The sequence below is a fragment of the Bradyrhizobium sp. BRP19 genome, from assembly GCF_020194195.1.
GTDB classification, from domain to species: domain Bacteria; phylum Pseudomonadota; class Alphaproteobacteria; order Rhizobiales; family Xanthobacteraceae; genus Bradyrhizobium; species Bradyrhizobium yuanmingense.
The window spans coordinates 282,021-394,339 of record NZ_JADYVZ010000002.1 but is presented as its reverse complement, the minus strand read 5'-3'; the positions used below and the strand labels follow the sequence as shown (position 1 = coordinate 394,339).

Genomic DNA, 112,319 nt, shown 5'->3' with positions numbered 1-112,319 from the left:
TGGTGCTCGGCGGTCCCGTGATGTCGCTGATCTCGTACATCGGCTTCCTGTTCGTCCCGCTCGGCCATGGCAGTGTGATCCAGCCCTCTTGCGCCACGCTCGGCGGCCTCCTGCTCGCGGCGGTCGTGCTGAAGGAGCGGATCTCCGCCTCGCGCCTGACTGGCGCGCTCGTCATCGTCGGAGGCCTCGGCGTGATCGGTGCGGAATCAATCGGCCACATCGGTGCCGACGGCATTCAGGGCGATCTCATCTTCGTGCTCGCCGGATTCATGTTCGCCGGCTTCGGCGCGATGCTGCGTCGATGGCGCGTCTCGGCCGTGTCGGCTGCGCTCGTGATCAACGTGCTGTCGCTGCTGCTGGTGCCGGTCTACGTCGCCACGGTGGGCCTCGCCCACATTGCGTCGATCGGCATGACCGAGAACGCGATCCAGGCGCTGGCGCAGGGCGTGCTTGCCGGCCCCGCCGCGCTCTATCTCTACGCCGTCTCGGTCCAGCGTCTCGGCGTCGCCCGCGCCGCGGTGTTTCCGGCCTGCGTGCCCGCGCTGACGCTGCTCACGGGCTGGTTGCTACTTGGCGAGCCGCCCACGATGCTTCAGACGGCAGGCCTCGTGACGGTGCTGAGCGGGTTCTACCTGGCGCAGCGGCAAAGCTAGCGGACCTCACGCCTTCTTCACGAACTCCGACTTCAGATTCATCGCGCCGATGCCGTCGATCTTGCAGGCGATGTTGTGGCCGTCGCTGGCGTCCTGCAGGCGGATATTGCGCACCTTGGTGCCGCCCTTGACGACCGAGGACGAGCCCTTGATCTTGAGATCCTTGATCACGATGACGCTGTCGCCGTCGGCGAGCACATTGCCGTTGGCATCGCGCACGCCCGCATCCTGCGCCGTGTCCGCGACCGCGTCCGCCGCGCCGCTCCATTCATGGCCGCATTCCGGGCAGACCCAGAGATCGCGGTCCTGATAGGCGTGCTCGGAATTGCAGGTCGGGCATTTCATCGTGTCGGTCATGACGGGTCTTGTCTCGCGCGTTCGTTCGCGGCGCGACCGTAGAGGCGGGAACCGGGAAAGCAAGCAAAAGCTGCGCACGGCGCGGGCTGGCCGCGCCTGCCGGTGCGATATCACCGGGCGATGCCTGCCGACGCTTTCAACAGGCGACATCGCCGGCGCGCGTTGAGCTGCATCAACGGCACTGCGCGCGGGGATCGTATCGTGTCTTCAGGAATGACCGCCGGAGGCAGCGATGGACGACACACTCAGACGAAAAATCCAGACCTTGCTGGACCAGCACCGCACGATGCGGATCGCGACGCTTCGCGCCGATGGCTGGCCGCAAGTAACGACCGTCGGCTATGCCAACGACGGTTTCACCATCTACTTTCTCTGCGGCCCCGACAGCCAGAAGGCGCAGAACATCTCGCGGGACGAGCGCGTGTCGCTGGCGATCGACGACGATCCGGCGCAAGTGATGGAGATCACCGGCCTGTCCATGGCGGCGCGGGCGGTGGCCGTGACCGATCCAGCTGAGGCCGAGAAGGCGATCACACTGGTGATGGCGCGCTATCCCGAGCAGAAGGCGATCGGCCTGCCCATGCCGAAGCCGTCCGAGGTGCGGCTGATCCGTCTCACGCCGACGGTGATCTCGCTGCTCGATTATTCCAAGGGATTCGGCCACACCGACCTCGTGACGTGCTGAGGACGCGAGCTGCGAGCTGGCTTGACGCAGATCAAGCTGGCGTCGTGGTGCACATCTAAGCTGCTCCACGATTCAATGCCGTGAGGTCGGGCGATGTCGCACAATGTTCGAATCTCCATCGGCATCGCCGTCCTGATCGCGCTGTCGGTGCTGTTTCTCTTCAGCCTCGTTCACACCGCCGCCGGGGCGCCGAGGCCCGGCTCGCGCGCGGTCGCCGCAGGTCATCGCCTGGCGCAGGCGTGGTGCCAGTCGTGTCACGCGATCGAGCCGCACATGGCCGGCTTCTTCCAGGAGGCACCGAGCTTCCAATCCATCGCCGACCGCAACGGCACCACCGCGCTCTCGCTCAAGGTGTTCTGGCGGACCAGTCACCAGACCATGCCGAATCTCGTGATCTCGCCGGAGCAGGCCGAGGTGCTATCGGCCTATATCCTGAGCCTGAAGCGCAATTGAGGGCCGGCTCAAGCAAGTGTTGCGAAAACAACCCCATGCACAGTAGCCATCCCCATGGAATTGCTCGGGGTTTTTCCTCACTTCGGTAAAATCGAACAGGATTTGACCCGTCGGGCAAAACAATGGCATGATGCCATCGTGGAACGCGGTCGGGGGCGTCGGGTGCGGCACCATCCCGGATTACGCTTGCGCTCCATCCGGGCTACGCTCGCGCCTCAACTTGCGACGAGCCGCTCATGAGCTTCCTCCTCAACATCGATGTTCCCGACGTGGCGAAAGCCACGACGTTCTACACCGAAGCCTTTGGCCTCTCGGTCGGCCGCCGCTTCGGCGCCGACTTCGTCGAGCTCAACGGCTGGCCCGCACCGGTGTATCTCTTGACCAAGCAGGCCGGCACCATCGGCGCCGGCGGCGACCCCCGCCGCTATGAGCGGCACTGGACGCCGGTGCATATCGACGTCGTCGTCGACGATGTCGACGCGGCCGTCGCGCGTGCCCTCGCTGCGGGTGCGATTCTGGAGGTGCCGGCGAGCGATGCGCCCTATGGGCGGATCGCGATGCTGGCCGATCCGTTCGGGCACGGTTTTTGTCTGTTGGCGTTCAGCGCGCAAGGGTATGACGCGTTGCTGGAAGGTGCGTAGCCTGGATGGAGCGCAAGCGTAGTCCAGCGCCGAGCGTGCCGCGCGACCCCGGATTGCGCTTTGCTCGATCCGGGCTACGCTCGCGCGCGGAAAGCTGCGCCGACATCGGAGCGACATGCCAAAGAAGCTGAAGACCTACCAGACCTCGCTCGGCTTCTACGATCAGGCGATCGCCGCGCCCTCGATGAAGGCGGCGCTTGCCGCCTGGGGCGCCAGCTCCAATCTGTTCCATCAGGGCGTCGCCAGGGAGACCGACGATCCCGATGTCGTCGCCGCGACCATGGCGAAGCCGGGCGTGGTGCTGAGGCGCCCGGTCGGCTCGGACGGCCCGTTCACCGAGAGCGCGGAGCTGCCGACTGATCTCGGCGCAGGTGAGGCCGAGCCCAAGCGCAAGTCCAAGAGCAAGGCCGAGAGCAAACCGACGTCAAAGAAGCGTCCCGCCAGGACGGCCCGGAATGCATCCCGCGAGATCGATGATGCGGCCGCCCGCAAGGCCGCAGCAGCTTTCGAGAAGGAGGAGCGACGGCGCGAGGCAGCGCGTGCCAAGGAGGAGGCCGCCCGCGCCAAGGAGCGTGCACGGCGCGACAAGGCGGTTGCCGCGGCGGAAGCAGCGCTCGACAAAGCAACACGCGAGCACGAAGCGAAGGCCGAGGCGATCGAAGCCGAGCGGGCCGCGCTCGAGGCGCGCGCCGAAGCCGAGCAGGAGCGCTGGGACAAGCAGAGGCACAAGCTGGATCAGGCCCTGCGCCGCGCGCGTGAGTGAGCGGCAGGTGCCGACGTCCGGGACTTCTGCTGCTCATCCAGACCACTCTTGCGTCATACTCGGCCGTCATTGCTAGCGGAGCGAAGCAATCCAGGCTCCCTCCGCGGAAGGACTCTGGATTGCTTCGTCGCAAGTGCTCCTCGCAATGACGGGGAGAGGTCGGAGCGCCAAAGCGCACAGCGCTTATGTCCGCACCTCGCGCGAAATTTGCTTGCCTCGCCTGGCATCCTTTTGCACTCTCCGCGCGAAGGAGACCAACGCATGACCAAGATGACTGCCGCCTGCGCGCTCGGAACCGCCCTGGTGCTGAGCGGCCTTGCAACCTCGGACGCCGAAGCCCGGACGCGGAGAGCCGTCGTCGTTCGCGCGCCGCAAGAGCGGCTCGTCATCACGGCGCCGGTGCTGAGGCCGACGCCTTGGGATTACAACATCGTGCCACGCTATCGTTACCGCCCCGAGCACGACCGGGTCGATCCCTACGGCCCGCCCTTGGTGCCGTCCTATGTGCGCTATGAGGGATGGCGCTGGCCGTATTGGTGGTGAAGGCACCGACCGACGCCAAAACTGATCGGCGCATGCGCTCGGTGAGCTGAGCAGAGGCACGACGTGCATCTGCTCGTCATGATCGCCACTCTCTATCGCAGAGAAGCGAAAGCGGCGGGGCTGCGCCGCCCGTGCTCCTACGGCCGCTCGGGTCCTTGCCTCTGATAACCAGGGGTTGTACGCTGCACTGCAGAAAAGTGCAGTGTAAATGGATCGGCTGAAATGAGCGTGGTTGAGAGCGTGGCGTCCGAGCAGCTTGCGGAGCCGAAAATGCCGCCGGGCGTGCTGACCGAAGGTCCGGTGGTCGACGCCAAGTTTCGCGATTCCTACATCTCGTTCGCCATCATGGTCGGCGGCTCGATCGCGGCGCTGGTCTGGGCCTTCTGGCAAGGCATCGGCTGGGTCGAAGTCTCGGTGTTCGCGGGCACGTTCATCATGTCCACGATCGGCATCGGCTTCATGCATCGCTACTTCGTGCACCGCAGCTTCCGCTGCGGTCCGGTGATGCGGACGATCTTCGCCGCGCTCGCGACCATGGCGGTGCAGGGCTCGATCCTGAAATGGGTGAGCAACCATCGGCGGCACCATCTGCACTCCGACCGGCCCGGCGACGTGCACAGCCCCTATTACGACGGCGGCGGCCATCCCTATACCAGTTTCGCCAAGGGCATGACGCATGCGCAAGGCGGCTGGGTGTGGGACCGCGAGACCACCGATGCCAGCTACTACGCCAAGGACATCCTGGCCGACCCGATCGCGATGTTCTTCACCAGGACGCGCTGGTACTGGTACGCGCTGTCGGCGCTGATCATTCCGGGCGCCATCGGCTACGCGTTTGGCGGCGTGCGCACGATGATCGGCTGCATCCTGTTCGCCGGCCTGTTCCGCAGCTACCTCATGACCATGGCGACCTCGCTGGTCAACTCGGTCTGTCACAGCGACGGCCGCTGGGGCTACCGCCGCTTCGAGACCCATGACGGCACCACCAACGAGCTGGTGACCACGCTGCTCACCTTCGGCGAGGGGCTGCACAACAACCATCACCGCTTTCCGCGCGACGCCTACATCTCGCACGCCTGGTACGAGGTGGACATCAACGGGCTGATCATCCTGGGGCTGGGGAAGCTCGGGCTGGTGCACGATATTTTTGCGGCGGGCGATGCCGGCCGCCATCGTGCTGCGGATGCAGGGCGGGGCGAGCCTGCGCCAGCCGCCGTCGGAAATGCCTTCGACGCCGACGACCGTCGCTCCCCCGGAACGTAATCGTGCCCGCCATGGCCCGGCGCCGATGCGGCGGGGAGTGCACTTCGAACAGGTGCGCGGATAAATTGAAGTTTGATGGCTCGCCGTCTCTGCGTGCAGAGTTGGCGATCGGGTAAAAGTGGCAAAGTGAAGACTGTCAAGAATACATAGAGGTAGAACGGCATTTATCCCCGTAATAAACCCAATACTGCTTGGGGTTTCTTTGCGCGTATTGGGAGGACAGTCATGGCAAGTGTCGAACAATTGCACAGACGGGACGGAGTGAACTTGGTCCAACTCGAAGCCGACATCACTTCGATCCGGTCGGGGAGCTCCATTACTTCAGTTAATCTGCCTGATTACGTCGAGCACACCGCGGGGGTGTCCCGGGTCGGTGCGCTCAGTGCAGAAGCGGTCATTCGCGACTATGAGTCCGCTGCAAAAGAGATCGAGGCCATGGGCGCCGAGTTGATCGACGCCGCGCAAAAATGCGAGGCGCTGACGGCCCAGGTTCATGATGCGATCGCCTTCATGCGAGAAACGGCGGCAGGCTATCGTGAAGAGGGACGCAAGATCTTCAAGCGTATCGAAGAATGCGCGCTGTTCACCGAAGACGTTCGCAAGACCTGCGAACAGGTCAAACGCAGAATGGCTGAAGTCTCGGTCGGCCCTTCCGATGAGGAGCTTGCGCCGCAAGAGCCCGAGCTGACGGGGATCGCGGCCAAGGTGACGATGAGCGAGATACGCTGAGGGGAGCGTGGGTGCGTAGGGTGGGTTAGCTGCGCGACTGCGCGAGGCGCAGTTCGCGCAGCGTAACCCACCACCTCTGCCTCCGCGGAAATCAAAGAGGCGGGTTACGCCAGCGGACTGCGCTTCGCGCCGCCGCAGGCTAACCCACCCTACGCACTTCAAATCCAATCGCGCCTTCGAAACGGGCTCACCAATCCGGATCGCCGTAATAGTAAGGGTCGGCCATATAGCGCGGCGGCATCCAGGGGCCTCGCGGCGGCGGCCTCGGCCGCCGTGGCGCGGCGTCCGGTAGGTGCGCCCGGGCACGCGCAGCCGTGTCGTTGCTCACCACGCTGCGCACGACGGGCTTGGCGGGTGCAGAGGCGGATGGCGCCGATGACGCGCTCAATTGCGTTTGCAACGCCTGGACCTGCGCGGCGAGGCGGGCATTGTCCGCCGCGTCCTTCTCCTGCGCGGCCTTGAGCTGCTCGATGGTGGCGGCCTGGTCGCGCAGGGTCTGCTCGCTGCGGCTCTTCAGCTGCTCGAGCTTGTCGTTGATATTCGCAAGCTCGCTCGTGATGGCCTTGAGCGATTGCGCGAGCTCGGACGATGACGGCTCGGCCGCCGTGGCGGCAGGCTTCGGGGCGCTTTCGGTGTCCTTGGGCCCCGGCGGCGCCGGCACCGGGCTCGGCTCATCCGCGGCCGCCAGCAGCACCGTCGCCGGCTGCTCCGGACTTTCCGCGGCGGTCGCTTGCGGGGGTGCGCTCGCGGGTGGAGCCCATCGCGCCATGATGGACTTGCCGATCGATGTCGCCTCGTCGCCATATTGCGATGCGACGGCGGCACCGAGGAGGCCGATCGCCATCACGAGAATAGCCAGTGCGCGCATCATGGCCTTGTCTCCCCTCAGGCCCTGATCGCGTACCTTGGTGTTTAGAACCTTGGCTTCCGGCGTCGGCGTCTTCTTTCCTGACGTGGCGGCTGCCGTCGAGGCGGCGCTTGCGTGCGAGGTCCGCGGGGCTTCGCTGTTGCGTTCCATTCCGGAAACCAGCCGGTCCAGCCGCGCGAGGTCTTCCTCTGCGCTTTTGATCCGGTCGTAGGCCCGCGCCAGCCCACCGTCGGCGCGCGCCTCGTCCGGCTTGGACGCATCAGGCTTGGCGATATCAGGCTTGGCGTTATCGGTCTTGCCGGTATCAGGCTTGGGGTCGTTCGTGTCAGGCATCGATGCGCTCTCCATCCGGTCGGGCGTCAATGGGAGGCAGTCCGATCAAGGATAGGTCTCGCCGCTGTCAGACACAACGCGTGTGCAAAGGAGAAATTATGACGGGCGAGGGAGCGGGCGGCGTGAGGGCGTAGGATGGGTTGTCGCCGCGACTGCGCAAAGCGCATTTCGTAGGGTAGTCGAGCGGATCGAAGCTCATCAACGAATGACGATCCCAGGGGCGTCCAGCCCCGCGGCGCCATGAACGTTCGCTGAGGGGAACGGGCGCTAGTCCATTCCGTTTCCTTTGAGGGGGCTTGTTCGAGGAGGACAACATGAAAGCAACGATCATCGCGCTTTCGGCTGCCGTTGTCATGGCTACCGCACCAGCCGTATTTGCTCAGGGCGTATCGAGCAAGACGCCAGGTCATGAGATGCAGCAAATGGGCAAGAAGGGCGAGCCGGGCGCTTCCAGCTACGCTCCGGGACACAAGAAGAAGCAGCACGCGAAGTCCTCGAAGAGAACCAGCCCCGGCGCGTCGAGCTACGCTCCAGGACGGACTACAGGGCAAACCACAGGTCAAACCACAGGCGCGGGCACCGGGTCGACCACCGGCACGAAGTCAGGGTACTGAACTCCAGGCGGTCCTCAGGCGCGTAGAGTGAGTTAGCTCCGCGACAAAGCGCAGGTCGGGTAGCGCAACCCACCTCTTTAATCTCGGCGGCGGAGAGGTGGTGGGTTACGCCGGCGGACCGCGCTTCGCGCAACCGCCAGCTAACCCACCTTACGTCCCGCGGCGCCGCAATGTGCACCCGTCGTCAGTGACGTATCGTGCGGATTTCGAGCGTGGTCTGGGTGAGCCTGGCCACGAACCCCTCAAGATGCATGACCCTTTCTCTGGTCAATTGTTCATGCAGCTCGGTGATCTTCTGGGATTCGGCGACAAACGAGTCGCAGGCCTGTTTCGCGTACGCCATCTGAAGCTCAAAGGCCTCGACGGGTGAACGCGCCATAGCGAGCTTTCCCAGGAAGCTCCAGGCTTGCTCAAGCGAGGTCCTGATGTAGTCGCTATAGGCGTCGGCAATCGCCTGCGTGCTGGCCTCCAAGGGTTCGACCGGTGCGACGGGTGGGCTTGCAGCAAGCTCCATCCCGGAAGCCTCGTCCGGCAAGGCTGCAGCCGAAGGTATCTCCGCACTGATCGGTCGGCTCGGCTCTTGCCCGGTCTCGTGCCTGGTCTCCGCCGGGGCATCCGGCAATTGATGCCCTGCACTTGCGCGTTGCTCGCCGGCCCCGGCGCGTTGTCCCGCCTTCTTCTTGCCGCCGCGCCGGCCGGATTTTCCCCTTGGCTTGTTGTCCACCGCACTCAACATTGCAAATGGCTCCTGAATATCGATGAAGCCGCGAGCCTCCGTCGCGTTTGCGCTGAAATCGCGATTGTGGGCTGTCGCTTGCGTGGCGGCCATGTGGTGAGATTTTGCCGCCGCATCTTCGATGCATCCGGCAAGAAGTCGCCGATCCAGATAGCTGGGGGGTGGTCGCCTGTCCCGGGTATCGCTGCGGCGCGATGGCATCGGGTGCGGCAACTCGGTTAACACATTGGTCATTTCTTTGCGGGCATTTTCACGACCTCAGTCAGCAAGAGGCACCATGTCCGATATCACCATTCCCGGCGGCAAGATCCGTTCCTTCGTCGAGCGGATCGAGAACCTCGACAGCGAAATGCAGGAGTTGAGCGAACAGAAGAAGGAAGTCTTCGCGGAAGCCAAGGGCGAAGGTTTTGACGTGAAGATCCTCAAGGAGATCATCAAGCTGCGCAAGGAAGACAAGAACGAGCGCGACGAGCGCGAAAGCCTGCTCGACCTCTACATGCGCGCGATGGAGACGGCCTCGCCGGAGCAGGCGAAAGCGGCGTGAGACGGGCGGGTTGATCGGTGAGGAGGGCCGCGATCGAAAGGATTGCGGCCGTCATGCGGTAGAAGCCATGCAAGGTGGAGCGCAGCAGAACGGTCGTTCCGGGGGCGCGAAGCGCGAGCCCGGAATCCATTGCGCCACTCGTCGTGCCGCCCGATGGATTCCGGGCTCGCGCCCAAGCGGGCGCGCCCCGGAATGACGGGGTGGCCATCAATAGCGGCCGCCGCTGCCCTTTTGCTGCGTGATCCAGTCCGACAATGATTTCGGTTTCGATTTCACAATCCGGCCCGGTGATGCCTGCGGCTTGTCGCGGACGCCTTTCGCCGGACGGGTGCGCGGCGCTTCCGACTGCCTGACGCCCTTCAAGGCAGCCGCCGATGCCTCAGCGGCTTCCTTCTCCAGGCGCAGCTGTTTCAATCGCGCCATCTTGATGCGTTCTGCCTCGACCTCGGGTCGTTCGGCGAGCTGCGGCTTGTGCTGGGCAAGCTCAGCCGGGACCAGAACACCGAGAATGGTCGTCTCGCCGAGCGCCTTGCAGGCCTCGAGCCGATGCAGTCCCTCGACCAGAACCAGGCGGTCTCCGTCGCGCCGGACGGAAATCGGGACCTGTTGCCCGATCTCCAGCATGCTTTCCGCGATCTCCCCGACGGTCTCGGGCTTGACGGCCTTCTTCTGCTTGGTCGGAACGAAGATCTTCTCGATCGGGAAGCTTTCCGGTTTGGGCATGACTTTACTCCGCTTCTACCGGGCTCGTCGGAACCGATGACGGTGACGGTCGAGTTTAGGAGGGAAGGGCTCGACCGCAAAGGCAATTTCGGCGGTTGGGATTGATGAGCAGGGAAGCCGGAACCAAGCTGCGATCACGGAGGGTAGTGCACTCGATACGGAGCGCATCCAAAAGTGAGCGGAATTGGCTGATTTGGCGATGACAAACCAATTTCGTGCACCGTCGCCGTAACTCGACGGGCCACGATTGCTACTACGAGCTGGTTTGAGAGCTAGAGCCAAATGCCTGTTGGATGGATTGCGTCGTAGCAGTTCCGACAAGTATGGACTGAAGCTCCTTCACATAGGAGGAGAAGCGTTCGATCATCTCGCGAGCACGCGGCCGCTCTTTCGGATCAAGCACGCTGATATAGCCGTTCAACTCGTACTGCAGTCGTCCCCAGCGCCCGCACAACGCAAGGACGAGATCTCGCTCCTTGTGCACTAAGCGTATTGCAGCCCCCTCCGGCTCATGGGTCAGCCTGAGTAATAAAGCCAGTATTTCCTCACCGATAAGGCCGGCCGGATTCGACAGAACACGACTTTGTTGCCGTGCCAGCAACAGTAATTCTTCGAGAATACGATCGTGCTCTAGCTTCTTCTGCTCGTGACGGGGTAAATAGCTATTCGTCGTTTCTCGCAAGAGCCTGTTGTAAATGTTCACGCCGTAAATTGGTTTGCTCTCTAGGAGAAGCAGCATTCGCGCAGTGAAATGGTTGTGATAATCGTCAGCAGGACTTCCGAGATTTTCGAGTATATCGTCGAGAAACAACAGCTTTAGAAAGTGTCCATCGTTTGAGAATTTAGGAAAATCCATGTCGTAGCCGATTTCAACTATCTCCGAGAGCAGCCGAATTTCAGGAACTCTTATTTCATCGAAATAGCTGCGAGGCTTCGCAAGCACAAAAAACAAATCGATATCTGAGTATTTGCTAGCTTCTAATCGACCGTAAGAACCCGCCGCGTAGATCGTTAGGTGTTCGAAGGCTTTCAGGTGACGAGCCTTTGCTAGCCGTGTGGTCAGCACGTCTAGTTTTGTTTTAGATTCCGTCATCCGCACGTCGAAGCGACGCTGGACGATGTTAGGAAGCTCGATCCCGTCAAATCTGGTCATCACTCCCCCGAATCAGAAGATGAACGTGATTGAAATAGTCGGACTGCATTCGCCGCCCTTTTTTAATCTAATACTACCTAGTTATGTTCAAAAAACCATAAGTTGCAATATGTGAATGAAAGAAGGGCGGCCTCGCGGCCGCCCCTTGCAGATACCTGAGCACGTGCGGGTTCTACTGTCGATCGGCGTTAGCTATCGTCTTACGAACACCCCGTCGTGCTTCCGCAAGTATCGCACTTCATGCACGTCCCATTCCGCACCAGCGTGAAGTTGCCGCACTCCGAGCACATCTCGCCCTCGTAGCCCTTGGCCTTCGCCTCCGCGCGACGCTCGGCCCTGGTCGGAGCCGCGGTCGCGCCGCTGCCGGCCTTGCTCCATTGCAGCGCTTCCAGCTTCTCCGTCGGAGACAGATCGTGCTGGGCTTCCTGCTTCAGGGCGACGGCGCCTTCGATGGCGTCGCCGACGCGGGCGCTAGCGCCGTGGGCGGCCAGCGCCGTGACCCGGCTGCCGCCTGAGGGCGCGCTGTCGTTGCCTTGGCTGACCGCGGCCGAGCCGCCGCGCATCACGACGAGGTTGTCCGTGCGCGAGCGGGTGAGGCCGCGCGAGACCAGCTTGGTCGCGTGCTGGCCGCCGTCCTCGTCCGGCTCCTTGCCTTCCTCGACGCCCTTGCCGAGCGCGTCAAAGCCCGTCTCGTTGGGATCGACATGGGCGAGGTCGAAGCGCGAGAGATAGCTCACCGCGAGCTCGCGGAAGACGTAGTCGAGGATCGAGGTCGCGTACTTGATGCTGTCGTTGCCCTGCACGGGGCCCGCCGGCTCGAAGCGGGTGAAGGTGAAGGCGTCGACATATTCGTCGAGCGGCACGCCGTATTGCAGGCCGAGCGACACCGCGATGGCGAAGTTGTTGATGAAGGAGCGGAGCGCCGCGCCTTCCTTGTGCATGTCGATGAAGATCTCACCGAGACGACCGTCATCGTACTCGCCGGTGCGCAGATACACTTTATGGCCGCCGACGACCGCCTTCTGGGTGTAGCCCTTGCGGCGATCGGGCATCTTCTCGCGCTCGCGCATCACGACGATGCGCTCGACCAGCTTCTCGACGACCTTTTCGGCCACATGCGTGGCGCGCGCCGCCATGGGTTTTTCGTGCAGCAGCTCGACCGCATCGTCCTCGTCCTCATCGTCGCTGATGAGCTGCGAGTTGAGCGGCTGTGAGAGTTTGGAGCCGTCGCGATAGAGCGCGTTGGCCTTCAAGGCGAGCTTCCACGACAGCATGTAGGCGGACTTGCAGTCCTCCACCGTGGCGTCGTTCGGCATGTTGATTGTCTTGGAGATCGCGCCCGAGATGAAAGGCTGCGCCGCCGCCATCATGCGGATGTGGCTCTCGACCGAGAGATAACGCTTGCCGATCTTGCCGCAGGGGTTGGCGCAGTCGAACACCGGATAGTGCTCGGCCTTGAGGTGCGGGGCACCTTCCACCGTCATCGCGCCGCAGATGTGGACGTTGGCGGCCTCGATCTCGCGCTTGGTGAAGCCGACGGCCTGGAGCAGGTCGAAGCCGGGGGCTGCGATCGCCTCCGCGCCGATGCCGAGCTGGTCGCGGATGAAGTCTTCGCCAAAGGTCCACTTGTTGAAGGCGAACTTGATGTCGAAGGCGGTCGGCAGGGCCTTCTCGACCTTGGCGATGGCTTCGTCCGTAAAGCCCTTGGCCTTCAGCGTGGTGACGTTGATGCCGGGGGCATTCGCCAGCGAGCCGTGGCCGACGGCGTAGGCCTCGATCTCCGCGATCTCGCTCTCGCGATAGCCGAGCGCGCGCAGCGCGGCCGGCACGGCGCGGTTGATGATCTTGAAGTAGCCGCCGCCGGCGAGCTTCTTGAACTTGACCAGCGCGAAGTCGGGCTCGATGCCCGTCGTATCGCAGTCCATCACCAGGCCGATCGTGCCGGTCGGCGCGATCACCGTGGTCTGGGCGTTGCGATAGCCGTGCTTCTCGCCGAGCTCGAGCGCCGCATCCCAGGCTGCCTGGGCATGGCTGACGAGGTCGGCTTGCGGGCAGGAGACGAGGTCGAGCGGCACCGGGTTGACGCTGAGCGCCTCATAGCCGTTGGACTGGCCATGCGCCGCGCGGCGGTGGTTGCGGATCACGCGCAGCATATGCGCGGCGTTCTTCTTGTAGCCGGGGAAGGTGCCGAGCTCGGCCGCGATCTCGGCGGAGGTCTTGTAGGTGATGCCGGTCATGACTGCAGTGAGGGCACCGCAGAGCGCGCGGCCTTCCTTGCTGTCATAGGGCAGGCCCATGGTCATCAGCAGGCCGCCGATATTGGCGTAGCCGAGGCCGAGCGTGCGGAACTCGTAGGAGAGCTCGGCGATCGCCTTCGACGGGAACTGCGCCATCATCACGGAGATTTCGAGCACGACGGTCCAGAGCCGGCAGAGATGCTCATAGCCCTCGACGTCGAAGCGCTTGGTGTCGGTGTTGTAGAACGTCAGCAGGTTCGCCGAGGCGAGATTGCACGCCGTGTCGTCCAGGAACATGTATTCCGAGCACGGATTGGACGCGCGGATGTCGCCGGACGCCTTGCAGGTGTGCCAGTCGTTCATCGTGGTGTTGAAGTGCAGGCCGGGATCGGCCGAGGCCCAGGCGGCGTAGCCGATCTTCTCCCAGAGGTCGCGCGCCTTCAGAGTCTTCGTCACCTTCTTCGAGGTGCGGGCGTTGAGATTCCAGTCGCCGTCGGTCTCGACCGCGCGCAGGAAGTCGTCCTTCAGCGAGACCGAGTTGTTGGAGTTCTGGCCCGAAACGGTGAGGTAGGCTTCGCTATCCCAGTCGGTGTCGTAGGTGTCGAACTGGATGTCCTTGTAGCCTTGCTTGGCAAACTGAATGACGCGCTTGATGTAATTGTCGGGCACCAGGCTGCGGCGCGCGAGCTTGATCTCGCGGCGCAGGGCAGGGTTCTTCTCGGGGTCGAAGCAATCGTCGCCCGAGCCTTCGCAGTTGACGCAGGCCTTCAGCACGGCCTTGAGGTGCTTCTGGTTGATCTTGGAGCCCGTGACGAGGGCGGCGACCTTCTGCTCCTCCTTCACCTTCCAGTCGATATAGGTCTCGATGTCGGGGTGATCGACGTCGACGACGACCATCTTGGCGGCGCGGCGCGTGGTGCCGCCGCTCTTGATTGCGCCCGCAGCGCGGTCGCCGATCTTGAGGAAGCTCATCAGCCCGGAGGAGCGGCCGCCGCCGGAGAGCTTTTCGCCTTCGCCGCGCAGGCGCGAGAAGTTGGAGCCGGTGCCGGAGCCGTATTTGAACAGGCGGGCTTCGCGGACCCAGAGGTCCATGATGCCGCCCTCGTTGACGAGGTCGTCGCCGACGCCCTGGATGAAGCAGGCATGCGGCTGCGGATGCTCGTAGGCCGACTTGGACTTGGTCAGCTTGCCCGTGAAGGGGTCGACGTAATAATGGCCCTGGCCGGGGCCGTCGATGCCATAGGCCCAGTGCAGGCCGGTGTTGAACCATTGCGGCGAGTTCGGCGCGACCATCTGCATGGCGAGCATGTAGCGGAGCTCGTCGTAGAAGGCCTGGGCGTCGTCGTCGCTGGTAAAATAGCCGCCCTTCCAGCCCCAATAGGTCCAGCAACCGGCGAGGCGGTCGAACACCTGCTTGGCCGAGAGCTCGCTGACATAGCGCTCCTTCTCGGGCAGCGCATTGAGCGCGTCGGTGTCGGGCACGGAGCGCCACAGGAAGGACGGGACGGATTCCTCCTCGACCTTCTTCAGGCGCGCGGCAACGCCGGCTTTGCGGAAATATTTCTGGGCCAGCACGTCGGAGGCGACCTGCGACCACTCGCTCGGCACCTCGACGTTATCAAGCTTGAACACGACCGAGCCGTCGGGATTGCGAATCTCCGACGTGGTCAGGCGGAATTCGATTCCCGCATAAGGTGACTGTCCCGCAGTGGTGTGGCGCCGCTCAATCCGCATGGTCTTGCCCCGTCCTTTTCTTTGACCGGTCCCGCCCCTCGTTGTGGGCGTGCCGGGTCGTCATTGCATTCGCGGCGCCTTCGGCCGTTCGGCCTTGGAGCACCGCAGTTCAGCCGGTGGATCCGGCCCTGTTTTTTCCCGGCGCGAGCTCGATGCGTCGCATCGATCATCCCGCCGGCATGTCCACACCCATCCGCCCCCAAGGGGATGTGCGCGACATGCGTTCAACGCCCCACAACGTCACTTCGTCATCGATGCCATCCGAGCCTGTTGCCGGCCCGTTCTGGCGCCCCGAAGAGCCTCTCATTCCGAGGGCAGACAAGCCCTCATCCGCAGCCTTTGGCCGGCTGGCGGAGCTGAAATTTGCGAGACCCTTTGGGGGAGTGCCGGCGGGACGCAAACTCACTCGCGCCGAACGGACCGAAAGCTAGGACTCTCCGCTGCGCCCGTCAAGAACTAGTGCGAGTTCCTGAATCAAATACTAAATATGGTGGATTGCGGGGGATAACAGGGGTCTTCGCCGCGCCTGTCGTGGACCCAAGTATCAGTGAGTCCTCAGGGATTCCCAACTGAAAAAATTTGCATGCCGTGATGACGCGGGGCCTTCATCCCGCTGTTCACAGGCAGGTATATTTTTGAGCAATGGGATTGCGTCAGCAGGACTCACGTAGCCCTACGGACGGTGAGGGCAGGCATGCCCGCCAAAGCGGTGGTGGGACCCGCGAATCCGGGCCAAGGTGACCGCTCGATTTGCCGGGCTAGCCGACATGCTTGATTCGACGACGCCGGGCGTGCGGCCGCGCATCGCCCCGGCCGGCCTGATGTTCCTTGCGATCACCTCGATCGGCTGGGGCTTCAACTGGCCGGTGACGAAATTCCTACTTGCCGAGCTGCCGCCTCTGACACTGCGCGGGGTCACCGGTGTGCTCGGCGCGCTGCTGCTGGCGCTGCTTGCGGTGATCCGGCGGCAAAGCCTGTACGTGGAGGGCGCGATCTGGCCGCGCCTGCTCACCTCGGCCGCGCTCAACGTCACCTGCTGGATGGTGCTGATGGGGCTGGCACTGCTCTGGCTGCCGGCGAGCGAGGCGGCGCTGATCGCCTATACGATGCCGGTCTGGGCCTCGATCCTCGCCTGGCCGGTCCTGGGCGAGCGGCCGACGGTCTTGCGCACGCTTGGGCTGGTGCTGGCTTTCGCAGGGCTTGCCTCGATCATGGGGGGCAACGGCCTTGCCGCCAGCACGGAAAAGCTGCCGGGCATCATCATGGTGCTGGTCGGTGCGTTCGGCTTTGCCCTCGGCACCGTGCTCTCAAAGAAGTACCCGATTCACCTGCCGCCGCTCGCGGCGGCAGCCTGGCAGATCGGGATCGGCTGCCTGCCGATCTCGATCGTCGGCCTCCTGATCGAGACGACGCATTTGTCGCATGTGACGCCGCTCGGCTGGTGGCTGCTGGTCTATTCGGTCGTCGGGCAGTTCTGCATCGCCTATGTCAGCTGGTTCGCAGCACTGGCGCGCCTGCCGGCCTCGGTCGCCGCGATCGGCACCATGGCGGTGCCGGTGATCGGCGTCGTGGCCTCGGCGGTCGCGCTTGGCGAGCCGCTCGGGGCAGGGCAGATCGCGGGGCTGGTGTTTACGCTCGCCGCGGTGGTGCTGGCGACACGGGGGTAGCCGTCCGGACGCCGGGTTATCAGTGGTCCTGAGCCTCTTTCTCTCGCCTCCGTTGTGCCAAGCCCGGCAGTTTCGACGGAAGGTCAGCAGGTGCGACGGCAAAGACCTCGAGAGCCTGGTCGTAGCCTTTGATGGTCCGCTGTCCGAGCGATGCCATCGGGACGCTATCCCTTACCCTTTCAGCGATCGTGGGATCAGCCAGGATCTGCGCGTCCTTTGCGAGATTACAGAGCCGCGACGCCAAATTCACCACGGCTCCCATCGCCGTGTAATCCAGCCGGCCGTTGTAACCGACCGTTCCTACCGTTGCCGGTCCCATGGCAACGCCCACACCAAAGCCGATCGCGTGGCCGGCGTCACACCATTTGCCGGCAAGGGACTGAACCGTCATTTGCAGGTCGATCGCGAGGCGGACCGCTTGAGTTGCCGGCTGTTCGCATGCGATCGGGGCATTGACCAGCAGCATGACTCCGTCGCCATCAAAGCCGATGAGCGTTGCCTCGTGACGAGTCGTCACGGCGCCGACGGCCTCGTAGTACTCTCGCATGACGGCCATGATGACATCGGGTTCATTGCGAGTGGAGAACGCCGTGAAGCCGCGCAAGTCGCCAAAAATGACAGCCACTTCACGGCGCTGCCCTTCGAGCAGTTCGTGAGAATGTTCGACCAATTCGGCGACCTGTGATGGCAGGAACTGCTTCAGCCGTTCGATCCGCGCAGATTTCTGCTGCGAGATCGCCAGTTCAGAAGCCATTTCATTGAAACGCAACGCCAGCTGCTGCAACTCGTCACCGCTGAAGATTTTGATGCGATGCTCGAATTGTCCGGTTCTGATCCGCTCCACGCCCTCTTCCAGTTGCTTGATCGGACCGGACATTCTGTGCGCGCGCCAATAGGCGAGCGCCAGCGCGACAAGAACACCAAAGGCAATGAGAATTGACGAGCGCCACAAGGCCGCCCGAATTGATGCAAAGGCTTCCGCGGTTGGCTGCATCGCGATCACCGTCCATCCCACATCGGCGGCCTGAACGGATAGCGCCACCACCGGGTTGCCTCGCTCCCCGGTTATCACCGCCGCTCCGCTCGCCGCGCCAACGAGATGCTTGATCCGGCCAAAACTGCCGGAGCTGGCGCGGCCGCGCAGAACCCGGCTGATATCGGGATGTGCGATCAGATGACCGGAATCATCGACGACAATGGCGTAGCCGGTCTCGCCGATTCTAATGGCTGCGATGACATCCCAGATCAGCTTCAGATTGACCTCGGCGATCGCAACCCCTGCGGCCGGCAGGCTCCCGGCAACCGCGATCCTCATATAGGGCTCTGAATCTTGCTGGTACTGAACCGGTCCGTACCAGACTTTGTTGCCGCGTGCGCCCAGAACAGCGGGATCCGCAGACATATCGATGCCGCGCCCGGTCCTGTTCAGAAGCAGCCTGGAAACAAAGACCCGTTCGGTGCCGGTCTCATCCAGAAGCGAAACCGAAGCGATTGCAGGCACCTGCTGGAGGAGACGCAAGGCATCGATCTTATGTTGCGCATCGTCTCCGGCAGACCAGGGAAGCTGCACCATCCAACCCAGCTGATCTCGCATGCCATCGGTGAACGCCTCGATCCTGTCGGACGCCGCGCGAGCATCGGCCTGCAGCACCGCGCTGATCTGGCGACGCTGGTCTCGGTAACCGAAAGAAGCCTCGACGGCCGCGCCGAGTATCAGAGGCACGACCGCAGCGACAAACAACGTCGCGAAGTACTTGCAGAACAGCGAGCGACGCGGAGGCATCGTACACGAAGAGGGCTGCGCAGCACCGTCCTTCATAGCTACTCTCAGGAGATCACCTTGCTGGCGCGAAACAGGATCGACGACACATCCAGCTTGATACCCAGAAGCCTGGCTGTCTTCATATTGATTGCCAGTTCAAACTTCTCGGGACGCATTACCGGAAGATCTGACGGATATTCACCGCGCAGGATGCGATCGGCATAAGTGGCAAGCCGAAAATAGGTCGTGCGCTGGTTTGCGCCGTAACTCAAGAGACCTCCAGCGTCACAATATTCAGACCAGCCAAACATCGAAGGCAGCCGGTGCGCGATTGCAAGCTCCGCAATCTTCGCACGATGCACCAGCGTCACAGCATCGGGAAACACGAGGAGAGCATCCGCGTCCACCTTGCCGGCAGCCATCAACCCATTCTCGATTTCGCGCGCGCCGCAGAACGGAACGTAGGCTGCCTCTATCCCAAGGTTTCGGCACGACTCCAACGTCGCACGCCATTCCAGCGGCTCTCCCGGATGATCCGTATTCGAGAAGACCGCCAGCTTTCGCAGCTTTGGATAAATGTCCTTGAGCAGCTCAACGCGCTTTCCTGCCAGCTCGAGCGACAGGAATGTGCTGCCGGTGAAATTGGTGCCGGGGTGAGCAAGGCTCTTCACCACACCCAAAGCGACGGGGTCGCCGCTCAATGCAAACAGCACTGGGATGTCGGTGATTGCAGTCATGCCGCGTGTCGCCGGACCGCTCGAGACCACAAGGTCGACATCCCCTCGCTGCAACTCGGAGACGATCTTGCGCAGTGCCTGCGGATTTCCAGGGGCATAATGCGTCTCGAAGGTTACGGTCTTGCCTTCGACATATCCCAGGGCGCGCATTCCATCGCGAAAGCCGTCCAGGAAGGGATCCGGTTCGGACTCAGTCGAGACCCAGAAGATTCGATGCAGCTTGGCTCCGCCCTGCGCCCGTGCGATCGCAGGCCAGGCCAGTCCTCCACCGATCAACAAGATGAACTCTCTTCTTTTCATGCGAGCACCTGTCGAAACTGGGCCGGCAGTTCCGGCCGCAGACCAAGGTCCGAGCCGTGCATCTAATGACTGCTGCGCTCCGCAAGCGGACTGTCGCGCCACCGGCTCCGACATTTGTCCTCGTGAGCATGCTCAGAGACTGGGCTGACGAGACGATTTGTCCTTGAGATGCGCTTGATTTTTACTTGAGACCGCCGGATCAAGACCAAAACGGCCTTACGCGTTGCATGGCGCGGTGTCCGAACACCTCCGGCGGATCCGCGCGAGCTACGGCGTCTCAAAAGGACAGTTGGAACTCACATCCTGCGCCAGTGCCCACGACCTCACAGATTGGGTGACTGCAGCGCCCTCGGCAACTCACGGGCTAGCGCGTGTACTCATACGGGCTAGGGGGTGTACTCATAAAGGCAATGTTCGCTCCTGAGGGACGAGCGGAGATATTCTGATCTGCCAGAGCATCACTGCTTGTGACCCAGAGCCGTCATGAGACCGATGCGCTCAATACCGCCTGACGGATCCTCATCATTGCGAGATGAACCAATCTGTACCCTGGGGTTTGGACCCGCAACGGAACATATGGCGCTAAATCGTCGGGCGCGCTGGCGATTGCCCAAGTGCCAGAAGCGCTGCGGCCAGCGCCGCCGCGGCCTTTTCGGGCCGGGCTTTCTCATAGATTGCGAACTCAAGGTCAGGAAGGCGCGGCAGCCCCTCTTGCGATCCCAGAATGCGCAAACCTGCAATGACCGCGCTCGCGGGAAGCGGCGTGATGGCGAGACCAGCGAGCGCCGCCGCGCGCACACCTGTCAGGCTGGGGCTGGTATAGATGATCTCCCACGTCAGTTCGCTGTCATTTAGCGCGGCGAGCGCTGCCTCACGCGATACTGACCGCTCGCGATAGAGCGCCAGCGGCAGCACCGCGCCCGGAACCAGATCAAACGCGTCGGCGGCGGCCCAGACCATGGGTTCGCGCCAGACCAGGCGCCCACGCGACGTACCGAGCGGACGCTTAGCGAACACGACGTCGAGTCGTCCCTTGTTCAACTGCTCGATCAATTCCGCACTAACGCCGATCTGCACCTCGAGCTTCACGCTCGCGTGCAACATGGCGAAGCGTCCCAGCGCCGATGGCAGCGAGCCGCCGGCGACTTCCTCGATCACTCCAAGACGCACGGCTCCTGACAAACGCGGCGCTGACAGACGATGGCGGGCCGCCTCCTCGAGTTGCAACAGACGACGGGCGTCACCCAGCAGCATCTCTCCATCGTCGGTCAGCGCGACGCTGCGGGTCGTGCGCCGGAACAGCGGACGTTTGGTTTCAAGCTCCAATCGCTTGACCTGCTGGCTGATGGTCGACTGCGTCAGATTGAGCCGTTCGGCGGCGCGGTGGAAGCCGCCGCAATCCGCGACGGCAACAAAGGAACGCAAAAGCTCGAATTCCAGCATGCCGATTGATCCAAATTCATGATCAATCATATTACAAAATATCGTTTCTATAATCAATACTGGTCACCTAACTTCTGCATCGAAGACAGCGTCGAGCGAAGGAGGTTCATCATGCACGCCACATCACGACCGGGAGCGGATCGCTTCGCGAGGCTAGCTCGGGCCGCCACGATCTGCTCTGAAAAGCTCTGCCCTGCCGAGCGCGCGACCGAGTTGCTCGAAGCGATCATCGAGCCGGGCGACCGCGTTGCCATCGAGGGCGACAATCAGAAGCAGGCCGATTTTCTTGCCGCCGCCCTGACGAGCGTGGATCCGGCGCAGATTCACGATCTGCACATGGTGCAGTCGGTGCTGGCGCTGCCCGATCATCTCGCCGTGTTCGAGCGCGGTGTCGCCAATCGGCTCGATTTTGCCTTCGCAGGTCCGCAGAGCCGCAAGCTCGCCGAACTGGTCGGCATCGGCACGGTGAAGATCGGCGCAATCCATACCTATCTCGAGCTCTATGCTCGGATGTTGGTGGACCTGACGCCGCACGTGGCGCTGATCGTCGCCGACAAGGCCGACCGCAACGGCAATCTCTACACCGGTCCCAACACCGAAGACACGCCGACCATCGCCGAAGCCGCGGCCTTTCGCGGCGGCATAGTCGTGGCGCAAGTCAACGAGATCGTTGACCGGTTGCCGCGAGTAGACGTCCCCGGCGACTGGGTCGATTTCGTCATACCGAGCCCAAAGCCTTACGCGATCGAGCCTCTGTTCACGCGCGACCCCGCCAAAGTAAGGGACGAGAACGTGCTGATGGCGATGATGGCGATTGCTGCGGTCTATGAGCCATTTGAGGTCCGGCGGCTCAACCACGGCATCGGTTACGCCACCGCGGCGATCGAGCTGATCCTCCCGACATTTGCCGCCCGGCGGGGCCTGAAGGGCAAGATCGCGAGCCAATTCGTGCTCAACCCGCACCCGACCCTGATCCCGGCGATCGAAGCCGGCTTCGTCGACGGCGTCTATTGCTTCGGCTCCGAGCTCGGTATGGAGCGCTACGTCGCAAAGCACGCCGATATATTCCCGATCGGCGCCGACGGCAGCCTGCGGTCGAACCGGGCACTGGCGCAGGTCGCCGGACAATATGCCTGCGACATGTTTGTTGGCGCCACGCTGCAAATCGACGCGCGAGGCAACAGTTCGACGGCCACAAAAGACCGGATCGCAGGCTTCGGCGGTGCGCCGAACATGGGCGCGGATGCACGCGGTCGTCGCCACGACAGCCCCACCTGGCTTCGCGCCGGTCAGGAAGCAGGCGATCCCTTACGCGGGCGCAAGCTTGTGGTGCAGATGGTGCAGACCCATCAGCCAAACGGCACGCCCAGTTTTGTCGAGCGTCTGGACGCGTTCGATCTGGCCGCCTCCGCCGGCTTCGCATTGCCGCCGGTGATGATCTATGGCGACGACGTGAGCCATGTCATCACCGAGAAGGCCGTGGCGAACCTGTTGCGCTGCCGATCACCGCAAGATCGCGAGGCGGCATTGCGCGCGATCGCCGGCGACACCGAATTTGGCAAGCGCCAATCGCCTGACACAACCGAGAGCCTCCGCCGTCGCGGCATCGTGATGTTTCCGGCAGACCTTGGCATCGACGTCGGCACGGCGACGCGCGATCAGCTCGCCGCCAAGACGATCGATGACCTCGTGGCCGCCTCGAGCGGACTCTACGCGCCACCGGCCAAGTTCCGCCGCGCCGTCACCGCCCAAGCTTGAGGAGGAATAGTCATGTCCGCAATCCGCCAAACTTTCAACGATCCATCCAGCACGACAATGCCGCCGCTCGATCGCGCGAAGCAGCTCGCAGCATCGCTGCTCTCCGAGCGCAGCCAGGCCTCAGGAGCGCTGGTCGCGCGGCAATTGCGCGAGATGCTTGGTGCACTCGACGACAACGATCGCCGCTGCTTTCAGCGCTATCTCGCCACGGAATTCCATCCTCACGGTCCGGCTTTGCGCGCGGCGGCGCAGCGCTACCTCGCCGAAAGCACCGCAGAAGCCGCGGCCGCACTCGCGCGTGCTGCCGAGCCGCCGCGCCAGGAACTGCTGCGGCGAATCAACATGGCACCCGGCGGGATCAGCGCTCTGATCGCGATTCGCAGCGAAATTGCTTCATACATGCGCACTGACCCCGAACTGAAGTTGCTCGACGCGGATCTCAAGCATTTGTTCGCCTCATGGTTCAACCGCGGCTTCATCGAGTTGCGGCGCATCGACTGGCAGACACCGGCCGCGGTGCTGGAAAAGCTGATCGCCTACGAAGCCGTGCACGAAATCAAGGGCTGGGACGACCTGCGCCGGCGCCTTGCACCCGATCGGCGCTGCTTTGGCTTCTTTCATCCCGCACTTCCAGGCGAGCCACTGATTTTCGTCGAGGTTGCTTTGGTGGAAGGACTGGCCACGGCCGTGCAGCCGTTGTTGTCGCAGGACGACGGTGAAGCCATCGCGCAGCAACGCGCCGCGCGCGCCGACACCGCGATCTTCTACTCGATCTCCAATTGTCAGGACGGCCTGCGCGGCGTGGCGTTCGGCAATTTCCTGATCAAGCAGGTCGTTGAAGAGCTGCAGTCGGAGTTTCCGCAGCTGAAGCGTTTTTCCACCCTATCTCCGGTACCGGGATTTCGGCAATGGCTCGCTAATCGGCTTGCAAATGCAAGTGATCTCGATGCGGCGCTGTTATCGCAACTGGAGAGCGATAGCTGGTGGAATGACCCGGCGCAGAGCGAGAAGCTGCGCGTGCCCTTGCTGCGGCTCTGCGCTAGCTATCTGACACGGAAGCCCTCGATACGCATCGACCCCGTGGCGCGTTTTCACCTCGGCAACGGCGCACGGCTCGAGCGCATCAATTGGCTCGGCAATACCGCTCTGCGTGCGATTCAAGAATCCTTCGGGATCATGGTCAACTATCTTTATGACCACAACACCATTGAGACCAATCACGAAGCATTTGTACGCGACGGCACTATCGTCCGTTCGCCTGATGTCGATGCTCTACTGCACATCACCGACTGAGCCGCGATCAAGTTCGTTGCGCTAGCTCGGCGCCATCCCGCCGCCGTTCAGCGCCTTCCGGATCATCTCCGCGAGCTGGTTGCGCCGGTAGGGCTTGGTCAGCAGCAGCACGCCGTCGTCGAGCTTGCCGTGATGGACGATGGCGTTGTCGGTGTAGCCGGAGGTGTAGAGCACCTTCACGCCCGGCCGGCGCCTCGCCACCTCGTCGGCGAGCTCGCGGCCGCTCATGCCGCCGGGGATGACGACGTCGGTGAACAGCAGGTCGAAGCTCTGCCCGGCCTCAATCAGGTCCAGCGCCGCCTTGCCGTCGGACGCGGCGATCGTCTTGTAGCCAAGGCTCTGGAGCTGCGCGGTGACGAAGTTGCGGACCAGCGGATCGTCCTCGACCACGAAAATGGTCTCGGCGCCGCCTTCGGCCGTCGGCGTGACGCCGGTTGCGATGTCCGCTGCGCCTTCGCCCGGCGGCAGATAGAGCTTGATCGTGGTGCCGTGGCCTTCCTCGCTGTAGATCTTGATGTGGCCGCCGGATTGCTTGACGAAGCCGTAGACCATGGAGAGGCCAAGGCCGGATCCCTTGCCGACCTCCTTGGTGGTGAAGAAGGGCTCGAACGCCTTCTGCTGCACGTCAGGGGGCATGCCGGTGCCGGTGTCGCTGACCGCGAGCATGATGTAGGGGCCCGCTGCCACGTCGGCATTGGCCTGCGCATAGGCTTCGTCGAGCACGACGCGGTGGGTCTCCAGCAGCAGCTTGCCGCCGCCCGGCATGGCGTCGCGGGCGTTGATCGCCATGTTGAGCACGGCGTTGGTGAGCCTGGACGGATCGATATGCGTCGTCATCGGCCCCTGTTCCAGCACGGTCTCGATCTGGATCTGCTCGCCGAGGGTGGGGCGAAGGAGCTTTGCGATGTCCGAGATCGCGGCGTTGATGTCGACGTTGCGCGGCTCGAGCGGCTGCCGGCGCGCGAATGCCAAGAGGTGCTGGATCAGCTCGGCGCAGCGTTCGGCGGCATCGTCGATCAGCCGGGCCGTGCGCTGTAGCTCGGGCTGGTCCTTCAGGCGCTCCACCAGCGTCTCGGTGTTGCCGGAGATGACCGTGAGCATGTTGTTGAAGTCGTGCGCGACGCCGCCGGTCAGCTTGCCGATCGCATCCAGCTTCTGCGACTGGTGCAACTGCCGCTCGGTCTCGCGCGAGGTCGTCGCATCGTGATAGACCAGCACCGCGCCGGAGATGTTGCCTTGCCCGTCCCGCATCGGCCGGCCGCTGACCATGAGATGGCGCGGCGGGTTGCCGCTGTGCGGGCGGACGATCATCTCCAGCTCTTCGAACTGCTCGCCGCGCAGCACGCGCGTCGATGGCAGCTCGTCGGCCGGAAGCGGCGTGACGCCGTCGCCGTGAAACACGTCGGACAGCGCGCGCAGATTGCCGACGTTCATGCCGGTGCGATGCAGCAGCATGCGCTCGGCGGCCGGATTGGACAGCAGCACGGTGCCCTCGGCGTCGATGACCAGCACCGCCTCCGCCATGCTGCGAAACGTGCTCTGGAGCACGTTGACCGACAGGCGCAATTCGTCATGCGCGGCGACGAGGTGCTCGGTGCGTTCGGCCACCGCCGCCTCGAGCGCCGCCTTGGCGGCTTGGGTCTGCTCGAGCGAGCTCTGGAGCTCACCCGTCGTGCGGCGGCTTTCGCGCATCACCAATGCGACCAGGAGCAGGATCAGCACGGCGCCGGCGACGTCGATGCCGAGCAGCACGATGCCGGTGCGGCGCGAATCCTGGGAGCGGGCGGCGAGCAGGCGTTCTTCCTCCGCGCTCAGGCGGTCGAGATTGCGCATCACCGTGTCCATGAGGCCACGGCCCTCGGCCTTGCTGTTGAGCGCGGCAATGCCGGCCTGGTCGTTGGCGGCCCGCAGGCGCATCGCGGTGGCGGCGATCTCGATCCGGCGCAGCGCCAGCGGCTCGGTGCCCTCAAGCAGGGCGACCTGATCGGGGGTGTCGCGCACGTCGCGCTTGAGCTCGGCGAGGGCCGGCGCGAGCTTGGCGTGCACCGCCTGGAACTCGTCGCTGAAGCCCTGGCTGCGATAGAGCTCGTAGCCGCGCGCGGCGCTCTCGGCCCGGCGCAGCAGCACGCGCAGATCGGAGATCTTCTTTTGCACCTGGACGGTGTGGTTCACCGACGCCGCGTCGGACCGCGACTTGACGTCGAGGGCGATCGAGGCCGCGGTGATGATCAGGAGGATGGCAAGTCCAACACCGAGAATGACGCGCTGCGTTGGAATCAAGGGGCTTCTTTCTGGTCCTTCGGCGGCGCGCTCTCGCCCGCGCCGGCAAGGCATTCCCGGATCGTGGTCAGCAGCGCTTCCGGCGTGAACGGCTTGCGCAGGCAGCGCGTTGCGCCGAGCTCAAGCGCCATGCGGAGAAAATCGGGAGAGGGCGAGGCGGACGAGGCGAAGGCATAGCCTGACATCGCGATCAGCGGCGTGGCAGGGGCGCGCTCGTGAAAGATGCGGATGGATTCGAAGCCGCGCATATGCGGCATGAAGATGTCGACCAGCATGACGTCGAAGGCTTGCGATTCCAGCGCAGCCAGTCCTGTTTCGCCGCCGTCGGTCAGCGTGACGTCGAAGCCCTGACGTTGGAGGAGGACCTCGATGGTCGCGCCGACCATCGGATCGTCATCAACCACGAGAATACGCGGCATGACACTTCCCAGAAGATCGAAGTCCCCACTGTGGTTTGTGATATCCGCGAATCGTGGGTCCGGTCAATTTGCGATTGGATCGCGCAGGATATGCACGGTTTGGTGCATAAAGGTCCATTTGCATCGATTTGTATTTATCTGCGAGGGTGATGGAGCCGAAAGGAGCGAGGAAGGCGCCGATTGCAAAAAAGGCGCCGCATTGCTGCGACGCCTTTCGCCTCTAGTCTTCGCGATCTGCTTACGGGCAAGGATGCCGCCGGCCGTCGTAGCCGAGATAGGTGCCCGAGGCCGGGTCGTAAGATTTGAAGCGCCGCGCGCAATAAGCGGCGTCGCCGCCGCCATCCTGCACTACGGCAACCGACGGCTCGTCATAGTAGCCGTAGTAGTAGGGATCATCGTAATAGCCGTAGCCGCTGCCGTAATAGGCGTAGGAGCCGAGGCCGCCGATCGCGGCGCCAGCCGCAAAGCCCGGCCAGAAGCCGCCGTGGCGATGATGATGGTGGTGGCGACCGTGCCAGTGACGACCGCTCCAGTTGCCGCTGCCGCCCTGCCAATTGCCGCTGCCGCCCTGCCAGTTGCCCGCAACTGCAGCGCTACGGGTCCCACTGAAGCTCGGCGAGATAGCGGCACGGTCTGCCGCGCCCCCGACGAAACTGCCACCGCCCGGACGGACCGCGCCACCGCCTGCGAAATTGCCACCGCTCGGGCGCATCGCGGCTCCGCCCCCGAAACCGCCGCCACCGCCCTGGAACGCGGCGCCGCCGCCGCCCATGCGGGCGCCGCCACCGAAGCCGCCGCCTCCGCCACCGACCGCGGCACCTCCGCCACCGATCGCCGCACCACCGCCCGCTCCGACCGCGGCGGCACGACTCTGCTGCGCAAAGCTCGGGCTCGCCAAGGGAAGAACCAACGCCACCGTCGCAGCGGCACTCAACAATTTCAGACTGTTCATGGTAAACTCCTTTCCCGGAAAGCAACCCTGAGAAAGCGCGGGGGTTCCTGGGATCACGCCGGTTTGCGCGCGCATGGAGCCTCAGGTCCCGCCGCTGTACCGGGCATGAATGAATCGCGTCGGCTTTGCGGCAGGGGCGTGCGCGGCAGGCGGATTTGCGGGGGCGCCGACGCGCCTGCCGAACTGGACATTTCGCCCCCCGGATGGCATCAGGACCCCACGAAGCAGGGCCCTTGCCGCATGAAACAATTCTTCCTCAAGTTCTTCACCTGGTGGAATGGCCAGACCTTTGGCACCCAGCTCTGGACCAAGCGGCATGGCGAGCTGGTCGGCGAGGACGAGCAGGGCAACCGTTACTACCGCACGCGGGGCGGGGCGATCGATCCGGCGCTCGGCTTCGAGCGGCGCTGGGTGATCTATAACGGCTACGCGGAAGCGAGCCGGATTCCACCGTCCTGGCATGGCTGGATTCACCACGTCGTCGACAAGCCGCCGACCGAGATCGATTATCAGCCGCGCGAGTGGGAGAAGCCGCACCAGCCGAACCTCACCGGCACAGCGAAGGCCTATCGGCCCTCCGGCTCGACGCTCGCCAGCGGCAGGCGTCCCAAGGCGACCGGCGACTATCAGCCCTGGACGCCCGGCTAAGCCCCTTTCGGCCGACCCACGAATCACCATCGTCCAAAGCGGATGCACATGCATCCGCGCCGCGCCGCTGTGGACAACGGGAACAGCGGGGATGCCGCCTGCGCAGGTGTTGCCGCGAGGCGGGCGATGCGGCTCAATGATCCCATCTTACGGAGATGGGAGACCATCGCGTTCGGTTCGGGCAACAGTTCGCGACTGTCCCGAGATGCAGCGGCCGCCGAGGAAGGACTCGATCGGGAGATAGGCCCCCGGTCTGGAAGCTCCGACATCGCCCGATGTGAATGTGCAGCCACCGTGAGACAGGAAAGGCCGCTTGGGAAACCGAGCGGCCTTTTTCTGTCGTTGTTCGCCTCGCGTGTCCCGGGCGCGCTGCAGCGTGAAACGCTGCGCTGCGTCCGGGGTACAAGAGCAAGCCCGATCCTTTACGCCACCCGCTCGGCCGCGCGCTGCACCGCCTCGAGCCGCCGTGCATGGTTCTGCGCGCCGCGCTCCCTCAGCAGCGCCAGCACTTCGGCCGGCGCGGTGTCGGGTGAGCCCGCATTGAACGGCGGGGCTGGATTGTATTCCATCTGCAGCTGGATCGCTTCGGCCATTGTGCGATCGACCAAGATCGAGACCAGCGTCAGCGCGAAATCGATGCCAGCGGTGACGCCGCCGCCGGTGATGCGGTTGCGATCGACGCAGACGCGGGTCTTCGTCGGTGTCGCGCCGAACTGCGCGAGCATCTCCATTGCGCTCCAATGGGTGGCGGCGCGGTAGCCCTTCAGAAGGCCGGCGGCGCCGAGGGCCAGCGATCCCGTGCAGACCGAGGTGACGTACTTGGCGCCTGCCGCTTGCCTGCGCAGGAATGCGAGCACGTCCTCGTCGTTGAGAAGGTCGTTGGTGCCCTGGCCGCCCGGCACGCAGATGACATCGAGCTGGGGGCAATCCGCAAAGGTCGTAGTCGGCGTCAGCGTCAGCACGGAATCGCTCGGCACCGGCTCGATCCGCTTCCAGATCAGGTGCAGCTTTGCGTCCGGGACCATGGCGAACACCTGCAAGGGGCCGGTGAAATCGAGCTGGGTGACGCGCGGAAATACCAGGATTCCGATCTGGAGCGGTGACGACATGGGAGCCTCCGATAATGCGCTTGACGCCGGCAGAATGGCATGGTGCCCTCAAGTCAGAAATGGCATAATTCCCTCGCTTTCGGACATACGTTACGGCTTGGCCCATGATCGGCATCCTGATCTTCCCGGACTTCCAGCTGCTCGATGCGGCAGGTCCGATCTCGGCGTTCGAGATCGCAGCGCGCTACGTCGGCAAGGCGCCAGCCATCCGCGTTCTCGCTGCCAAGCCGGGGCTGGTGCGCAGCTCGTCGGGCGTCGAGATGATGGCGCGTGACTTCAAGACGGCGAACGCGATCACGACGCTGGCCGTGGCCGGCGGCAGCGGCGTTGCGGAGGCCGCGCGCTGCGAGATCACGCGGGCCTTCGTGCAGCGGCTGGCAAGGCGCGGCGTGCGGGTCGCGAGCGTCTGCTCGGGCGCCTTCGTGCTGGCCGAGGCGGGGCTTCTCGACGGCCGCCGCGCCACCACGCATTGGGCGCGGACGCGCGAGTTCGTCGCGCGCTTTCCCAAGATCAAGTTCGAGCCCGACCAGATTTTCACCCGCGACGGCGATATCTGGACTTCGGCCGGGATTTCCGCCGGTATCGACCTCGCGCTCGCGATGATCACCGAGGACCATGGCGAGGAGATCGCGCAGGCAACTGCGCGGCAGCTCGTTCTGTACCATCGCCGCAGCGGCGGCCAGTCGCAGTTCTCGTCGCTGCTGGAATTGAAGGCGCCAAACGGACGCTTCGGCACGCTCTTGTCCTGGGCACGCGAAAATCTCGACGCGCCGCTGACGGTGGAGGATCTCGCCGATCGCGCCGGCATGAGCGCGCGGCATTTTGCCCGTGCCTTTGCCGCCGAGACCGGCACGACACCGTCCAAGGCGATCGAGCGGCTCAGGCTCGAAGTCGCGCGCGAGCGCGTGCAGTCTTCGCGCGAGGCGATCGAGCGCGTCGCGGAGGTGACCGGTTTCCGCGACCCCGAGCGCATGCGGCGTGCCTTCATCCGCGCCTATGGCCAGCCGCCGCAGGCGCTGCGGCGCGCGGCGCGGGCGGGGTAGGGCGCCCGGCACCAGCCTCCACTCGAAGGGCCCTGCCGGGCTTCGGTGCGAACGTCAGCTTGCGCGGTCAACCGAATTCCTTGCCGACCTCTCGTCCAACGGAAGCGATCACCTCATTCTGGGCGCCGAAATCGACAGAGGCGCCCGTGAGATAAACTGCAACGATGAGCGCCGAGCGCTGAGGCGGCCATGCGATCGCGACGTCGTTGTTGGTGGCGTGGCCGCCCGTTCCAGTCTTGTCGCCCACGCGCCAGCCCTGCGGCAAACCGGCGCGCAATCGGCTGTCTCCGGTCTTGTTCGCGATCATCCATTTGGACAGCTGCTCCCGAGCCGCCGGCGGGAGCACGTTGCCCAGCACCAGACGCCTGTAATTCTCAGCCATCGCGTTTGGGCTCGTCGTGTCGCGAACATCGCCGGGCGCAGCTTCGTTCAACTCGGTTTCGATGCGGTCCAATCGGGTCACGTCATCACCGAGGCTGCGCGCGAAGGCGGTCAAGCCGGCGGTGCCTCCTATGTTCCTGAGAAGCAGATTCCCCGCCGTGTTGTCGCTCCTCGTAATGGCGGCCTCGCAGAGCTCGCGCAGCGACATGCCTTCCGGTCCGACATGCTCACGGGTGATCGGCGAATTTTCGACGATGTCGGATTGTTCGATGCGAACGCGTCGATCGAGGCCGTCCAGCTTGTCTCCCAGCCTCTTCAATATCGCTGCGGACGCAAGCACCTTGAAGGTGCTGCACATCGGAAATCGTTCGTCTCCCCTGTGATGCATCGATGCTCCGGTTTGCGTGTCGAGCACGGCGACGCCGAGCCGACCGCCGCTTTTCTTTTCAAGTTGTCTGAAGGCCTCCAACAGTCGTGTTGTTTCGAGTGTCGAAGCGCTCGAGATTTTCGAGAGGAAGAAATGTCCTGCGAGCACAAGTGTGGATGATCCGAACTGACGTCGCGTTAGCATCGTGAACTCCCATTAAACGTGCGCTTTTTTGCTGCGTGCTGCCGCGATTGACAAACGATGCTTCGTAAGGCCAACCATAAGTAAAACTTGGATCAGACGTGGCCCGCCGACCTCCCAGGATTTCCAATCTTCCGCTGAACGCGCTGCGTGCCTTCGAGGCGGCAGCGCGTCACCTCAGCTTCACCAAAGCCGGTTTGGAACTTCGCGTATCGCAAGCCGCTGTGAGCCAGCAGGTGCGAACTCTGGAGCGAAGCCTGCGTGTGGAGCTGTTCAGGCGGCTCACGCGCGGGCTTGTCCTGACAGAGGAAGGCGAGACGCTGTTGCCTGCCATTTCCGATGCTTTCGGCCGCATCAACCAGGTGCTGGACCGTTTCGAAAATGGCCGCATGCGGGAGACGCTGATGATCGGCGTCGTCGGAACCTTCGCAGCAGGCTGGCTCGTTCCTCGCCTCCAGGCTTTCACCTCGAGCCACCCGCAGGTCGATATCAGGATCCTTGCGAACAACAATCGTGTCGACCTCGGCGCCGAGGGCCTGGACTTCGCCATTCGATTCGGCGACGGCGCCTGGCACGGTACCAACGCAGAGCGTTTGGTCGATGCTCTCTTCACTCCGATGTGCACGCCAACGATAGCGAAGCGTCTCAAAGACCCGATTGATCTCCATCAAGAGGTGCTGCTGCGTTCCTACCGATCCGGCGAGTGGACGCAGTGGTTCGAGGCAGCGAAATGCAGTCAGCCCCGCATGACGGGCCCGATGTTCGATTCATCGATTTCGTTGGCGCATGCTGCAGCTCGAGGAGGCGGGGTCGCACTTTTGCCGGTCATCTTGTTCCGGGAGGAGGTCGCCCGGAAGCGCCTTGCTTGTCCCTACAACACTCGCGTCAATCTCGGATCGTACTGGCTCACGTCCCTCAAATCAAAGCGGCACACGCACGCGATGCAGGCATTCCGGCAGTGGATATTGGCCGAACGCAAGAGGATGGAGTTCAAATGAGCTTGGCGCAGTCCGCCTTGCTCAAGCGGACTTCGGCGATGCTCACTTGTCCGGCTTCTCGCTCACGATGGCGCCGGTTTTGGGATCGGCACGGAATTCCATCTTCTGGCCGTTCTTGATGCCTTCGCCCTCCCACCGGCCATCATCGGCTTCAAGCTTGGTGACCTCGGAATAGCCCGCCTCCAGGATCTTGGCTATCACTTGTTGCATCGGCATCCAGTCGGGGCCGGGTCGATCGGCTCTCGCGGCCGAGCCCAGCGCGAGCGAGCCGAGAACCAAAATCACGGCAAACCTCATCGCGACCTCCTTTGGGTAACAGACCTTGAACGGCCACCTTAGATTGTTGTTCCTTCACGGCGCTCCTGTGACACAAACGAGTGAACTTCGGCCTTTTTTGCCTCGCTGGACCCATTCGTGCGTGCCGTCAGGCGCCTTGCGATCGGCATCAGCATGTACGGCGCAAAGTGAATCGGAAACTGCGTCAGCGCGAAATAGAGCCAGGTCGTCGCCGGCAGCGCGCCGGCGGTGGCCGCCAGCATCAGGCCCAGATTGCGCTGTGACACCATCAGGCCGAGCGCGAACGCGCGCTCGGTGCCGGCACGTCGGAAGATCAGCGTGGTTGCGGCGAGGAGGGTGAAGTAGACCGCAAAAGCGAGCAGCGCGACGGCGATCGTGAACAGCGGATCGGCGAGAAACTCGGTTGCGACGTCGCCCATCACTGCGGAGGCGAACACCAAGAGTATGATGATGTTGAGGCCGTCGATCGGCCGCTTGTGGCGCTGGATTGCATCACTGCCCACCAGACGGCGGATGATCGTGGCGGTCACCAGTGATGCGGCGAGGATGCCGAGCAGCTTCAAGCCGAGCGTCGTCGGAGAGATGCTGAGCATGCCGCCGAGAAACAGGCTCGCGTACAGCGAGGCGGTGAATGGCACGAGCGCGGTCGAGGTCACTAGCGTGACCAGCACCAGCGCGGCATCGAGGCCCATCAGCGCGGCAAGCGCTGGCGCCGCCATCATCGGCGAGGCCATGCCCTGGAGCATCAGCGCGAGAGCAAGGCCTGGAGAGCTCGTGGAGAGCCCCGTCGCGTGGGCAGCGAGGGCGAAGATCAGCGGCACGCCGATCGTGGTCCAGGCGGTGGCGGCCGCGACCAGCGCTGGCCGTCGCAGATGTCCGTACAGCGCGACGAGATCGACGCGCATGAAGGAGATGCAGAGCAGAAGGAAGATCGCCTCGGTGACGTAGGGGCGCAGCAGCGCGCCGAGCGGCGGCACCGCGACCGCGATGAAGGCAATCGCCGCCACCGCGCGCGTGCCCTGGCCACCAAGCCAGCCGAGGGCACGCAGGGGAAGGGCGAGGACGGCTCGGACGAGGGAGGGCATTTCTGTCGGTATTATCGGCTGTGTAGCGCTTTGGAGGGCATGCTCGCCTTCGGCCATGGGGGTGCCCCGGCGAGGGGCTCAGGACTATCCCATCCGGGAGCCGGCCTGGCCAGACCGGGCCGGGAAGGGCAGGGATGCCGCCCTTCCCCCGCCGTATTCGGCGTGTTAACCGGAAGGCCTGCGAGCGGCGGTATCCCCTGTAGAATGTCCAACGAGCCCGATTCGCTGTTGAAGCCGCGCGAAATGTTCAAAACCTTTTCCCTGACCGGTCTTGCGGCGCTTTTGGCCGCCACCGCACTGACGGCTGCGACGCCGGCAGGTGCGCAGATCGGCACGATCTTCTCCGATCCGCCGCCGCTGCGGCCGCCCGGCAGCATTCCGCGCGGCCAGCCCCAGCCGCAGCAGATGCCCGAGGACGACGAAGAGGTGCCGGAGCTGCCGCCGCAGGGCCGAGTGCTGCCGTCGCGCCCGATGCCGCCGCCTCCGGGCCGGCAGGGCAACGTGATGCCCGGGCCGGTCGAGACCCAGCCCCTAGCACCGCCGCCGGGCTCGACGCTCGCGCCGCCGAACCAGCCGCCCTCGGCCGCGATCACTCCGCCGGGTCCGCAAGGCGCTCCCGGAGCGCCCGGTCAGCGCCAGCCCCAGCAGAAGGGCGGCGTGCCGCAGACGCCGGCCAGCCTCCAGCCGGGCGACGAGGTCGTGACGGAGCCGCCGGCCCAGAAGATCGTGAACAAGAAGGCGACGTTCTCCGGCCTCGACAAGATCACCGGGCGCATCATCAATTTCGACGAGGAGATCGGCGAGACCGTCCAGTTCGGTGCGCTCCGCGTCAAGACCAACGCCTGCTACACGCGTCCGGCGACTGAAGCGGCCAACACCGACGCCTTCGTCGAGGTCGACGAGATCACCTTGCAGGGCGAGGTGAAGCGGATCTTCTCGGGCTGGATGTACGCGGCGAGCCCCGGCCTGCACGGCGTCGAGCATCCGATCTACGACATCTGGCTGACCGACTGCAAAGAGCCGCAGCAGACCGTGGCGACGGCGGCACCGGATCCGGCCGCGGCCAAGCCGCCGCCACCGCCGCCCACGCAGAAGAAGGCCGCGCCCAAGCAGGTGCAGCAGCGCCCGCCGCAGCCGCTGCCGCCGATCCAGCAGCAGCAACCGGCGCCGCCACCGCCGCCACCACCGGAGCAGCGCCCAGGCCTGTTCGGCATTCCCGGATTTGGCCGCTAACCGAGCTGTTCGTTATTGCCGCGAAGCGATGATCTCGAGGGCTCGTGCGCCCGGGATCGCGTCGCCGGCGGAGAGCTTCAGGAAATCGCCGGGCTCGCCCGCCAGCGCCTTGTCGAGCAGCGCGGTATAGCGTCGCCGCGAGATCTCGACGGCGCCGAAGCTCTTCAGGTGCTCGGTGACATATTGGGTGTCGAGCAGCTCGAAGCCGCCGTGAATGAGCCGCGCGACCAGATGCACCAGCGCGACCTTCGATGCATCGCGCACGGTGTGGAACATGCTCTCGCCGAAGAAGGCCCGTCCCAGGCTGACGCCGTAGAGACCGCCGACGAGCTCGTCGCCCTGCCAGGCTTCGACGCTGTGGCAATGGCCGAGCTCGAACAGCCCGCCATAGAGGTCGCGGATGCGCTTGTTGATCCAGGTATCCTCGCGGCCCACTTGCGGCGCCGCGCAGCCGGCGATGGTCGCCTTGAACGCGGTGTTGACGGTGACGCGAAACTGATCCGAGCGCACGGTGCGCGCGAGGCGCGAGGCGACGCGGAAGCCGTCGAGCGGGATGACGCCGCGCAGCTCCGGCTCGACCCAGAACAGGGTCGGATCGTCGGCGCTTTCCGCCATCGGAAAGATGCCGCAGGCATAAGCGCGCAGCAGCACGGCCGGCGTGATTTCAGACGGGGCGGAGTCGCGCGAAGTCATGGCTTGCCATCATAGCAGGATCGCAATGCAGTTGCGATGGGTGCGGCCGGACCGCTCAGCTGGCGGCAGCGGTGCTGGTCTTGCCGACGCTTGCGGGCATGCGGCCGAACTTCAGCACGACCCGGGTTCCGGAATGCGCGGGATCGCGCTCGACCGCGGCGTCGAGCTTGGTGGCCATGGCCGCGACGATGCGCTGGCCCATGCCGGTGGAGCGCGGATCGGCCTTGGCGTTGTCGCCGACGCCGTCGTCGGTGATCGAGAGCAGGAGGTCATCGCCTTGCGAGATCAGCTCGACATGGATCGGGCCGGCGCCGTCGGGGTAGGCGTATTTCACCGCATTCATCACCAGCTCGTTGACGATGATGCCGACGGCGACCGCACGGTCCGGATCGATCTCGATCGGCTCGGCCTTCAGCGTCAGGCGCGACATGCGGTTGCCTTCGGCCGACCGCCTGAGATCCTCGAGCAGCGAGTCCAGATATTGATTGAGGACCACGCTCTTGAGGTCCTGCGAGGTGTAGAGGCGGCGGTGCACCTGCGCCACCGCGGCGACGCGGCCCATCGCGTTGGTCAGCGCCGCCTTGACCTCGTCCTGTGCGGCGGAGCTTGCCTGCAGGTGCAGCAGCGAGGCGATGATCTGGAGCGAGTTGCCGACGCGGTGGTTGACCTCGCGCAGCAGGAGCTCGCGTTCGGCGGCGAGCGCCGCGTAGCGGTCGCGCGAGGCGTGGATCTCGGCCTCGGCTTCCTCGCGCGCCCGTTGCAGCTCGGCCTGGCGCAGCGCGCCTTCGGCCGCGACGTGGAGGAGCGGGATGAAGTCGCCCTGGACGTCCTTGACCAGATAGTCGGCCGCTCCCGCCTTGAGCGCCGTCACCGCAATGCTGGAATCCTGCGAGGCGGTCACGAACACGACGGGCGGCGCGTCCGGGATCGCCATGATCTGCTCGAGCGTCTCGAGCCCGTCGAGGCCCGGCATGTACTGATCGAGCGCGACGACGTCGATGCCGCCTTCGGTGCTGTTCTGGGCGGCGGCGCGGCGGATGTGCTCGAGCCCTTCCTCGCCGCTCGCGGCATGGACGACCCGGAAGCCGCGCCGCGTCAGGCCGCGATCGACCAGGCGCGCCAGCGCCCCGTCGTCGTCAATGTAGAGCAGTGTCGGCGTGCGCTGGTTCATGTGGCGGCGGGCGGGACCTGGATGACCGAGAAGAACAGACCGAGCTGCCGGATGGCGTTGGCGAAATTCTCGTAGTTGACGGGCTTGGTGATGTAGACGTTGCAGCCGAGCTCGTAGCAGCGCTTGATCTCCTGGGAATCGTCGGTGGTGGTCAGCACCACCACGGGCGAGGCCTTCAGGTACTTGTTCTCCTTGATCTGCTTCAGGATGTCGATCCCGGTCATGTCTGGGAGGTTGAGGTCGAGCAGGATCAGAAGCGCGTTGCCCTTCTGCACCAGCCCGGAGCCGTCGGCGCCGAACAGGTGCCGCATGGCGTCGGTCCCGGTGGTGAAGGAGACGATCTCGTTGTTGACGCCCGAGCGGCGGATATTGCGCTCGATCAGACGGGCATGGCCCTCGTCGTCCTCGACCATGATGATGGTGACAGGCTGGGTCATCGATCTCTGTTCCGGTTGCTCACGTTCCAGGCGATCGGCAGCGTGATCGTGAAGGTGCTGCCCGTGTTGAGTTCCGATGATACCGACATGGTGCCGCCGAGGCGACGCACAAGTGCACGCACATGGGCAAGACCAATGCCCTGGCCGGGCTTGTCCTGGGTTCCCGCGCGGCGGAACAGGTCGAATATCCGCTGGTGGTCCTTGGGATCGATGCCGCGGCCGTTGTCGCTGACCTCGAAGATAGCGTAGCCGAGCTTGGTCCGCCCGCGGATTCTGATCTCGCCGGGCACGCCGGGCTTGAGATATTTGATGGCATTGTCGATCAGGTTGGAGAAAATTTGCTCGAGGGCGAGACGGTCGCTCACGAGGTCCGGCAGGGGCTCGACGTGAATCTCGGCCTGCGCCTCGGCGGCCTGGTGCGCCAGCGTCGTCACGATGGCCTCGATCAGCTCGCGCGTGTCGACCTTCACCGGCTGGAATTCGCGCCGGCCCTCGCGGGTGAGGTTGAGGATGGCCGAGATCAGCCGGTCCATCTTGGCGATCGACGATTTGATGAAGCCGAGCGCTTCGGAGAAATCCTCATGGAGCTGCTTGTCGGCGCCCTCGAGCGCGATCTCGCCCGGAGCGGCGGGCGCGAGCGGCGCTCCATCCGCGGGGGCGTGCGCGAGGCTGCCGATGCGGCGGAAGATGTCGCCGCCGAGCTCTTCGAGCTCGCTCGTGAAGCCCATGATGTTGACGAGCGGCGAGCGCAGATCGTGGCTGACGATATAGGCAAAGCGCTGGATCTCGTCGTTGGCTTCGCGCAGATCCGCCGTGCGCTCGTCGACGACGGCCTCGAGATTGAGGTTGGCATCGCGCAGGCGCGCTTCGGCCGCATCGCGTTCGCGTGTCGAACGCCGCACCAGCCAGATCGAGATCAGCGCCAGCACCACAACCAGGCCGGATCCGATACCGGTCATCGAAGCGGCCAGGGTCTGGCTGCGGTCGGAGTTGGCCGTGCGGAGGCGGAATAACCGTTCCTCCTCCTGAAGCATTCCCGTCGCGACTTCGGCAATCGCCGCCGTGGTATCGGCGGAGGCTAGCTCGCGCACCAACCCTGCGGCCTTCTCCGGCTGACCCTGACGGATGAAATCCATCTCCTGCGCGAATTGGCCGAGCCGCGTCTCGATCACCGAACTCAGCTTTTCGATGCTCTTGCGCTGTTGCGGATTGTCGCCGATCAGGCGTGTAAGCCTGTCGAGCGCTGGCACGATTGCAGCGATGGCCTTGTCGTGGTCTGCCTTGAAATCCGATCTTTGGGTCAGCAGGTAGCCGCGGGCGGTGCTTTCCGCACGCCGGATTTCCAAGAGGAGGGCGTTGATCTGGTTTTCAGCCTCGATGGTGTGAACCACCCACTTGCTGTCCTCCCGCGCCTTGTTGACGAGGTAGACGGAACCGGCGCTGATCACGGTCAGCACCAAAAGGCCCGCCGCGAACAGCAGGATCTGCCAGAATGCGCGCCGTCGCTGGCCTTCAGCCGTCACGACGGTTCACCTGTCTGCAGGCAATGGAGTTCAAAACGCCCCCTTGGAACTGGCCCCAACCATCCAGAACGCGATTGGAGGCAAGGGGTTCCATGAGAGGACGTGATTATCGCGGCGCTGGTTCCACCTTGCCGGCCAGGTACTGCTCCAGCCAGTGGATGTGGTAGTCGCCGTTGATGATGTCGGCTTCGCGCACCAGCGCGCGGAACAGCGGCAGCGTGGTCTCGATGCCCTCGACCACCATCTCGTCCAAGGCGCGGCGCAGCCGCATCAGGCATTCGGCGCGGGTCTTGCCGTGCACGATCAGCTTGCCAACGAGGGAGTCGTAATAGGGCGGGATCGTGTAGCCCTGGTAGACGGCGGAATCGATCCGCACCCCGAGGCCGCCGGGCGGATGATATTGCAGGATCCGGCCGGGCGAGGGGCGGAAGGTCTGCGGATTCTCAGCGTTGATGCGGCACTCGATCGCATGGCCGATGACCTGGACCTCGTCCTGCCTGGCCGGCAGGTCGCCGCCGGCGGCGATGCGGATCTGCTCCAGCACGAGGTCGATGTCGGTGATGCTCTCGGTGACGGGATGCTCCACCTGGATGCGGGTGTTCATCTCGATGAAGTAGAACTCGCCGTCCTCGAACAGGAATTCGATGGTGCCGACACCGAGATATTTCATCTCGCGCATCGCTTTCGCGCAGGTCTCGCCGATCTTGGCGCGCGCGGCGGCAGCAAGCACGGGCGAGGGGCCTTCCTCCCAGACCTTCTGGTGGCGGCGCTGCAGCGAGCAGTCGCGCTCGCCGAGATGGATCGCGCCGCCGCGGCCGTCGCCGAGGATTTGGATCTCGATGTGGCGCGGCTTCTGCAGGTATTTTTCCAGATAGACGGAAGCATCGCCAAAGGCGGATTTGGCCTCGTTGGCCGCCGTCGATAAGGCGACCTGGAGGTCGGCCTCGCTGTGCGCGACTTTCATGCCGCGGCCGCCGCCGCCCGCCGCCGCCTTCACCAGCACGGGGAAGCCGATTTTCCTCGCGATCGCCATCGCATCGTCGTCGGGACCGACGGCGCCGTCCGAGCCGGGCACCACGGGGATGCCGAGGCGCTTGGCGGTCTTCTTGGCCTCGATCTTGTCGCCCATCAGGCGGATGTGCTCGGCCTTCGGACCGATGAAGTGCAGATTGTGCTCGGCGAGGATTTCCGCAAAGCGCGCGTTCTCGGAGAGGAAGCCGTAACCGGGATGCACCGCGTCGGCGCCCGTGATCTCGCAGGCCGCGAGCAGGGCGGGCACGTTGAGATAGCTGTCCTTGGACGCCGGCGGCCCGATGCAGACGCTCTCGTCCGACAGCCGCACATGCATGGCATCGGCGTCGGCGGTGGAGTGCACGGCGACGGTGGCGATCCCGAGCTCCTTGCAGGCCCTGAGGATGCGAAGGGCGATCTCGCCGCGGTTGGCTATGAGGATCTTGTCGAACATGTTGTCCTGCAGCGAATGGCGAGTGGCGAATGGCGAGTAGGGAAGGCTGACGCCATTCGCTATTCGCTATTCCCCATTCGCGTCACTCAATGATCACCAGCGGCTCGCCGTACTCGACCGGCTGGCCGTCCTCGACCAGGATCTGCGTCACCGTGCCGGCGCGCGGCGAGGGGATCTGGTTCATCGTCTTCATGGCTTCGATGATCAGCAGGGTCTGGCCGACCGAGACCTTGGTGCCGACGTCGATGAACGGCTTTGCGCCCGGCTCCGGCGCCCAATAGGCGGTGCCGACCATCGGCGAGGTCACGGCGCCGGGATGCTTCGACAGATCGGCCGCGGCAGGGGCCGCGGGGCTTGCTGCCACCGGCAGGGCGGCCGGAGGAGCCGTCACCTGCATCGGCATGGTCGCGGCAACGCTGATGTTGCGGGCAACGCGCAGTCGCAGACCCGCTCGCTCGATCTCGATCTCGGTGAGGCTGGTCTCATCGAGCAGAAGTGCCAGCTCGCGGACGAGCGCGGAATCCTCGCTGGAAAACTTTGCGGCTGCTTTGTCGTCTGGCTGGCGCGCCATGTTGTTTGATCCGAATGTTCTGTTGGAAGGGAGCGTCAGGCGTTGGGCTTGATGCCGAGCTTGGCGGCAAGGCCCTGGATGGCGAGGCGGTAGCCCTCGATGCCGAAACCGCAGAGCGAGGCGAAAGCCGCGCGCGCGGTGTAGGAATGGTGACGAAAACTCTCACGGGCGTGGATGTTGGTCACGTGCACCTCGACGGTCGGAATCTGCACCGCGAGCAGCGCATCGTGCAGTGCGATCGAGGTGTGGGAATAGCCGCCGGCATTGATGATGATGCCCTTCATCTTGCGCGCATGCGCCTCGTGGATGAAATCGATCAACTCGCCTTCGCGGTTGGATTGCCGGCAGTCCGCCTTCAGGCCGAACGTCGCGGCCGTGTCCCGGCACAGCGACTCGACGTCGGCCAGCGTCGCATGGCCATACTTGTCGGGCTCGCGGGTCCCCAGCATGTTGAGGTTCGGCCCGTTCAGGACGAGGATCGTGTCGGTTGCAGGTTCGGCCATTCCAATCCCGGAAGAGGTGTTTCGGCGTGGCGGGGGTTATAGGTAACAAAGCGCGTGAGGGGAAGCCTTGAAGGGCCTCAGCGGCGGGTTCAACCGCCTCATCCAGTGCGCAAAAACCTGTGCGGAAACCACGGAAATTGCTTGTTAACCAGTCCGAAGCATGGCTGCCCGGCGCATGCAAAGGGGCGGGCATCGCTGCCCGCCCCTGAGATTGCCCGTGTCCGCCTTAGACGTTCAGGACGGCCACGATCTCGTAGGTGTCCGGATCGATGATGACGATCTCTTCCCGGACCAGGACGTACTTGTAGCTCCGCCATTCCGGATAGATCGACACGACCCGCGACGGCAGGGCGTGAAGGGTGATGCCCTCCCGCGGAATGCGGGTGCCGACCGAGATCGAGAAGTTCACGTTGGTCACCGGGGCGACGCGCTGCTCGCGGATCACGGACGTGATCTGCGTGCGCTGCTCAGTCGAAAGCTTGGCAGCGGCGCCGGCCTGGCCGACCGTGGTCGAGCTCTGGCCCTGCGCGTTCTGGGTCGAGCTGGTGCCAGTCTGACCCTGCACGTTCTGGTTGGTGCTGGTGCCGGTCTGGCCCTGAGCATTCTGGTTGGTGCTCGTGCCGGTGCCCTGTCGGGTCTCGGTGGTCGAGGTGCCGCTCTTGCTGCCCTCAGCCTTCATGTCCTTCTGGTCCTTAGCACCGGACTTGCTGGTGTCCTGGCTCATGCTCTTGGACTTGTCCTGCTGGGACTTGTCCATCTGGCCCTGCGCGCGATCATCGGTGCGCTGGCCCTTGGTGGTACCAGACTTGTCCTCGGCCGCGTTCTTGTTCATCGCGCCGCCCGAGGAGCGCTCGTCCTTCATCGCGCCGGACTTGTCTTCGGACTTCATCGTCCCGGAGCCGCCGGCCTGGCCAACGGTCCCCTTGTCCCGGCTCATCGAGCCACCGCGCTCAGCCGCGCCGCCGGAAGGCTGCGAATGCTGCATCTGCGCGCCACCGGCGCCGCCGCCGCTGTCGCGGCCCATATTGCCCTGCGCGTTCGCGAGGCCAGTGCCCGCGACGAGCGCGACTGCGGCAACCGAAATCATAAAGCGGTTCAACATCGAAATTCTCCTCACGTGTTCATTCGCGTCATTGCCCGCGCCGACAACGAAAGGGGATTTGAGTTGTTCCGGAACTTCGACTGTTCCGCGGCTTTTGTTTGTTGAACGCCAGATGAATGACTTTGCACGAAGGCGCCAACGTTCAGCGCAAGAAAAAAGGCCGGCATGTCTGCCGGCCTTTTTGTGTTCTCGCTATCGTAAAACTGTGATCAGCAAGTCGCCTTGCCGCAACGGGCAATGCCGATCTTCTCCTTCAGGCTTTCAACACCGACGGCACCGATCACGATCTGCTTGCCGATCACGTAGCTCGGCGTACCGTTCATGCCCATCGCTTCGGCAAGCTTGAAATTCTCCTCGAGGGTGGCGCGCACCTCGGGGCTGGCGATGTCCTTCTCGATGCGAGCCGTGTCGAGACCGGCTTCCTTGGCGGCTTGCATCGCGCGGGCCTTGTCGGCGGCGCCGCGGCCGCTGAGCAGCTTCTGATGGAAGTCGAGATATTTCTTGCCGGAGGGATCCTGCATGCGCACGGCGACCCCGACCTGCGCCGCTTCCACCGAGCCCTGGCTCAGCACCGGAAATTCCTTCAGCACCACCTTCAGCTTCGGATCGCCCTTCATGATGGTCAGCATGTCGTCCATCGCGCGCTTGCAATAGCCGCAATTGTAGTCGAAGAACTCGACGAAGGTGACGTCGCCGTCCCTGTTGCCGAGCACGACCTGGCGTGGCGAGTTGAAGATCGCCTCGGCGTTCTGCGCGATGCTGGCTTGGTGCTTCTGCGTTTCGGCCGCGGCCTGGCGCTTGCTGAGCTCGGCCATGGCCTCCTCGAGCACCTCGGGATGGCTGACGAGATAGTTCTTGATGATCTTCTCGATCTCGGTGCGCTGGCTGTCGGAGAAACTGTCGGCCGAGGCGGGCACGGCTGCGCCGAACATGGCGAGCGCGAACAAGGCAGGAGCGAACAGGCGCAGCGAAGGCATAGTCAAATCCTCTTATCCAAAGCAGGTTTCGAGAAACGTCCCGGCGGATTCAAGCCCGGTGTCGTGACGTCGTGGTCGGGCGTCGTTCGAGTTTGCGTCAGTTGCGCGGCGGCTTCGCCGCCACGATGTCGTCGGCCTTGACCCATCCGGGGGTGCCGACGGCGAAACGTGTTTTCGCGCGCGTGGCAAGCTCGCGGGCGGTTTTGTTGTCGCCGCGCAAATATGCGGCCTGGGCCGAGGCGAGATCTGCCTCCGCATAATCTCCCTTCCGGCCATAGGCCATCGCGAGCTGGGTGTAACCGAGCGCCGCCTCGGGCTCCCGGGCCACCGCGGCGCGGAGAATCCGAACGGCATCGTCGGTGTAGGCCTTATTATCGGTTCCGACCAGAGCCTGCCCAAGTAACATCTCGATGAGGGGGGCGTTGTTCGAGAGGGCGACGGCCTTGCGCAAGGGAGCGATCGCTTCGGCCGCCTTGCCGCTTTCCAGGAGCGCCTGGCCGCGCACCTCGTAGAAATACGGGTTGTTCGGCTGCACCTGGATCAGCGCGTCGATCTGGGCAAGCGCGCTGCGCAGATCACCGTGCAAATAGGTGCTGATGGCGCGGGCATAGCGAGCCGGCAGGCTGTCGTTGGTCTGGGGATAGCGGCGGTAGACCGTCTCCGGCCGTTCCATGAAGGCGGAGATCTTGGCGCGGACCATGTCGTGCCGAAGCTGGAGCGCGGGATCGTCCTTCTTGTTCCAGTAGGGGCTGGAGCTTGCGAACTCCTGTAGCGCGGCGACGCGCTCGGCCGGCATCGGATGCGACTGCAGGTAGGGATCGGCACCGCGCGCGGCGAACAGGCTCTCGCTGGTGAAGCGCTTGAACGTCTCGTACATGCCCTTGGGCGATTGCTGGGTCGCAGCCAGGAATTTCACGCCGGCGCGGTCGGCATTCTCCTCCTGCTGGCGCTGGTAGGACAGCAGCGTGCGGCGGATCACCTCCTGCGGAGCGGCGATGGCGGCCGCGCCAGCATTGGCGAGCCCGTTGTTGCCTACGCTGCTGCGCTGGGTGCTGCCGGCCGCAATCGCGCCGGCGCCGAGCAGCATCGCGATGATCATCTGGGTCTGGGCGGCGGCGAGCTGCTCGCGCAGCTTGGACAGATGGCCGCCCGCCAGGTGTCCGGTCTCGTGCGCGAGCACGCCGATGATCTGGTTCGGCGTCTCCGATTGCAGGATCGCGCCCCAATTGACGAAGATGCGGCGGCCATCCGCGACGAAGGCGTTGAACGAGCCGTCGTTGATGATCACCATCTGGATGTTGTGCTTCTCCAGACCCGCAACGCGCAGGATCGGACGCGTGTATTCGCGCAGCAGCTGCTCGGTCTCGGTGTCGCGCAGGACCGGCGGCCCCTTGGCCTGCGCGCGCGCGGCCGAGAACGGCGTCAGCGCGATCGCCGTGGCCGTGACGAGGGCGGTGAGGGCGGAGGCCTTCTTGCGCAATGCGATCTGGAGCGACATCAAGCGGTCTTGGTCAAAAGGGGCTCGGTCAAGTGGTCTTGGTCAAGCAGTTCAGTGATTGGTTTTGGCGATTGGCGGCGGACCGGATACGCGATATGCCCTTGTGAGCGGTGCCCTTATGAGCCGTACAATGCGGCCAGTCTGGGGCACAAGCGCCCCGTTTACGGACCGGACGGACCGGTTCGCCAACCAATAGCAGAAATCGATGCACGACGCGACATTGAGGAACCGGTTGGGGCAGTGGCTCGAGCCCTCCCGCCGCAGCGATGTTCCCCCATTCATGGTGATGGACGTCATGGCCGCGGCGGCTCGAATCGAGGCCGCCGGCGGTCATGTGATCCACATGGAGGTCGGCCAGCCCGCGGCCGGCGCGCCCAGGACCGCGATCGCGGCCGCCCATGCGGCGCTCGAGGCCGGACGAATCGACTATACGTCCGCGCTCGGCATCCCTTCCTTGCGCGCGCGCATCGCGCGCCATTATCGCGACGCCTATGGCTGCGATGTCAGCCCCGAGCGGATCGTGGTGACGACGGGCTCGTCGGGCGGCTTCATCTTGGCCTTTCTGTCGATGTTCGAACCTGGCGATCGCGTCGCCGTGACGGTGCCGGGCTATCCGCCATATCGACATATTCTGACCGCGCTCGGCTGCGAGCCGGTGCTGATCGAGACCACGAACGAAACGCGTCACGCGCTCACAGGCGAGGCCCTGCTCGCAGCGCATCGCAAGGCGCCGCTGAAGGGTGTTCTGGTCGGCAGCCCCGCCAATCCGACGGGCACGATGATGTCCCGTGAAGCGCTCGCCGGCCTGATCGCGGCCGCAGAAGACGCCGGCATCCGCTTCATCTCCGATGAGATCTATCACGGGCTCGATTACGCGTTTCCGGCCGTGACAGCGGCTGCGCTGTCCGAGCACGCGCTCGTGATCAATTCGTTCTCGAAGTATTTTTGCATGACCGGTTGGCGCATCGGCTGGATGGTGGTGCCCGAGATCCTGGTGCGGCCGATCGAGCGGCTGCAGCAGAACCTCTCGATCTCGGTGCCCTCGCTGTCGCAGATCGCGGCGGAGGCCGCCTTCGACGGCACGGCCGAGATGGAGGAGATCAAGCACGGCTACCAGGAAAACCGGCGCGTCCTGATCGATGGTTTGCCCAAGGCGGGACTGACGAAATTCCTGCCGGCCGACGGCGCCTTCTATCTCTATGCAGACGTCTCGGACTTCACCGCCGACAGTCTCGAATTCGCAAAGCAGATGCTGGAGCAGGCGCGCGTGGCGGCAACGCCCGGCCTTGATTTCGATCCCATCCATGGCCGCTCGTTCATTCGTTTCTCCTATGCGCGCTCGCCAGGGGAGATGCGTGAGGCAGTTGACCGGATTGCTGAGTGGCTTAAATAACTGCGCCAGTTTTCTTCAGCCTTCCGGAGTTCAGCTTGTCAGACCGTTCCGTCCCGTCCGCCGCTACGCCACATTCCTCTCTCGCCGCATTGATGTGGCCGACGCGACCGGGCGAAGCCGTCGGCGCGCTGCGTGCCGTCGTGCTGGTCGCGCTCGGCACGGCGTTGATGGCGCTGTCGGCCAAGGTGAATCTGCCGCTGCCTTACGTGCCCATGACGTTGCAGACGTTGGTGGTGCTGATGATCGGCGCCGCCTATGGCTGGCGCCTCGGCAGCGCGACCATGATCGCTTACCTCGCCGAGGGCGCGATCGGGCTTCCGGTGTTCGCCGGTCCCGTGGGTGGGATCGCGCCGCTGGTCGGCCCGACCGCGGGCTATCTGTTCGGTTTCGTGCTGGCTGCGTTCGCGACCGGTTGGCTCGCCGAGCGCGGCTGGGATCGCAGCGTCGTGCTGCTGTTTGCGGCGATGGCTGTTGGCCACATCGTCATTCTCGCGGCCGGATTCGGCTGGCTGGCATTCGGCCTTGGTCTCGGCGCCGCCAAGGCCTGGCAGGTCGGCATCGTGCCGTTCATCGCGGCCTCGCTGGTCAAGAATGCGCTCGGCGCGACCCTGATGCCGGCGGCGCGCCGGATTGTCGAGCGTCGCGGATAGGACGCGCTCGCTAAAACCGCTCCGGCCGATACGGCGCGGGATCGACCGCGGGCGTTTCGCCGCTCATCATCTCCGCGAGCAGGCGTCCGGTCGCAGGGCCCAGCGTGAAGCCCTGATGGCCATGGCCGAAATTCATCCAGAGGCCGGGGTGGCGCGGGGCGGGGCCGAGCACCGGCAGCATGTCGGGCGTGCAGGGCCTCGTTCCGAACCACGGATCCGGCTCGACCCGTTTGCCGAGGTCGATCAGCTCGCGCGCCGAGGCTTCGGCGCTGGCGAGCTGCACTGGTGTTGCGAGTGCGTCCGCGCCCGTCAATTCCGCGCCGGTGGTGATGCGGATGCCCCTGGCCATCGGCCCCATGGCGTAGCCACGGGCCTTGTCGACCAGCGGCAGGTCGAGCGAAGCGCCGCCGCTGTAATGCATGTGGTAGCCGCGCTTGCGCACCAGCGGGATGCGATAGCCGAATTTGTACAATAAATCAGGCGACCACGGCCCGAGCGTCACGACGGCGTGGGCAGCGTCGATGCGGCCCTGGTCGGTGTCCACCGACCAGCCGGTCGCTGTCTGTCGCAGCGACTGCGCATCACCGAGCACGATCCTGCCGCCGAGCCGTACGAACAGCTCGGCATAGGCCGTGACCAGCGCGCCGGGGTCGGACACGGTCCAGGTGTCGAGCCAGTGGATCGCTCCCGGGAGATCGTCGCGCAGGATCGGCTCGGCCCTGGCAAGCTCGCTGCCCGACAGCACGCGGTAGTTCACGCCAAATTCGCGCTGATCTTCCTCGGCAGCCTTGACCGAGAGATCCAACGAAGCGGCATCGCGAAACAGCGCTCGGTAGCCGGCGCGGCGGATGAGATTGTCGGCATGCGCCTCGCGGATCAGGATGTCGTGCTCGGCCGTTGCGTAGGCGATCAGCCGTGCCCAGGCCTCGATCGCCTCGCGATGCCGCCTCGGCGCCGAATGCCACCAATAGCGGAGCAGGGGCTCGATGTGGAGATGCAGCGAGGAGAGGCTGTAGCGCACGTCGTTGGTGCGGCCGGTCGCGATCTTCAAAAGCGAAGCGAGGTCGCGCGGCATCGGATAGGGGCGTACCGCTTCGGCCTGGATCATCCCCGCGTTGCCGTAGCTGGTCTCGCGGCCCGGCTCCCTGCGATCGATCAGCGTCACCCACCAGCCGCGCCGCTGCAGATGCAGCGCGGCGCCGACGCCCACCATGCCGCCGCCGAGAATGATCGCGCTTTGCATCGCAACTGACCTCATCAAATCAAAACCGCCCGGTTGGGCCGGGCGGTTTCAATTCCATTTGTCCCTTTACTCGCCGCCGCCGAAACGGCGTGACCACCAGCCGGCACGACGTGGGGCGGCCGGGGTTTCGCTTGCCGCCTCCGGCGCGGGCTCAGGTGCCGGCGCGGGTGCAGCAACCGGCTCGGTCGCCTCCGCCGCCGGCGTTGCGGGCTCCGCCTGGCTGTTCGCCAGGAAGCTCACCTTTTCGCGCACGGTGGAGCGGCGCCGCGCGGCCCTGTCGCCGGCTGACTCTTCGTCCGGCGTTGCGGTCGTCGCGGCGGGAGCGGGCTCCGGCTGGGCCGGCGCCTCGGTTCGGATCTCGGCGTGCGGCTCAGGCTCCGCAACTTGCGGCTCGCCGGTCGGCTCGGCCTGCGCGATCGAAGGCGAAGCCTGGCTGCCGAGGCCGTCGAAATCGGCCACTGCATCGGCAGCTTCCGGCGGCGGGTTGGTGCCGAGCTCGTCGCTGATGGAGCCGGCAAGACCTTCCTCGCCGCCACCGCGACGGCGGCGACCGCCGCGGCGGCCACGCCGACGCCGGCGATCACCGCTGCCCTGCTGTTCGCCACGGGCGGCCTGTTCCTCGCCTTCCTCACCGTCCTGCTCGGACTCGGTCTCCTCCTCGCTTTCGCCGGCGATCATCGCGGGCTCAGGCACGGTCGGCGCCGTATCCTCGCGCAACTCTCCTTCGCGCTGGCCGCCGCGGCCGCGCCGGCGGCGCCGGCGCTTGCGGCGCTGGCCGTCCTGCTCCGAGGCTGCCTCGCCGCCAGCCTGCTCGTCGGCAAGGCCTTCGGTCTCGTCGGTTTCGACCTCCGATTCCGTCTCCAGGTCGAAGACGTCCTCGTCGTCATAGGCCTCTTCGGCCGGTGGCGGCGGGCTCGCAGCGGCTTGCGCAACGAGCAGCGCCTTGGCGGCTTCGAGCGTATGCACCTGCTCGCCGCGGTCGATCACATAGGCCTGCGGGCCGTTGACGCTCGCGTCGGCGATCACCGACAGCGTGACCTTGAAGCCGTTCTCGAGATCGCGCAGATGGCCGCGCTTGTGGTTCAGCACATAAAGCGCGACGTCGGTGCGGGTGCGGACGACGAGATTGTGGGTCGCGCCCTTCATCAGGATCTCTTCGAGGCCGCGCAGGAGCTGTAGCGCCACCGAGGACACCGAGCGGACGTGGCCGGTGCCGCCGCAATGCGGGCACGGATCGGTCGAAGATTCCAGCACGCTGGCGCGGATGCGCTGGCGCGACATCTCGAGCAGGCCGAAATGCGAGATGCGGCCGACCTGGATGCGCGCGCGATCCTGCCTGAGGCAATCGGACAGCTTGCGCTCGACCGCGCGGTTGTTGCGCTTCTCGTCCATGTCGATGAAATCGATGACGATCAGGCCGGCGAGGTCGCGTAGGCGGAGCTGGCGGGCGACCTCTTCAGCCGCTTCCATGTTGGTCTTGAGCGCGGTGTCCTCGATATGGTGCTCGCGCGTCGATCGTCCCGAGTTGACGTCGATCGAGACCAGCGCCTCGGTCTGGTTGATGACGATGTAGCCGCCGGAGCGCAGCTGCACGGTCGGCGAGAACATCGCATCGAGCTGGCTCTCGACGCCCATGCGCGAGAACAGCGGCTGGCCGTCGCGATATTGCTTCACCGCGCCGACATTGGCGGGCATCAGCATCTTCATGAAGTCGCGGGCCTCGCGGTGGCCGGCTTCGCCGGCGACCAGGATCTCGTCGATCTCCTTGTTGTAGAGGTCGCGCAGCGAGCGCTTGATCAGCGAGCCTTCCTCGTAGACGAGGGTCGGGGCCTGCGATTTCAGCGTGAGGTCGCGCACCGTCTCCCACATCCGGATCAGATATTCGAAGTCGCGCTTGATCTCGGGCTTGGTCCGGGCGGCGCCCGCGGTACGCAGGATGATGCCCATGCCCTCGGGCACGTCGAGGTCCTGCACCACTTCCTTCAGGCGCGAGCGGTCCTGCGCGCTGGTGATCTTGCGGCTGATGCCGCCGCCGCGTGCGGTGTTCGGCATCAGGACGGCGTAGCGGCCGGCGAGCGAGAGGTAGGTCGTCAGCGCCGCGCCCTTGTTGCCGCGCTCTTCCTTGACGACCTGAACCAGCATCACCTGGCGGCGCTTGATGACTTCCTGGATCTTGTACTGGCGGCGCGGGCGGAAGGTGCGCTCCGGCACTTCCTCGAGCACGTCGTCGCCGCCGACGGATTCGACGACTTCCTCTTCGGCATCCTCGCCGTCCTCGTCCTCGTCGTCCTCCTCGGCTGCTTCCCCGGCGTCCGCATGCGGGGCTTCCGTGCTTTCGCCGGCGGTGTAGATGGCCTCGGCCGGCTCGGCGGCCGATGTCACGGCTTCGGCCAGAGGCTCCGCCTGCGCTTCCGCGGCATGAGCTTCTGGAGCGGGAACGTCGAAGGTTGACGCCGGCTGCGGCTCGGCAGCGGTCTCGACCGCGGGCTCGGCGCCGACCGCCGCGACAGGCGCGGGCGTCTCGTCGGCGTGATCATGATCGTGATGATCGCGCTCGTCCTCGCGGCCGTGGGCATCATCGTGAGCGTGATCGTGCTCGTCATCGCGGGCATGACGATGTTCGTCATGATCATGGTCACCATGATCGGGATCGTGGCCCTCGTGCTCGCCATGATGCTCCGTATCGGCGTGCAGATGCTCGCCCTCGGCATGCTCGGGCAGCGCGGCGCCTTCGACCGGCTGAGCGGCGGGATCGGCGCCGGCTTCGAGACCTTCGACGATGTCGCTGCGCACGCGCTCGCCATGACCGCGGCGGCGGGCGTTGCGGTGCCGCGAGCGGCGACGGCCGTGCGAGCGGTTCTCGCTTTCTTCCTCGGCCTCGCGATGGGCCTGTTCCTCGGCCTCGATCAGCGCCTGCCGGTCGGCGACCGGGATCTGGTAATAGTCGGGATGGATTTCGCTGAAGGCGAGAAAGCCGTGGCGATTGCCGCCATATTCGACGAAAGCAGCCTGGAGCGAGGGTTCGACCCTTGTGACCTTGGCGAGGTAGATATTCCCGCGCAGTTGCTTGCGTTGCGCGGTCTCGAAATCAAACTCTTCGACACGATTGCCGCGGACCACGACGACCCGGGTCTCCTCCGGGTGGGTGGCATCGATCAACATCTTGTTGGGCATGTCTTAACTCTTGGCGGCGGCGGACGCGATAAGCCGTGGGCGCGTATCGCGCCGGCGGGTGACGCGACGGTCCACCTGATTCGGGGGTGAGGGGAAGGCCGAAACGCCGTCTCTCGCGCCTTGCCGAACCGGAAGCTTCAGGACCATTGCGACGCACGGGATTGTCACTCCGCAGCGTCGCGAATGCTCCTTCAGATTTCGTCGGCACAGTCTGGCGCATCAAGCGTCGGCCCGTATGAAACACTGGGCGGCGAGGCCGCCCTTCAATCAGTTGCTGCTGGCCAGGCACGGCGCGAGCGCGCTCGCCTTGGGGATCACGAACCGCCCCCTTGGGGTCAAGGGACCGGGTAATGGGTTACGCCGCTGTCAGAACCGTCCCGGCAACATGAGTGGTAGCCCGAGACCGTCCGCCGCCGGGGCTTGACCCGCTCCACCTCGCTGCCGCGCACCGCGCTGGTCATAGAGGGAAGTGGAAAACGCTGGAATTCTCAAACCTTGAGAGTTCCGGCGCTGCACCGGGAGGCTGAATGCGACACAACCGGAAATATCGGCCGTCAGCATTCCGTACATACGAGGAATGAGCCATCCGTGCAAGGGAGCGTCGCACGGCGGTCACAGTCGGCGAGTTTCGCGTTTCCGTCATTAAGGATCGATTAACCCTGTGGTTCTATTGCGTTAAGAGAGCTGCTCGGAGGCACGGAATCGGTGGCGAGCCGCACAAATCGACGGATTTTGCTGGGGGGCGTGTTGCTGTGCACTGCGGCATTGCCCTGTGCTGATTCCGCGCGCCTGATCGCCGCCGAGAGCCGGCTGCAACCTGCTGCCGTTGCGGCGAATTTTCCGGTCGCCTCGGCCGCCCGCCTGGCCGGCGACGGCAAGCAGACCCGCTTCATCCTCGACCTCGACCAGACCGTCACCTTCCGCGCCGTCACGCTGGCCGACCCTTACCGCGTGGTGGTGGACGTGCCGCAGGTCAATTTTCAGCTGCCCGCCGGGACCGGAAGTGGGGGGCGGGGGCTGGTCAAGGCCTTCCGCTACGGGCTCGTCATGCCCGGCGGCTCTCGAATCGTGTTCGACCTGACCGGACCGGCGAAGATCGCCAAATCATACGTGCTGGAGGCGGCCAACGGCCAACCGGCCCGGCTGGTGCTCGAGCTGGAGGAGGTCGACCGCACCGCCTTCGTGTCGTCACGTGCCCCCGAAAACCGTCCCGAGCTGCGGCCCGCGATCGCTGAAGCGCCGCCCGCCACGGTTCCCAGTGCCGCGGCCCCGGATGGCGCGCAGCAGAAGGCCGATACTCGACCGGTGGTGGTGATCGATCCCGGCCATGGCGGCATCGACAACGGGACGCAGTCGAGCGGCGAGAGCGAGAAAAACCTGGTGCTGGCCTTTGGCCTGGCGCTCCGCGACAAGCTGGAAAAAGCCGGCAAGTACCGTGTGGTCATGACGCGGGACGACGACACCTTCGTTCCGCTCAATGACCGCACCAAGATCGCCCGCAATCTCAAGGCGGCCTTGTTCGTCTCGATCCACGCCGATGCGCTGCCGCGGGCGGAAGGGGATGCGCAGGGCGCGACCATCTATACGCTCTCCGACAAGGCGTCCGACGCCGAGGCCCAGCGGCTGGCGGATGCGGAGAACCGCGCCGATGCGATCGCCGGCTTCAACCTCGCGGAGGAGCCGACCGACGTCGCCGACATCCTGATCGACCTCACACAGCGGGAAACCCGCACCTTTTCAAACCGTTTCGCCCGCCATTTGATGAGCGAAATGAAGCAGACGGTGCGGATGCACAAGCATCCCCTGAAATCCGCCGGCTTCCGGGTTCTGAAGGCGCCCGACGTGCCATCGGTGCTGGTCGAGATCGGCTACGTCTCCAACAAGGGCGATCTCGAGCAGCTGGTCTCCGAGGGCTGGCGGTCCCGCGCCGTGGGCTCGATGGCCCAGGCGATCGACGGATTTTTGACCAAGCGGATGGCCACGGCGGGGACGTCGAACTAGCCGGTTTGTTCCTCCCGGCCCGAAGGCCCTAGTTTGGCCACAGCGGACGCTTTATAGAAACCGGTAGAGGGTTCCGGAATCGGCGAGAATCCTGTTCGGCAAGCGTCTTAAGTCCGGCTTCGATGTGATTGCGTAAGCCGGTGAATTCGCGGCGTGAGGTTGGTACCGTTTTGTGTGCCAAAGGGCTGATACTGGGCTGATCCAGAGTTTGAACGGATAAACAGATAATGCGCTTGCTGGTGCGGTTCATGGGCTTCCTGTTCGCCGCGGGAACAGTGGTGTTCCTTGTTGGCGTCGGGGCCGTGGCAGGCCTGATCTGGCATTTCTCCAAGGACTTGCCGGACTACTCTCAGCTTCAGGATTACGAGCCGCCGGTGATGACGCGTGTGCACGCGGTCGACGGTTCGCTGGTCGGCGAATACGCCAAGGAGCGGCGGCTGTATCTGCCGATCCAGGCGGTGCCGAAGCTCGTGATCAACGCCTTCCTCGCGGCCGAGGACAAGAATTTCTACGAGCATGGCGGCATCGACTACACCGGCATGGCTCGCGCAGGCCTGCTCTATCTGCAAAACTACGGCTCCAACCGCCGTCCGCAGGGTGCGTCCACGATCACGCAGCAGGTCGCCAAGAACTTCCTGCTCACCAACGAGGTCTCCTTCTCACGCAAGATCAAGGAAGCCTTGCTGGCGATGCGCATCGAGAAGACCTATTCGAAGGACAAAATCCTCGAACTGTATCTCAACGAGATCTATCTCGGCCTCGGCGCCTACGGCATCGCGGCGGCCTCGCTGGTCTATTTCGACAAGTCGGTGAACGAGCTGACGGTGGCGGAAGCGTCCTATCTGGCGGCGCTGCCGAAGATGCCGGCGACGCTGCATCCGGTCCGCAACCGCGACCGCGCCATCGAGCGTCGCAATTACGTGATCGACCGTCTCGTGGAAAACGGCTGGATCAAGCAGGCCGACGCCGACAAGTCGCGCAAGGAGCCGCTCGCCGTCACCAGCCGTTCCAACGGCGCCCACACCTTTGCCGGCGAATATTTCGCCGAGGAAGTCCGCCGCGACATTTTCGAGCGCTACGGCGAGAAGAAGCTCTACGAGGGTGGCCTGTCGGTTCGCACCACGCTCGATCCGAAGATTCAGGTCATGGCGCGCAAGGCCATGGTCGCCGGCCTCGTGAATTATGACGAGCAGCAGGGTTATCGCGGCGCCATCAGCAAGCTCGACATCTCGGGCGACTGGGGCGTGAAGCTCGCCGAGATCAAGTCGCTGTCCGACATCTCGCCTTGGCGCATGGCGGTGGTGTTGGAGACCAGCGATCAGTCGGCACGGATCGGCTTTCAGCCTGGCCGCGAGCTCGGCGGCGCGGTGAGCAAGCAGCGCGAGACCGGCATCGTCACGGTCGACGGCGTGCGCTGGGCGCGGGCGCTGCAGGGCGGCACGAGAGGCAAGACGCCGACAGCGGTGTCGCAGGTGCTCCAGCCCGGCGACGTCATCTATGCCGATCCCCTCTATAAGGACGGCCACCCCGTCGAGGGCCAGTACCGGCTTCGCCAGATTCCGGAAGTCTCCGGCGCGATGGTGGCGATGGATCCCTGGACCGGCCGCGTGCTCGCGATGGTCGGCGGTTTCTCGTTCGACCAGAGCCAGTTCAATCGCGCCACGCAGGCCTACCGGCAGCCCGGTTCGTCGTTCAAGCCGATCGTCTATTCGGCCGCGCTCGACAACGGCTACACGCCCTCGACCGTCGTGCTCGACGCGCCCATCGAGATCGACCAGGGGCAGGGCGCCGGCGTGTGGCGGCCTGAAAACTTCTCCTCGGGCAAGTTCCAGGGACCGGTGACGCTGCGCAATGCGCTGCGGCAATCGCTCAACACCGTGACGGTGCGCCTCGCGCAGGACATCGGCATGCCCCTGATCGGCGAATATTCCCGCCGCTTCGGCGTCTATGACGAACTGCCGAACTATCTCTCCTACGCGCTCGGCGCCGGCGAGACCACGGCGATGCGCATGGTCACGGCGTACTCGATGCTCGCCAATGGCGGCCGCCGCGTGAAGCCGACGCTGATCGACCGCATCCAGGACCGTTACGGCCGCACCATCTTCAAGCACGACCAGCGCGAATGCCGCGGCTGCGACGCGCCGGGCGGCTGGAAGAACCAGCCCGAGCCGCAGCTGATCGACCGCCGCGAGCAGGTGCTGGATTCCATGACCGCCTATCAGATCACCGAGCTGATGGAGGGTGTGGTGCAGTCCGGTACGGCCACGGTGATCAAGGAGGTCGGCAAGCCCGTCGCCGGCAAGACCGGCACCACCAACGAGGCCAAGGACGCCTGGTTCGTCGGCTTCTCGCCGGACATCGCAGTCGCAGTTTACATGGGCTACGACAAGCCTCGTCCGCTCGGTAAGGGCAATGCCGCGACCGGCGGTCATCTCGCTGCTCCGATCGTGCGTGACTTCCTCAAGCTCGCGCTCGCCGACAAGCCCGCGGTCCCGTTCAAGGTGCCCGCCGGCATCAAGCTCGTTCGCGTCGTCGCCAAGACCGGCATGCGCGCCGGCCCCGGCGAGACCGGCGGAACCATCCTCGAAGCCTTCAAGCCCGGCACGGCGCCGCCGGACAATTATTCGGTCATCGGCGTTGCCGACGCCGACGGGCGCGGCATGCCGGTGCAGCAGCAGCAGCCGGATTCCGGCTTCCTCTTCCGGCCGGGCACTGGCGGGTTGTGGTAGGCCGCGGATAAGGCCGGCGATCACGGTTTGGGCGGTTGCGCTTTGCGGCCGCCGCCGCTACATCCCCTCTCGAACTGCACGCGGGATTCCGCAAGACAGAGAACAACATGCGCGCCGAAATCGAACGGTTGGTAGAAGAGATCAAGCAGTCAGTCGGGCTGCTGAGGAGGCATCTTTGACGTCGAGAAATCGACGGCGCGCCTCGCTGAGCTGAACAAGCTCGCAGAAGATCCCAATCTCTGGAACGACCCTCAGAAAGCCCAGAAGCTGATGCAGGAGCGCACCTCGCTTGAGGATGCGCTCTCAGGCATCGGCAAGGTCGAGCAGGAGCTCGAAGACGACATCGGCATGATCGAGCTCGGCGAGGCCGAGGGCGATGACGGCGTCGTCGCCGAAGCCGAAGCTGCGCTGAAGAACCTCAAGAAGGAAGTGGCGCGGCGCGAGCTCGAGGCACTGCTCTCGGGCGAAGCCGACCGCTTCGATTCCTATCTCGAAGTCCATGCCGGCGCCGGCGGCACCGAGAGCCAGGACTGGGCGCAGATGCTCCTGCGCATGTACACGCGCTGGGCCGAAACCCACGGCTTCAAGGTCGAGTATCTCGAAGAGTCCGAGGGCGAAGAGGCCGGCATCAAGTCGGCGACCATCCAGGTCTCCGGTCACAACGCCTACGGCTGGCTGAAGACTGAAGCCGGCGTGCATCGGCTGGTGCGCATCTCGCCATTCGATTCCAACGCGCGGCGGCACACCTCGTTCTCGAGCGTCCAGGTGTTCCCCGTCATCGACGACAGCATCAAGATCGACATCAAGGAATCCGATGTCCGCACCGACACCATGCGTTCGGGCGGTGCCGGCGGTCAGCACGTCAACAAGACCGAATCCGCGGTGCGCCTGACGCATATCCCGACCGGCGTCGCCGTGGTCTGCCAGGCCGGCCGCTCCCAGCACAAGAACCGGGCGCAGGCCTGGGACATGCTGCGCGCGCGTCTCTACGAGATCGAACTGAAGAAGCGCGAGGAGAAGGCCGCTGCCGACCAGGCTGCCAAGACCGACATCGGCTGGGGCCACCAGATCCGCTCCTACGTGCTGCAGCCCTATCAGATGGTGAAGGATTTGCGCACAGGCGTGCAGACTTCCGACACATCGGGCGTGCTCAATGGCGAGCTCGACGAGTTCATGGCGGCGACGCTGGCGCAGCGCGCCTTCGGCACCACGACCGGCGACATCGAGGACGTGGACTAGCCATGCCCCGCATCGCCTTCATCGGGCTTGGGCGGATGGGCCATGGCATGGCCGGCCGCTACCTCGATGCCGGCTTCACGGTGACGGTCTGGAATCGCAGCAAGGCAAAGGCCGAGGACCTGATCGCGCGCGGCGCGATTTGGGCGACCTCGCCGGAGGACGCCGCGATCGATGCCGACGCGGTCGTGACCATGGTCGCCGACGACGAGGCCTCGCGCGCGGTCTGGCTCGGGCCTGACGGCGCCGCCAAGACGGCGAAGGCCGGCACCATCGCGATCGAATGCTCCACCGTCTCCTATGACCATTCCCGCGAGATGGGCCGCGAGCTCAACGCGCGCGGGCTGATCTACATCGATTGCCCCGTGACGGGATTGCCGGACGCGGCGGCGGCCGGGAAGTTGACGCTCTTGGTTGGCGCCGACGCGGCCGATCTCGAGCGCGCGCGGCCCTATCTGACGCCGATCGGCTCGACCATCCGCCATTTCGGCGCGGTCGGCTCCGGCACGGTCTACAAGCTGATCAACAATCTCATGGGCGCGATCCAGATCGCCGGCCTCGCCGAGGGCCTTGCGATTGCCGAGCAGGCCGGGCTCGACATGAACCTGGTGCTGGAATCGATCCAGGCAGGCGTCGCGGCAAGCCCGCAGGTAGCGCGTCACTCCAAGCGCATGGTCGCCCGCGATTTCAGCGGCGCGACCTTCACCGCAGCGCTGCGGCACAAGGATGCCGCCTACGCCGTGAAGCTCGCCGAGAGCCTGCTCGAGGGCAAGCCGCTGGTCGCGCGCGCCGCGGTCGAGGCGTACGCGCAGGCGAAAGCGGTGATGCCGGACGATGATGAAGGCAGGATGATCGAGCTGGTGTCGCGGCCGAAGAAGCCATCCTAGTCAAACCGCGCTAACCGGTGCCCCTCAGTCACTCCATTCGCGCCGAGTATCGGTTTGTAAACCGGGACCTCGTCAGAAATCGGGTGGCGACATTGATCGCACCGTTCTAGGCCATGGGGCTGAGGTAAGACCCCATGCCCGACAATGACCACCGGATCGATGCACGCGACTGGTCGTTGCTCGCTCTGCTCTCGATCCTCTGGGGCGGCTCGTTCTTCTTCAACGGCGCGGCCTTGCGGGAATTGCCGCCGCTGACACTGGTGTTTTTGCGCGTGGCGCTCGGCGCTGCAATGCTGCTGCCGCTGCTGCGCGCACATGGCATCGGCTTTCCCAGGAGCTGGACGGGCTGGGCGCCGTTCATTGCGATCGGGCTGCTCAACAATGTCGTCCCGTTTTCGCTGATCGCGATCGGCCAAACTTTCATTCCGAGTGGGCTGGCCTCGATCCTGAACGCGACCACGCCGATGTTCACGGTGGCCGTGATGATTGCAGCGGGCCAGGAGGCCTTGCAGATGCGCCGCCTGGCCGGGGTGGCGTTGGGCTTTGTCGGCGTGATCCTGCTGCGCGGATGGGGCTTCGAGACCAGGCCGGGACAGGGGCTCGGCATTCTGCTCTGCCTCGGCGGGGCACTGAGCTACGGCTTTGCGGCGCTGGCTGCGCGGCGCTTGCTGAAGGACGCAGCGCCGCTGGGGACGGCGACGTTTCAATTGATGTCATCCACGGTGATGATAGCGGTCGTCGCCGGCGTCGTGGAGCAGCCTTGGCAGTTACCGATGCCGAGCCTCACGACCTGGCTCGCCGTGCTCGGGCTCGCCGGGCTTTCGACGGCGCTCGCCTACATCGTCTTCTTCCAGATCGTGCGGCGCTCGGGCGCGAGCAACGTCATGCTGGTGACGCTGCTCATTCCCGTCACCGCCATCCTGCTGGGCTGGCTGGTGCTGGATGAGCCGATCTCCGGCCGCGAGATCGCCGGCTCGATCGTCATCGCCAGCGCGCTGCTGGTGATTGATGGGCGTGCATTCAGCTTACTGCGCAAGCTCTCGGCCGCCAGTCGTTGCTCTGGCTCTCGGGAAGTTCTGCGCGGCAAAACTGAAAAGCGCGGACCTAACCCGCGCTGAGCCGCACGCCGGCGCGCAGGAATTTCTGCGGATCGACCGCTTCGCCTTCGATGCGGGTCTCATAGTGCAAATGCGGACCGGTGGAGCGGCCGGTCGAGCCGACGAGGCCGATGACCTGGCCGATCTTCACGACTTCGCCGACCCTGACGTTGATCTCGGAGAGATGGCCGTAGCGGGTCGAAAGCCCGTTGCCGTGGTCGACCTCGACCATGCGGCCATAGCCGCCGGACCAGCCGGCGGAAACCACCTTGCCGTAGGCGGTGACGCGGACGGGGTCACCGCTGGCGGCGCGGAAATCAAGGCCGGTGTGCATCGCGGGCCGACCCAGAAAAGGATCGCTGCGCACACCGAAGCCGGACGTGAACTCGACCTCGCCGATGACGGGCTTGCGATACGGCACCAACGCCAGCGTGCGGTTGAGACGGTCCATCTCGGCGCGCGTGGTGTGGATGCGGTGGAGCTGCTTCTCGAACGGTCCGGCATTCGCCGTCAGCTTGACCGGGACGAACGGTCCGCCCATCGCACTGCGCGGCACGGCGGCTTCGAGATGGGCAAGGTTCAGGCCGAGGTCGCTGACCACGCTGCGCATCCGGCGCATGCGCGAATCCATGCTTTCCTCGACCGCGTTGAGCGTCGCCATCTGGCGCCGCTCGACCTGATCAAGCGAGGTCGTGAGCCGGACCAGCACGTTGTCGAAACCGCGGTTCTTGGCGAACTGGCTGGTCGGCGTTGCCGCAACGCTCGGCGCGCGCGATTCGAGGCGCGCTTCGCGATCCGGTGGCGCCACGAAGATCACGGTGTCGCTGATGGGCGACGGTTTTGGCGTGGTCGGGCTTGCATCGCTGCGCTGCGGAGCGGCGCGGGGAATCGAGCCGGTCACGTCGGGCATGGCGCCGAGCGCCGTGGCCCGGGACTCGAGCGCCGTCTGGCGCTTCATGATCTGGTCGAGCTTTTGGTCGAACTGCTCCTGGTCGAGCAATTGACGGCTGGTGGTGCGATCGATCTTGGCGCGCAGCTCGGCGATGCGGTCCTCATAGGCGTATTGCATCTCGGCCTGGCGGGCGATCAGCCGGGTCAGGACGTCGTCACGGAACGCGAAATAGGTGGCGGTGGCGGCCGACCACAGCCCGAGCAGCACCACGGTGCCGACCACGATCCAGAACACCACGGGTCCGAAGCGGACCTGCTTGCCGGCATGCACGATGGTGTAGGCATCGTCGGTGGCGGGCAGGGGAATCGCGGTTACCGCCGCCGGGGCACCCAGAGGGCGCCGGAAGGCGCGTCCGTGATCGTGAGGATGATGTTGGGGGTACTGCGAGTATTGGGCAGAACTTTTCGACATCGGCACTCCCGCGCCGGTCGGATGGGTTCCTTGCGGCTCAATTGCCGCCGCAATCTGGGCCGCTCATGGTTAATTTTCCGCAAATGGGAACGCGCGAATTTAAAGGATTGGTTAAAGGCTCCTTGCCGCCTCCAGCACTTCGTCGGCATGGCCATCGACCCGGACATTGCGCCAGATCCGCGCGACTTTACCGTCAGTCCCGACCAGCACCGTGGTGCGAAGGATCGCAAGGAAGCTCTTGCCATACATGGACTTTTCGCCCCAGGCCCCATAAGCCTCCAGCATCTCATGCGTCTCGTCCGAGATGAGGGGCACGCCAAGCTTGTGCTTGTCGCGAAACTTCTCCTGGGCCCTTAACGGATCGGCGGAGATGCCGAGCACCGCGGTGCCGGCGGCCGCGAAGGCGTCCGCCAGGCGCGTGAAGTCGATCGCCTCCCGCGTGCAGCCGGGGGTGTCGGCGCGGGGGTAGAAGAACAGGACGAGCTTTCGGCCGGCATAGTCGGCCAGCGTGACCACGTCGCCGCCATCGCGCGGCAGGCGGAAGGCCGGGGCCTTTTGGCCCTCGGCCAAGCCGGACTTCAAGCCCGACTTGGCCGCAGCCGGAGAGGAGGCGGATTTGGAGGATTTTAACTGTTTCGATGCGGCCTTATGCGATCCTGCTTTTGCTATGGTCGCAGCTGATTTGCGTGCCGGTGTCCGCTGCGTTTTCGCGGATCTTGTTTGAGTCGATGCCCGCGTTTTTGCGGACTTCTTTGCAGCGGTCGGACTGCCGGAGGGCGTTTTGGACGATTTCTTTCGGGATTTCTTGGACATACGCCTTCCTTTCGACGCTTTCGGCAGGTCAACCGAAGCGGTATTGCAGCTCTTGTCCGGCGAGCCGGAATCGTGCCCTCGGCTGGGCAAGTCTGGCGACGCCGGAGTATGGTTACAAGGAATTCCACGCACCACCCCACTGCTCGTTGAACGCGCTCCCGGGGCGAAATGACGAACAGCAGGAATATTCGAGGTATGGCGGCAGTGCCGGCGCAGGGAGCATCACTTCCCGCGAACGGCTGCGGTCCCGGCGGCGCTCAGTCCTATGACGGGCGCCTGTATCGAGAGGCAATGGCAAGGAATACGTCGCCCCAGGACTACAACCGGGATTTTGATCGGCGCGGCGGCGAACTCGAGCCGCAGGAATGGGACGACGCCGACTGGGATCCGGATCAGGAAGCGGCTGCGCGCAATCGCGCACGCCGGTTGCTGGCGCGTTCCGGTTCGGGCTTTCTTCGCTTCGGTGGTGGATTTGGCGCGCTGCGCCGCTGGACGGGTGGGGGACGCTGGCTGAAGCGCCTGGCGGTGGCCGTCGCCACCGTCATCGTCATTTTCATCGGCTGTTTCGGTGCGCTGTGGTGGCGGCTCGGTGCCGGTCCCATCAGTCTGGACATCGCAACGCCGTGGCTCGCAGCCGCGATCGAGGACAATATCGGCCACGGCAACACCGTTGAGGTCGGCGGCACTCAGATCGAGCGGGCCGGCCGGGTCCGCGTCGCCGTCCGCATCCGAGACATCATCGTTCGCGACCGCGATCACGCCGTCGTCGCCAGCGCGCCGAAGGCCGAGGTGAGGCTGTCGGGTGCGGCCCTCCTGATGGGGCACCTGCGTGCCGAGAGTCTTAACCTGGTCGATGCCGAGCTCGCCATCCGCATTGCGCCCGATGGCACCGTCACCGTGTCCGCCGGCGACACCGCAAAGCCGCTCGCGACCGGTGTCGCGTCCAAGAAGGATGCGGGCCTGCCGCCGACATTCCCGCGCAGCGGTGTCCCCCCGCCGCCATTCGCGACCGCGCCTGCGAGCCCGGACGCATCGCAGGCCGCACCGCAGGCGACCGCGCAGAGCGGCATCCTTCAGGGCCTCGACTGGCTCGACAGCCTGAGCATGACTGGCCTCGACGGTCAGAACCTCAACGAGATCGGTCTGAAGAACGGCGTCCTGATCGTCGACGATCAGCAGCGCGGCAGCAAATGGTCGTTCGAGAACATCACGCTCAGCCTGAGGCGGCCGAGCCGCGGCGGCGTCGCGCTCAGCCTCGGCGAGCAGGGCGCGCGTCCGTGGCTGCTGCGCGCCACGATCGGACCGGCCGAGAACGGCGTGCGCTCGGTCGACATCAAGGCCGACAAGGTCTCGACGTCCAACATCCTGCTGGCACTGCGGGTGAAGGACCTCACCTACACCGCCGACCTGCCGCTGACGGGCGAGCTCAAGGGCGAGCTCGGCCGCGACGGCGTGCCGACCTTCTTCCGCGGCAAGATCGCGGCCGGCGCCGGCAACATCATCGATACCGACACGCCCGACTACCCGATGGCAATCGACTCAGCCGAGATCAACGTCGAGTGGGATGCGAACCGGCGGGTGCTGGTCGCGCCGTTCAAGGTTCTCTCCGGCGCGAACCGCCTGACGCTGCTGGCCCATCTCGAGCCACCCAACGGCAACATCAACGACTGGCAGCTCGGCTTCAGCGGCGGTTCGATCCTGCTCGGCGGCATCGACAACGAGCCGCCGCTCGTCTTCAACCGCATCGCGATCGGCTTCCGCTTCGACGCCGACCACAAGCGCATCCTGCTGACACAGGCCGACGTCTCCAACGGCGAGATCGGCGTCGCCGGCACCGGCGCCCTCGACTATTCGGGCGAGCCGCGGCTCACCCTCGGTTTTGCGGGCACGCCGATGTCGGCCTCCGCCTTGAAGCGGATGTGGCCGACGCTGATCGTCCCCGAATTGCGTGAATGGGTGATAGAACGGATCGAGCGCGGCACGCTCCAGCGCATCGAGATCGGCGTCAACTCGCCGACCAGGAACCTGCCGCGCAAGGGTCCGCCCATTCCGGACGACGGCCTGTCGGTCAACATCGTGGCGAGCGGCGTTGCGGTCCGGCCCGTGGACGGCATGCCGGTGGTGCGCGATGCCGATCTGAAGGCGCGCGTGACCGGACGCACCGCGACCGTCAACATCGGGCAGGGCATTGCCGATACCCCCGCGGGCCGCAAGGTCACGATCTCCGATTTCGTCTTCGAGGTGCCCGACATGGCGCCGAAGCCGTCGCCGTCGCGGAGCAGATTCCGTGTGGAAGGGCCGGTGCCCGCGGCCGCTGAAATGCTCGCCAATGATCGGCTGAGCGACCTGTCGGCGACCGTCGTCGATCCCAACACCAGCAAGGGAACGTTCTCGGCGAACATCCAGCTCGGCATGCCGGTCAAGGGCGAGCTGACCAAGGCCGACACCACCTACGCCGTCACCGCCGATCTCAACGGTTTTGCCGCAGACAAGCTGGTGATGAACCAGAAGCTGGAAGCCAACAACCTCAAGATATCAGCCAACAACCAGGGCTATCAGGTCAAGGGCGACGTCAAGATCAACGGCCAGGCGGCCTCGCTCGATTATCGCAAGCCGGCCGAGGGCGACGCGGATGTCAGGCTGCAGGCGACGCTGGACGATGCCAGCCGCGCGCGACTCGGCTTCGATCTCAGCCCCGCCGTCATCGGATCGTTGCCGATCAAGCTGTCGGGCAAGATCGCGAGCGGCGCGGATCAGACGACGAAGCTCGGCGTCGAGGCCGATCTGACCTCGGTCAGGCTCGACAACATCCTGCCCGGCTGGGTCAAGCTGCCGGGCAAGTCCGGCAAGGCCAGCTTCAAGGTGGTGCCGACGGCGCAATCGACGCGTTTCGAGGACATCGTCATCGAAGGCGGCGGCGCCTCGATCAAGGGCTCGCTCGAGCTCGACGCGAACAGCGATCTCGTGAACGCGAACTTCCCGACCTACGCGCCGTCCGACGGCGACAAGGCCTCGCTCAGGGTGGAGCGCAGCCAGGACGGTGTGCTGCGCGGCACCATGCGTGGCGACGTGTTCGACGGCCGCGGCTTCCTGAAGTCGGCGATCTCAGGCAATTCCAAGGACGACAAGAACAAGCTGAAGAACGTCGATTTCGACATCGACGTGAAGCTCGGTGCCGTCGCCGGCTTCAACGGCGAGGCCATGCGCAGCCTCGATGCCAAGATGTCGAAGCGCAATGGGGCTATCAAGGCGTTCACGCTGAGCGGCAAGATCGGCCGCGACACGCCTGTCGCTGCCGACCTGCGCGGCGGCCGTGCCCAGGGCAACCGCGAGGTGATCTACCTGCAGACCAACGACGCCGGCGCGCTGCTGCGCTTCACCGACACCTACACCAAGGCGGTCGGCGGCCAGATGGTGGTGGCGATGGAGCCGCCGTCTTCCGAGCCGAACGCCGCGCGCGAGGGCCTGATCAATGTCCGCGACTTCACCGTGAAGGGCGAGGCGCAGCTCGAACGCGTTGCCGCCGGCGCGCCGAACGGGACCGGGAATGGCGTCTCCTTCAGCGCACTTCGCGCCGAGTTCACGCGGCAGAACGGTGCGCTCACGGTCCGTGACGGCGTGGTCAAGGGGCCGATGATCGGTGCCACCATCGAGGGCTCGATCGACTATCCCGGCAACCAGGTCTGCATGAGCGGCACCTTCGTGCCGATGTACGGCGTCAACAACATCTTCGGCCAGATCCCGCTGTTCGGCATCTTCCTCGGTGGCGGCAACAATGAGGGGCTGATCGGCGTGACCTACGAGGTCGTCGGCACGCCAGCCGCGCCCGTGATGCGCGTCAATCCGATCTCGGCGATGGCGCCGGGCCTGTTCCGCAAGATCTTCGAGTTCAACACCGGCAAGCAGAACTCGCCATTCGAGGAATTCCCATCGCATTCGAACGACGGCTCGACCGGATCGACGCGCCAGCTGTCGAGCGGTTGCACCCTCGCGCGGCGGTAGCCACGCACATTTCCAGGTGCACGTCATGCCCGGGTTTGTCCTGGTTTGTCCCGAGCATCCACGTTCTTCGTGCGGCGCGGCCAAAAACGTGGATGGCCGGGACAAGCCCGGCCATGACGAATGTGGCGATGCTTTCGCGCCAAACGTTTTGAGGCTGGAGCGGGGCGTCAGGCCGCGCGCACGCCCTTCAGGAACGTTCCGACTTCGCCGGAGAGCTGCTCGGCCTGCTTGGAGAGGTTGCTGGCTGCTGCGAGCACCATGCCGGCAGCGTTGCCGGTCTCGTTGGCTGCGGTGGAGACGCCGCCGATATTGGTGGTGACCTCCTTGGTCGCCTCCGCGGTCTGCGAGACGCTGCGGGCGATCTCGGCGGTGGCGGCGCCTTGCTCCTCGATGGCCGCGCCGATCGAGGTGGCGATGCGGCTGACCTCCTCGATGGTGGCGGTGATGCCGCCGATCGCATCGACAGCTTCCTTGGTGGCGCCCTGGATCTGGGCGATCTTGTCGCCGATCTCGCGGGTGGCTTCCGCGGTCTGGCTCGCCAGCGACTTCACCTCGGAAGCGACCACGGCAAAGCCGCGGCCGGCTTCGCCGGCGCGGGCGGCCTCGATGGTGGCGTTGAGCGCGAGCAGGTTGGTCTGCGCCGCGATGTTGGAGATCAGCTCGGCGACATGCTCGATCTGCTGGGCGCCGTCCGAGAGTGCGCGCACGATGGTGTCGGTGCGGCGGGCGCTGTCCACCGCACGTCCCGTGACCTCGGCCGATTGCGCGACCTGGCGGCTGATCTCGGTGATGGAGGAGGAGAGCTCCTCGGCGGCGGAGGCGACGGTCTGGACGCGCTGGCTGGCCTCATTGGCGGCCGAGCCGACCACGGCGGCGCGGCGATTGGTGCCTTCGGCGGTCGACGACATCGACTTGGCCGTGGTCTCCAATTCACCGGAGCCGGAGGCCATCAGGCCGACGAGCTGGCCGACGGAGGCATCGAAGCGGTCGGCAAGGGCGATCAGGGCCTCGCGCTTCTCCTGCTCGCTGCGGGCCTTGGCCGCGACCTGCTCGGCCTCCAGCGTGCGGGCCGTGAGCGCGGTCTGCCTGAGGATTTCGAGCGTCTCGGCCATGCGGCCGATCTCGTCGCCGCGGTCGGTCTCCTCGACCGGCTTGTCGATGGCGCCTTCGGAAATCGCCTGCATGCGATTCTTCTGACGGTCGAGCGCGCCGAGCACGTCGCGGGCGATCAGCCAGGACAGCGCCGCCATCAGCAGCATCAGGCCGATGCCGATGGCGCCAAGCTCCAGCGTCAAGGCGCGCACATCGGCGTCGATGTCGTCGACATAGAGGCCGTAGCTGATGATGACGTTCCAGGGCGCGAATTTGCGCGCGAACACGGTCTTGCGGACCGGCTCGGTCTGGCCGGGACGGGGGTAGAGATAGGAGGTGACGCCGCCCTGCGCAGTCTCGCTGCCGGCCTTGATGATGGCGTCGGCAATCAGCACGCCGTTTGAATCCTTGGCGCCGGTGATCTTGCCTTCGAGCTGCTGGTTGGCGCCGTTCACGACCAGGGAGCCGTCCGGATTGTAAACCACCGGATAGCCCTGGTTGCCGTTGAAGTTCATGCGGCGGCCGCGCTGGTGGAACAGGCTCTTGGCCTCGGCCGGCGTCAGCTTGCCGGCGGTCACTTCGTCCTGGAGCGCTTGGGCGTAGTTGTAGAGGAGTTCGACGGCGGTCCGCATCTGCTGGACGCGGTCCTCCATCATCCGGCTCTTGCTGAGCACGGCCGATACGCCGATGATGGCTGTGACCGTGAGAGCCGCAAGGCAGACCATGCTGGCAAGCTTGGTGCGGATCTTCAAATGACTCAGCAGTTTCATCACAGCCCCTACGGAATGGTTGTTATTGCTCGCACCGGTAGCATGAAGTTCTTACCAATCATGAATGGAGGCATGCGGCGGCCTGCTGCGCGGACAGCGTGCGCAGGCGCGTGCGCAATGGTGCAGGCAAATCGCCGTGCAGACGGACTCCAGCCCGTCTGGGAAAGGGAATCGATCTTGGGTTTTGGCAGCTAGACCGTCTGGACGGACCTGCAATGAATCGATTCGTTCATCGCATCATCATGTCTCTGCTGCTCGTCGCCGCCCTCGTTCTGATCTGGAACGTGCTGGGCGCGCGCTGAGACGGCGCCGGAGATCTGCCGGCGCCATCCTCGTGCTTAGCGGATGAGATGTGCTTCAGCGGGGCGCGGATGCGCCCGCCGGTCCGGCGGCTATTTCTTGCCCATCGCTGCGTCGACGCTGACCGGGCCTCCGCCCGCCGCCGAGAGATACAGGCAGGCGAAGCAGAACAGGATCGCCAGGGTGCCGTTGTTCAGCAGCGGCAGGAAGATCGGCGTCTCGCCCCTGAACATGTGGCCCATGAAGTAGGCGAAAGCCATTTCACCGGACAAGATGAAGGCTGCGAGGCGCGAGAACAGGCCGATCATGAGCAGCCCGCCAAGCACCAGTTCGAGCGCACCGGCGGCGCCGTAAAGCGACATCAGCTCGACCTTGGCGAACATTGGGACAGCCGGAAACTTGAACAGCTTGGCGACGCCGTACTGGAACAGCAGCAGGCCGGTGATGAAGCGAAACAGGCTCAGGAGAACCGGTTGAAAGCGAGTGAGATAAGGAAAGTCCATTGGTTTGCCCTCCATCCAATGCTGGACCCAATGCTGCGACTTGGACCGTATTCGCTTCCGCCTCGCAAGCCACCAGGATCAATTCAGCGCTGACATTTTCGTCATGTCGGACAAAACACCGCAAGGCGCCGCCAAGAGCTGCACGCGACCCTCTTTTTTGCACGTTCGCCTCGCGCTCGTCCGTAGGATTCCGGTGAAACCAGGGTGTGCAGGTTACGTCGGGGAGACCTACTCCCGCAAAGCAGGGACGACCAGGAACGGAATCATTCCGAGGATCACGCTCGCAAGTGCGAAGACGAGCAGGAGATCGTAGCCGTGCGTGGCATCGTGGATCAGGCCGCCGCTCCATGAACCGAAGGCCGAGCCGAGGCCGCTGCCGATCGAGATCGTGCCGAAGATGGTGCCGACGCGTTTGCCGCGAAAGATCTTCATGGCGGTGGCGCTGATCAGCGGCCCGCGGGAGCCCATCATGCTGCCGAAGCAGACGACGAAACCGGTGAGCAGAATGACGTTCGGATAGTACTGCAGCAGCCAGAGCAGAACGATGCCGAGAATCGAGATCGCGTAGCTGAGCAGCACCGACGGCCGCCGTCCGATCAGGCCGTCGAGCGCGGAGACGCCGAGCATGCCGAACACCAGCACGATTCCGGAGAAGCCCCAGGCGGTCGCAGCCTGGAGCGGCGGAAAGCCGGCGTCGATCAGATAGGCCACGATCTGCGCCGCGATCGCATACATGCCGACCGCGGTGAAGAAGAAGGTCGAGAACAGCGCCCAGAATGCGTGGTGGCGCATCGCGCTCGCAAGCGTCCAGCCGCTGTCGACGAAGTCAGGATCGCTCTTCTTGGCGACGTGCGGCGAGCCGGCCGCGAACATGCGCCAGGGCAGCAGCAGCAGCGGCGCCAGCAGCCCGAGCGCTGCAAAGCCGAACAGCTGGTAGGTCTCGCGCCAGCCGAGATGATCGATCAGGAGCTGCGAGGCCGGCAGCAAGGCCAGCACGCCGCCGCCCATCGCCGAATAGACCACCGCCATGGCGGTCGGCAGCTTTGGTCCGAACCAGCGACCGAGCAGGATCGAGTTCGGCACATTGCCGATGAAGCCAACGCCGATGCCGACGCAGATGCCGATCGAAAGCTGGAATTGCCAGAGCGCGTGCGCATGGCTCGCGATCAGAAAGGCCGAACCGAGCAGGAGTAAGCCGAGCGCATAGACGAGGCGTGGCCCGGAATGATCGAACAGGCGCCCGACCAAGGGTGCGGTCAGCCCGCTGACGAGCCAGGTGAGGGAGTAGATCGAGACGGCCTGGGCGCGATCCCAGCCGAGGCTTTCGGAGATCGGCTTGAGGAAGACCGTGAAGCTCTCGCTCAAGCCCCGGCCAAGAACAGCCAGCGTGAAGCAGAGGCCGAGCACGACGAGTGCGGTGCGCACCGCGTCCCGCCGGGCGCCTCCGACCCTTTCCTTGCCCGTTTCCGCTGTCGTTTCCGCTTTCGTTTCCTTGGGCCTGTCCTGTTTCATTGCCTTCAGGGAGCGCGCATCCGTGCGCCCTGACAAGCAGTGAAAAGCTCATACGCCTATGCAGGCCTGATGAGCACGTGCTTCTTCTTGCCAAAGGACAGCTTGATCACGCCTTCCGGCGTCAGGTGGCCTGCCGACAGCGCCATCTTCTCGTCGGTGACGGGCGCGTCGTTGACGCGCAGGCCGCCGCCTTTGATCTGGCGCCTCGCTTCGCCGTTGGAGCCGACGAGGCCAGCCTTGACGAAGGCGTTGAGCACGCCGAGGCCGGCGTCGAGTTCGCCGCGCGGAATTTCCACGGTCGGCAGGCTCTCGGCAAGCGCGCCTTCCTCGAAGGTGCGGCGCGCGGTCTCGGCGGCTTCGTTCGCGGCGTCGCGGCCGTGCAGCAGCGCGGTCGCTTCGGTTGCGAGCACCTTCTTGGCCTCGTTGATCTCCGAGCCGCCGAGCGCCTCGAGCTTCCTGATCTCGGCCATCGGCAGTGTCGTGAACAGTTTCAGGAACTTGCCGACGTCGGCGTCCTCGGTGTTGCGCCAGTATTGCCAGAAGTCGTAAGGGCTGAACTGGTCGGCGTTGAGCCACACCGCGCCTTGCGCGGTCTTGCCCATCTTGGCGCCCGAGGCGGTCGTCAGCAGCGGCGTCGTCAGCGCGAACAGCTGGTGGGTGCCCATGCGGCGGCCGAGATCGACGCCCATGATGATGTTGCCCCATTGGTCCGAGCCGCCCATCTGTAGGCGGCAGCCGGTGCGCTTGGCCAGCTCGACGAAGTCGTAGGCCTGGCAAACCATGTAATTGAACTCGATGAAGCTCATCTCCTGCTCGCGCTCGAGGCGCAGCCGCACGGAATCCATGGTCAGCATGCGGTTGACCGAGAAGTGCCGGCCGACGTCGCGCAGCATCTCGATCCAGTTCAGCTTGGTCAGCCATTCCGCATTGTCGAGCATGACCGCGTCGCTCTTGCCTTCGCCGTAGCGCAGCACCTTGGCGAACACGCCGCGGATTGATTCCTTGTTGGCCTCGATCTCGGCGATGGTGCGCATCGCGCGCGTCTCGTCTTTGCCGGAGGGATCGCCCACCATGGTGGTGCCGCCGCCCATCAGCGTAATCGGCTTGTTGCCGGACTGCTGCAGCCAGTGCAGCATCATCATGGTCAGGTAATTGCCGATGTGCAGCGAGCGGGCGGTGCAATCGTAGCCGACATAGGTGGTGGCCTCGCCCTTGGCGGCGAGCGCGTCCAGCCCCTCGAAATCGGAGCATTGGTGGATGAATCCACGTTCCTGCAGGGTGTTGAGGAAATCCGATTTAAATGCAGTCATCTGTCGGCGTGCCTGACAATTCTTGGTTTACCGTTTTGGGGGCAATTTAAGGGTCTTCCGCGGGAACCCGGTTGGCCGCCCGCCACTTGGCGCGTTGGCATTATAAGATGTGCCCCTCTGGCACAAGATCGGCATGCCAGCGCGGGTCTCTTGAGGATGCTGGTCCATGATGTTGACGGCACTCGGTTTGATGAGCGGCACCTCGCTGGACGGGGTGGATGTCGCGCTGATCGAGACCGACGGAAAACAGGTGAAGGCGTTCGGACCGTCCGGTTACCGGCCCTACGGCCCGGCCGAGCGCAACCTGCTGCGCCAGGCGCTGAGCGAGGCCGTGCATCTGCAGCAACGCGACGCCCGCCCGGGCAGTCTGGGCGATGCCGAGCGTGCGGTGACGCAGGCCCATGCCGAAGCGGTCGCGGCCTTCCTCGCCCAGAATCGGATGAGGGCGGAGGACGTCGACATTGTCGGCTTCCACGGCCAGACCGTGCTGCACCGGCCCGAGAGGCGGCTAACGGTGCAGATCGGCGACGCGCCGGCGCTCGCAAGGGCCATCCATATTCCCGTGATGCACGACTTCCGCGCCGCCGACGTCGAGGCTGGCGGGCAGGGCGCCCCGCTCGTGCCGGTTTACCACCGCGCGCTCGCCCATTCGCTGGAGCGCGAAGGGCCGACCGTCGTGGTTAATATCGGCGGCGTCTCCAACATCACCTATATCGACGGCAACGATGCGTTGATCGCCTGCGACACCGGCCCCGGTAACGCGTTGCTGGACGATTTCATGTACCGCACCATGAACCAGTCGTTCGATGCCGAAGGAAAGTTCGCCGCGCTCGGCAAAGTGGACGAAGCCTGGATCGCGCGGGCGCTGGAGCTGCCGTTCTTCGCAAGTCCGCCGCCGAAATCGCTCGACCGCAACGATTTTGCGGCTCTGCGGCTTGGCGACGTGCTGCCTGCCGACGGCGCGGCGACGCTGACTGCCTTCACCGCGGCCGCGATCGCCCGCATCATTCCGCTGTTGCCGCGGCGGCCGCGCAGCTGGATCGTCTGCGGCGGCGGTGCCCGCAACCTCACCATGCTGCGGATGCTGCGGGAGCGGGTGGGCTCGGCCACGGTCGAGGCGGCCGAAACGCTCGGCTGGGCCTCGGACGCCATCGAGGCCCAGGCCTTCGGCTTTCTCGCGGTCCGCGGCATGAAGGGCCTGCCGCTGTCCTATCCCGCGACCACGGGCGTGCCGATGCCGATGACCGGCGGGGTGATCGCCAGGCCCTGAAGATGACTGCCTGAGGATCACGCTCGGTTGATGCGAATGCATCGATCTTGACGAGTGAATGCAGATGCATCTATATTGGATGCAATTGCATCTAACCGCCGGGATCGTTGCCATGACATCTTCGCTTAATACGCCCGCTTCACTGAAACTGATCAGCCACAAGCTTTGTCCCTATGTTCAGCGCGCGGTGATCGCGCTGAAGGAGAAGGGCGTGCCGTTCGAGCGGATCGACATCGATCTCGCCAACAAGCCGGACTGGTTCTTGAAGCTCTCGCCGCTCGGCAAGGTGCCGGTGCTGGTGGTGACGACGGAGCAGGGCGAGGTCGCGCTGTTCGAGAGCAACGTGATTTGCGAATACATCGAGGAAACCCAAGGCGGCGCGAAGCTGCATCCGGTCGACGCGCTGAAGCGCGCCGAGCACCGCGCCTGGATGGAGTTCGGCTCAGCGATCCTCGGCGACCTCTGGGGCTTGGAAACCACGACCGATCCGGCGATCTTCGAGAGCAAGCGCCAGGCACTCGCGGCAAAATTCGCGCGGGTCGAGGCCGCGCTCGGCGCGGGCCCGTACTTCGCCGGCGAGGCGTTCAGTCTGGTCGATGCGGTGTTCGCACCTGTCTTCCGTTACTTCGATCTGTTCGACGAACTGACCGCGCACGGCATTTTCAACGACGTGCCGAAGGTGCGCGCCTGGCGCGCCGAGCTCGCAAAGCGCCCGAGCGTGCGCAGCGCGGTCGGGGCGGATTATCCGCAATTGTTGCGCGCCTTCCTCATTCGCCACGACGCGCATCTGCTCAAGCTCGCGGCGTGAGCCCCGTCCGATGTCGCAATCCCTTGCTTGGCTCATGCTGGTGATCGCGGGCCTGCTCGACGTCGGCTGGGCGATCACCATGAAATATGCCGAAGGCTACACGCGCGCCGGCTGGAGCATCGCCTCGCTCGTGCTGCTCGCCGCCTTCGTATTCCTGCTCGGGCGCGCCTTGAAGGTGCTCGAGGTCGGCGTCGCCTATTCGGTGTGGACCGGCATTGGCGCGGCTGGCACGTTCCTGATGGGCGTGGTGCTGTTCGGCGAGAGCTTGAGCGCGATGAAGCTTGCCGGCATCGCGCTCGTCTTGATTGGGATCGTCGCGCTCAAGCTGGCGTAGTCAGTTGCTGCGATCAGATGCACCCATCCGCGAGCAGCAGCCTGCTGGTCGTCGTCGCCTGACGCAGTTTGAACAGGGGTTGAATCTCAGGATCATCCAAGAAGGCCTGAGCCTTCTCGCGGTCCGCAAATTCGATGATGACGAGACGCTCGGGCGCCCAGTCGCCCTCAATCGTTGTCGGCTCGACGCCGCGGACGATGTATCGCCCTGCGTGCTTGGCGATGAACGCCGGAACTTCAGCGATGTAAGTCTTGAATCCGGCGTAGTCGTTCACCGAGAGATCAAGAACCAGATACGCCTTCATCGCTCGCAAATCTCCAGCGTGATGGGTTCGCAGCCATGCCGCGAACCCATCCACGTCGGAAGATATTACCGCACGTTGGCGAGGCGCATGTCGAGATAGGCCGTGATGGTTTCCATCAGCGGCTCGAGCTTGGAGTCGAAGAAGTGGTTGGCGCCGGGGATGATCTGCTGGTCGATCACGATGCCTTTCTGGGTCTTCAGCTTCTCGACCAGCGTGTTGACGTCCTTGGGCGGGACCACCGCATCCTTCTCGCCATGCACGATCAGACCTGAGGACGGGCAGGGCGCGAGGAACGAGAAGTCGTAGAGGTTGGCCGGCGGCGCGATCGAGATGAAGCCCTCGACCTCGGGGCGGCGCATCAAGAGCTGCATGCCGATCCAGGCGCCGAAGGAGAAGCCGGCGACCCAGCAGGCGCGAGCCTCGGGATTGATGGTCTGCGCCCAATCGAGCGCGGCGGCCGCATCCGACAATTCGCCGGTGCCGTGGTCGAACGCGCCTTGGCTGCGGCCGACGCCGCGGAAATTGAAGCGCAGCACCGAGAAGCCGCGATGGGCGAAGGCGTAGTAGCACTGGTACACGATCTGATGGTTCATCGTGCCGTGGAACTGCGGATGCGGATGCAGGATCATCGCGATCGGCGCATTCTTCTGCTTGGCCGGGTGATAGCGGCCCTCGAGGCGGCCGGCGGGGCCGGTGAAAATGACTTCAGGCATCGATGATCTCTGATCTAAGTCCCTTGGAGGTGATCCCTGCGCAATCGTCCGATTGTGGCTCTCGCAGCGTTGCCGCCGACGAGAGCACGGATGAAGGGTGGAGAGGCGCGCCCTCGGATGATGCGCGAGTGGCGCGCAGGTGAACTGACGCGCGCTTCTAACACAAGGCCAGGGTCAAAAAGCAAGCTTCTTCGACATCTCTCAATCAGCTCAAGAGCTTAGCCAGTCATTGCATTGTCATCTCTGGCTTGCCTGCCGCGACCTGGACCTGCCTGAATCAACCGAAGCACGGCAAGAGCCGGCCGTCCTGCCGAAGGGTGCTATCCAACTTATTGAAATCACGATTGTTTAGGGGGAGCCTGGGGCGATTCCCGCTGGCGCGGTTCGGCTTCCGAGCGATGCGACCGCCGGCCGGTAACGCCGGCTGCCGCCGAGCGTCTGGCCGTTGTCGAAGGCGAGCTCGAAATCCCCTGATGGCTTGAGGTCCACGCCGCGCACCCGGTCGAGATTGGCGAGCTTGGTCCGGTGGACGCGAACGATGGAAAAGCGCGCCAGCTCGCTTTCCGCCGCTGCCAGCGTGCCCCGTATGAGGTGCTGGGTGCCGTCGGCGAGGCTGTATTCGATGTAATTGCCGGCTGACGCGACCCAGAGGATATCGCGCGGCACCACCCGAATGCGGCTGGTGCCGTCGCGCAGCCAGATCAGATCGGGGGACGATGGCTGCTGCGGGGTGGGCGGCGCCGACGATGCGACTGCCGCGTTCTTCAGCTCACGCCGGCTTTCGAGCAGCCAGATTGTGGCGGCGATCAGAACAAAGGCCACGGCGTCTTTGCGGAATTCATACAGGACCGTCGCGAGCGAGAAACGGAAATCGTAGGCGCCGCCGGCGAGCCAGAGCGCGAGCTTCCGCACCCAGACCATGCCGGTGATGTGGAGGGTGGAGAAGCCGAGCAGGGCGATCGCCCCGATGGCCGCCTGGGCGGCGAGGCCGGCTGTCCGGCGCATGCGGCGGACCGCCAAGACCAGGATCGGCAGCAACAGCAGGATGACGGCGATGCTCGACATCTCCCAGAACAGCCGCCGGCCGATGTCGTAGCTGTCGCCGCGCCAGGCCGCGTCCTGGGCGAACGAAAACGCATTGACGATTCCGATCACGAGCGCGACGGCCGCGATCGCTGCGAACATCATCCGGTCACCGCCGCTGATCCCGAAAGTCCCGCGACTCGTCCCAGCCGCCGGCGGCTCATCCCCTCGTATCCGATTCTGATCCCAAACCGGCTCGACGCGCGCCGCAGGCGGAGCATTTTCGGTGTCAGCCATTTTCGTCAGTCCTGGCCCCGAAACCGCGTTTGTCGTCCCGTCAAGGAGCAGAAAACCATGACAACACCACAGCAATCCCAAAGCTCTGAAAGGCGTATCGACCTGGACTGGGTGCGGATTTTAGCCTTCGCGCTGCTCATCTTCTACCACGTCGGCATGCTCTACGTGTCCTGGGGATTTCACATTAAGAGCGCGCACCGGCTGACGTGGCTGGAACCGGTGATGCTCTTCCTCAACCCATGGCGGCTATCGCTGCTGTTCCTGGTGTCAGGGGTTGCCACCCGCTTCATGCTCGGAAAGTCCAGCCTCGCCTCGCTTGCCGGTGCGCGATCGGCGCGGCTCCTGATCCCGCTGATCTTCGGCATGCTCGTGATCGTGCCGCCGCAGGCCTATCTCCAGATCGTCGAAAGCCTCGGCTATCCCGCCGGCTTCTTCGATTTCTACGCCAGGCACTACTTTGCCTTTGGCGCGCAATTCTGTCCGAAGCCGTGCATGGTGTTGCCAACCTGGAACCACCTCTGGTTCGTGGTCTATCTGTGGGTCTACACCATGGCGTTGATCGGCGTGCTCGCGTTATGGCCGGCCGGCGCTGACTGGCTTGGCCGAAAGCTGGCTCGTGCGCTCACCGGCCCATGGCTCCTGATCGCGCCCTGCCTGCTGTATGCGGCCTGGCGCCTGGTGCTGTTCCCGGCTTTCCCGTCGACACACGCGCTGTTTGGCGACTGGTACAACCACGCGGACCACGCCACGGCCTTCCTGATCGGTTTCCTGCTGGCCAAGCAAGAGGGGATCTGGCGCGAACTCGAACGCCTGCGCTGGGCGGCCCTGCTGGCGGCCGCCGCCTGCTTCGCTGGTTTCATCCTGGTACGCGCCGGCCTGTTTGCGCCATCGCCCATGCTGAAGTGGTTCGCCGCCTCGGCCTATGGCTGTTATCAATGGCTCGCGATCGCCGTCGTGCTGGGCTTTGCGCGGCGCACCTTCACAGCCGACAGCCCGGCGCGGCGCTATCTCACCGACGCGATCTTCCCGTACTACATCGTGCATCAGACCGCGATCATCGTGATTGCGCATCAATTGCACGACAGCGGGCTGTCGGCTGGAATCGAAGCGTCCATTGTCATCGTCGGGACTGCGCTCACATGTGTGGCGACCTATGAGATCGTCCGGCGCGTTGCCTGGCTGCGGCCGCTGTTCGGGTTGCGCGCGGTGCCGCCAAGTGTTGCGAGGATGGAGCAGCAGCCGGCCTGACGAGCGCACGCCCTCCGATTGGCCGAACGACAAAAGGTGCTAAGAGGGCCAGATGCCGAACCGTGTCTATCTCGACTGGAATGCGACCACGCCGCTGCGCCCCGAGGCGCGGGCCGCGATGGTTGCCGCCTTCGACCTGGTCGGCAATCCATCCTCCGTCCATGCCGAGGGGCGGGAGGCGCGGCGATTGGTCGAAGAGGCGCGCGCGACACTTGCCGCTGCGGTGGGGGCGCAGCCGCGCAACGTCGTCTTCACCTCCGCTGGAACCGAGGCCAATGCGCTGGCGCTCTCGCCGGGTTTGCGGGGCCCCTCCGGCGCACCTGTCGAGCGGCTGTTGGTCTCGGCAGTCGAGCACGCCTCGGTGCTGGCCGGCGGCCGGTTCCCGGCGGACAAGATCGGGCTGATCCAGGTCACGCGCTCCGGCTTGGTCGACCTCGATCATTTGAAGGCGCTGCTGAAGGGCGGCCCGCCGGCCCTGGTCTCGATCATGGTCGCCAACAACGAGACCGGCGCCCTTCAGCCCGTCACGGAGGCTGCAACCATCGTCCACGAGGCCGTCGGCTTGCTGCATGTCGATGCGATCCAGGCGCTGGGCAAAATACCGTTCGATATCAATTCAGTAGGCGCCGACCTTGCGACCTTTTCTGCGCACAAGATCGGCGGCCCCAAGGGGGTCGGCGCCTTGGCGATGGCCAATGGGATAAGCGGCCTCGAGCCGGTGCTGCGGGGCGGCGGGCAGGAGCTCAGCCGCCGGGCCGGAACCGAGAACACTGCCGGGATCGCCGCCTTTGGCGCGGCGGTGAAGGCTGCGCTTCAGGCTCTGCCGGAAGATGTGAAGCGTATGGCAAGTCTCAGAGATCGCTTGGAAAATGGCGTCCGCGACGTTCCCGGCACGACAGTCTTTGCGAAAGACGTGGCACGGTTGCCCAATACCGTCCTTTTCACCGCACCAGGCCTCAAGGCCGAAACCGCCGTGATCGGCTTCGATCTGGAGGGCGTCGCGGTGTCTTCCGGCTCCGCCTGTTCCTCCGGTAAGGTCCAGCCGTCTCACGTCCTGTCGGCGATGGGCTATGATCCCGTGGTGGCCCAGGGAGCGGTGCGTCTCAGTCTGGGCTGGTGCACGGAACCGGCGGACATCAATAGGGCGTTAGAGGCTTGGCGAAAGCTTGGTAATACCCTACTTAAGGGTTGAGCGATGAAACACGGCTTGAACGGTTCTAAGCCCGTGCTTTCCGCAGAGAAATATCGTAATACTCGTCCGAGTTTGATCCACCGCGGTCCTTGAAACCGCGAGCGGAGGATGGAATGCCAGCCGTACAAGAGACGGTCGAGCGCGTGAAGCGCATCGACGTCGACCAGTATCGTTATGGGTTTGAAACCCTGATCGACTCCGAGAAGGCCCCCAAGGGGCTGTCGGAGGAGATCGTAAAGTTCATCTCACAGAAGAAGAACGAGCCCGCCTGGATGCTGCAGTGGCGGCTGGAGGCCTATCGGCGCTGGCTGACCATGCAGGAGCCGACCTGGGCGCGCGTCGATTATCCGAAGATCGACTTCCAGGACCTCTATTACTACGCGGCGCCGAAGCCGAAGAAGACGGTCTCCTCGCTGGATGAGATCGATCCGGAGATCCTGAAGACCTACGAGAAGCTCGGCATCCCCTTGCGGGAAGTCGCCATGCTCGAAGGCGTCGAGCCCAAGCCCGGCGAGGAAGATCCGGCGCGCCGCAAGATCGCGGTCGATGCTGTCTTCGATTCGGTCTCGGTTGCGACCACGTTCAAGGCCGAGCTGAAGAAGGCCGGCGTGATCTTCATGCCGATCTCGGAGGCGATCCGCGAGCACCCTGAATTGGTGCAGAAATATCTGGGATCGGTGGTTCCGACCTCGGACAATTTCTACGCGACGCTGAACTCGGCGGTGTTCTCCGACGGCTCGTTCGTCTATGTGCCGCCGGGCGTGCGCTGCCCGATGGAGCTGTCGACCTATTTCCGCATCAACGAGCGCAACACCGGCCAGTTCGAGCGCACGCTGATCATCGCCGACAAGGGTTCCTACGTCTCCTATCTCGAAGGCTGCACCGCGCCGCAGCGCGACGAGAACCAGCTGCATGCCGCCGTGGTCGAGCTCGTCGCCCTCGACGATGCCGAGATCAAGTATTCGACGGTGCAGAACTGGTATCCCGGCAATTCGGAAGGCAAGGGCGGCATCTACAATTTCGTCACCAAGCGTGGCGACTGCCGTGGCGCCAACTCGAAGATCTCCTGGACCCAGGTCGAGACCGGCTCCGCCATCACCTGGAAATACCCGAGCTGCATCCTGCGCGGTGACAATTCCCGCGGCGAGTTCTACTCGATCGCGATCTCGAACGGCTTCCAGCAGGTCGATAGCGGCACCAAGATGATCCATCTCGGCAAGAACACGTCGAGCCGGATCATCTCCAAGGGCATCGCCGCCGGCAAGTCGCAGAACACCTATCGCGGTCTCGTCACCGCGCATCGTAAGGCGACCGGCGCGCGCAACTTCACCGCCTGCGACTCGCTGCTGATCGGTGACAAATGCGGCGCGCACACGGTGCCATACATCGAGGCCAAGAACTCCTCGGCGACTTTCGAGCACGAGGCGACGACCTCGAAGATCTCCGAGGACGTGCTGTTCTACTGCATCCAGCGCGGGCTCAGCCAGGAAGAAGCGGTCGGCCTCGTCGTCAACGGCTTCGTCAAGGACGTGCTGCAGCAGCTGCCGATGGAGTTCGCGGTGGAAGCGCAGAAGCTGATCTCGATCTCGCTCGAAGGGTCGGTCGGCTAGCTCGGACCTCGTCCTGAAGAGGCCGCGCAAGCGGCCGCCTCGAAGGATGGATACCGGAAAGATTGGTGGCCTCAATCCTTCGAGACGCGCCTGCGGCGCTCCCTGGGATGAGGGGATAGATGGAAAAACATTATGGCTTTGCTTGAAGTGAAAGACCTCAAGGTTCGTGTCGAGGAGCGTGAGATCCTCCACGGGCTGACGCTGACCGTGAACGAGGGCGAGGTGCACGCGATCATGGGGCCGAACGGCTCCGGCAAGTCGACGCTCTCGCACGTCATCGCCGGCAAGCCCGGCTACGAGGTCACCGACGGCCAGATCCTGTTCAGGGGCGAGGACCTGCTGGAGATGGATCCCGACGAGCGCGCCGCCAAGGGCGTGTTCCTGGCGTTCCAATATCCGGTCGAGATCCCCGGCGTCACCACCATGAATTTCCTGCGCACGGCGCTGAACGCGCAGCGCAAGGCGCGCGGCGAGAGCGAGCTGATGGTGCCGGACTTCCTGAAGAAGGTCCGCGAAGTCTCGAAGTCGCTGAACATCCCGCAGGACATGCTCAAGCGCGGCGTCAATGTCGGCTTCTCCGGCGGCGAAAAGAAGCGCAACGAGGTGCTGCAGATGGCGCTGTTCGAGCCGAGCCTGTGCATCCTCGACGAGATGGATTCCGGCCTCGACATCGACGCCCTGCGCATCGCGGCCGACGGCGTCAACGCACTGCGCTCGCCGGGGCGCGCGATGGTCGTCATCACCCATTATCAGCGGCTGCTGAACTACATCGTGCCCGACGTCGTGCACGTGATGTCCAGGGGCCGCGTCGTGAAGAGCGGCGGCAAGGAATTGGCGCTGGAGCTGGAAGCCTCCGGCTACGCCCAGTTCGAGGATGCCGCGTAAGGAATTTTAAGATGAACGTTGCTGTGGCAAAGACCGGGAGCGGCCGCGCGGTGAGCGATCTCTTCGCCAGCGCCGAAGGCCGCCTGCCGGGTTCGCCTGACGTGATGGCGGCGCGCCGCGAGGCGTTCGAGACCTATGAGCGTCTCGGTCTGCCGCACCGCCGGATCGAGGAATGGAAATACACCGACCTGCGCGCGCTGGTCGGCGAGGTGCTGCCGCTGGCGGCCGTGCCCGATGCGACCGCGCTGAAGCGCGCCGCGGACGCGGTCAAGGCGCATGCCATCGCGGGCGCCCGCAAGCTGGTGCTGGTCGACGGCGTGTTCGCGGCTGAGCTTTCAGACGTGAAGGCGCTTGCGTCCGAGGTCGGCTTCAAGACTCTGCGCGAGACGCTGGATAAGGATGCCGGTCTCCTCAAGACCGCGTCCACCGATGCCGTGATCGCGGTCAACGCGGCGCTGGCGACCGACGGCGTGGTGCTGTCGATCGCGGATGGAACGCAGCTCTCTGCGCCGATCCAGATCATCCATGTTGCGACCGCCGCATCGGCCTCGGCTTTCACCCGCTCGCAGGTGGCGATCGGGAAGGGCGCCCGCGCCACCATCATCGAGAGCTTCGTCGCCGCCGGCGCTGCGGCCTACCAGGTCAACGACGCCGTTATGATCTCGGTCGGCGACGACGCCGACGTCGCGCATATCCGCCTGATGGACGATGCCGCCGATGCGGTGAACATCACCTCGCAGTTCGTTACCGTCGGCGCCAACACCAAGCTGAACGTCTTCAACATGACCAGCGGCGCTGCGGTCAGCCGCTTGCAGGGCTTCATTACGCTGGCGGGCGAGGGCAGCGAGCTCTCGGTCAACGGCGTCAACCTCCTGAAGAAGACCGAGCACGGCGACACCACGCTGGTGGTCGACCATGCCGTGCCGAACTGCGTCAGCCGCGAGATCTTCCGTGCGGTGATCGACGACCGCGCCCATTCGGTGTTCCAGGGCCGCATCATCGTCCGTCCCGACGCGCAGAAGACCGACGGCAAGATGATGACGCGCGCGCTGCTGCTCTCGGACGAGGCCGAGGCCGACAACAAGCCCGAACTCGAGATTTTTGCCGACGACGTCTCCTGCGGCCACGGCGCCACCGCCGGCGCGCTCGACGACAGTCTGCTGTTCTACCTGAAGGCCCGTGGCCTGCCGGAGAAGCAGGCCCAGGCGCTGCTGATCCAGGCCTTTGTCGGCGAGGCGATCGAGCAGATCGCCGATGATACTTTGCGCGAGCACGTGATCGGCATCGCCGAGCGCTGGCTGGAGCGGCGGTCATGAGCACGCATCCGGCGGTCAAGAACGGCGCCTATGACGTTGCGCGCGTGCGCCAGGATTTCCCGGCGCTCGCCATGCAGGTCTACGGCAAGCCGCTGGTCTATCTCGACAACGCCGCCTCGGCACAGAAGCCGAGCGCTGTGCTCGACCGCATGACGCAGGCCTATAGGTCCGAATACGCCAATGTGCATCGCGGCCTGCACTACCTCGCCAATGCCGCGACCGAAGCCTATGAGGGCGGCCGCACCAAGGTGGCGCAGTTCATCAACGCGGCGCGCACCGAGGAAGTCATTTTCACCCGCAACGCGACCGAGGCGATCAACCTGGTCGCGTCTTCGTGGGGCGCCCCCAATATCGGGGAAGGCGACGAGATCGTCATCTCGATCATGGAGCACCATTCCAACATCGTGCCGTGGCACTTCCTGCGGGAACGGCAGGGCGCGGTGATCAAATGGGCGCCGGTCGACGACGAGGGTAATTTCCTCATCGACGAGTTCGAGAAGCTGCTGACGCCGAAGACCAAGCTGGTCGCGATCACGCAGATGTCGAACGCGCTCGGCACCATCGTGCCGATCAAGGACGTCGTCAGGATCGCCCACGCCCGCGGCATTCCGGTAATGGTCGACGGCAGCCAGGGCGCCGTGCATCTGCCGGTCGACGTCCAGGACCTCGGCTGCGACTTCTACGTCTTCACCGGTCACAAGGTCTATGGTCCGACCGGCATCGGCGTGCTCTGGGCCAAGTACGACCACCTCGTCGCGATGCGCCCCTTCAACGGCGGCGGCGAGATGATCCGCGAGGTCTCGCGCGACGTCGTCACCTACGGCGATCCCCCGCACAAGTTCGAGGCGGGCACGCCTGCGATCGTCGAGGCCGTCGGCCTTGGCGCCGCCATCGACTACGTCAACTCCATTGGCAAGGAACGCATCGCCGCCTACGAGGCCGACCTCACCGCCTACGCCCAGGAGCGCCTGCGCGAGATCAACTCGCTGCGGCTGATCGGCACGGCGCGGGGCAAGGGCCCCGTGATCTCCTTCGAGCTCAAGGGCGCGCACGCCCACGATGTCGCCACCGTGATCGACCGCCAGGGCATCGCGGTGCGCGCCGGCACCCATTGCGTCATGCCGCTTTTAGAGCGGTTCAACGTCACGGCCACCTGCCGGGCCTCGTTCGGCATGTATAATACGCGGGAAGAAGTCGATCATCTGGCACAGGCGCTGCTGAAGGCGCGGGATTTGTTTGCATGAGTGACACGGCCGAAATCAAAGCCAATCCGATGGAGACCCATTCGGCATTGCCGCCGGAGGAGACCGAGCGGCTGACCCGCGAGATCATCGCCGGGCTCAAGACCGTGTTCGACCCGGAAATCCCCGCCGACATCTACGAGCTCGGCCTGATCTACAAGGTTGAGATCAAGGACGACCGTTCCGTGGACGTGCAGATGACGCTGACGACGCCGAACTGTCCGGCCGCCGGCGAGCTGCCGACCATGGTCGAGAACGCGGTCGCGAGCGTGCCCGGCGTCGGCGTGGTCGACGTCAAGGTCGTCTGGGAGCCGCCGTGGTCGCCGGAACGCATGAGCGACGAGGCCCGCCTCGTGCTGAACATGTGGTGACGCCCTCGGGCCGCATTGAATTCGCTCCGCAACGGACCACATAGACAACATGACCCAGATTTCGTCAGGCTCGACACCAGCATCCACTCCGAAGCCGCGGCGCCCGCGCCCGCAGGTGATGCGGCTGACGGATGCCGCTGCCCAGCGCATCACCGAGCTGACCCAACGCGCGGACTCGGAGATCGTGGGCTTGCGCGTCGGCGTGAAGAACGGCGGCTGCGCCGGCCAGTCCTACACGGTCGAATACGCCCACGACATCCGCCCGACCGACGAGGTCGTCGAGGACAAGGGCGTCAAGATCCTGGTCGATCCCAAGGCCGTGCTGTTCCTGCTCGGCACCGAGATGGACTACAAGGCCGACAAGATGCAGGCCCAGTTCGTCTTCAACAATCCTAACCAGGTCTCCGCCTGCGGTTGCGGCGAATCGGTCGAGTTGCGGCCGGCAAAGATCGACGGGTAGACTCTCCAGCGTCACTGCGAGGAGCCCGCGACAAAATTGCGAGCATTTTGCGCTGGCGACAAAACAATCCAACCTGCCTCCGCGGCGGAAGTCTGGATTGCTGCGCTTCGCTCGCAATGACGGAAATGCTATGAAGGCTCACTTGCTTGCGCAGGGAAGCCTCCGATGGACCGCGAATTCCTGATCGACCTGTTCGCTGATTTCGGCCCGGTCACCATCCGGAAAATGTTCTCCGGCTACGGCATCTCCGCCGACGGCGTCAATTTCGCGCTGTCGCTGCGCGCCGGCCTGTTCTTTCGCGCCGACGAGACGACCATTCCCGACTTCGAGGCCGAAGGCTCGAAGCCGTTCCAGTATTCGACCCGCGCCAAGACCGTGGTTGTGAATTCCTACTGGGAGCTGCCGGCGCGCCTGTTCGACGATTCCCAGGAGCTTGCGCAATGGGCGAGGGCGGCGCTCACTGCCGCGCAGCGCGCCAAGGTGAAGAAGCGACCGAAGGCGAAGAAGGCGGCGGCGAAGAAGAAGGTTGCGCCGAAGAAGGGTGTGGCGAAGAAGGTTGCCAGGAAGGCGATGCGTAGGGTGGGTTAGCGCAGCGTAACCCACCACTTCATACATCTTGATAGACAAGAGGTGGGTTACGCTGCGCTAACCCACCCTACAGATGCGAGGATGAACGTCACGCCACCCGGCTGTGGCTCTCGATCGCGAATTCCGGATCGGCTTCGCAGATCACCCGGTTGCGGCCGTTGCGCTTGGCGGCGTAGAGGCAGGCGTCGGCACGCTCGATCAGCGCGTCGGTGTCGTCGCCCTCCCTGAGCATGGAGACGCCGACGGAGATGGTGACGCGGCCGAGGATCTCGCCGGTCGATTTCTTCTTCAATTCCTTCGCCATCACGGCGCGGCGAATGTGATCGGCCACCGTCAGTGCCTGGCGCATCGCGGTGTTGGGGAGAACGACCGCGAATTCCTCGCCGCCGTAGCGCGCCGTGATGTCCTGGCCCTTGATGGTCTGCTTCAGCGAAAGGCCGACGAGCCGCAGCACCTGGTCGCCGGTGAGATGGCCGTAGGAATCGTTGAACGACTTGAAGTGATCGATGTCGAACAGCAGCAGCGACAGCGGCTCGCCCGAGACGAGCGCGCTCTGCACTGCCATGCCGATCATGCGGTCGAAATATTTGCGATTTCCCAGGCCCGTGAGCGGATCGGTCAGGCTTTCGGCGCGGATCGCCTCCAGGCTCTGCTGGAGATTGCTGATCTCGTTCTTCGACAGCGTCAGCCGGTCTTCGAGCGCCTTGTTGGTCTCGCGCATCTCGCTGGTGGAGCGCAGCAGCGCCTCGACGATCGCCTTGACCTGGTCGCGGTTCTCGGCCGACGACAGTTTCTCGGTCGCATCCGACAGACTGGTATCGTAGGCCCCGGTCATGCCGAGCGCCTCGCCCAACACCTTCACGACGTCGTCGATCTCGCCGACGACGCGCGCGCCGACCTTGTCGATGCGGTCGGTGGTCTTGATGTGGGAGAGATAGGTCTCGTAGATCTGCTCGAGATCGGCCTCGGTCAGCTTGCCGCTGCGCGCCAGCGTCTCATTGATGATCTTGTTGAGCGGTGCGTTGTAGCCGGTGGCGTAGACGTACCAGATCTCGTAATTGCGGGGAATGGCCGTCTGTCGAAGCGATCGGATCTGACCGAGCGCCACCTCGGCGAACGCCAGGGTGCGTTCGTGTTCGTCGAGTACCTTGATCACTGAACATCCCCACAGCGGCCGACGCGCCATCGACCGCAGCAATCCTTAAATTATGTTCGTAGGCTAACGGACGATCGTGAACGCCCCGTAAATATACGTTCACGGGGGCATCCAAAAAATTGCAGATCAAGGATCTTCAACCGAACTCTGGCGCGCCAGCGCGCTTCAGGCGCCGGCGGGGGAGCGCACCGGCCGCAGAAGAAACGCCGGCAGATGCGAGTGATCGCCCGGCTCGCTGTCGATCTCGCGCTGGCGGCGCGGCTCGGGACGGCCGATCGAGGGCACATGCGACGAATTCGCTTGCGGGCGCACACCATTGCGCGGCTCGGATGATTGCCTGGCTTCGCGCGGAGGCCGTGCCTCGCGTGCCGGCCTCGCCTCGGGAGCCGCCCGTGCCTCGCCACGCGCCTCGCGCGGCTCGTGGCTGCGCTCGCGGTCATGACCGCGCCGCTCGCCGCGCTGCGGCTTGCCGCGTCCGCCGCGTGAACGCTCGCGGCCGCGCTGCTCGCGCGGACGCTCGCCTTGTTCGCCCGCTTCGGCGTGGACGTCATAGTCGCCTTCGGCGCGCGGAATGCTCTGGCCGATCAGCTTCTCGATCGCCGCCATCGACTTCTGGTCGAGCGGTGTCACGATCGAGATCGCGGTGCCGGTTCGGCCGGCGCGGCCGGTGCGGCCGATGCGGTGGACGTAATCGTCGGCGTGGTGGGGAACGTCGAAATTGAAGACGTGGCTGACCTCGGGAATGTCGAGGCCGCGGGCGGCGACGTCGGAGGCGACGAGGAGGGGCAGCTCACCCTTGCGGAACTGGTCGAGCGCGGCCATGCGGGCCGGCTGGTCCATGTCGCCGTGCAGGGCACCGACGCTGAAGCCGTGCTTCTGCAGCGATTTGTGAACGATCGCGACCTCGCGCTTGCGATTGCAGAAGATGATCGCGTTCTTGAGGTCCTTGGCCTCGCGTAGCAAACGGCGGAGCAATTCGCGCTTCTCGTGCGCCTCGCGGCCGGCGGGCACCTGGGCTTGCGTAACGGTGACGGCGGTCGTGGCGGGCTTGGAGACCTCGACCTTCTGCGGATTGTGCAGGAAGGCTTCGGTGATGCGCCGGATTTCCGGCGGCATGGTCGCGGTGAAGAACAGGGTCTGCCGCGTGAAGAGAACGAGCTTGCAGATGCGCTCGATGTCGGGGATGAAGCCCATGTCCAGCATGCGGTCGGCTTCGTCGATGACGAGCAGTTCGACGCCGGTGAGCAACAGGCCGCCGCGCTCGGTATGGTCGAGCAGCCGGCCGGGGGTGGCGATCAGCACGTCGACGCCGCGCATCAGCTTGGCATCCTGGTCGCCGAAGGAGACGCCGCCGATCAGGAGGGCGACGTTGAGCTTCTGGCCGGCGCCGTAGCGATCGAAGTTTTCCTTCACCTGGGCCGCCAGCTCGCGGGTTGGCTCGAGGATCAGCGTGCGCGGCATGCGCGCCCGGGCGCGGCCCTTTTCGAGGATGGTGAGCATCGGCAGCACGAAGGCCGCGGTCTTGCCGGTGCCGGTCTGGGCGATGCCGAGCACGTCCTTGCGTGCGAGGACGTGGGGGATCGCCTGTTCCTGAATGGGGGTGGGGGTGGTGTAACCGGTGGCCGCCACTGCGGCGAGGACTTTTTCGGACAGTCCGAGATCTGAAAAGGACATTGAGCCTCTGGTCGAAACCGCCGTTCGGAATCGAGGGTAATAAGGCTGTCGCGTTCCACCCCGAAACGGCGCGCTCTCGAAGAAGCTGGGGGTGCTGACTCACGCGGACAAAGCGCAAGGCTCAGGAATCGCTCTTCGATCTGAGCCGCGTCGACCCGGAACATAGGCGGGAATTGGCCAAAGTCAATGGAGCGGGCGCGGGAAGAGCCTAAAAAGCCTGAGGTTTTTGCCCAAATCACGGGCGCGGCTGGGGTTTTCCCCCGAGCCCCCTCCGCTTGGCCGCAACCGCCAAGACAGCAGCTAACGGCCGTCCGTGCCTTTGGCCCGGAAATCACCTGGGGCCATGCCATAGGCGGCGTTGAACACCCGGTAATAGGTCGCCAGGCTCTCGAAGCCGCACGACGACGCGATGTCGGCGATCAGCCGTTCCGGCGCCTCGCGCAGCAGGCGGCGGCTCTGTTTCAGGCGCTCGTCGGTCACCGTCTGGGAAAAGCTCTTCTCTGCCATCTCGAACAGCATGTGCAGGTGACGAACGGAGACGCCGAGCAGGTCGGCCACCATGGCCGGCGCAAGATTGGGGTCCTGAAGGTGGCGCGCGATCAGCCGCTGGGACTGCGAGAGGCGGGCGGTCCGCAGTGCCTGCTGTCCCCGCCGGCTGCCGGGCCGCACGACGCCGCGCTCGATCAGCGCCAGATGGGCCAAAGCCTGAACCAAGGACGACTGGACGGCAGAGGCCGTATCGTCCGCGGCGATTTCGTTGAGATCGGCAAAGCAGGCCGCGAGCAGGGGCGCCAGGGCCGGATCGTTGAAGGTCCGGGGCGCTAGATCGCGCATGCGCTTGTCCTGCACCGGGATGTGGCTCACGGGGATCTTGAGGATCCGCAGGTGGAAGCCCCCGGTGCCCAGCGGGGCGGTGCGGTACGGCAGGTCGGTATGGCTGGTGGCGAAGCTGCCATTGGCAATGGCAAAGTCGCTTGCGCGCATGCCGCCGAACCAGCCGCCGCTGCCGAGCTGTTGGTAGACGCAGATCGCCTCACCCGGGGCATAGGCGATGTCCGACGCGCTGCGCTCGACCGCGTAGGGCGAGGCCTTCAGCTCGACGAGGCCGGCGCCGCCCAGCTTACGCAGCGAGAATTCGCCGAAGAAGTCCGCGCGCCGCTCGCGCGCGAGCTCGGCGGTGACACCGAACAACCCCTTGGCGCGCACCTCGCGCCAATAGTCGAAGCGATCCTTCGGGTCGACCTCGTCCGTACACCAGTGCAACACGGCAGCCCCTCGCTTCCGGCGAAATTGTCCAAAAGGAAACAGATTCCAGCGGAATCGGCCATAGTCGGATCGTACAATCGGAGCCCCGGGGTCCTTGAACCGTCGTCAGGTCTGGGCCGACTATCACACAGCGGCAGGGGGTCCCATGAACTGCCGTTCGAAGATCGGCGGCAGGGCCGGTTCTGCAACGGGAAATTTGCGATGACGCGTCGGCTTTTCAGAATTCTGGCGGCCCTTTGCCTCGCGGCGGGCCTGAGCGGTTTCGCAGCGCCCGCCTGTGCCGAGAAGCGCGTTGCGCTCGTCGTCGGCAACAACGACTACAAGAACGTGCCGAAGCTGCTCAAGGCGGTCAACGACGCCCGCACCATGGGCGACACGCTGAAGCAGCTCGGCTTCTCGGTGATGGTCGCCGAGAACCAGAGCCGGCAGCAATTCTCCGAGACGCTGCTCGCCTTCGACAAGGCCATCGAGCCCGGCGACACCGCGTTCTTCTTCTATGCCGGCCACGGTTTCGAGATCGCCGGCCAGAACTATCTGCTGCCGACCGACGTGCCGGCTGCGACGGAAGGGCAGGAGGAGCTGGTGCGCGACGCTTCGATCCTGGCCGACCGCATCGTCGAGCGGCTGCAGAACAAGAAGGCGCGGACCTCGATCCTGGTGTTCGACGCCTGCCGCAACAATCCGTTCGAGCGCAAGGGCACCCGCGCGGTCGCCGGCGCCGGCGGTCTCGCACCGATGACCCAGCTGCCCGAGGGCGTGTTCTCGGTGTTCTCCGCGGGTCCCCGCCAGACCGCGCTCGATCGGCTCTCCAATGACGACGCCAATCCAAACTCAGTGTTTACGCGCACCTTCGCCAAGGAGCTGCTCAAGCCCGGCGAGAATCTGGTGCAGGTGGCGCAGCGTACCCGCCGTGCCGTCAGCGAGCTCGCCGACACCGTGAAGCACAGGCAGGTGCCGGTCTATTTCGACCAGATGGTCGACGATGTCTTCCTCAGCGGCCTCGCCAAGGACACCGCCGCGCGTTCGGACGATCCGCCGCCCACGAAGCTTGCGGCGCTGCCGCCGGTGTCGGTGCCGCAGATGCCCAAGGAGGAGACCCTCAACGCGCCGATCGCGAGCTTCTCGCGTCACAATGGCGGCTGGAGCGTGACCTTCTCTTTCGCCGATCCGACGCTCGGCATTTCCTGGCGCATTGCCGGCACGGGCGATTTCCGCGAGACCGGGTTCATCGACACGCTCGATCCGCGCACCCGCAAGCGGATGCCGAACCCGTCGATCGAGCTGCCGCCGGATGCGCAGGCTGGCACCATCGAGGTCCGTTATGTCGATCAGTCCGGCGACATGCAGGGCCCGTTCCCGATCAGGTTCGATCCCGAGGCCGCGCTGATCCGCGACCAGCGCAAGATCCTCGACATGACCTCGACGAGCTGGCTGTCGTTCCGCGAGTTCAACGGGCTGCTCGTCTACTACACCCATCTCGTCTCCTACCGCTGCGCCATCCGCGAGGTGCGCATCGGCGTCGACACCGCCGTGCCCAACCAGGTGCTGAAGATGCCGCCCTGCGACATGCGCGACCCCAGCGCGGTCAGCGCCGGCATGCCGCTCTACATGAAGCTCGCGCCAAGCACGAAATCCGTCTCGGTGGAGCTGACCTATCGCGACGGCAGCGTGTCGGAGATCAAGAGCTTCAGGAGCGCGAACCGGAGCAATAATTGATGCGCTGTTCGATTGTGACGGGATGATCTTGCGCAGCGGCCGAACTTAAATCGGACAAGCCAAGGTGAAAGTGCTAGAGCCGGGAATGACAAAATTCATTATTGTCGCGCTCCTTACGACGCTTCCGGTTCTGGCTCAAACGAATCCAGTTCCCACAGCCCCACCTCTCACCGATCGCGAACGCGTCCAGGCGGACCGCGCGAAGGCTGCCGAGGATGAGAAGGGGGCTCCGGCCACGCGACCATGGGATCGCGACGCCGATGGCAAACGGCCGTGGGACCGCAAGTCGCCAAAGTCCTGAGACGCGAAGCTCGCTTCCCCCGCGGAAGGAACAACTCCTGCCGGGCTGGATTGTCTGCCAAACCAGGGAGACGATCCATGATCCGTAAATCCATCCTCGTCACGATCGCTTGTGCTGCGCTTTCGACGGCCGCCCTTGCTCAAGGAGGCGGTGGTGGCGGAGGCGGTGGTGGTGGCGCAGGCGGCGGTGGCGCAGGTGCGGGTGCCGCGGCAGGCACGGGGACCGGCGGAACCAGCGGCGGATCTGCGGCCTCATCGGGCGCGGGAATTGGAACGTCACCCAGCAGTGCCAATTCCGGGCCGTCGGCTCCCTCCGGCATGGGAACGCAGGGCACCACCACAGGCGCCAACATCAACACCAATAACAGCCCGACCAATCCCAACGTTCAGGCGCCGACTGCCGCCGGCAAGTCGCCCACGGCAGCTCAGGCCGAGCGAAACATGGGTGCCGGGCGCGCTCCGAATGGGGTGCCGATCGGCAGTCCGGGGTCCGGGACCAGCAACGAGGATCAGAAATAGTCGAACGCGATTGTCACGGAAGGCCCGCACGAAGCGGGCCTTTCATTTGGCGCCGGTCTGCTGCTCCCAACCGGCATTGATCCACCTGCGCCCTGCATAATTAGGACTCTCTTTGACCTGAATCGCGCTAGTATCGGCGGACATCTCTTCATCGATACTCACCTCGCGGTTCGCGTCTGCAGTGACACCCAACCCACAATCTGACAGGACCATGAAAGTCCGCTGCTGCATCGTCGGCGGGGGACCTGCCGGCATGATGCTCGGTTACCTTCTGGGACGCGCCGGCATCGACGTCGTGGTGCTGGAGAAGCATGCGGATTTCTTCCGCGACTTCCGCGGCGATACCGTGCATCCGTCGACGCTTGAAGTGATGGATGAGCTCGGCCTGATCGACGGCTTCCTGAAGCTGCCGCACCAGCGCCTGCAAAAGATGGACGGCCTGTTCGGCGGCACGCCTGTGCGCATTGCCGATCTCAGCCGGCTCCATACCAAATACCCCTTCATCGCCTTTATGCCGCAATGGGACTTCTTGAATTTTCTGCGCGAGGCGGGCAGGCGCTTTGCCTCGCTCGAGGTGATGATGAGCACGGAGGCGATCGATCTGATCCGCCGCGGCGAGACGATCGCCGGCGTGCGGGCGAAGACGCCTGAGGGCATCATCGACATCGAGGCCGATCTCACCATCGCCTGCGACGGCCGGCATTCGACGGTGCGTGAGCGCGCCGGCCTTAGCGTCGAGGAGATCGGCGCGCCGATGGACGTGCTGTGGTTTCGCGCCGGCCGCACACCCGAAGAGACCGAGAACGTGTTCGCGCGGGTCGAGCCCGGCAAGATGATGATCACCTTCGACCGCGGCGATTATTGGCAGTGCGCTTATGTCATCGCCAAGGGACAGTACGATGCGGTGAAGGCGAGGGGACTTTCGGCGCTGCTCGACGACGTCGTGCGCATGGCGCCGATCCTCCGCTCCGGCACCGCCGAGGTGAAGAGCTTCGACGACGTCAAGCTGCTCACCGTCGCGATCAACCGTCTGACGCGCTGGACGCAGCCAGGCCTGTTGTGCATCGGCGATGCCGCACATGCGATGTCGCCAATCGGCGGCGTCGGCGTCAATCTCGCCGTGCAGGATGCGGTTGCGACCGCGAACCTCCTGGCGGACAAGCTGCAGCATGGCTGCCCGTCCGAGCACGAGCTCGATGCCATCAGGCGCCGTCGCGCGTTCCCGGTGAAGATGACGCAAGCTATGCAGGTGGTCGTGCAGAACAACATCATCAGTGGCGCCTTGCAGGGCGGCGACCGGCCGCTGAAGGTGCCGCTGGTCGTGCGCCTCATCACCGCGCTGCCATGGCTCCAGGGCATTCCAGCGCGCCTGCTTGCGCTCGGCGTGCGGCCCGAGCACGTGCATTTGCGCGCCGCGCCGCAATCCTAGCGGAGGACTTCGGTAGGGATAACGCGGCGTGAATTCGCGCGCGATGCGTTGCACGCTTGCAACATCGCCATCGGATTCACGGCGCGATGCGGGCCCAACCCCCACGTTAACCGTGTTGATTTCAATTTTAGTAAGAGCCGTCTGTGACCGTGCGTCCATCAAGGACACGGGGTGTACCATGCGTAATAAGTTGATTGCCGCCTTTGCCTGCACGACGGCTCTGGTTTCGACCGGTGCGGCCTCCGCCGCCGATCTCGGTGCGCGTTACACGAAGGCGCCCGCCTATGTCGAGCCGCTTTTCAACTGGACCGGCTTCTATGTCGGCGGCCACATCGGTGGCGCATGGACCAACCAGCAGTTCATCAACAACGGCACCGGCGCGGCGTTCGGCGATCTGCTGCCGGGAGAGGGCTATCGCCAGCGCAACGCGGGCGTCATGGGCGGCGCGCAGATCGGCTACAATTGGCAGGCCAACAATTACGTGTTCGGCGTGGAAGGCACGATTTCGGGTCTCGACAACAAGGGCTCGTTCACGAACACCGTGTTTGGCGCCGCGGATGACGTGTTCTCCTGGCGTACCAACGTGCTCGCGACCGTGGTCGGGCGCGCCGGCTTCGCCGTGCAGAACAACCTCTTCTACATCAAGGGCGGCTATGCCGGCGCGAACAACCGCCTCTCGGTCACCGACACCGTCGGTGTGGCGACGGGCTCGGGCGGACAAACCCATTGGGCCAACGGCTGGACCGTCGGCGCCGGCTGGGAATACGGCGTCACCCGCAACTGGATCGTCGGCCTCGAATACAATTACGCGGCCTTCACCAGCCAGACCTATCAGCTCGGCGGCACCTCCGGAAACTACACCTTCGATGCCAAGCCGCGCGACATCCAATGGGCCGTGGTGCGCGCGAGCTACAAGTTCGACGCACCCACCATCGCCCGCTACTGAGCACGTCGACGCAACGCGACCAACGATCAAGAAAAGCACTGTCTCAATTCAAAAGCCCCGGCGTCGTCCGGGGCTTCTTTTTTGCGTTGTTGGATGGCGGGCAGGCCGGCTTCAGGCCATCACCGAGAATCCGCCGTCGACCGGGATCGCCGTACCCGTGACGAAATTCGACGCGGGCGATGCCAGGAACACGGCGATGCCGGCGAAGTCGTCGATGTCGCCCCAGCGCCCCGCAGGCGTGCGCGCCAGCACGCGCTCGTGCAGCCCCGAGACCTGCTGTCGCGCGCCGCGGGTGAGATCGGTGTCGATCCAGCCCGGCAGGATGGCGTTGACCTGGATGTTGTCGGGCGCCCAGGCATTGGCGCAGGCGCGGGTGTACTGCACGATGCCGCCCTTGCTGGCCGCATAGGCGGTCGCGAAGCTTGCGCCGAAGATCGACATCATCGAGCCGATGTTGATCACCTTGCCGTTGCCGGACGCCTTCAGCGCCGGATAGGCCAGCTTCGAGCACACGAAGGCGCTGGTGAGGTTGGTGTCGATCACCTTGTTCCACTCGTCGAGCTCGAGCTCGTGCGGCGGCTTGCGGATGCTCATGCCGGCATTGTTGACGAGGATGTCGATGCGGCCGAGCTCCTTGACGACACGGTCGATCATGGCTGCGACCGCCGCCTTGTCGGTCACGTCGGTGGCGACGGCGATCGCCTTCACGCCGCGCTGCCTGAGATCGGCCACGGCGGCGGCGGACTTGCTCTCGTTGCGTCCGACCACGGCGATGTCGGCGCCGGCATCGGCGAGGCCGCGCGCCATGCCGAGCCCGATGCCGCCATTGCCTCCCGTGACGATCGCGACCTTGCCGCGGAGATCGAACCGGCTGGATGTCATGCTTGGATTCCCTGAGTTCTTCTATTGGTTGCTCTGCCAGATCAGCACCAGCCCGAACCCGGCCATGGCTGCGCCATAGCCGGCCCAGTGCAGCTGGTTGACCATGAAGCTCGATCGCGGCCACGGAACCGTGCCCGTGCCCTGTCCGATCCAGAGCAGCCCGAGAGCGGTTGCAAACAGGCCTGCCACCAGCAGAAATCTGCGCATGCCTTCCTCCCATCGGTCCGCTTCTGTCGCGCTCCACGGCATCAACGACTGCCGCAGCCACGAAAACTTGCCGACAGACTAGCCGTAGCTCTGGTACGGACACAATGGGCCGTGGCCGCAAGGACGCTAGGCCCAAAACGAAAAAGCCCCGGCGATGCCGGGGCTTTGACGCTTGATCGTGCGATCAGATCAGTACTTCGCGACCACAGGGCCAGTCCAGTTGAAGCGGTAGACTAGCGAGGTCGAGATCGTTTGGTTCCAGCTGTTGGCGCGGACGCTGTTGATGGTCGGGAGGTCGCCGATATCGGTGCGGATAGCCTCAGTCTTGGCATTGTAGAAGGCCGAACGGTACTCGGTCTTCATGAACCAGCCGGGCGAGGTGATGCCGAAGATGTTCAGGCTGTTCTCGACGCCGCCGCCGATGAACCAGCCGTGACGATCGTAGCCATTGAGGTGAACACCGGCCGGGGTACCGCCGAGCGTCGTGAAGTTGGTGCGGCCGAAGTGAGCGCCGGAGTAACCGCCGTTGACGTAGGAGAGAACGTTCGGAGCGACCAGCCAGCCGAGGCGCACGCCCGCGGCCCAAGAGGTCTCCAGCTTCTGGTTACCAGTGATGTCGAAGATCGGATCCTGGATGGTGGAGCGGATGCTGCCGAACTGAGCGTCGCCAAACACACCGGCCACCCAGGTGCCGCTGAACTGCCAGTCGTAACCAGCGCCGACCGTACCAAACCAACCGGAACCGCCCTGACGCTGGGTGATGGTCAGCGGGGTACCCGTGGCGGTGTCGACAATCTGCTGGTCAGCATTGGAGAGGCCGCCGCCGCCGCCGCCGAAGACGTAGAAGCCGGTCCAGTTGGCGACGGGCGCCGGCATCGGGGCCTTCGCGTAGGGACGGGCGCCCAAGTCGGCAGCCGAGGCCGTGCCGGTCATCGCCGCAACCGCGGTCAGAGCGAGCAATGTCTTCTTCATTTTAAATCCCCAAACCTTGTCGGCGCGAGCGCACTGAAGTCCGTGTCATCTGATGACCGGACTATAGACGGTTCTTGCCGAAATGCTGTTGCCGGACAGGCACAGTCGCCGGAAAACGCCGGTGTGGGGGTATTTTGCGGCGGCCTCGCCCAGATCTAAAAAAATTGTTATGTTTCAAGGCCTTGACCGAATTCTAGCGACTCGATTTTGAGTAAGGTTTCGTTAGCAAATTCGGTTTTGTCCGAGACGGAGGCAATCCTGCTCCCGGCCGCAGCATCCGCTGAGTCGCTGGCCGAGTCGCCGCGAGACGAATCCGGAAAGCAACGAAGATCCCGGCAGCACACAAGGCAAACTGGTCCGAAACGGCGGCCGCTGCCCCAAAGACACAGCCCCGGCTTTGGGCCGGGGCTGTGTTGGCGTGCAGCCGGTTTGGTTGCCGCCTCAAACGTCCAGCAGCTCGTCGCTGGCAAACTCGGCCTTGTCCGAGATGAAGGCAAAGCGCGCCTCGGCCTTGGTGCCCATCAGCCGCTCGACCGAATCCGCCGTGGTGTCGCGGTCGTCGGCCAGCAGCACCACCTTGAGCAGCGTCCGCCTGGCCGGGTCCATGGTGGTCTCCTTGAGCTGCGCGGGCATCATCTCGCCGAGCCCTTTGAAGCGGTTCACCTCGACCTTGGCGTTGGCGTTGAACGCGCTCTTGAGCAGCGCCTCCTTATGCGCGTCGTCGCGGGCGTAGACCGACTTGGAGCCGTGGGTCAGCTTGTAGAGCGGCGGCACCGCGAGGAAGAGATGGCCTTCGTCGATCAGCCGCGGCATCTGGCGATAGAAGAAGGTGATCAGGAGCGAGGCGATGTGGGCGCCGTCGACGTCGGCGTCGGTCATGATGATGATGCGCTGATAGCGCAGATCCTCCTCGCGATATTGCGCGAGCGTGCCGCAGCCGATCGCCTGCACGAGGTCGGAGAGCTGCGCGTTCGCCGTCAGCTTGTCCTTGCCGGCGGAGGCGACGTTGAGGATCTTGCCGCGCAGCGGCAGCACGGCCTGGGTCTTGCGGTCGCGCGCCTGCTTGGCGCTGCCGCCGGCCGAGTCGCCCTCGACGATGAACAGCTCCGAGCCCTCGGTGCCGGCATCGGTGCAGTCGGCGAGCTTGCCGGGCAGGCGCAGCTTCTTGCCGGCCGTCTTGCGTGCGGTCTCCTTCTCCTGCCGCCGCCGCAGCCGCTCCTCGGCGCGGTCGATGACGAAGTCGAGCAGTCGGTTGGCCATGTTCGGATTGCCCGACAGCCAATGGTCGAACGGGTCCTTCATCGCCTGCTCGACGATGCGTTGCGCTTCGGCGGTGGCGAGGCGATCCTTGGTCTGGCCCTGGAATTCAGGCTCGCGCACGAACACCGAAAGCATCACGGCGGCGCCCACCATCACGTCTTCCGAGGTGACGGAGGCGGCGCGCTTGCCCTGGCCGACGCGCTCGGCGTGATCCTTCAAGCCGCGCAGCAGCGCGCTGCGCAGGCCGGATTCGTGGGTGCCGCCGTCGGGCGTCGGCACGGTGTTGGTGTAGGAGGAAAGGAAGCCGTCGGCATCCGCGGTCCAGGCCACCGCCCATTCGCAGGCGCCGTGCGCGCCGTTGCGTCCCGACTTGCCGGAGAAGATGTCCGGATGCACCAGCGTGTCGGCGTGGATCGCAGCAGCGAGATAGTCCTTGAGGCCGCCCGGGAAGTGGAACGTCGCTTCCGCCGGCACGTCCTCTACGCCTTTGAGCAGCTCGGGCGCGCAGTTCCAGCGGATCTCGACGCCGCCGAACAGGTAGGCCTTCGAGCGCGTCATCTTGAACAGGCGCTGCGGCTTGAACGCGGCCTTCTGCCCGAAGATGTCGGTGTCGGGCTTGAAGCGCACGCGCGTGCCGCGGCGGTTGTTGACCTTGCCGAGGTCCTCGAGCTTGCCCTTGGGATGGCCGCGCTCGAAGGTCATGCGGTAGAGCTTCTGGCTGCGCGCGACCTCGACCTCGAGACGCGAGGAGAGGGCGTTCACCACGGAGATGCCGACGCCGTGCAGACCGCCCGAGGTCTCGTAGACCTTGCTGTCGAACTTGCCGCCCGAATGCAGCGTGCACATGATGACTTCGAGCGCCGACTTCTTCGGGAATTTCGGATGCGGATCGATCGGGATACCGCGGCCGTTGTCGGTGACGGTCAGGAAACCGTCCGCACTCAGCTCGACTCCGATGAAGGTCGCATGCCCGGCCAACGCCTCGTCCATCGAGTTGTCGATGACTTCGGCGAACAGATGATGCAGCGCCTTCTCGTCGGTGCCGCCGATATACATGCCGGGCCGGCGCCGCACCGGTTCCAGCCCCTCGAGCACCTCGATGTCGGCTGCCGTGTAATCGGCTTCCCCCCCACTGCGCGGCGCCGCCTTGACGGCTGTGCGGGGCTTCGGCTCGTCACCGCCGAAGAAATCGTCTTTTGCTTTTGGCTTCAACTGCTTGGACATATATCTTGATGGGTTTTGAGGGCCGCAGAAGCGGCGAATCGGTTAAGCCGACTATGCCACTTCTGACTTGGAAAGGTTACCGTAGGGGCGGACTGGGCGCTGTGGGTTGGGAGCGAATCCGGGCGATTTTACGCCGCAGCCTCGCCATTTCCCGGCAATTTGACGTGCCGGCTTGGTGATGTCTGGGTTTTGTGACTTGATGTCACACAAGTCCTTGGCTTACCAGTCCTTTTCATCGAGCAGCACCTTGAGACGGGGCGGGAAGGCTATTTTGGATGGAGCAGTTTGCGCACGCCCTCACTGACTTCGTGCGCGTTCACCAGGCTTGGGCAGCGCCAATCGTGTTCGTGCTGGCCTTCGGAGAGTCGCTCGCCTTCATCTCGCTGCTGGTCCCGGCCTGGGGCGCGCTGGTGGCAATCGGTGCGCTGATCGGGGTCAGCGGCATCAGCTTTTTTCCGGTCTGGATTGCCGGCGCCCTCGGCGCGGCGCTGGGTGACTGGGTCTCCTACTGGTTCGGCTATCGCTACAAGGAGAAGGTCGCCGAGATGTGGCCGCTCTCGCGCTATCCGGGACTGCTCCCCAGAGGCGAGGCTTTCGTGCGCAGCTGGGGCGTCCCCAGCATCTTCATCGGGCGCTTCTTCGGACCCCTGCGCGCCTCGGTGCCGCTCGCGGCCGGCATCTTCGAGATGCCCTATTGGACCTTCCAGGCTGCAAACTTCGTCTCGGCCCTGATCTGGTCGGCCGTGCTCCTGCTGTTCGGCGACGTGCTCGCCAAGATCATGGAGTGGATCTGGCGGGTGATCTGACCGGGCAACGGGGCCGCCCGGTCAGGGCGTCAGGCCAAGCCTTCTAAGCAAGCCTACAGCGATGCGTTCCAGATCGCGGGGATCCAGCGATATCCGGAGCCGTCCTTCTCGACCCGGACGAGACCGGGGAAGGCGGCGTGGAAGGCCTGGATCGGCATCTTCTCGGCAATCGCCATGTCGTAGAGCTTGCGGCGCGTCTGCTGGGCCAGCGGTTTGTCGACGTCGGATGCGATGTTCCATTCGGGATGCTTCACGAACAGGAACGCTGCGCCCGCGGTGATATCCACCTGCACCAGCACCTTCTCGGCGCCGGAGGCGACGATGAAGGAATTGTGGCCTGGCGTGTGGCCGGGGCTCGCTACCGAGGTGATACCGGGCGCGACCTCCTTGCCGGCCTCATATTGTGTGACCTTGCGGCCCAGGGCATCGAACACGCGGCGGATGTTCTTGAAATTGTTCTCGAGGATCGGATTGCCCATCCCTTTGCTCATCTCGCCGTCATCCATCCAGAACTTCCATTCCACCGCCGGAACCAGGATCTCGGCATTGGGGAAGGCGGGCTTGTTCTCGGCCGCCAGCAGGCCGTTGATGTGGTCGCCATGGAAATGGGAGATGATGACAGTATCGACCGCCGCGCGGTCGATGCCGGCGGCGGCGAGATTATTCTGGAATTGGCCGACCTTGCCCTTCGACTGCGTGAACTGGTCGGGACCGAGCCCGGTATCGATGACGACGAGCTTCGGTCCGGTGTTGACCACGACCGGGTTGAAGGTGTGGGTGACCTTGTCGGCTGTCAGGTGGTGCTCGGCGAACACTTTGTTGATGTCATCCTTGCTGGCGCCGGCGGCGTAATTGTCGGTCAGATTGACGGTCGCAACGCCATCGCAGACCACCGTGACCTGGTGGGTGCCGACATTGTAGCGATAGAAGCTCGCATTCTGCTTCTCGGCCAGCGGCGCGGCGGCGCCCGCGGGCGAAATCTTCACGAAAGGCAGGAGCGCCGATGCGGCGGCGCCGGCTAGCGTTGCGCGACGAGTAATCTCGGTCATGGTGATGTCCTGAGGCTGGGTGCGAACGGCTCGGGGCCGGCGAAGAGGTTGTGTCCCGCCGGTCGTTCTCGAAAACCCCTACTTCTAGTGGAAATTCCACGGCGGGCCGATGACATCTGTGCGCGTCCTGCCGTCGCGCGTGCGGCATCCTGCCGTCCCACTGAACCGATTTGCTCTTGACCATGGAACCAGCGGGCATTATAGCCGCGCGCCATGATCAACGCCGCGACCATTCTGTTCGCCCGTCGCCGCCGCCGCAGCTTAGCGGTTTGGGCGGTCGATCGCGTTTGAGATCATCGTCTTTGCCGCTGGACCCGATCCGCGGCATCCTCTCTCCTGTCAGCGCGATCTGATCCGGCGGTCCCCCGAGGAGGCCCAGCAGGAGACCACGATGTACACGCCACCCTTTTTCAAGCAGGACCGCGCCGCGAGCCTGAAATTCGCCGAGGAGCGCGGCTTCGGCACGATGTGCGCCTTCGATGGCAAGCGGCCGATCGCCTCGCCGTTGCCGTTCTATTTGACCTATGCCGCAGATGGCACGCCGCAGGCTGCCTTTCATCTCGCCCGTCACAATCCGCTGCTAAAGCTGGCGGGCGGCGAGGCGTCGTGGCTGCTCGCGGTCAACGGCCCGGATGCCTATGTATCGCCGGACTGGTACGTCTCGCCGGATCAGGTTCCGACCTGGCTCTACCAGTCGGTGCATCTGAGCGGGCCGGTTCGGCTGTTGTCGGATGACGAGCTGGCGCTGCAGCTCGAGGTGCTCAGCGCCAAGTTCGAGAGCTGGCTGCTGCCGAAAAAGCCGTGGACGTCGGCCAAGATGACGGCGGGTCGGCTGGAGACGATGAAAAAAGGGATCGTTGGGCTGGTCATGACCGTTGAGGAGGTCGAAGGCAGCTTCAAGCTGAACCAGCACAAGTCGGAGGCCGATTATGCAGCGATCGCGAATGCGCTTGACGGCGGCGATGCCGATGCCAAGCGGATCTCACAATTGATGCGGCAGGCAAGGCCGCAGGTTTTCGCAGACGACACGAACATGCTCGAAGGGAGCGCATCATGAGCCTCGCTGACACCACCAAAGCTCCGGCCACCAGCGCGGCAAAGAAGCCGGCCACCGTCTTCGTCGATGGCGGTTCCGGTACCACCGGCCTCGGCATCAATGAGCGGCTGAAGCTCCAAAGCGACGTCGCGGTGAAGACCATTGCCGACGACAAGCGCAAGGATCCCGCGGCCAAGAAGGCGCTGATGGAGGAGGTGGATCTCGTCATCCTCTGCCTTCCCGACGATGCCGCCAAGGAAACCGTTGCCCTGGTCGACGGCATGGGGGCTCACGCGCCGAAGGTGCTGGATGCCTCGACCGCCTACCGGGTCGCGCCGGACTGGGCTTACGGCTTTGCGGAGCTGACGCCGGACCAGGCCGGCAAGATCAAGGCCGCGAAGAAGGTCTCCAATCCCGGCTGCTATCCGACCGGCGCGATCGCGCTGCTGCGGCCGATCGTCGATGCCGGCCTGCTGCCGCCTGATTATCCCGTCACCGTCAACGCGGTGAGCGGCTATTCCGGCGGTGGCAAGTCGATGATCGCAAGCTTCGAGGATGGCAGCGCCCCGTCCTTCGAGCTCTACGGCCTCGGCTTCGAGCACAAGCATCTGCCGGAGATGCAGCTCTATTCGAACCTGACGCGGCGGCCGATCTTCATTCCCTCGGTCGGCAACTACCGGCAGGGCATGCTGGTCTCGGTGCCGCTCCAGCTCGACACGCTGCCGGGCAAGCCCGGCGGCGCCGACCTGCAGGCGGCGATGGCAAAACGTTACGCCGGCTCGAAATACGTCAAGGTGATGCCGCTGCAAAACGAGGCGAGCAAGGGCGGCCGGCTCGAGCCGGAGGCGCTCAACGAGACCAACATGCTCGAGCTCTACGTCTTCGCCAGCGACAAATATCACCAGGCGCTATTGGTCGCCCGGCTCGACAATCTCGGCAAGGGGGCATCCGGCGCAGCCGTGCAGAACATGCGGCTGATGCTCGGCCTGCCGGAGGAGTGAGGCAGGCCTCTATCCTCCGTCATTGCGAGCGAAGCGAAGCAATCCAGAGCTTCCACCGCGGAAATAGTCTGGATTGCTTCGTCGCAAGGGCTCCTCGCAATGACGTGGAAAGTGCTTCAAACCACCCTGAAGATCGCCAGCACCAGCACGGCCTGGGCGAAGAAGCCGACGGTGAAGGCGAGGGTGCGGAACACCGGAATTCCGAGCGCATAGACGATGATGTGCGCGATGCGCGACCAGAAATAGACGGCGCAGGCGAGCACCGTCCATTTCGTGGAATAGTCGATCGCGTTCAGGATCAGCACCAGCGGGGCGAAGATGACGAGGTTCTCGACCGCGTTGTCATGGGCGAACATCAGCCGGTTGGCCCACTCCGCCTGGGGCTTGTCGCCGCGCGAGGGGTTGGCCATGGCGCCGCTCAGCCCGCGAACCTGGCAGCGGTTGATGATGTAGGGAACCCACAGAACTCCCGTCAGGATCACCGTCAGTGTCAGCCAGAACAATTCGCGTGTCATAGTGCCGGTCCCTGTGTCGTCGCTGGATTGAGGCTAGAGCATGATCCGGAAAAGTGAGTAGCGGTTTTCCGAAAAGATCATGCTCAAACAATTAGTCTATACGAAAGCGCGCCGGATTCCGCTACGCGCGAACTCTGACATAGCTGCCGGGCGCGTCCTCGATCGGCGGAAATGCGTCGCTGCCGACCACGCGCGCCGGGACTTCCTCGGGGTCGAGCTCGCCCAGCCACTCCCGCCAGTCCGGCCACCATGAGCCCTTGTGCTCGGTGGCGCCCTTCATCCACTGCGCGACGCTGACGTTCTTGATGTTGTCGTTGGTCCAATACTGGTACTTGTTCGCGGCAGGCGGATTGACCACGCCCGCGATGTGGCCCGAGCCGGACAGCACGTATTTCACGGGGCCGCCGAAGAATTGCGAGCCGTAGAGCACCGATTCCGCGGGCGCGATGTGATCCTCGCGGGTGGCGAGATTGTAGACCGGCACCTTCACCTTGGAGAGATCGAGCAGGGTGTTGTCGAGCGCCATCGTGCCGGTGGATAGCCGGTTCTCCAGGTAGCAATTGCGCAGGTAATAGGAATGGTTGGCCTGGGTCATTCGTGTCGCATCGGAGTTCCAATGCAACAGGTCGAACGCGCTCGGCTGCTGGCCTTTCAGATAGTTGCTGACCACGTAGGACCAGATCAGGTCGTTGGAGCGCAGCATGTTGAAGGCCATGGCCATCTTCGAGCCTTCGAGCACGCCGGCAGTCTTCATGTCCTGCTCGATCGCGGCGATCTGCTCCTCGTCGACGAACACGAGCAGATCGCCGGCATGGGTGAAGTCGACTTGGGCGGCGAAGAATGTCGCGGACGACACGCGCTGGCGGCGCTTTTCCGCGAGCCAGGCCAGCGTGGTCGCAAGCATGGTGCCGCCGACGCAATAGCCGGCGGTGTGCACCTTCATCTCGCCGGTGATCTTCTCGATCACGTCCATCGCCGTGAGCGGGCCTTCCTTCATGTAGTCTTCCCAGCCCTTGTTGCCGAGCCGCTTGTCGGGATTGACCCATGAGATCACGAAGACGGTGATGCCCTGGTCGACGCACCACTTGATGTAGGATTTCTCCGGCTTGAGATCGAGGATGTAGAACTTGTTGATCCAGGGCGGCACGATCAGGAGCGGGGTGCGCAGCACCTTCTCCGTCGTCGGCGAATACTGGATCAGCTGCATCATCTCGTTCTGGTAGATCACCTTGCCCGGCGTCGTCGCCATGTTGACGCCGACGACGAGATTGTCCGGGTTGGACTGGCGGATCTTCAGCATGCCCTTGCCGGCGGCGATGTCCTCGGCCAGCATCTTCAGGCCGCGCGCGAGGTTCTCGCCGCTGGACGCCACCGTCTCGCGCAGCACCTCGGGGTTGGTCAGCACGAAGTTCGACGGCGAGAGCGCGTTGGTGACCTGCTGGACGTAGAACTCGGCCTTGCGGCGCGTGTGCGGATCGAGACCTTCGGCGTCGCGCACCAGCTCCTGCGCCCATTTGGTCGTGAGCAGATAGAGCTGCATGACGAAGTCGAAGAACTGGTTCGACTTCCATTCCGGATCGGCAAAGCGCTTGTCGCGCGGCGAGGGCGCGATCGCGGGCTCGGCGTCCTGACCGGCCATGCGACGCACCGCCGAGCCCCACAGGTCGAGATAGTCCTTGGCAAGCTTGGTCTGGAGATCGGACGAGCGGGACGTGTCCGACAGCCAATATTCGGCGACCGACGTGAACGTCTTGACGACCTCGGCAAGCTCGGCCGGCGGGCGGTCCTGCACCTCGCCGCTCTCGCGCGGCTTGAGGTAGGCGGCGAGCGCCTTGCCGCCGCTCTCCATCGCCCGCGCGACGTTCATCGCAAAGGCTTCGGCATCGAACTTCGTCTCGGGTTTCGGCGTATCGGTCGTGGCCATACTCATGAGCAGAACAGTAACGATTCATTCCGTATTCGTCACCGCGAAGCTCGCAGGTTTGACGTTAAACACTCTCGAAGATGTGTTGCACTGCGACAAATCTTCTTGGTTCCGTCACAATCGGGCCGCACGGCTCGGCTTGTTGGGCATCGGTTGTTTTCTCGCTCGCACCATTTGGGCAGCAATGGTTTGAGCTTGGGCACGGTCTTGGGTAAGCTTGCCCGGGGCCGTGCTTTGGGACGAGTAGGGGATTTCCCAAGTGTTGGCGTTATGGGACCTGCAAAAGTCGCTGCCGATCTGCGGCGCGGTGCTGATGGCGGCGCTCGCCCTGGGCGGGTGTTCGAGTCAACTCGCGGATCTGGCGCCCGCGGATGCGCCGCCGCGCGCCAGGGAGCCCGGGAGCTATCTGCCCGTGCACGATCTGCCGCCGGATCGCGATCAGGCGATCATCCCGCTGGAGCAGCGCGCCAAGATCGAGGCCGAGCTCGCCGCCGCGCGCGATCGCCAGGCCGCTGCCGCCAAGGACGCCAAATAGGCCCGTGGCCGCGAGACTGCCAACGTAATCGCTGGCGCCTCCGCTTTGCCGTGCTAAAAGACCTCGGTTCAGCCTGGAGTCAGGGCGAACGACTTCAATCTTCGTTGCCGACGATTGCTCTAAGTATTTGATTCTGAGTAATTTTCGCGATGGAGCCTGAGTGCTTTCGTGCCGGCCCTCGCGGCCTGTCGATTCTGTCCTGACCGGTTGCCCGGAGCCCAGAGAGCCATGGAAGAATTTTACCGCATTCGCCGCCTTCCGCCTTACGTGTTCGAGCAGGTCAACCGGGCCAAGGCGGCTGCGCGCAATGCCGGCGCCGACATCATTGACCTCGGCATGGGCAATCCGGACCTGCCGGCGCCGGCGCATGTGCTGGAGAAGCTGAAGGAGACGCTCGGCAAGCCGCGCACCGACCGCTACTCGGCCTCGCGCGGCATCCCCGGGCTGCGCCGGGCCCAGGCCGCCTATTACGCCCGCCGCTTCGGCGTGAAGCTGAACCCCGACACCCAGGTCGTGGCGACGCTGGGCTCGAAGGAAGGTTTCGCCAACGTGGCGCAGGCGATCACCGCGCCGGGCGACGTCATCCTCTGTCCGAACCCGAGCTACCCGATTCACGCCTTCGGTTTCTTGATGGCGGGCGGCGTCATCCGCTCGGTGCCGTCGGAGCCGACGCCGCAATTCTTCGAGGCGGCGGAGCGGGCGATCGTGCATTCGATCCCCAAGCCGCTCGCGCTCGTCGTCTGCTATCCCTCGAACCCGACCGCCTATGTCGCGAGCCTCGACTTCTACAAGGACCTCGTCGCCTTCGCGAAGAAGCACGAGATCCTGATCCTGTCCGATCTCGCTTATGCCGAGGTCTATTTCGACGAGAGCAACCCGCCGCCCTCGGTGCTGGAGGTGCCGGGCGCGATGGACTGCACCGTCGAGTTCACCTCGATGTCGAAGACCTATTCGATGGCCGGCTGGCGCATGGGCTTTGCAGTCGGCAATGAGCGCGTGATCGCCGCGCTCGCCCGCGTCAAATCCTATCTCGATTACGGCGCGTTCACGCCGGTGCAGGTCGCGGCGACCGCCGCGCTGAACGGCCCCGACGATTGCATCAAGGAGATGCGCGACACCTACCGCAAGCGCCGCGACGCGCTGGTGGAATCGTTCGGCCGGGCTGGGTGGGAAATCCCGGCGCCGGAGGCCTCGATGTTCGCCTGGGTGCCGCTGCCGGAAGCCTTCCGCAGCGTCGGCAGCATGCAGTTCGCGACCCTGTTGGTGGAGAAATCCGGCGTCGCGGTCTCGCCCGGCGTCGGCTTCGGCGAGCATGGTGAAGGATATGTCCGCATCGCCATGGTGGAAAACGAGCAACGGATCAGGCAGGCCGCGCGCGGCGTCCGCCGCTTCCTTGAAAGCGGCATCGAAACGTTGCACAACGTGGTTCCTCTCGCCAATCGGCGGTAATTCTCTTCTGCAGGTTTTCTGAAGTATCATGGTCGCACCGCTGAAAGTGGGCATAGCGGGGCTCGGCACCGTGGGTGCCGAGGTTATCCGTTTGATCGAAACACAGGCGCGCGTGCTCGCAGGGCGCAGCGGCCGGGGCATCCGCGTGGTTGCGGTCACAGCGCGTTCGAAGGCGAAGAAACGCGGCATCGACCTGCGCGGCTTCGATTGGGCGAAGGACCCGATCGCGCTCGCCACGCATCCGGAGGTCGATTGCTTCGTCGAGCTGATGGGCGGCGCCGGCGATCCCGCGCTGTCGGCGGTGGACGCTGCGCTCGGTGCCGGCAAGTCGGTCGTCACAGCCAACAAAGCGCTGCTCGCCAAGCACGGCCTCAAGCTGGCCAAGGCGGCTGAAAAGCACGGCGGTGCGCTGAATTTCGAGGCAGCGGTCGGCGCCGCGATCCCCGTCATCAAGACGTTGCGCGAAGGGCTTGCCGGAACCGGCGTCAACCGCGTCTACGGCATCCTCAACGGCACCTGCAATTACATCCTGACCCGGATGGAGCAGGAGGGCCTGTCCTTCGCCGAATGCCTCAAGGATGCCCAGCGGCTCGGCTATGCCGAGGCCAATCCGTCCTTCGACGTCGACGGCCACGACACCGCGCAGAAGCTCGCCATTCTCGCCAGCCTCGCTTTCGGCACGAAAGTTGCTCAAAGTGCGGTGTATGTCGAAGGCATCTCCTCCATCGCGCCGGAAGATCTTCGCGCCGCCGACGATCTCGGTTATCGGCTCAAACTGCTCGGTGTCGCCGTTCGCACCGCCAAGGGCATCGAGCAGCGCGTGCATCCGACCATGGTGCCGAAATCCTCCTCGATCGCGCAGGTGATGGGTGTCACTAATGCGGTCACGATCGATGGCGAAGGCATTCCGCCGATCACGCTGGTCGGCCCCGGCGCGGGCGGTGCCGCGACCGCATCCGCCGTCGTCGCCGATATCGCCGACGTCGCGCGCGGCATCCGCGCCAATCCGTTCGGCCGGCCGATCGGGCAGCTGCGCGACACCAAGAAGGCGCCGATGGAGCGCCACGAGGGCGGCTATTACATTCGCCTGCTCGCCCGCGATTTCCCCGGCACTGCGGCCGCGATCGCGACGCGGCTTGCCGAGCAGAAGATTTCGATCGAGTCGATCGTGCAGCGTCATCCCAATGGCGGCGCTGCGCCCACTGACGGCAAGGCTGTCCCGGTGCCCGTCATCCTGATCACCTATGCCACTCACGAGGATGCCGTGCGCCGTGCGCTCGCCGCCGTGCAGAAGGACAAGGTGATCAGCGGACGGCCGCAGGTGATCCGGATCGAGAAGAACTGAGGCGGTCGTTCGTTCGAACGAACACCGGGCGTTGTGAGTTGATGCGGGCGGAGATTTCCGTCCCAAACGTTTCGAAGGAGTAAGCCGATGTCGACCCATATTGAAGTCCCCCCGCACGCCTTGCTCGAGCGCATTCTCACGCTGGAGATCGTGCGGGTGACGGAGCGGGCGGCGGTGTCGTCGGCGCGGTTGCGCGGCCACGGCAACGAGAAGGCGGCCGACCAGGCCGCCGTCGACGCCATGAGGCGCGAGCTCAACAAGCTGCCGATCCAGGGCACCATCGTGATCGGCGAGGGCGAACGCGACGAGGCGCCGATGCTCTATATCGGCGAGCAGGTCGGCCTCAAGGCAGGTCCCGAGGTCGATATCGCGGTCGACCCGCTCGAAGGCACCACGCTGTGCGCCAAGAACATGCCGGGCTCGATCGCCACCATGGCGATGGCTGACGGCGGCACGCTGCTGCACGCCCCCGACGTCTACATGCAGAAGCTCGCGATCGGCCCCGGCTACGACAAGGGCGTCGTCGATCTCGATGCCTCGCCGGCCGACAATGTCCGCCGCCTCGCCAAGGCCAAGGGCGTGAAGCCCGAGGGCATCACCGTTCTCGTGCTCGACCGTCCGCGCCATGCCGACATCATTTCGAGCGTGCGCTCGACCGGTGCGGCCGTACGCCTGATCACCGACGGCGACGTTGCCGGCGTCATCCATTGCGCCGACCCCGACAACACCGGCGTCGACATGTATCTCGGCACCGGCGGTGCACCGGAAGGCGTGCTCGCCGCCGTGGCGCTGCGCTGCATCGGCGGCCAGATGCAGTGCCGCCTCATCCTCGATTCCGAGGAGAAGCGCGAGCGCGCCGCCAAGATGGGCGTCAACGATCCCAAGATGATCTACGGCATCGAGGACATGGCACGCGGCGACTGCCTGTTCGCCGCCACCGGCGTCACCACGGGCTCGCTGCTGTCGGGCGTCAAGTTCCGCAAGGACGGCGTGATCGAGACCGAGACGGTGGTGATGCGCTCCGTCACCGGCACCGTGCGCTACATCAAGGCCGAGCACCGCGAGCTGGCGAAGTTCCATCTGGATTGAGGCCGCGGTCATCCGCGCGCGATTGCTCGGCGCTTTGGTCGCAGACGGACCCGTCGTCTGTCTGCTATGGGCTGCGATGCGGTGCCGGGGCGAACATGTGCAGGTCGCGCAACATCAGAGCCAGCATGACGGCCCCCTGGAGCTGCCCAACCTCATCGGCCCAGGGCTGAAGAATGGACTTCGCGGTCGCCATGTCTCCGCGCGCGAGCGCGCTGCGCGCGTTTATGTCGGCCTCGGCATAGGTGTCAGTTGCAATCATACGGGACAGCGCCTGCGCGAGGCCTTCATCGAAGCTCTCCAGGCGTACTTCGGAGACGTAGTGATCAGGCTTGAGACCGATTTTGTTTCTTGGATGCGCCGGATCGAAATGCCCAACCTTTGCCAGCATGATCAGCAGAGGATGATTTCCGGCGATGGAAGGAGGAATGATCGGATAGGTCCTGATTCTCCCCGATCGATCATCAAGAGATGAGAAGGAGATGACCGGCCCAAGGTTGAAGCGCGACTTGCGATGGAGCACAGCAACGCGATGGTCGATCTCGGAGTCCGGTTTGAACACCTCACCGTTCTTGAAGCTCGCGTCGGGGTCGGCAGCGATGAGAAATGCCGAGAGCTGGGCAACCCGGCCGGTGACGGTGCGTTCGTCAAGCCCGTCCACCTCAAACTCGATCTCTCGTCCAGCGAACGCGGACAATCCGAGCGTATAAGCTCCCAGGGTCTTGCCGGAACGGAAGGGGACGATGTCCATCCACAATCCGAACGGCTGATCTGGATACGCCTCGAACGCGCGGCTTGACTGCTCCAGCCACATCTCGGGGGAACGGCCGATTTTTCCGTCCCAGATGACGGCGACAACATTAGGCAGTGCCGCAACCACGGCACCCACAAAGGCGGTCGTGAGGTACGTATTCTCGGCAAAATCCAGCGCTTTCGTTTCCGTATTGCCTTCGGCAGAGCCCATCGGCGCGACCACGAGGTGCGCACGATGGCGTCGAGCGGCGTGGAAAGCTTCCGGCCACAGCCAGGAAGCCCGCTCCCACAATTGCTGATCGAAAGGTATCGGCGCAGGCATCAGGAGGATCGTCATGAGATGATCTCCTGCGCGGATGAACAGGGGACCGTCAGCACCGTCGCTCGGTGCGAAGGTGCTACGGTTCCAGCGTATGTCGGCATGACGAACGCGTAAGAACTGGATCAAAGCCTCCTCGTCCGGGAGGCGGGCATCCTCGAGCAATATGTATGCGACAGAGACGGTTGTCATGGCCGGTGCGCTTCACCCCGACGAGTTGAGGTAGGCGACCAAACTCGTCCCTCACGTGCTTGATGCGCCGAACTAGCGCTATTGTTGCATGGAACGGATCATGCTTTAAAGCCCTCGATCTCGGCCGGCTAGCCGGGCCAAAACAAAATGAGCGGAGCGAAGCATGACCACACCATCCAATCTCTCCGCCGTCAAAGCCCTCGTCTTCGACGTGTTCGGCACAGTCGTGGACTGGCGCACCAGCCTGATTACCGACTTCATGTGGTGGAGCAAGCAGCGCGGCATCACCGCCGATTGGACCGCGCTGGTCGACGGCTGGCGCGGCATGTACATGGCCTCGATGGACGACGTGCGCCAACATCCCGAGCGCGGCTACGTCATGCTCGACGATCTGCATCGCCGCTCGCTGGAGCAGCTGGTCGATCAATTCGCGATCAGGGGCCTCACCGAGGCCGATCTCGACTACCTCACCAAAGGCTGGCACCGCCTGCATCCCTGGCCCGACAGCGTCGCCGGCTTGATGCGGCTGAAATCAAAGTTCGTGATCTCGCCGCTCTCGAACGGCAACGTCGCGCTGCTCACCAACATGGCGAAGTTCGCCGGCCTGCCGTGGGACCTCATCATGTCGGCCGAGCTGTTCGAGCACTACAAGCCCGATCCGGAAACCTATCTCGGCGCAGCAAAGCTGCTCTGCCTCAAGCCGGAAGAGGTGATGATGGTCGCGGCCCACAATGGCGATCTCGCTGCCGCCCAGAAGAACGGATTGAAGACCGCCTTCGTGGCGCGACCGACCGAATACGGCCCGCTTCAGAAGGTCGATTTCGAAGCAACCGGCAAGTGGGACATCGTCGCGAAGGATTTTGGCGGCATCGCCGATCAGCTCGGCTGCTGACATTCGCGGCGCAGCGGCGATCAATGGACTACGAAAGTGCGATCGGCAGTTCGGGATTGCTCGACGAGCTGCGGGAGTTCGATCCACGCGTGGTCGGGACGCTGCCTTTGGGGCTTGCGACGCCATTGAGCGACATCGATGTCGTCTGCCATGTTCTGGACGCGGTGGCTTTCGCCGAAGTGATCTGGCGCCGGTACCGCGCCTGTGGCGGGTTTGCGCTCTACCAATGGTGCTCCAGCCGGCGGCCGGTGGTCGCCCGCTTCGAGTGGGACGGCTGGCCGTTCGAGCTGTTCGGCGATCCCAGGCCGGTCGATCAGCAGGAAGGCTGGCTGCACTTCGAAATCGAGCGGAGATTGCTCGCGCTCGACGACGGGCGTCTGCGCAAAGCCGTGGCCGACCATAGGGCGCGCGGGATGAAGACCGAGCCCGCGTTTGCCGCCGCGCTCGGCATTGCCGGGGACCCGTATTCCGCATTGCTTGCATTGGGCCGTGAGAGCGACGCCCAGCTGCGGGCCCGCCTGGAGTGCCTGTAAGGTTCGCCGCGTGGGACCGCACAGATCCGGGCGGCTCGCGCCGCCCGGATCTGAACTGACGGCTACAACGTCATCTTCATCGGCTCCGGATAGTAGCGGAAACCATCTCCGGCTTTGGCGACATGGCCATAGCCTGGCCAGGCGAAGTGATAGGACATCACCGGGATCTTGTTGGCGGCCAGCATCGTCAGCAGCTTGACGCGCGACTCGGCCGCCTGCTTCGGGTCGGAATCGTAGGAGAACTCCATCCGTGGCTTCTCCAGCAGCAGCACCGAATGGTGCGAGAGATCGCCGAGGAAGGCGAACGACTTGCCGGCCGACGTCACCATGAAGATGGTGTGGCCGACGGTGTGGCCTGGGGCCGCGATCGCCTGCACGCCGGGCAGGAATTCCTCTCCATCCCTAAAGAATTTGATCCGATCCCGGACCGGCAGCAGGTTCTTGCGGGCGTGGACGACGAAATCCTTGGCCGCGCTGCCGAGCTTGCCTTCGTCGGTCCAGAAGTCGAAATCGCTCTGGGCAATGTAGACTTGCGCGTTGGGGAACAGCGGCTTGCCGCCTTCGTCGACGATGCCGCCGATATGATCGATATGGGCATGCGAGCATACGACGGCATCGATGTCGCCCGGCTTGATGCCGGCCTCGGTCATGCTCTT

Annotated in this window: 99 protein-coding genes (2 of these 99 cut by a window edge); 50 read left to right on the top strand and 49 right to left on the bottom strand. The window is 64.6% G+C overall.

Features of this window, described 5'->3' with window-relative positions; translation table 11 throughout:
• Positions 1-653, top strand: the 3' portion of a protein-coding gene (locus tag I6F36_RS07590; protein WP_225171236.1) for a DMT family transporter. 262 nt of this gene lie to the left of the window's left edge; only the last 653 of its 915 coding nucleotides appear in the window; its start codon lies beyond the left edge, outside the window; its stop codon occupies positions 651-653.
• A gap of 6 nt (positions 654-659) precedes the next feature.
• Here the strand turns inward: I6F36_RS07590 and I6F36_RS07585 are convergent, their stop codons facing one another.
• The gene (locus I6F36_RS07585) at positions 660-1,010 is read right to left on the bottom strand and encodes a zinc ribbon domain-containing protein YjdM (RefSeq protein WP_036000193.1); all 351 of its coding nucleotides are present in this window, start codon (positions 1,008-1,010) and stop codon (positions 660-662) included.
• A 232-nt stretch (positions 1,011-1,242) separates the two neighbouring features.
• On the opposite strand from I6F36_RS07585, the gene I6F36_RS07580 reads away from it, so the two are divergent.
• The 7 genes from I6F36_RS07580 (at position 1,243) to I6F36_RS07550 (ending at position 6,087) form a co-directional block, all read left to right on the top strand.
• Positions 1,243-1,695 (top strand): pyridoxamine 5'-phosphate oxidase family protein, encoded by a 453-nt coding sequence (locus tag I6F36_RS07580; RefSeq protein WP_225125607.1) that lies wholly within the window; start codon positions 1,243-1,245, stop codon positions 1,693-1,695.
• Between the two features lie 93 nt (positions 1,696-1,788).
• Positions 1,789-2,148: a cytochrome c gene (locus tag I6F36_RS07575; protein WP_036000186.1), complete on the top strand. Its 360-nt coding sequence runs from the start codon at positions 1,789-1,791 to the stop codon at positions 2,146-2,148.
• 236 nt (positions 2,149-2,384) lie between these two features.
• Entirely contained in the window at positions 2,385-2,789 is a 405-nt protein-coding gene (locus tag I6F36_RS07570) for a VOC family protein (RefSeq protein ID WP_225125604.1), read from the top strand.
• 115 nt (positions 2,790-2,904) lie between these two features.
• Positions 2,905-3,552 carry a cell envelope biogenesis protein TolA gene (locus tag I6F36_RS07565; RefSeq protein WP_225125603.1) on the top strand — a complete coding sequence of 216 codons (648 nt, stop codon included), beginning with the start codon at positions 2,905-2,907 and terminating at the stop codon, positions 3,550-3,552.
• Between the two features lie 261 nt (positions 3,553-3,813).
• On the top strand, positions 3,814-4,095 hold the full coding sequence (locus tag I6F36_RS07560) for a hypothetical protein (protein WP_109143935.1): 282 nt from the start codon (positions 3,814-3,816) through the stop codon (positions 4,093-4,095).
• Positions 4,096-4,317: 222 nt separating this feature from the next.
• Positions 4,318-5,358, top strand: a complete 1,041-nt coding sequence (locus tag I6F36_RS07555) for an acyl-CoA desaturase (protein WP_225125601.1) — start codon at positions 4,318-4,320, stop codon at positions 5,356-5,358.
• A gap of 225 nt (positions 5,359-5,583) precedes the next feature.
• Positions 5,584-6,087, top strand: a complete 504-nt coding sequence (locus tag I6F36_RS07550; protein WP_225171235.1) for a hypothetical protein — start codon at positions 5,584-5,586, stop codon at positions 6,085-6,087.
• Positions 6,088-6,274: 187 nt separating this feature from the next.
• On the opposite strand, the gene I6F36_RS07545 is transcribed toward I6F36_RS07550, so the two are convergent.
• Entirely contained in the window at positions 6,275-7,288 is a 1,014-nt protein-coding gene (locus I6F36_RS07545; RefSeq protein WP_225125600.1) for a hypothetical protein, read from the bottom strand.
• A 314-nt stretch (positions 7,289-7,602) separates the two neighbouring features.
• Between I6F36_RS07545 and I6F36_RS07540 the strand changes: the two genes are divergently transcribed.
• Positions 7,603-7,902 (top strand): hypothetical protein, encoded by a 300-nt coding sequence (locus I6F36_RS07540; protein ID WP_225125599.1) that lies wholly within the window; start codon positions 7,603-7,605, stop codon positions 7,900-7,902.
• 184 nt (positions 7,903-8,086) lie between these two features.
• On the opposite strand, the gene I6F36_RS07535 is transcribed toward I6F36_RS07540, so the two are convergent.
• Positions 8,087-8,872, bottom strand: a complete 786-nt coding sequence (locus tag I6F36_RS07535) for a phasin family protein (RefSeq protein WP_225171234.1) — start codon at positions 8,870-8,872, stop codon at positions 8,087-8,089.
• Between the two features lie 43 nt (positions 8,873-8,915).
• On the opposite strand from I6F36_RS07535, the gene I6F36_RS07530 reads away from it, so the two are divergent.
• Entirely contained in the window at positions 8,916-9,182 is a 267-nt protein-coding gene (locus tag I6F36_RS07530; RefSeq protein WP_025575662.1) for a DUF2312 domain-containing protein, read from the top strand.
• 207 nt (positions 9,183-9,389) lie between these two features.
• Here I6F36_RS07530 and I6F36_RS07525 read toward each other — a convergent pair whose 3' ends face one another.
• The 3 genes from I6F36_RS07525 to I6F36_RS07515 form a co-directional block, all read right to left on the bottom strand.
• Positions 9,390-9,905 carry a ParB N-terminal domain-containing protein gene (locus I6F36_RS07525; protein ID WP_225125596.1) on the bottom strand — a complete coding sequence of 172 codons (516 nt, stop codon included), beginning with the start codon at positions 9,903-9,905 and terminating at the stop codon, positions 9,390-9,392.
• A gap of 253 nt (positions 9,906-10,158) precedes the next feature.
• Complete coding sequence (locus I6F36_RS07520; RefSeq protein ID WP_225171233.1) at positions 10,159-11,058, bottom strand: nucleotidyltransferase domain-containing protein; 900 nt, start codon at positions 11,056-11,058, stop codon at positions 10,159-10,161.
• Positions 11,059-11,258: 200 nt separating this feature from the next.
• The gene (locus I6F36_RS07515; protein ID WP_225171232.1) at positions 11,259-15,029 is read right to left on the bottom strand and encodes a vitamin B12-dependent ribonucleotide reductase; all 3,771 of its coding nucleotides are present in this window, start codon (positions 15,027-15,029) and stop codon (positions 11,259-11,261) included.
• A 767-nt stretch (positions 15,030-15,796) separates the two neighbouring features.
• Between I6F36_RS07515 and I6F36_RS07510 the strand changes: the two genes are divergently transcribed.
• Positions 15,797-16,696, top strand: a complete 900-nt coding sequence (locus tag I6F36_RS07510) for a DMT family transporter (protein WP_057029046.1) — start codon at positions 15,797-15,799, stop codon at positions 16,694-16,696.
• A 19-nt stretch (positions 16,697-16,715) separates the two neighbouring features.
• Here the strand turns inward: I6F36_RS07510 and I6F36_RS07505 are convergent, their stop codons facing one another.
• The 3 genes from I6F36_RS07505 to I6F36_RS07495 all read right to left on the bottom strand — a co-directional run bounded on the left by I6F36_RS07505 (position 16,716) and on the right by I6F36_RS07495 (position 20,938).
• The gene (locus I6F36_RS07505) at positions 16,716-18,515 is read right to left on the bottom strand and encodes an adenylate/guanylate cyclase domain-containing protein (protein WP_225171231.1); all 1,800 of its coding nucleotides are present in this window, start codon (positions 18,513-18,515) and stop codon (positions 16,716-16,718) included.
• Between the two features lie 8 nt (positions 18,516-18,523).
• Positions 18,524-19,495 (bottom strand): ABC transporter substrate-binding protein, encoded by a 972-nt coding sequence (locus I6F36_RS07500; protein ID WP_225135955.1) that lies wholly within the window; start codon positions 19,493-19,495, stop codon positions 18,524-18,526.
• Positions 19,496-20,077: 582 nt separating this feature from the next.
• Positions 20,078-20,938, bottom strand: a complete 861-nt coding sequence (locus I6F36_RS07495) for a LysR substrate-binding domain-containing protein (protein WP_225171230.1) — start codon at positions 20,936-20,938, stop codon at positions 20,078-20,080.
• A 111-nt stretch (positions 20,939-21,049) separates the two neighbouring features.
• Here I6F36_RS07495 and mdcA point away from each other — a divergent pair, with 111 nt between their 5' ends.
• Both mdcA and I6F36_RS07485 read left to right on the top strand, forming a co-directional pair.
• The gene (gene mdcA / locus I6F36_RS07490; RefSeq protein ID WP_225171229.1) at positions 21,050-22,696 is read left to right on the top strand and encodes a malonate decarboxylase subunit alpha; all 1,647 of its coding nucleotides are present in this window, start codon (positions 21,050-21,052) and stop codon (positions 22,694-22,696) included.
• Between the two features lie 12 nt (positions 22,697-22,708).
• A complete protein-coding gene (locus tag I6F36_RS07485) occupies positions 22,709-23,989 on the top strand; it encodes a malonyl-CoA decarboxylase family protein (protein ID WP_225171228.1) in 1,281 nt (426 codons plus the stop codon).
• 21 nt (positions 23,990-24,010) lie between these two features.
• Here I6F36_RS07485 and I6F36_RS07480 read toward each other — a convergent pair whose 3' ends face one another.
• From I6F36_RS07480 to I6F36_RS07470, 3 genes are all read right to left on the bottom strand, one after another.
• Positions 24,011-26,269, bottom strand: coding sequence for a CHASE3 domain-containing protein (locus tag I6F36_RS07480; protein ID WP_225171227.1), 2,259 nt, complete (start codon positions 26,267-26,269; stop codon positions 24,011-24,013).
• Positions 26,266-26,688: a response regulator gene (locus I6F36_RS07475; protein WP_036022871.1), complete on the bottom strand. Its 423-nt coding sequence runs from the start codon at positions 26,686-26,688 to the stop codon at positions 26,266-26,268. The genes I6F36_RS07480 and I6F36_RS07475 overlap by 4 nt, the downstream gene beginning before the upstream one ends.
• A 238-nt stretch (positions 26,689-26,926) precedes the next feature.
• Positions 26,927-27,640 (bottom strand): BA14K family protein, encoded by a 714-nt coding sequence (locus I6F36_RS07470; protein WP_225113967.1) that lies wholly within the window; start codon positions 27,638-27,640, stop codon positions 26,927-26,929.
• A 240-nt stretch (positions 27,641-27,880) separates the two neighbouring features.
• Here I6F36_RS07470 and I6F36_RS07465 point away from each other — a divergent pair, with 240 nt between their 5' ends.
• Positions 27,881-28,288, top strand: a complete 408-nt coding sequence (locus tag I6F36_RS07465; RefSeq protein WP_225171226.1) for an NADH:ubiquinone oxidoreductase subunit NDUFA12 — start codon at positions 27,881-27,883, stop codon at positions 28,286-28,288.
• Positions 28,289-28,710: 422 nt separating this feature from the next.
• On the opposite strand, the gene I6F36_RS07460 is transcribed toward I6F36_RS07465, so the two are convergent.
• Entirely contained in the window at positions 28,711-29,397 is a 687-nt protein-coding gene (locus I6F36_RS07460) for a DJ-1/PfpI family protein (RefSeq protein ID WP_225125580.1), read from the bottom strand.
• Positions 29,398-29,501: 104 nt separating this feature from the next.
• Here I6F36_RS07460 and I6F36_RS07455 point away from each other — a divergent pair, with 104 nt between their 5' ends.
• Positions 29,502-30,440, top strand: coding sequence for a GlxA family transcriptional regulator (locus I6F36_RS07455; RefSeq protein WP_225125578.1), 939 nt, complete (start codon positions 29,502-29,504; stop codon positions 30,438-30,440).
• 67 nt (positions 30,441-30,507) lie between these two features.
• Here the strand turns inward: I6F36_RS07455 and bla are convergent, their stop codons facing one another.
• Entirely contained in the window at positions 30,508-31,290 is a 783-nt protein-coding gene (bla, locus tag I6F36_RS07450; protein ID WP_346275592.1) for a class A beta-lactamase, read from the bottom strand.
• Between the two features lie 200 nt (positions 31,291-31,490).
• On the opposite strand from bla, the gene I6F36_RS07445 reads away from it, so the two are divergent.
• A complete protein-coding gene (locus tag I6F36_RS07445; protein WP_346275590.1) occupies positions 31,491-32,387 on the top strand; it encodes a LysR family transcriptional regulator in 897 nt (298 codons plus the stop codon).
• Between the two features lie 42 nt (positions 32,388-32,429).
• Here the strand turns inward: I6F36_RS07445 and I6F36_RS07440 are convergent, their stop codons facing one another.
• Both I6F36_RS07440 and I6F36_RS07435 read right to left on the bottom strand, forming a co-directional pair.
• A complete protein-coding gene (locus tag I6F36_RS07440; RefSeq protein WP_036000102.1) occupies positions 32,430-32,684 on the bottom strand; it encodes a PepSY domain-containing protein in 255 nt (84 codons plus the stop codon).
• Positions 32,685-32,722: 38 nt separating this feature from the next.
• Positions 32,723-33,769: a Na+-dependent transporter gene (locus I6F36_RS07435; protein WP_225171225.1), complete on the bottom strand. Its 1,047-nt coding sequence runs from the start codon at positions 33,767-33,769 to the stop codon at positions 32,723-32,725.
• 204 nt (positions 33,770-33,973) lie between these two features.
• On the opposite strand from I6F36_RS07435, the gene I6F36_RS07430 reads away from it, so the two are divergent.
• The gene (locus tag I6F36_RS07430) at positions 33,974-35,002 is read left to right on the top strand and encodes a DUF2155 domain-containing protein (protein WP_036000100.1); all 1,029 of its coding nucleotides are present in this window, start codon (positions 33,974-33,976) and stop codon (positions 35,000-35,002) included.
• A 12-nt stretch (positions 35,003-35,014) separates the two neighbouring features.
• On the opposite strand, the gene aat is transcribed toward I6F36_RS07430, so the two are convergent.
• From aat to I6F36_RS07380, 10 genes are all read right to left on the bottom strand, one after another.
• Positions 35,015-35,695 (bottom strand): leucyl/phenylalanyl-tRNA--protein transferase, encoded by a 681-nt coding sequence (aat, locus tag I6F36_RS07425; RefSeq protein ID WP_036000098.1) that lies wholly within the window; start codon positions 35,693-35,695, stop codon positions 35,015-35,017.
• Between the two features lie 55 nt (positions 35,696-35,750).
• The gene (locus I6F36_RS07420) at positions 35,751-36,866 is read right to left on the bottom strand and encodes a sensor histidine kinase (protein ID WP_225113972.1); all 1,116 of its coding nucleotides are present in this window, start codon (positions 36,864-36,866) and stop codon (positions 35,751-35,753) included.
• Entirely contained in the window at positions 36,863-37,303 is a 441-nt protein-coding gene (locus I6F36_RS07415) for a response regulator (protein WP_036000093.1), read from the bottom strand. The genes I6F36_RS07420 and I6F36_RS07415 overlap by 4 nt, the downstream gene beginning before the upstream one ends.
• Entirely contained in the window at positions 37,300-38,826 is a 1,527-nt protein-coding gene (locus I6F36_RS07410) for an ATP-binding protein (protein ID WP_036022881.1), read from the bottom strand. Before I6F36_RS07410 ends, I6F36_RS07415 begins: the two co-directional genes overlap by 4 nt.
• 106 nt (positions 38,827-38,932) lie before the next feature.
• Positions 38,933-40,291 carry an acetyl-CoA carboxylase biotin carboxylase subunit gene (gene accC / locus I6F36_RS07405; protein WP_036022882.1) on the bottom strand — a complete coding sequence of 453 codons (1,359 nt, stop codon included), beginning with the start codon at positions 40,289-40,291 and terminating at the stop codon, positions 38,933-38,935.
• Positions 40,292-40,373: 82 nt separating this feature from the next.
• Positions 40,374-40,862: an acetyl-CoA carboxylase biotin carboxyl carrier protein gene (gene accB / locus I6F36_RS07400; protein ID WP_036022883.1), complete on the bottom strand. Its 489-nt coding sequence runs from the start codon at positions 40,860-40,862 to the stop codon at positions 40,374-40,376.
• A 35-nt stretch (positions 40,863-40,897) separates the two neighbouring features.
• Positions 40,898-41,365, bottom strand: coding sequence for a type II 3-dehydroquinate dehydratase (aroQ, locus tag I6F36_RS07395; RefSeq protein ID WP_225171224.1), 468 nt, complete (start codon positions 41,363-41,365; stop codon positions 40,898-40,900).
• Between the two features lie 226 nt (positions 41,366-41,591).
• Entirely contained in the window at positions 41,592-42,467 is an 876-nt protein-coding gene (locus I6F36_RS07390; RefSeq protein WP_225171223.1) for a DUF1236 domain-containing protein, read from the bottom strand.
• A gap of 209 nt (positions 42,468-42,676) precedes the next feature.
• Positions 42,677-43,444, bottom strand: a complete 768-nt coding sequence (locus I6F36_RS07385) for a DsbA family protein (RefSeq protein ID WP_036000050.1) — start codon at positions 43,442-43,444, stop codon at positions 42,677-42,679.
• A gap of 97 nt (positions 43,445-43,541) precedes the next feature.
• The gene (locus I6F36_RS07380) at positions 43,542-44,942 is read right to left on the bottom strand and encodes a M48 family metalloprotease (RefSeq protein ID WP_036022887.1); all 1,401 of its coding nucleotides are present in this window, start codon (positions 44,940-44,942) and stop codon (positions 43,542-43,544) included.
• A 205-nt stretch (positions 44,943-45,147) separates the two neighbouring features.
• On the opposite strand from I6F36_RS07380, the gene I6F36_RS07375 reads away from it, so the two are divergent.
• Positions 45,148-46,335: a pyridoxal phosphate-dependent aminotransferase gene (locus I6F36_RS07375; protein ID WP_225171222.1), complete on the top strand. Its 1,188-nt coding sequence runs from the start codon at positions 45,148-45,150 to the stop codon at positions 46,333-46,335.
• A gap of 92 nt (positions 46,336-46,427) precedes the next feature.
• Positions 46,428-46,985 (top strand): biotin transporter BioY, encoded by a 558-nt coding sequence (locus tag I6F36_RS07370; protein ID WP_057029063.1) that lies wholly within the window; start codon positions 46,428-46,430, stop codon positions 46,983-46,985.
• Positions 46,986-46,995: 10 nt separating this feature from the next.
• On the opposite strand, the gene I6F36_RS07365 is transcribed toward I6F36_RS07370, so the two are convergent.
• Both I6F36_RS07365 and I6F36_RS07360 read right to left on the bottom strand, forming a co-directional pair.
• Positions 46,996-48,228, bottom strand: a complete 1,233-nt coding sequence (locus I6F36_RS07365; protein ID WP_225171221.1) for an FAD-binding oxidoreductase — start codon at positions 48,226-48,228, stop codon at positions 46,996-46,998.
• Positions 48,229-48,294: 66 nt separating this feature from the next.
• Complete coding sequence (locus tag I6F36_RS07360; protein ID WP_225171220.1) at positions 48,295-51,402, bottom strand: ribonuclease E/G; 3,108 nt, start codon at positions 51,400-51,402, stop codon at positions 48,295-48,297.
• 705 nt (positions 51,403-52,107) lie between these two features.
• Between I6F36_RS07360 and I6F36_RS07355 the strand changes: the two genes are divergently transcribed.
• From I6F36_RS07355 to I6F36_RS07335, 5 genes are all read left to right on the top strand, one after another.
• The gene (locus tag I6F36_RS07355) at positions 52,108-53,403 is read left to right on the top strand and encodes an N-acetylmuramoyl-L-alanine amidase (RefSeq protein WP_225125561.1); all 1,296 of its coding nucleotides are present in this window, start codon (positions 52,108-52,110) and stop codon (positions 53,401-53,403) included.
• Positions 53,404-53,630: 227 nt separating this feature from the next.
• Positions 53,631-56,132, top strand: a complete 2,502-nt coding sequence (locus I6F36_RS07350; RefSeq protein WP_036022896.1) for a penicillin-binding protein 1A — start codon at positions 53,631-53,633, stop codon at positions 56,130-56,132.
• A 107-nt stretch (positions 56,133-56,239) separates the two neighbouring features.
• A protein-coding gene (gene prfB, locus I6F36_RS07345) for a peptide chain release factor 2 (RefSeq protein ID WP_225125559.1) occupies positions 56,240-57,371 on the top strand; the annotation gives its coding sequence in 2 pieces (ribosomal slippage) (positions 56,240-56,308 and positions 56,310-57,371; 1,131 coding nt in all).
• A complete protein-coding gene (locus I6F36_RS07340; protein WP_346275745.1) occupies positions 57,272-58,255 on the top strand; it encodes an NAD(P)-dependent oxidoreductase in 984 nt (327 codons plus the stop codon). Before prfB ends, I6F36_RS07340 begins: the two co-directional genes overlap by 100 nt.
• A 134-nt stretch (positions 58,256-58,389) precedes the next feature.
• Positions 58,390-59,373: a DMT family transporter gene (locus I6F36_RS07335; protein WP_225125556.1), complete on the top strand. Its 984-nt coding sequence runs from the start codon at positions 58,390-58,392 to the stop codon at positions 59,371-59,373.
• On the opposite strand, the gene I6F36_RS07330 is transcribed toward I6F36_RS07335, so the two are convergent.
• Positions 59,360-60,715 carry a M23 family metallopeptidase gene (locus I6F36_RS07330; RefSeq protein ID WP_192893223.1) on the bottom strand — a complete coding sequence of 452 codons (1,356 nt, stop codon included), beginning with the start codon at positions 60,713-60,715 and terminating at the stop codon, positions 59,360-59,362. The two genes, I6F36_RS07335 and I6F36_RS07330, sit on opposite strands and share 14 nt — an antisense overlap.
• 111 nt (positions 60,716-60,826) lie before the next feature.
• Entirely contained in the window at positions 60,827-61,528 is a 702-nt protein-coding gene (locus I6F36_RS07325; RefSeq protein ID WP_225126002.1) for a peroxiredoxin, read from the bottom strand.
• A 195-nt stretch (positions 61,529-61,723) separates the two neighbouring features.
• Here I6F36_RS07325 and I6F36_RS07320 point away from each other — a divergent pair, with 195 nt between their 5' ends.
• Positions 61,724-65,530 (top strand): DUF3971 domain-containing protein, encoded by a 3,807-nt coding sequence (locus I6F36_RS07320; RefSeq protein ID WP_225125555.1) that lies wholly within the window; start codon positions 61,724-61,726, stop codon positions 65,528-65,530.
• A gap of 167 nt (positions 65,531-65,697) precedes the next feature.
• Here I6F36_RS07320 and I6F36_RS07315 read toward each other — a convergent pair whose 3' ends face one another.
• From I6F36_RS07315 to tyrS, 4 genes are all read right to left on the bottom strand, one after another.
• Positions 65,698-67,392, bottom strand: a complete 1,695-nt coding sequence (locus I6F36_RS07315) for a methyl-accepting chemotaxis protein (RefSeq protein ID WP_036000014.1) — start codon at positions 67,390-67,392, stop codon at positions 65,698-65,700.
• Between the two features lie 392 nt (positions 67,393-67,784).
• Entirely contained in the window at positions 67,785-68,195 is a 411-nt protein-coding gene (locus tag I6F36_RS07310; protein ID WP_036000011.1) for a DoxX family protein, read from the bottom strand.
• 228 nt (positions 68,196-68,423) lie between these two features.
• Positions 68,424-69,707, bottom strand: a complete 1,284-nt coding sequence (locus I6F36_RS07305; protein ID WP_225171219.1) for an MFS transporter — start codon at positions 69,705-69,707, stop codon at positions 68,424-68,426.
• Positions 69,708-69,763: 56 nt separating this feature from the next.
• The gene (gene tyrS / locus I6F36_RS07300) at positions 69,764-71,017 is read right to left on the bottom strand and encodes a tyrosine--tRNA ligase (protein WP_128261852.1); all 1,254 of its coding nucleotides are present in this window, start codon (positions 71,015-71,017) and stop codon (positions 69,764-69,766) included.
• A gap of 166 nt (positions 71,018-71,183) precedes the next feature.
• Here tyrS and I6F36_RS07295 point away from each other — a divergent pair, with 166 nt between their 5' ends.
• From I6F36_RS07295 to I6F36_RS07285, 3 genes are all read left to right on the top strand, one after another.
• Positions 71,184-72,287 carry an anhydro-N-acetylmuramic acid kinase gene (locus I6F36_RS07295; protein ID WP_109143901.1) on the top strand — a complete coding sequence of 368 codons (1,104 nt, stop codon included), beginning with the start codon at positions 71,184-71,186 and terminating at the stop codon, positions 72,285-72,287.
• A 112-nt stretch (positions 72,288-72,399) separates the two neighbouring features.
• Positions 72,400-73,095 (top strand): glutathione S-transferase family protein, encoded by a 696-nt coding sequence (locus tag I6F36_RS07290; protein ID WP_225156016.1) that lies wholly within the window; start codon positions 72,400-72,402, stop codon positions 73,093-73,095.
• 10 nt (positions 73,096-73,105) lie between these two features.
• A complete protein-coding gene (locus I6F36_RS07285; RefSeq protein ID WP_225156017.1) occupies positions 73,106-73,429 on the top strand; it encodes a multidrug efflux SMR transporter in 324 nt (107 codons plus the stop codon).
• 13 nt (positions 73,430-73,442) lie between these two features.
• Here the strand turns inward: I6F36_RS07285 and I6F36_RS07280 are convergent, their stop codons facing one another.
• The 3 genes from I6F36_RS07280 to I6F36_RS07270 form a co-directional block, all read right to left on the bottom strand.
• Positions 73,443-73,733, bottom strand: a complete 291-nt coding sequence (locus I6F36_RS07280) for a DUF1330 domain-containing protein (protein WP_225125548.1) — start codon at positions 73,731-73,733, stop codon at positions 73,443-73,445.
• Positions 73,734-73,798: 65 nt separating this feature from the next.
• On the bottom strand, positions 73,799-74,446 hold the full coding sequence (locus I6F36_RS07275) for an alpha/beta hydrolase (RefSeq protein ID WP_035999994.1): 648 nt from the start codon (positions 74,444-74,446) through the stop codon (positions 73,799-73,801).
• A gap of 348 nt (positions 74,447-74,794) precedes the next feature.
• Positions 74,795-75,634: a LytTR family DNA-binding domain-containing protein gene (locus I6F36_RS07270; protein ID WP_225171218.1), complete on the bottom strand. Its 840-nt coding sequence runs from the start codon at positions 75,632-75,634 to the stop codon at positions 74,795-74,797.
• Between the two features lie 189 nt (positions 75,635-75,823).
• On the opposite strand from I6F36_RS07270, the gene I6F36_RS07265 reads away from it, so the two are divergent.
• From I6F36_RS07265 to I6F36_RS07225, 9 genes are all read left to right on the top strand, one after another.
• Positions 75,824-77,014 carry an acyltransferase family protein gene (locus tag I6F36_RS07265; RefSeq protein ID WP_225171217.1) on the top strand — a complete coding sequence of 397 codons (1,191 nt, stop codon included), beginning with the start codon at positions 75,824-75,826 and terminating at the stop codon, positions 77,012-77,014.
• Between the two features lie 52 nt (positions 77,015-77,066).
• Positions 77,067-78,206: a cysteine desulfurase family protein gene (locus tag I6F36_RS07260; RefSeq protein WP_225171216.1), complete on the top strand. Its 1,140-nt coding sequence runs from the start codon at positions 77,067-77,069 to the stop codon at positions 78,204-78,206.
• Between the two features lie 113 nt (positions 78,207-78,319).
• A complete protein-coding gene (gene sufB, locus I6F36_RS07255) occupies positions 78,320-79,816 on the top strand; it encodes a Fe-S cluster assembly protein SufB (RefSeq protein ID WP_225113990.1) in 1,497 nt (498 codons plus the stop codon).
• A 132-nt stretch (positions 79,817-79,948) separates the two neighbouring features.
• Positions 79,949-80,701, top strand: a complete 753-nt coding sequence (sufC, locus tag I6F36_RS07250; RefSeq protein WP_035999976.1) for a Fe-S cluster assembly ATPase SufC — start codon at positions 79,949-79,951, stop codon at positions 80,699-80,701.
• An 11-nt stretch (positions 80,702-80,712) separates the two neighbouring features.
• Complete coding sequence (gene sufD / locus I6F36_RS07245; protein ID WP_225140351.1) at positions 80,713-82,017, top strand: Fe-S cluster assembly protein SufD; 1,305 nt, start codon at positions 80,713-80,715, stop codon at positions 82,015-82,017.
• Positions 82,014-83,261 carry a cysteine desulfurase gene (locus tag I6F36_RS07240; RefSeq protein WP_225171215.1) on the top strand — a complete coding sequence of 416 codons (1,248 nt, stop codon included), beginning with the start codon at positions 82,014-82,016 and terminating at the stop codon, positions 83,259-83,261. Before sufD ends, I6F36_RS07240 begins: the two co-directional genes overlap by 4 nt.
• Complete coding sequence (locus I6F36_RS07235; RefSeq protein ID WP_018641712.1) at positions 83,258-83,629, top strand: SUF system Fe-S cluster assembly protein; 372 nt, start codon at positions 83,258-83,260, stop codon at positions 83,627-83,629. The genes I6F36_RS07240 and I6F36_RS07235 overlap by 4 nt, the downstream gene beginning before the upstream one ends.
• A gap of 49 nt (positions 83,630-83,678) precedes the next feature.
• On the top strand, positions 83,679-84,089 hold the full coding sequence (locus I6F36_RS07230; protein WP_074447904.1) for an iron-sulfur cluster assembly accessory protein: 411 nt from the start codon (positions 83,679-83,681) through the stop codon (positions 84,087-84,089).
• Positions 84,090-84,254: 165 nt separating this feature from the next.
• Positions 84,255-84,677 carry a TfoX/Sxy family protein gene (locus I6F36_RS07225; protein ID WP_225171214.1) on the top strand — a complete coding sequence of 141 codons (423 nt, stop codon included), beginning with the start codon at positions 84,255-84,257 and terminating at the stop codon, positions 84,675-84,677.
• Positions 84,678-84,765: 88 nt separating this feature from the next.
• Here I6F36_RS07225 and I6F36_RS07220 read toward each other — a convergent pair whose 3' ends face one another.
• The 3 genes from I6F36_RS07220 to I6F36_RS07210 all read right to left on the bottom strand — a co-directional run bounded on the left by I6F36_RS07220 (position 84,766) and on the right by I6F36_RS07210 (position 88,773).
• Positions 84,766-85,833, bottom strand: a complete 1,068-nt coding sequence (locus tag I6F36_RS07220; protein WP_036033560.1) for a GGDEF domain-containing protein — start codon at positions 85,831-85,833, stop codon at positions 84,766-84,768.
• Positions 85,834-85,998: 165 nt separating this feature from the next.
• Positions 85,999-87,507: a DEAD/DEAH box helicase gene (locus tag I6F36_RS07215; RefSeq protein ID WP_225171213.1), complete on the bottom strand. Its 1,509-nt coding sequence runs from the start codon at positions 87,505-87,507 to the stop codon at positions 85,999-86,001.
• A gap of 300 nt (positions 87,508-87,807) precedes the next feature.
• Positions 87,808-88,773, bottom strand: coding sequence for a helix-turn-helix domain-containing protein (locus tag I6F36_RS07210; RefSeq protein ID WP_085968757.1), 966 nt, complete (start codon positions 88,771-88,773; stop codon positions 87,808-87,810).
• Between the two features lie 201 nt (positions 88,774-88,974).
• On the opposite strand from I6F36_RS07210, the gene I6F36_RS07205 reads away from it, so the two are divergent.
• The 4 genes from I6F36_RS07205 (at position 88,975) to I6F36_RS07190 (ending at position 93,683) form a co-directional block, all read left to right on the top strand.
• Positions 88,975-90,489, top strand: coding sequence for a caspase family protein (locus I6F36_RS07205; RefSeq protein WP_225171212.1), 1,515 nt, complete (start codon positions 88,975-88,977; stop codon positions 90,487-90,489).
• Positions 90,490-90,867: 378 nt separating this feature from the next.
• Positions 90,868-91,308 (top strand): hypothetical protein, encoded by a 441-nt coding sequence (locus tag I6F36_RS07200; protein WP_225141822.1) that lies wholly within the window; start codon positions 90,868-90,870, stop codon positions 91,306-91,308.
• Between the two features lie 211 nt (positions 91,309-91,519).
• Positions 91,520-92,737 carry an FAD-dependent oxidoreductase gene (locus I6F36_RS07195; RefSeq protein ID WP_225156026.1) on the top strand — a complete coding sequence of 406 codons (1,218 nt, stop codon included), beginning with the start codon at positions 91,520-91,522 and terminating at the stop codon, positions 92,735-92,737.
• Between the two features lie 178 nt (positions 92,738-92,915).
• On the top strand, positions 92,916-93,683 hold the full coding sequence (locus I6F36_RS07190; RefSeq protein WP_036022935.1) for an outer membrane protein: 768 nt from the start codon (positions 92,916-92,918) through the stop codon (positions 93,681-93,683).
• Positions 93,684-93,794: 111 nt separating this feature from the next.
• Here the strand turns inward: I6F36_RS07190 and I6F36_RS07185 are convergent, their stop codons facing one another.
• From I6F36_RS07185 to parE, 4 genes are all read right to left on the bottom strand, one after another.
• Positions 93,795-94,565: an SDR family NAD(P)-dependent oxidoreductase gene (locus I6F36_RS07185; RefSeq protein WP_035999947.1), complete on the bottom strand. Its 771-nt coding sequence runs from the start codon at positions 94,563-94,565 to the stop codon at positions 93,795-93,797.
• 21 nt (positions 94,566-94,586) lie between these two features.
• Positions 94,587-94,772 carry a hypothetical protein gene (locus I6F36_RS07180; protein WP_036000069.1) on the bottom strand — a complete coding sequence of 62 codons (186 nt, stop codon included), beginning with the start codon at positions 94,770-94,772 and terminating at the stop codon, positions 94,587-94,589.
• Between the two features lie 189 nt (positions 94,773-94,961).
• Positions 94,962-95,744 (bottom strand): outer membrane protein, encoded by a 783-nt coding sequence (locus tag I6F36_RS07175; RefSeq protein ID WP_057029089.1) that lies wholly within the window; start codon positions 95,742-95,744, stop codon positions 94,962-94,964.
• Positions 95,745-96,185: 441 nt separating this feature from the next.
• Positions 96,186-98,228: a DNA topoisomerase IV subunit B gene (parE, locus tag I6F36_RS07170; protein WP_035999934.1), complete on the bottom strand. Its 2,043-nt coding sequence runs from the start codon at positions 98,226-98,228 to the stop codon at positions 96,186-96,188.
• A 275-nt stretch (positions 98,229-98,503) separates the two neighbouring features.
• Between parE and I6F36_RS07165 the strand changes: the two genes are divergently transcribed.
• Positions 98,504-99,034 carry a DedA family protein gene (locus tag I6F36_RS07165; RefSeq protein WP_225171211.1) on the top strand — a complete coding sequence of 177 codons (531 nt, stop codon included), beginning with the start codon at positions 98,504-98,506 and terminating at the stop codon, positions 99,032-99,034.
• A 53-nt stretch (positions 99,035-99,087) separates the two neighbouring features.
• On the opposite strand, the gene I6F36_RS07160 is transcribed toward I6F36_RS07165, so the two are convergent.
• Positions 99,088-100,083 (bottom strand): MBL fold metallo-hydrolase, encoded by a 996-nt coding sequence (locus I6F36_RS07160; RefSeq protein WP_225171210.1) that lies wholly within the window; start codon positions 100,081-100,083, stop codon positions 99,088-99,090.
• A gap of 391 nt (positions 100,084-100,474) precedes the next feature.
• On the opposite strand from I6F36_RS07160, the gene I6F36_RS07155 reads away from it, so the two are divergent.
• Together I6F36_RS07155 and argC are read left to right on the top strand one after the other, a co-directional pair.
• A complete protein-coding gene (locus I6F36_RS07155; RefSeq protein WP_036022937.1) occupies positions 100,475-101,140 on the top strand; it encodes an FMN-binding negative transcriptional regulator in 666 nt (221 codons plus the stop codon).
• Entirely contained in the window at positions 101,137-102,120 is a 984-nt protein-coding gene (argC, locus tag I6F36_RS07150) for an N-acetyl-gamma-glutamyl-phosphate reductase (protein WP_036022938.1), read from the top strand. The genes I6F36_RS07155 and argC overlap by 4 nt, the downstream gene beginning before the upstream one ends.
• Positions 102,121-102,236: 116 nt before the next feature.
• Here the strand turns inward: argC and I6F36_RS07145 are convergent, their stop codons facing one another.
• Entirely contained in the window at positions 102,237-102,635 is a 399-nt protein-coding gene (locus tag I6F36_RS07145; RefSeq protein WP_035999918.1) for an MAPEG family protein, read from the bottom strand.
• Positions 102,636-102,756: 121 nt separating this feature from the next.
• Positions 102,757-104,565 (bottom strand): alpha/beta hydrolase, encoded by a 1,809-nt coding sequence (locus tag I6F36_RS07140; protein ID WP_225171209.1) that lies wholly within the window; start codon positions 104,563-104,565, stop codon positions 102,757-102,759.
• Positions 104,566-104,818: 253 nt separating this feature from the next.
• On the opposite strand from I6F36_RS07140, the gene I6F36_RS07135 reads away from it, so the two are divergent.
• From I6F36_RS07135 to glpX, 4 genes are all read left to right on the top strand, one after another.
• A complete protein-coding gene (locus tag I6F36_RS07135) occupies positions 104,819-105,094 on the top strand; it encodes a hypothetical protein (RefSeq protein WP_225171208.1) in 276 nt (91 codons plus the stop codon).
• 228 nt (positions 105,095-105,322) lie between these two features.
• The gene (locus tag I6F36_RS07130) at positions 105,323-106,543 is read left to right on the top strand and encodes an LL-diaminopimelate aminotransferase (protein WP_109143888.1); all 1,221 of its coding nucleotides are present in this window, start codon (positions 105,323-105,325) and stop codon (positions 106,541-106,543) included.
• A gap of 28 nt (positions 106,544-106,571) precedes the next feature.
• Positions 106,572-107,888 carry a homoserine dehydrogenase gene (locus I6F36_RS07125; RefSeq protein ID WP_036022941.1) on the top strand — a complete coding sequence of 439 codons (1,317 nt, stop codon included), beginning with the start codon at positions 106,572-106,574 and terminating at the stop codon, positions 107,886-107,888.
• Between the two features lie 87 nt (positions 107,889-107,975).
• The gene (gene glpX / locus I6F36_RS07120) at positions 107,976-108,977 is read left to right on the top strand and encodes a class II fructose-bisphosphatase (protein ID WP_036022942.1); all 1,002 of its coding nucleotides are present in this window, start codon (positions 107,976-107,978) and stop codon (positions 108,975-108,977) included.
• Positions 108,978-109,041: 64 nt separating this feature from the next.
• Here glpX and I6F36_RS07115 read toward each other — a convergent pair whose 3' ends face one another.
• Entirely contained in the window at positions 109,042-110,064 is a 1,023-nt protein-coding gene (locus tag I6F36_RS07115) for a hypothetical protein (RefSeq protein WP_225113557.1), read from the bottom strand.
• A gap of 337 nt (positions 110,065-110,401) precedes the next feature.
• Between I6F36_RS07115 and I6F36_RS07110 the strand changes: the two genes are divergently transcribed.
• Together I6F36_RS07110 and I6F36_RS07105 are read left to right on the top strand one after the other, a co-directional pair.
• Positions 110,402-111,130, top strand: a complete 729-nt coding sequence (locus I6F36_RS07110) for a haloacid dehalogenase type II (RefSeq protein WP_036022944.1) — start codon at positions 110,402-110,404, stop codon at positions 111,128-111,130.
• Between the two features lie 23 nt (positions 111,131-111,153).
• Entirely contained in the window at positions 111,154-111,663 is a 510-nt protein-coding gene (locus I6F36_RS07105; RefSeq protein ID WP_109143886.1) for a DUF4269 domain-containing protein, read from the top strand.
• Between the two features lie 62 nt (positions 111,664-111,725).
• Here the strand turns inward: I6F36_RS07105 and I6F36_RS07100 are convergent, their stop codons facing one another.
• On the bottom strand, positions 111,726-112,319 hold the 3' portion of the coding sequence (locus I6F36_RS07100) for an MBL fold metallo-hydrolase (RefSeq protein WP_225171207.1). 378 nt of this gene lie beyond the right edge of the window; only the last 594 of its 972 coding nucleotides appear in the window; its start codon lies beyond the right edge, outside the window — the gene reads right to left on this strand; it ends in the stop codon at positions 111,726-111,728.

What these genes read in the sequence shown, in the direction of transcription:
- I6F36_RS07415 (WP_036000093.1), bottom strand. Translation starts at nt 37,303, where the DNA reads ATGACCCAGCCTGTCACCATCATCATGGTCGAGGACGACGAGGGCCAT.
- I6F36_RS07575 (WP_036000186.1), top strand. Translation starts at nt 1,789, where the DNA reads ATGTCGCACAATGTTCGAATCTCCATCGGCATCGCCGTCCTGATCGCG.
- I6F36_RS07375 (WP_225171222.1), top strand. Translation starts at nt 45,148, where the DNA reads ATGCACGACGCGACATTGAGGAACCGGTTGGGGCAGTGGCTCGAGCCC.
- I6F36_RS07105 (WP_109143886.1), top strand. Translation starts at nt 111,154, where the DNA reads ATGGACTACGAAAGTGCGATCGGCAGTTCGGGATTGCTCGACGAGCTG.
- I6F36_RS07325 (WP_225126002.1), bottom strand. Translation starts at nt 61,528, where the DNA reads ATGTCCAAGAAATCCCGAAAGAAATCGTCCAAAACGCCCTCCGGCAGT.
- glpX (WP_036022942.1), top strand. Translation starts at nt 107,976, where the DNA reads ATGTCGACCCATATTGAAGTCCCCCCGCACGCCTTGCTCGAGCGCATT.
- parE (WP_035999934.1), bottom strand. Translation starts at nt 98,228, where the DNA reads ATGTCCAAGCAGTTGAAGCCAAAAGCAAAAGACGATTTCTTCGGCGGT.
- I6F36_RS07515 (WP_225171232.1), bottom strand. Translation starts at nt 15,029, where the DNA reads ATGCGGATTGAGCGGCGCCACACCACTGCGGGACAGTCACCTTATGCG.
- I6F36_RS07365 (WP_225171221.1), bottom strand. Translation starts at nt 48,228, where the DNA reads ATGCAAAGCGCGATCATTCTCGGCGGCGGCATGGTGGGCGTCGGCGCC.
- accB (WP_036022883.1), bottom strand. Translation starts at nt 40,862, where the DNA reads ATGGCGCGCCAGCCAGACGACAAAGCAGCCGCAAAGTTTTCCAGCGAG.
- I6F36_RS07145 (WP_035999918.1), bottom strand. Translation starts at nt 102,635, where the DNA reads ATGACACGCGAATTGTTCTGGCTGACACTGACGGTGATCCTGACGGGA.
- argC (WP_036022938.1), top strand. Translation starts at nt 101,137, where the DNA reads ATGAGCCTCGCTGACACCACCAAAGCTCCGGCCACCAGCGCGGCAAAG.
- I6F36_RS07560 (WP_109143935.1), top strand. Translation starts at nt 3,814, where the DNA reads ATGACCAAGATGACTGCCGCCTGCGCGCTCGGAACCGCCCTGGTGCTG.
- I6F36_RS07585 (WP_036000193.1), bottom strand. Translation starts at nt 1,010, where the DNA reads ATGACCGACACGATGAAATGCCCGACCTGCAATTCCGAGCACGCCTAT.
- I6F36_RS07110 (WP_036022944.1), top strand. Translation starts at nt 110,402, where the DNA reads ATGACCACACCATCCAATCTCTCCGCCGTCAAAGCCCTCGTCTTCGAC.
- I6F36_RS07555 (WP_225125601.1), top strand. Translation starts at nt 4,318, where the DNA reads ATGAGCGTGGTTGAGAGCGTGGCGTCCGAGCAGCTTGCGGAGCCGAAA.
- I6F36_RS07310 (WP_036000011.1), bottom strand. Translation starts at nt 68,195, where the DNA reads ATGGACTTTCCTTATCTCACTCGCTTTCAACCGGTTCTCCTGAGCCTG.
- I6F36_RS07160 (WP_225171210.1), bottom strand. Translation starts at nt 100,083, where the DNA reads ATGACCGAGATTACTCGTCGCGCAACGCTAGCCGGCGCCGCCGCATCG.
- I6F36_RS07230 (WP_074447904.1), top strand. Translation starts at nt 83,679, where the DNA reads ATGACCCAGATTTCGTCAGGCTCGACACCAGCATCCACTCCGAAGCCG.
- I6F36_RS07180 (WP_036000069.1), bottom strand. Translation starts at nt 94,772, where the DNA reads ATGCGCAGATTTCTGCTGGTGGCAGGCCTGTTTGCAACCGCTCTCGGG.
- I6F36_RS07385 (WP_036000050.1), bottom strand. Translation starts at nt 43,444, where the DNA reads ATGCCTTCGCTGCGCCTGTTCGCTCCTGCCTTGTTCGCGCTCGCCATG.
- I6F36_RS07435 (WP_225171225.1), bottom strand. Translation starts at nt 33,769, where the DNA reads ATGCCCTCCCTCGTCCGAGCCGTCCTCGCCCTTCCCCTGCGTGCCCTC.
- aat (WP_036000098.1), bottom strand. Translation starts at nt 35,695, where the DNA reads ATGACTTCGCGCGACTCCGCCCCGTCTGAAATCACGCCGGCCGTGCTG.
- I6F36_RS07465 (WP_225171226.1), top strand. Translation starts at nt 27,881, where the DNA reads ATGAAACAATTCTTCCTCAAGTTCTTCACCTGGTGGAATGGCCAGACC.
- I6F36_RS07305 (WP_225171219.1), bottom strand. Translation starts at nt 69,707, where the DNA reads ATGAAACAGGACAGGCCCAAGGAAACGAAAGCGGAAACGACAGCGGAA.
- I6F36_RS07270 (WP_225171218.1), bottom strand. Translation starts at nt 75,634, where the DNA reads ATGATGTTCGCAGCGATCGCGGCCGTCGCGCTCGTGATCGGAATCGTC.
- I6F36_RS07155 (WP_036022937.1), top strand. Translation starts at nt 100,475, where the DNA reads ATGTACACGCCACCCTTTTTCAAGCAGGACCGCGCCGCGAGCCTGAAA.
- sufB (WP_225113990.1), top strand. Translation starts at nt 78,320, where the DNA reads ATGCCAGCCGTACAAGAGACGGTCGAGCGCGTGAAGCGCATCGACGTC.
- I6F36_RS07130 (WP_109143888.1), top strand. Translation starts at nt 105,323, where the DNA reads ATGGAAGAATTTTACCGCATTCGCCGCCTTCCGCCTTACGTGTTCGAG.
- I6F36_RS07290 (WP_225156016.1), top strand. Translation starts at nt 72,400, where the DNA reads ATGACATCTTCGCTTAATACGCCCGCTTCACTGAAACTGATCAGCCAC.
- I6F36_RS07525 (WP_225125596.1), bottom strand. Translation starts at nt 9,905, where the DNA reads ATGCCCAAACCGGAAAGCTTCCCGATCGAGAAGATCTTCGTTCCGACC.
- I6F36_RS07565 (WP_225125603.1), top strand. Translation starts at nt 2,905, where the DNA reads ATGCCAAAGAAGCTGAAGACCTACCAGACCTCGCTCGGCTTCTACGAT.
- I6F36_RS07570 (WP_225125604.1), top strand. Translation starts at nt 2,385, where the DNA reads ATGAGCTTCCTCCTCAACATCGATGTTCCCGACGTGGCGAAAGCCACG.
- sufD (WP_225140351.1), top strand. Translation starts at nt 80,713, where the DNA reads ATGAACGTTGCTGTGGCAAAGACCGGGAGCGGCCGCGCGGTGAGCGAT.
- accC (WP_036022882.1), bottom strand. Translation starts at nt 40,291, where the DNA reads ATGTTCGACAAGATCCTCATAGCCAACCGCGGCGAGATCGCCCTTCGC.
- I6F36_RS07455 (WP_225125578.1), top strand. Translation starts at nt 29,502, where the DNA reads ATGATCGGCATCCTGATCTTCCCGGACTTCCAGCTGCTCGATGCGGCA.
- I6F36_RS07320 (WP_225125555.1), top strand. Translation starts at nt 61,724, where the DNA reads ATGGCGGCAGTGCCGGCGCAGGGAGCATCACTTCCCGCGAACGGCTGC.
- I6F36_RS07190 (WP_036022935.1), top strand. Translation starts at nt 92,916, where the DNA reads ATGCGTAATAAGTTGATTGCCGCCTTTGCCTGCACGACGGCTCTGGTT.
- I6F36_RS07380 (WP_036022887.1), bottom strand. Translation starts at nt 44,942, where the DNA reads ATGTCGCTCCAGATCGCATTGCGCAAGAAGGCCTCCGCCCTCACCGCC.
- I6F36_RS07240 (WP_225171215.1), top strand. Translation starts at nt 82,014, where the DNA reads ATGAGCACGCATCCGGCGGTCAAGAACGGCGCCTATGACGTTGCGCGC.
- I6F36_RS07295 (WP_109143901.1), top strand. Translation starts at nt 71,184, where the DNA reads ATGATGTTGACGGCACTCGGTTTGATGAGCGGCACCTCGCTGGACGGG.
- I6F36_RS07175 (WP_057029089.1), bottom strand. Translation starts at nt 95,744, where the DNA reads ATGAAGAAGACATTGCTCGCTCTGACCGCGGTTGCGGCGATGACCGGC.
- I6F36_RS07165 (WP_225171211.1), top strand. Translation starts at nt 98,504, where the DNA reads ATGGAGCAGTTTGCGCACGCCCTCACTGACTTCGTGCGCGTTCACCAG.
- I6F36_RS07530 (WP_025575662.1), top strand. Translation starts at nt 8,916, where the DNA reads ATGTCCGATATCACCATTCCCGGCGGCAAGATCCGTTCCTTCGTCGAG.
- tyrS (WP_128261852.1), bottom strand. Translation starts at nt 71,017, where the DNA reads ATGACTGCATTTAAATCGGATTTCCTCAACACCCTGCAGGAACGTGGA.
- I6F36_RS07315 (WP_036000014.1), bottom strand. Translation starts at nt 67,392, where the DNA reads ATGAAACTGCTGAGTCATTTGAAGATCCGCACCAAGCTTGCCAGCATG.
- I6F36_RS07195 (WP_225156026.1), top strand. Translation starts at nt 91,520, where the DNA reads ATGAAAGTCCGCTGCTGCATCGTCGGCGGGGGACCTGCCGGCATGATG.
- I6F36_RS07460 (WP_225125580.1), bottom strand. Translation starts at nt 29,397, where the DNA reads ATGTCGTCACCGCTCCAGATCGGAATCCTGGTATTTCCGCGCGTCACC.
- I6F36_RS07420 (WP_225113972.1), bottom strand. Translation starts at nt 36,866, where the DNA reads ATGAACCAGCGCACGCCGACACTGCTCTACATTGACGACGACGGGGCG.
- I6F36_RS07540 (WP_225125599.1), top strand. Translation starts at nt 7,603, where the DNA reads ATGAAAGCAACGATCATCGCGCTTTCGGCTGCCGTTGTCATGGCTACC.
- I6F36_RS07495 (WP_225171230.1), bottom strand. Translation starts at nt 20,938, where the DNA reads ATGCTGGAATTCGAGCTTTTGCGTTCCTTTGTTGCCGTCGCGGATTGC.
- I6F36_RS07115 (WP_225113557.1), bottom strand. Translation starts at nt 110,064, where the DNA reads ATGACGATCCTCCTGATGCCTGCGCCGATACCTTTCGATCAGCAATTG.
- sufC (WP_035999976.1), top strand. Translation starts at nt 79,949, where the DNA reads ATGGCTTTGCTTGAAGTGAAAGACCTCAAGGTTCGTGTCGAGGAGCGT.
- I6F36_RS07390 (WP_225171223.1), bottom strand. Translation starts at nt 42,467, where the DNA reads ATGTTGAACCGCTTTATGATTTCGGTTGCCGCAGTCGCGCTCGTCGCG.
- I6F36_RS07370 (WP_057029063.1), top strand. Translation starts at nt 46,428, where the DNA reads ATGTGGCCGACGCGACCGGGCGAAGCCGTCGGCGCGCTGCGTGCCGTC.
- I6F36_RS07520 (WP_225171233.1), bottom strand. Translation starts at nt 11,058, where the DNA reads ATGACCAGATTTGACGGGATCGAGCTTCCTAACATCGTCCAGCGTCGC.
- I6F36_RS07360 (WP_225171220.1), bottom strand. Translation starts at nt 51,402, where the DNA reads ATGCCCAACAAGATGTTGATCGATGCCACCCACCCGGAGGAGACCCGG.
- I6F36_RS07580 (WP_225125607.1), top strand. Translation starts at nt 1,243, where the DNA reads ATGGACGACACACTCAGACGAAAAATCCAGACCTTGCTGGACCAGCAC.
- I6F36_RS07205 (WP_225171212.1), top strand. Translation starts at nt 88,975, where the DNA reads ATGACGCGTCGGCTTTTCAGAATTCTGGCGGCCCTTTGCCTCGCGGCG.
- I6F36_RS07505 (WP_225171231.1), bottom strand. Translation starts at nt 18,515, where the DNA reads ATGAAGGACGGTGCTGCGCAGCCCTCTTCGTGTACGATGCCTCCGCGT.
- I6F36_RS07200 (WP_225141822.1), top strand. Translation starts at nt 90,868, where the DNA reads ATGATCCGTAAATCCATCCTCGTCACGATCGCTTGTGCTGCGCTTTCG.
- I6F36_RS07475 (WP_036022871.1), bottom strand. Translation starts at nt 26,688, where the DNA reads ATGCCGCGTATTCTCGTGGTTGATGACGATCCGATGGTCGGCGCGACC.
- I6F36_RS07280 (WP_225125548.1), bottom strand. Translation starts at nt 73,733, where the DNA reads ATGAAGGCGTATCTGGTTCTTGATCTCTCGGTGAACGACTACGCCGGA.
- I6F36_RS07500 (WP_225135955.1), bottom strand. Translation starts at nt 19,495, where the DNA reads ATGAAAAGAAGAGAGTTCATCTTGTTGATCGGTGGAGGACTGGCCTGG.
- I6F36_RS07430 (WP_036000100.1), top strand. Translation starts at nt 33,974, where the DNA reads ATGTCCAACGAGCCCGATTCGCTGTTGAAGCCGCGCGAAATGTTCAAA.
- I6F36_RS07485 (WP_225171228.1), top strand. Translation starts at nt 22,709, where the DNA reads ATGTCCGCAATCCGCCAAACTTTCAACGATCCATCCAGCACGACAATG.
- I6F36_RS07275 (WP_035999994.1), bottom strand. Translation starts at nt 74,446, where the DNA reads ATGCCTGAAGTCATTTTCACCGGCCCCGCCGGCCGCCTCGAGGGCCGC.
- I6F36_RS07350 (WP_036022896.1), top strand. Translation starts at nt 53,631, where the DNA reads ATGCGCTTGCTGGTGCGGTTCATGGGCTTCCTGTTCGCCGCGGGAACA.
- I6F36_RS07125 (WP_036022941.1), top strand. Translation starts at nt 106,572, where the DNA reads ATGGTCGCACCGCTGAAAGTGGGCATAGCGGGGCTCGGCACCGTGGGT.
- I6F36_RS07550 (WP_225171235.1), top strand. Translation starts at nt 5,584, where the DNA reads ATGGCAAGTGTCGAACAATTGCACAGACGGGACGGAGTGAACTTGGTC.
- I6F36_RS07185 (WP_035999947.1), bottom strand. Translation starts at nt 94,565, where the DNA reads ATGACATCCAGCCGGTTCGATCTCCGCGGCAAGGTCGCGATCGTCACG.
- mdcA (WP_225171229.1), top strand. Translation starts at nt 21,050, where the DNA reads ATGCACGCCACATCACGACCGGGAGCGGATCGCTTCGCGAGGCTAGCT.
- I6F36_RS07235 (WP_018641712.1), top strand. Translation starts at nt 83,258, where the DNA reads ATGAGTGACACGGCCGAAATCAAAGCCAATCCGATGGAGACCCATTCG.
- I6F36_RS07285 (WP_225156017.1), top strand. Translation starts at nt 73,106, where the DNA reads ATGTCGCAATCCCTTGCTTGGCTCATGCTGGTGATCGCGGGCCTGCTC.
- I6F36_RS07140 (WP_225171209.1), bottom strand. Translation starts at nt 104,565, where the DNA reads ATGAGTATGGCCACGACCGATACGCCGAAACCCGAGACGAAGTTCGAT.
- I6F36_RS07265 (WP_225171217.1), top strand. Translation starts at nt 75,824, where the DNA reads ATGACAACACCACAGCAATCCCAAAGCTCTGAAAGGCGTATCGACCTG.
- I6F36_RS07215 (WP_225171213.1), bottom strand. Translation starts at nt 87,507, where the DNA reads ATGTCCTTTTCAGATCTCGGACTGTCCGAAAAAGTCCTCGCCGCAGTG.
- I6F36_RS07260 (WP_225171216.1), top strand. Translation starts at nt 77,067, where the DNA reads ATGCCGAACCGTGTCTATCTCGACTGGAATGCGACCACGCCGCTGCGC.
- I6F36_RS07335 (WP_225125556.1), top strand. Translation starts at nt 58,390, where the DNA reads ATGCCCGACAATGACCACCGGATCGATGCACGCGACTGGTCGTTGCTC.
- I6F36_RS07470 (WP_225113967.1), bottom strand. Translation starts at nt 27,640, where the DNA reads ATGAACAGTCTGAAATTGTTGAGTGCCGCTGCGACGGTGGCGTTGGTT.
- I6F36_RS07440 (WP_036000102.1), bottom strand. Translation starts at nt 32,684, where the DNA reads ATGAGGTTTGCCGTGATTTTGGTTCTCGGCTCGCTCGCGCTGGGCTCG.
- I6F36_RS07225 (WP_225171214.1), top strand. Translation starts at nt 84,255, where the DNA reads ATGGACCGCGAATTCCTGATCGACCTGTTCGCTGATTTCGGCCCGGTC.
- I6F36_RS07545 (WP_225125600.1), bottom strand. Translation starts at nt 7,288, where the DNA reads ATGCCTGACACGAACGACCCCAAGCCTGATACCGGCAAGACCGATAAC.
- I6F36_RS07330 (WP_192893223.1), bottom strand. Translation starts at nt 60,715, where the DNA reads ATGTCGAAAAGTTCTGCCCAATACTCGCAGTACCCCCAACATCATCCT.
- I6F36_RS07510 (WP_057029046.1), top strand. Translation starts at nt 15,797, where the DNA reads ATGCTTGATTCGACGACGCCGGGCGTGCGGCCGCGCATCGCCCCGGCC.
- aroQ (WP_225171224.1), bottom strand. Translation starts at nt 41,365, where the DNA reads ATGGCCGAACCTGCAACCGACACGATCCTCGTCCTGAACGGGCCGAAC.
- I6F36_RS07535 (WP_225171234.1), bottom strand. Translation starts at nt 8,872, where the DNA reads ATGACCAATGTGTTAACCGAGTTGCCGCACCCGATGCCATCGCGCCGC.